The organism is Leclercia adecarboxylata, assembly GCF_035787115.1.
Classification (GTDB): domain Bacteria; phylum Pseudomonadota; class Gammaproteobacteria; order Enterobacterales; family Enterobacteriaceae; genus Enterobacter; species Enterobacter adecarboxylatus_E.
Genome location: NZ_JALKTL010000002.1, coordinates 225437 through 340779, shown reverse-complemented (window position 1 = coordinate 340779; position 115343 = coordinate 225437). Strand labels below are relative to the sequence as shown.

The window sequence follows — 115343 nt, the reverse complement described above, 5'->3', positions numbered from 1 at the left end:
AGATAAAAAATCTGATGCGGGAAACCGGCACCGGGCATCTGATGGCAATTTCGGGTTTACATATTGCGCTGGCGGCGTCGGTTATCTGGCTCCTTGTGCGTGGCATTCAGTTTTTTATCCCGGCAGCCTGGGTGAACTGGCGAGCCCCGCTGTTGGCAGGGTTCTGCTTTGCTGCCTTTTACGCCTGGCTTACCGGAATGCAGCCTCCCGCGTTGCGCACCGTCGTCTCCCTTGGCGCATGTCTGGCGTTGCAGTTGAGCGGCCGTCTCTGGTCACCCTGGCAGGTATGGCGAGTCTGCATCGCCGCCATTTTACTGGTCGATCCGCTGGCCGTGTTGTCGCACAGCCTTTTGCTGTCAGCCTTTGCGGTGGCGGTGCTGATTTTCTGGTATCAGTGGGTGCCCGCGCCGCGTTGTTCCAACTTCTGGGCAGTCAGGGCCGCCATTAACTTGCTGCATTTGCAGCTCGGCATGCTTTTGCTGTTGCTGCCGGTGCAGGTTGTCGTCTTCCATGGTTTTAGCCTCTCTTCGCTGGTCGCGAACATGGTGGCGGTCCCACTGGTGACCTTTATCTCAGTGCCGCTTATTTTGCTGGGAATGGGACTACATCTCTGGACATGGCCGTTTGCGGAAAATATGGTCTGGCATCTGGCAGATGGCTCACTGTCGCTGCTGTTTAGTTTTTTAACCATGTTGCCTGACGGCTGGATACCGGTCGATAAACGCGGGTTGTGTCTGACCCTGCTGCCCTGGGGCGCCATCGTTGCCTGGCGCATGCGCGGCGCGCGCACGTATCCGGTAGTCTGTGCGTCGGTACTGGTGCTGACGGTCAGTCCACTCTGGCGTGCGAATAAAACAGAGGGCTGGGCCGTTCATATGCTGGATGTCGGGCAGGGGCTGGCAATGGTGATCGAGCGCCAGGGAAGAGTGATTTTATATGACACAGGTCCCGCCTGGCCTGGCGGCGACAGTGCGCAACAGCTGATTATTCCCTGGCTACGATGGCATCATTTACACCCGGAGGGGGTAATTGTCAGCCACGAACACCTCGACCACATCGGCGGGCTGGTGTCGTTACGCAAGGCGTGGCCAGCGATGTGGGTAAGAAGCCCGCTGGGATGGGCCGGACATGACCCCTGCGTGCGCGGAGAGCGGTGGCATTGGCGGGGGCTGACCTTCAGCGCACACTGGCCCCTCGCCAACAAACCGCTGCGCGGAAACAACGGTTCCTGCGTGGTCAAAATTGAGGACGGCAACCATAGCGTGTTGTTAACAGGAGATATTGAGGCGCAGGGAGAAAAAGCGATGCTCAGTCGTCACTGGCAATATCTTGCGTCTACACTTATCCAGGTGCCGCACCATGGCAGTAATACTTCCTCGTCACTCCCACTGGTGCAGCGCGTGGGGGGGCACATTGCCCTGGTGTCTGCATCCCGCTATAACGCGTGGCGATTGCCCTCGGTTAAAGTGGCTCGCCGTTACAGAAAGGAAGGGTATCTCTGGTTAACAACCCCCCGTTCTGGACAACTTACCGTTTCGTTTTCGCAACATGGCTGGCAAATCCATAGCTTACGGGATCAAATTTTGCCCCGTTGGTATCATCAGTGGTTTGGCGCGCCCGGCGATAACGGGTAGAATATGCGGCTATTTCAACAAATGCTGGTTTTTTGAATGCATAACGACAAAGATCTCTCCACGTGGCAGACCTTCCGCCGACTCTGGCCGGTGATTGCACCCTTCAGAACGGGCCTGATCGTGGCGGGCGTAGCGTTAATCCTCAACGCAGCCAGCGATACCTTCATGTTATCGCTCCTCAAACCGTTACTGGACGACGGTTTTGGTAAAACGGATCGCTCAGTGTTGCTATGGATGCCGCTGGTGGTTATCGGCCTGATGATTTTACGCGGCATCACCAGCTATATCTCCAGCTACTGCCTCTCCTGGGTCTCGGGCAAAGTGGTGATGACCATGCGCCGCCGCCTGTTCAGCCATATGATGGGCATGCCGGTAGCGTTTTTCGACAAACAGTCGACAGGGACTTTGCTGTCGCGCATTACCTATGATTCCGAGCAGGTGGCTTCTTCCTCTTCCAGCGCACTGATCACCGTCGTGCGTGAAGGGGCCTCGATCATTGGTCTGTTTGCCCTGATGTTCTGGTACAGCTGGCAACTCTCCCTGATCCTTATCGTGCTGGCGCCGATTGTGTCGATTGCGATCCGCGTCGTCTCGAAGCGTTTTCGCAGCATCAGTAAGAACATGCAAAATACCATGGGGCAGGTGACCACCAGCGCAGAACAGATGCTGAAAGGCCACAAAGAGGTGCTGATTTTTGGCGGCCAGGAGGTCGAAACTAAACGCTTCGATAAGGTCAGCAACAAGATGCGTCTGCAGGGGATGAAGATGGTGTCTGCCTCTTCTATTTCCGATCCGATCATTCAGCTTATCGCCTCCCTGGCGCTGGCGTTCGTGCTGTATGCCGCCAGCTTCCCGAGCGTGATGGAAACCTTAACCGCCGGGACCATTACCGTGGTCTTCTCGTCGATGATTGCCCTGATGCGTCCGCTGAAATCGTTAACTAACGTTAACGCCCAGTTCCAGCGCGGCATGGCAGCCTGCCAGACGCTGTTCGCGATCCTCGATTCCGAACAGGAAAAAGACGAAGGTAAGCGCGTGATTGAACGCTCAACCGGCGATGTGGAATTCCGCAACGTGACCTTTACCTATCCGGGTCGCGATACGCCTGCGTTGCGCAACATTAATCTGAAGATCCCGGCAGGCAAGACCGTGGCGCTGGTGGGCCGCTCTGGCTCGGGTAAATCCACTATCGCCAGCCTGATCACCCGCTTCTACGATATTGATGAAGGTGAGATCCTGATTGATGGCCACGATCTGCGCGAGTACACCCTGCGGTCGTTACGTAATCAGGTCGCCCTGGTCTCCCAGAACGTGCATCTGTTCAACGATACCGTGGCCAATAACATCGCCTATGCCCGAAATGAAGAGTACAGCCGCGAGCAGATTGAAGCGGCGGCGCGGATGGCCTATGCCATGGACTTCATTAATAAGATGGATAATGGTCTGGATACCATCATTGGTGAAAACGGCGTGCTGCTCTCCGGCGGTCAGCGCCAGCGTATTGCCATTGCGCGTGCTCTGCTGCGTGACAGCCCAATCCTGATCCTTGATGAAGCTACATCGGCACTGGATACCGAGTCCGAACGCGCTATCCAGTCCGCACTGGATGAGCTGCAGAAGAACCGTACTTCGCTGGTGATCGCGCACCGCCTGTCGACTATCGAAAAAGCCGACGAGATCGTGGTGGTGGAAGATGGCTACATCGTCGAGCGGGGCAGCCATACTGACCTGCTGGCACATCAGGGCGTGTATGCGCAGCTTCATAAGATGCAGTTTGGCGAATGATTGCCCGCATCTGGTCCGGTGAGTCTCCGCTCTGGCTGCTGCTGTTGCCGCTTTCGTGGCTGTATGGTCTGGTCAGTAGCCTGATTCGCCTGAGTTATAAAGTGGGGCTCAAACGGGCCTGGCGTGCCCCCGTGCCGGTGGTGGTGGTGGGCAACCTTACCGCCGGTGGCAACGGTAAAACGCCGGTGGTGATCTGGCTGGTGGAGCAGCTGACAAAACGCGGTATTCGCGTCGGTGTCGTCTCCAGGGGATACGGTGGCAAGGCGGAGCGCTATCCGCTGCTGTTAACCTCGCAAACCACCACTGCGCAAGCAGGAGATGAGCCAGTGCTGATCTTTCAGCGTACCGGTGCGCCGGTAGCGGTCTCGCCAGTGCGCAGCGAGGCGGTGCAGACCCTGCTGACGCAGACAGATGTCCAGATCGTCATTACCGATGATGGCCTGCAGCATTACGCACTGGCCCGGGATAAAGAGATTGTGGTGATCGATGGCGTACGCCGCTTTGGTAACGGCTGGTGGTTACCCGCCGGGCCGATGCGCGAGCGAGCCTCGCGTTTGGGTTCTGTGGATGCGGTCATCGTTAACGGCGGCACGGCGCAGGCGGGGGAGATCCCGATGCAGTTGCGCCCGGGACCTGCCGTGAATCTGCTGACCGGTGAGCGTCGTGACGTCGCTGAGCTTAATCATCTGGTGGCAATGGCCGGTATCGGTCATCCCCCGCGCTTTTTCTCCACGCTGGAAGCCTGCGGTGCAAGGCTCCTCCGTACTGTACCGCTGGCTGACCACCAGGCGCTAAGCCTGGAGCAGGTTGCGGCGTTTACCGTCCCCGGCCAGACGCTGATCATGACCGAAAAAGACGCGGTGAAATGCCGCGCCTTTGCCCGTGAAAACTGGTGGTATTTACCGGTTGATGCTCAACTGCAGGGCGAACAGCCTGAACGGCTGCTTCAGGAACTGATTGTTCTCGCAGGGCAGGTAAAAGAGGTTTCGCCCGCGCACTAACAGACAGGAAAAGGCATGGCTTTACCGCAACTTACGCTTTCAGCCGCACGTCATCTCCATCTCGCCGCCCAGGGGCTTTTGAAAAAGCCCCGTCGTCGCGCCCAGCCCGCCGATATTCTTACCACCATCCAGCGCATGTCTTTGCTGCAGATCGACACTATCAATATCGTTGCCCGTAGCCCTTATCTGGTGTTGTTCAGCCGCCTCGGTCCTTATTCTCCTGAGTGGCTGGATAATGCCCTGCGTCAGGGAGAGCTGATGGAATACTGGGCGCACGAGGCGTGCTTCCTGCCGCGCAGTGACTTTGCGCTGGTGCGCCACAGAATGCTTGCGCCTGATGAGATGGGCTGGAAATATCGCCAGGCCTGGATGCAGGAACATGCGGCTGAAATAGACCAGCTCATCGCCCACATTCAGGATAAAGGCCCCGTCCGTTCCGCCGATTTTGAGCATCCCCGCAAAGGAACGAGCGGATGGTGGGAGTGGAAGCCGCATAAACGCCATCTTGAGGGCCTGTTTACTGCGGGCAAGGTGATGGTAGTCGAAAGACGTAACTTCCAGCGCGTTTACGATCTCACGCATCGGGTTATGCCAGAGTGGGACGACAGCCGGGATATGCTGACACAGGCGGCGGCAGAAGCCGTGATGCTGGAAAACAGCGCCCGCAGCTTAGGCATTTTTCGCGCCCAGTGGTTAGCCGACTATTACCGCCAGCGCCAGCCGGTGCTGGCTCCGCTGCTTGAGCGCTGGCAGGCGCAGCAGCAGGTGGTTCGTGTTGAGGTCGAGACGCTGGGTGAGATGTGGCTGCATGCCGATCTGCTGCCGCTGCTCGCCCAGGCGCAGGCAGGAAAGCTCACCGCAACCCACAGCGCTGTCCTGTCGCCTTTTGATCCGGTGGTCTGGGATCGCAAGCGTGCAGAGCAGCTGTTTAATTTTAGCTACCGCCTGGAGTGCTATACCCCGGCGCCGAAGCGTCAGTACGGCTATTTCGTCCTGCCGCTGCTGCATAAAGGGCAACTGGTGGGGCGGATGGATGCCAAAATGCACCGCAAAACCGGCGAGCTCCAAATCATCGCCCTTTACCTGGAAGAGGGCGTTCGGATCAGCACCGCGCTGGAGCAGGGGCTTAGTACCGCAATCAGTGATTTCGCGGGCTGGCAGGGGGCAACACGCGTGGTACTGGGGCATCTTCCTGACGGACTTTTTCTGGCCTGTCGAACTGGCTGGGAAATAGACGCGGTCTGAAAAAGGAATATGGTAGACTTTACCGATTATTGATACGGAGGAACTATGGATCACCGTTTACTGGAAATTATTGCCTGCCCGGTGTGCAACGGCAAACTCTACTACAGCCAGGACAAGCAGGAGCTGATTTGCAAAGTGGATAGCCTTGCCTTCCCACTGCGCGACGGCATCCCTGTTCTGCTGGAAACCGAAGCCCGCGCCCTGGCGCCAGAAGAGAGCAAACCATGAGTTTTGTTGTCATCATTCCGGCACGTTTTGCCTCCACGCGTCTGCCGGGTAAACCGCTGGTCGATATCAACGGTAAGCCGATGATCGTGCATGTCCTTGAACGTGCACGGGAGTCTGGCGCTGAGCGGATCATTGTTGCCACCGATCATGAAGACGTTGCCCGTGCGGTCGAAGCGGCAGGCGGCGAAGTGTGTATGACCCGCGCCGATCACCAGTCCGGCACAGAGCGTCTGGCTGAAGTTGTTGAAAAATGCGGCTTCAGCGACGACACGGTGATTGTTAACGTGCAGGGCGATGAGCCGATGATCCCGGCGGTCATTATTCGGCAGGTGGCAGAAAACCTGGCCCAGCGTCAGGTGGGTATGGCGACGCTGGCCGTGCCGGTACATCATGCGGATGAGGCATTCAACCCTAACGCGGTGAAGGTGGTGCTGGACGCCGAAGGCTATGCGCTCTATTTCTCTCGCGCCACTATCCCCTGGGATCGCGATCGCTTTGCTGAAGCCCGCGATAGCATTGGCGACAATATCCTGCGTCATCTGGGCATTTATGGCTATCGCGCAGGCTTTATCCGCCGTTACGTCACCTGGCAACCGAGCCCGCTGGAAAACATCGAAATGCTCGAGCAGCTGCGTGTGCTGTGGTACGGCGAGAAGATTCATGTCGCCGTCGCGCACGAAGTGCCTGGCACAGGCGTTGATACGCCAGAAGATCTTGCCCGCGTTCGCGCTGAACTTCGCTAGTCCCCGCCATCCCCTCTTCTGAGGGGATTTTTTTGCCGCGTTTTTCTGACTTTCTGCGACAGAATCGTCTCAGAAGAGTGACATCCGCCCGCCAGACGCTCATTATAAAAGCAGTAGTCTTAATGGGGGTAATCTCAAAATGGAACAGCTGCGAGCCGAACTCAGCCATCTGCTGGGTGAAAAACTGAGCCGTGTGGAGTGCGTGCATGAAAAGGCGGATACCACGCTATGGTCGTTATACGACAGCCAGGGAAACCCCATGCCGTTACTGGCGCGAAGCTTTTCTTCACCGGATGTTGCCCGACAGCTGGCATGGAAAATCTCAATGCTGGCCCGCACCGGTACGGTGAGAATGCCGACCGTCTACGGCGTGATGACCCATGATGAACATCCTGGCCCAGACGTTCTGCTGATTGAACGTCTGCGCGGCGTCCCGGTTGAAGCCCCGGCGCGTACCCCGGAACGCTGGGAACAGCTAAAGGATCAGATTGTCGAGGCGCTGCTGGCCTGGCACCGGATGGACAGTGGGGGTCTGGTCGGGTCGGTAGACAGTACCCAGGAGAATCTCTGGCCCCTCTGGTACCGCCAGCGGGTCGAGGTGCTGTGGGGAACGCTGAACCAGTACCACAATACCGGCCTGACCATGCAGGACAAACGGATCCTGTTTCGTACCCGGGAGAGCCTGCCTACCCTGTTTGAGGGATTCAACGACAACAGTGTGCTGATCCACGGCAGCTTTACCCTGCGCAGTATGCTCAAGGATCCCCGCAGCGATCAGCTGCTGGCGATGGTCGGCCCCGGGGTAATGCTGTGGGCACCCCGGGAGTATGAACTGTTTCGTCTGAGCGAGAGCGGGCAGGCGGAGGATCTCCTCTGGTACTACCTGCAGCGCGCGCCAGTCTCTGAGTCATTCCTCTGGCGGCGCTGGCTGTATATGCTGTGGGACGAAGTGGCGCAGCTGGTGAATACCGGGCGCTTTAGCCGCGCCAACTTCGACCTGGCCTCGAAATCACTGCTCCCCTGGCTCGCCTGACGTACCTTTCAACCACTGCCAGACGCGCCCGAGCGTTTCATAGCCCACACGATCGCTGTGCATCAGCCATACCGGGGAGGGGATGATGCTTTCCCAGAGGTTCAGCGGGGCGCTGATCGCCAACTGGTTAGCGGGCGCGGGCAGAGGATGCAGCCCCTGTTGTTCAAAGAAAACCATCGCTCGCGGCAGATGGGAAGCCGAGGTCACCAGCAGGAAAGGGGCATCGCCAATCGCCTGTTTCACCGCGGCGGCTTCCTCTTCCGTATCTTTTGGGCTGTCGAGAGTGATAATCGCCTCGCGCGGCACCCCCAGCGACTGCGCCACCCGGGCCCCTGCTTCGGCGGTACTCACCGGGTTACTTTGCGCTGCCGCCCCGGTAAAGATCATCTTCGAACCTGGATTGGCCATCCACAGCCGCATCCCTTCATTGAGACGCGGCAGGCTGTTGTTAATCAGATTTGAGCTGGGGGCCCATTCGGGATCCCAGGTGTAGCCCCCGCCAAGCACCACGATGTACTTAACCTTTTGATTCCCCTGCCAGGTAGGATATGTGTCTTCGATCGGACGTAACAGCCCGTCAGCCACCGGCTGCAGGCTCAGCAGCGTCAGCACCAGCCAGCCTGCCGTAATCAAAAATTTGCCGCTTTTCTGATAGCGGCTAAACCACAGCAATCCCAGGCCCAGCGCGATACACAGCAGAAGGAGAGGGAGGGGAAGCATCATGCCGCCAATATATTTTTTTAGGGTAAAAAGCATCCTTTCTGGCTCCTTTTTTAACCATATAACCGATCATTGTCAGCGATATTACACCAGAGAGGTTCATTCTCCGCCCGGCTGTGACAAAATAGCGGTTTTGTTGTTAGCGGGTGGAGCTCTCCCAATGCGGGATCGCAATTTTGATGACATCGCGGAAAAGTTTGCCCGCAATATTTACGGCACGACCAAGGGCCGGCTGCGGCAGACGATCCTCTGGCAGGATCTGGACATCCTGCTGGCCAGCTTTGGCGACAAAAAACTGCGTGTCCTCGACGCTGGCGGCGGTGAAGGCCAGACGGCGATAAAAATGGCAGAACGCGGGCACCACGTCATTCTTTGCGATCTGTCGGCTGAGATGATCGCCCGTGCCGAAAGCGCGGCGGTGGAAAAAGGTGTGAGCGATAACATGCAATTTATACATTGCGCCGCTCAGGACATCGCACAACATTTGGAAAGCCCGGTTGATCTGATATTGTCTCATGCGGTACTGGAGTGGGTGGCTGAACCCCAGGTGCTGTTGCAGACGCTCTGGTCGATACTGCGCCCTGGCGGCGCGCTGTCGCTGATGTTCTACAACGCTAACGGCCTGTTAATGCGTAACGTGCTGGTGGGCAATTTTGGCTATGTGCAGCAGGGTATGTACAAAAAGAAACGCCGCACGCTGTCACCGGACTTTCCGCGCGACCCGCAGCAGGTTTATAGCTGGCTGGAATCCTCCGGCTGGCAGATTACCGGGAAAACCGGCATAAGGGTGTTTCATGATTATCTGCGCGATAAACAAAAGCAGCATGATTGCTTTGACGCCCTGACAGAATTAGAGACGCGGTACTGTCGCCAGGAGCCTTATATCAGCCTTGGTCGCTACATTCACGTCACCGCGCACAAGCCGCAGAGCAAGGATAAACTATGAGTGAATTTTCCCAGACAGTCCCCGAACTGGTTGCCTGGGCCCGAAAAAACGATTTCTCCCTCTCGCTGCCGGTAGACAGACTCTCTTTTCTGCTGGCGGTCGCCACGCTGAACAGCGAACGGCTGGATGGAGAAATGAGCGAGGGCGAACTGGTGGACGCGTTCCGCCACGTCAGTGATGCGTTTGAGCAAACCAGCGAAACCATTAATGTGCGTGCCAATAACGCGATTAACGATATGGTGCGTCAACGTCTGCTGAACCGCTTTACCAGCGAGCTGGCAGAAGGGAATGCCATCTATCGCCTGACGCCCCTGGGCATTGGTATCACCGACTATTACATTCGCCAGCGCGAATTTTCGACCCTGCGCCTCTCGATGCAGCTCTCCATTGTGGCGGGTGAACTTAAGCGTGCGGCCGATGCCGCAGACGAAGGCGGCGACGAGTTCCACTGGCACCGCAACGTCTACGCGCCGCTGAAATATTCGGTGGCCGAGATTTTCGACAGTATCGACCTGACGCAGCGCATCATGGATGAGCAACAGCAGCTGGTGAAGGATGACATCGCCCAGCTGCTGAACAAAGACTGGCGGGCGGCGATCTCCAGCTGCGAGATGCTGCTGTCAGAAACCTCCGGGACCCTGCGTGAACTGCAGGATACGCTGGAGGCTGCGGGCGACAAGCTGCAGGCCAACCTGCTGCGCATCCAGGATGCCACTCTGGCTCATGACAACCTGCATTTCGTCGATCGTCTGGTCTTCGATCTGCAAAGCAAACTCGACCGTATTATCAGCTGGGGCCAGCAGGCGATCGATCTGTGGATCGGCTATGACCGTCATGTGCACAAATTTATCCGTACCGCGATCGATATGGATAAAAATCGCGTCTTTGCCCAGCGTCTGCGCCAGTCGGTTCAGACCTATTTCGATGCGCCATGGGCGCTGACCTACGCCAGTGCCGACCGTCTGCTCGATATGCGTGACGAAGAGATGAGCCTGCGCGACGAAGAGGTTACCGGCGAGCTGCCAGCCGATCTGGAATATGAAGAATTTAACGAAATTCGGGAACAACTTGCGGCCATGATCGAAGAGCAGCTGGCGATCTTCAAAGCCAGACAGACGCCGCTGGATCTGGGTCTGGTGGTGCGTGACTACCTTGCACAATACCCGCGTGCCCGCCATTTCGATATCGCCCGCATCGTGGTCGATCAGGCGGTACGTCTCGGTATCGCACAAGCAGATTTCACCGGCCTGCCGCCGAAGTGGCAGCCGATTAACGATTACGGAGCCAAGGTACAGGCGCATGTCATTGACAAATATTGAACAGGTGATGCCAGTTAAGCTGGCGCAGGCGCTGGCAAATCCGATTTTTCCGGCGCTGGACAGCCAGCTGCGTGCCGGTCGTCACATTGGTCTCGACGAGCTGGATAATCACGCTTTCTTAATGGATTTTCAGGAATACCTGGAAGAGTTTTACGCCCGCTATAACGTGGAGCTGATCCGCGCGCCGGAAGGGTTTTTCTATTTGCGTCCGCGCTCCACCACGCTCATCCCGCGCTCGGTGCTCTCTGAGCTCGACATGATGGTCGGTAAAATTCTCTGCTATCTCTATCTCAGCCCGGAGCGTCTGGCTAATGAAGGCATCTTCACCCAGCAGGAGCTCTATGACGAGCTGCTGACCCTGGCTGACGAAAGCAAACTGCTGAAGCTGGTGAACAACCGTTCCACCGGCTCTGACGTTGACCGTCAGAAGTTACAGGAAAAAGTTCGCTCATCCCTGAATCGTCTGCGCCGTCTGGGGATGGTGTGGTTTATGGGCCATGACAGCAGCAAATTCCGCATTACGGAATCGGTATTCCGCTTTGGCGCAGACGTGCGCGTGGGCGATGACGCCCGCGAAGCGCAGCTGCGCATGATCCGTGATGGCGAAGCAATGCCGGTGGAAAACCATCTGCAGCTCAATGACGAGCATGAAGACAATCAGCAGGACAGCGGGGAGGAAGAGTAATGATTGAACGCGGTAAATTTCGCTCACTGACGCTGGTTAACTGGAACGGCTTCTTTGCCCGGACCTTCGATCTTGACGAGCTGGTGACCACGCTCTCGGGTGGCAACGGGGCGGGGAAATCCACCACTATGGCGGCGTTCGTCACGGCGCTGATCCCGGACTTAACGCTGCTGCACTTCCGAAACACCACCGAAGCCGGTGCGACCAGCGGTTCCCGCGATAAGGGTCTGCACGGCAAGCTGAAGGCAGGTGTCTGTTATTCCGTGCTCGACGTGATTAACTCCCGTCACCAGCGCGTGGTGGTCGGCGTCCGCCTGCAGCAGGTTGCCGGTCGTGACCGTAAAGTCGATATCAAACCCTTCGCCATTCAGGGGCTACCAACATCCGTTCAGCCCACCGCGCTGCTGACGGAAACCCTGAACGAACGCCAGGCGCGCGTGCTGACGCTTCAGGAGCTGAAAGACAAGCTGGAAGCCATCGAGGGCGTGCAGTTTAAGCAGTTTAACTCCATTACCGATTACCACTCGCTGATGTTCGATCTGGGCATCGTCGCGCGTCGTCTGCGCTCCGCGTCGGACCGCAGCAAATACTATCGCCTGATCGAAGCCTCACTGTACGGCGGCATCTCCAGCGCTATTACCCGCTCCCTGCGTGACTACCTGTTACCGGAGAACAGCGGCGTACGTAAGGCCTTCCAGGACATGGAAGCGGCGCTGCGTGAAAACCGCATGACGCTGGAAGCCATTCGTGTGACCCAGTCGGACCGCGATCTGTTTAAGCACCTGATCAGCGAAGCCACTAACTATGTGGCAGCCGACTATATGCGTCACGCCAACGAGCGCCGCATACATCTGGATCAGGCCCTTGAGTATCGCCGCGAGCTGTTTACCTCGCGCCAGCAGCTGGCGTCTGAGCAGTACAAGCATGTTGAGATGGCGCGCGAGCTGTCCGAACATAACGGGGCAGAAGGGGATCTGGAAGCCGACTACCAGGCTGCCAGCGACCACCTGAACCTGGTGCAGACCGCGCTGCGTCAGCAGGAAAAAATCGAGCGCTATGAAGCGGATCTTGATGAGCTGCAAATTCGTCTGGAAGAGCAGAACGAAGTGGTGGCGGAAGCGGCCGACAAGCAGGAAGAGAATGAAGCCCGGGCCGAAGCCGCCGAGCTGGAAGTGGATGAGCTGAAAAGCCAGCTCGCCGACTATCAGCAGGCGCTTGACGTCCAGCAAACCCGCGCCATTCAGTACAATCAGGCATTGCAGGCGCTGGAACGAGCGAAAGCGCTCTGTCATCTGCCGGATCTGACGCCAGATAGCGCCGATCAGTGGCTGGAGACCTTCCAGGCCAAAGAGCAGGAAGCAACTGAAAAGCTGCTGAATCTTGAACAAAAAATGAGCGTGGCGCAAACCGCGCACAGTCAGTTTGAACAGGCTTACCAGCTGGTGGCGGCGATTAACGGCCCGCTGGCGCGCGCCGAAGCGTGGGAAGTGGCGCGTGAACTGCTGCGTGATGGTGTGAACCAGCGTCATCAGGCTGAGCAGGTTCAGCCGCTGCGTATGCGTCTGAACGAGCTGGAACAACGCCTGCGCGAACAGCAGGAGGCGGAACGCCTGCTGGCCGAGTTCTGCAAGCGTCAGGGCAAACGGGTCGATATTGAGGATCTGGAAAGCCTGCACCAGGAGCTGGAAGCCCGTATCGCGTCGCTGTCTGACAGCGTATCAAACGCCAGCGAACAGCGCATGGCGCTACGTCAGGAGATGGAGCAGCTGCAGTCGCGTATTCAGACGCTGATGCAGCGCGCCCCAATCTGGCTGGCGGCCCAAAGCAGCCTCAGCCAGCTGAGCGAGCAGTGCGGCGAAGAGTTTGAATCCAGCCAGGACGTTACGGAGTATCTGCAGCAGTTGCTGGAGCGCGAGCGCGAAGCGATTGTTGAACGTGATGAAGTGGGTGCACGCAAACGGGCGGTTGATGACGAGATCGAACGTTTAAGCCAGCCGGGCGGTGCGGAAGATGCTCGTCTGAACACCCTGGCGGAACGTTTTGGCGGCGTGCTGCTGTCAGAGATCTATGATGACGTCAGCCTCGAAGATGCGCCTTACTACTCCGCGCTGTACGGTCCTTCCCGCCACGCTATCGTGGTGCCGGATCTCTCCCTTGTCGCCGATCAGCTCGAAGGGCTGGAAGATTGTCCGGAAGATCTCTATCTGATCGAAGGGGATCCACAGTCGTTCGATGACAGCGTCTTTAGCGTCGACGAGCTGGAAAAAGCGGTGGTGGTCAAAGTCGCCGATCGCCAGTGGCGTTATTCCCGCTTCCCGTCGTTGCCGCTGTTTGGCCGCGCCGCGCGTGAAAGTCGCATCGAGAGCCTGCATACCGAACGCGAAGCGCTGTCTGAACGCTTTGCCACCCTGTCGTTTGATGTACAAAAAACGCAGCGCCTGCACCAGGCATTCAGCCGCTTTATCGGCAGCCATCTGGCCGTCGCTTTTGAGGCCGACCCAGAGGCAGAAATACGCAAGTTTACGGCTCGTCGTACCGAACTCGAACGTGCGATCTCCGCCCACGAAAATGATAACCAGCAGAGCCGCGTCCAGTTTGAGCAGGCTAAAGAGGGCGTTGCCGCCCTTAACCGCATTCTGCCGCGTCTGAACCTGCTGGCGGATGACACCCTCGCCGATCGCGTGGATGAGATCCAGGAGCGTCTCGACGAGGCGCAGGAAGCCGCGCGCTTTGTTCAGCAGTACGGCAACCAGCTGGCGAAGCTGGAGCCGATTGTCTCCGTGCTGCAGAGCGACCCGGAACAGTTTGAACAGCTGAAAGAAGATTATGCCTGGTCGCAACAGGTTCAGCGCGAAGCGCGTCAGCAGGCGTTTGCCCTGACTGAAGTTTCTCAGCGCCGGGCGCACTTCAGCTACTCCGATTCGGCGGAGATGCTCAGCGGCAACAGCGATCTGAACGAGAAGCTGCGCCAGCGTCTGGAGCAGGCGGAAATGGAACGTACCCGCGCCCGTGAGGCGATGCGTAGCCATGCCGCGCAGCTGGGCCAGTACAACCAGGTGCTGGCATCGCTGAAAAGCTCGTTTGATACCAAGAAAGAGTTGCTGACCGACCTCCATAAAGAGCTGCAGGACATTGGTGTGCGTGCCGACAGCGGGGCGGAGGAGCGGGCGCGTATTCGTCGCGACGAACTGCATGCCCGGCTCAGCAATAACCGCGCCCGCCGCAACCAGCTGGAAAAAGCGCTTACCTTCTGCGAAGCGGAGATGGACAACCTCACCCGCCGTTTGCGTAAGCTGGAACGTGACTACCATGAAAAACGCGAGCAGGTCGTCACCGCCAAAGCGGGCTGGTGCGCGGTGATGCGCATGGTGAAAGACAACGGGGTTGAACGTCGTCTGCACCGGCGCGAGCTGGCTTATCTCTCCGGCGATGAACTGCGTTCCATGTCGGATAAGGCGTTGGGTGCGCTGCGTCTGGCGGTGGCCGATAACGAACACCTGCGTGATGTGCTGCGTATGTCGGAAGATCCGAAGCGCCCTGAGCGCAAAATTCAATTCTTCGTGGCGGTGTATCAGCATCTGCGCGAACGTATTCGCCAGGATATCATTCGTACCGACGATCCGGTTGAAGCCATCGAGCAGATGGAGATTGAACTGGGCCGTCTGACGGAAGAACTGACCTCCCGTGAGCAGAAGCTGGCGATCAGCTCCCGCAGCGTGGCCAATATTATTCGCAAAACGATCCAGCGCGAGCAGAACCGTATCCGCCAGCTCAACCAGGGTCTGCAGAGCGTGTCGTTCGGTCAGGTCAATAGCGTACGTCTGAACGTCAACGTGCGTGAAGCTCATGCCACGTTGCTGGACGTGCTGGCCGAGCAGCACGAACAGCATCAGGATCTGTTCAACAGCAACCGCCTGACCTTCTCCGAAGCGCTGGCGAAGCTGTATCAGCGTCTGAATCCCCATATCGACATGGGCCAGCGCACGCCGCAAACCATCGGCGAAGAGTTGCTGGACTACCGCAACTATCTGGAGATGGAAGTGGAAGTTAACCGTGGCTCCGACGGCTGGCTGCGCGCAGAGTCTGGCGCGCTCTCTACCGGTGAAGCGATCGGTACCGGGATGTCGATTCTGGTGATGGTGGTGCAGAGCTGGGAAGACGAATCCCGTCGTCTGCGCGGCAAGGATATCTCGCCATGCCGCCTGCTGTTCCTCGATGAAGCGGCGCGTCTGGATGCCCGCTCTATCGCCACGCTGTTTGAGCTGTGCGATCGACTGGATATGCAGCTTATTATCGCGGCGCCGGAAAACATCAGCCCTGAGAAAGGCACCACCTACAAACTGGTGCGTAAGGTCTACCAGAACAGCGAGCATGTGCACGTTGTGGGTCTGCGCGGCTTTGCCCCGCAACCGCCGGAGTCCCTGCCCGGAACGGCTGATGCCTCCTGAGGTGTCTGATTAACAAAAAGGGCGGCCTGGGGGCTGCCCTTTTTTTATTCCTTGAGCTTGTACTGGCGGCTGCGTTAACTTTAAACTTCTTTACATAAGGTAAGGCTGGTGCCGGTCTGCCTTTCTATAATGAAGTGAAGCCCCGGTAATGAGGGCGTGACGTACAGCAAACAGGGGGCAAGGGATGTTGCTGAATAAAGTATATGGTCGTCGGCTGTCGGCGCTAAGTTTGTGCCTGACGGTAATAGTTGCTCCGCTGTTTTCTGCCCGGGCCGATGAGCCCGAGCTGGTTCCTGTCGACAGCTCTGCTACGGTGGGCGCGCAGCCTACGGCGCTGTCCCAGCCGCTTGAACAATCGCCTGCTACGGCCATGATGGCCGGCATCCAGCCGCTGCCTGCGGATGTCAATGCAGAACAACGCCGTCAGGATTTGATCGCGGCGCTGCCTGCCGGCTACACCCCGGCGTACCTTAATCAACTTACGCTGCTGTATGCTGCCCGCGACATGAAGCCCATGTGGGAGGATCGTGAGGCCGTGCGCGCGTTCCAGCAGCAGCTTGCCGAAGTCGCCATCGCGGGTTTTCAGCCACAGTTTACCGCCTGGGTTGAGCTGCTGACTCAGCCTGCCGTCACCGGCATGGCACGTGACGTGGTGCTCTCGGATGCGATGATGGGCTACCTGCAGTTTGTGGCGGGGATCCCGGTCAACGGCAACCGCTGGCTTTACAGCAATAAGCCTTACAAGCTGGCGACGCCGCCGCTGTCGGTAATCAACCAGTGGCAGCTGGCGCTGGATAACGGTACGGTGCCGCACTTCATTGCCGGGCTTGCCCCGACGCATCCGCAATATACCGTGATGCACCAGTCGCTGCTGCAGCTGGTGGCTGACACGCAGCCCTGGCCACAGATGCAAAGCACCGCCAAACTGAGTCCGGGACAGTGGAGCAGCGACGTGCCCGCGTTGCGTGAGATCCTCAAACGCTCTGGTGTGATTGATGGCGGACCAAAAATCGCTCTGCCGGGTGACGATCCGCAAAGCGTGGTTGTCAGCCCGTCAGCGCCGACGGTGGAGAAGAAGAAGAAACCCGTTTCCGGCAAGCCGGCCTCCTATGACCGGAGCCTGGTCGAAGCGGTGAAAGCGTTCCAGACCAGCCAGGGGCTGAGTGCTGATGGCGTTATTGGCCAGGCAACGCGTGACGCGCTAAATATGACCCCTGCACAGCGTGCCGGGGTACTGGCGCTTAATATCCAGCGTCTGCGTCTACTGCCGGGTACGCTGTCCACCGGCATCATGGTCAATATCCCGGCCTTTTCGCTGGTCTATTACCAGAACGGCAGCGAAGTGCTGGCCTCACGCGTGATTGTAGGTCGTCCGGATCGTAAAACACCGATGATGAGTAGCGCGCTGAATAATGTGGTGGTCAATCCGCCGTGGAATGTGCCGCCTACGCTGGCGCGCAAGGATATTCTGCCTAAGGTATGGAATGACCCTGGTTATCTTGAACGTCACAATTATACCGTGCTGCGCGGCTGGAACAGTAAAGAGGCGATTGACCCGTGGCGAGTTGACTGGGCGACCATCACCCCTGCTAATTTGCCGTTCCGTTTCCAGCAGGCGCCGGGGGCTCACAATTCGCTGGGACGCTATAAATTTAACATGCCAAGCTCGGATGCGATCTATCTACACGATACGCCTAATCATAACCTGTTCCAGAAAGACGCCCGAGCGCTTAGCTCCGGTTGCGTACGTGTCAATAAAGCGTCTGAACTGGCAAACATGTTGTTACAGGATGCAGGCTGGAACGACACACGCATTTCCGATGCCCTGAAGCAGGGCGACACGCGATATGTAAATATCCGCCAAAATATTCCGGTTAATCTGTACTATTTGACCGCCTTCGTCGGTAAGGACGGCCGGACCCAGTACCGTACAGATATTTACAATTATGATGAGACAGCCCGAACTAACACACAAATCCTGACCAAAGCAGAACAATTGATCAGATAAATGAAGAAGTTCGGAAAGTTCTGGTAGCCTCAGTGAAAAAATAAACGGGGCCTTGCGGCTGCAAGCCCCGTATTTCCTGGGTTGTGGTGCCTTGACGATGACAGGTTTGCCCGGTAATGTGCCCTTCGTGCGCTGTAAAGCATCTATACGATAACACTGACCTGTAGACCTGATTACCATGGAAAAATTCGACGCTAATCGCCGTAAGTTGTTGGCGTTAGGTGGCCTTGCGCTGGGCGCTGCCATCTTACCTACGCCATCCTTTGCCACGCTCTCCACCCCTCGACCACGTATTTTGACGCTTAATAACCTGCACACAGGTGAGTCAATAAAAGCCGAGTTTTTTGATGGTCGGGGTTATATTCAGGATGAATTAGCCAGGCTGAACCATTTCTTCCGTGATTTCCGCGCCAATAAAGTCAAAGCCATCGATCCGGGATTATTTGACCAGCTTTATCGCCTGCAGGGTCTGCTCGGCACCCGCAAACCGGTGCAGCTTATTTCCGGTTATCGCTCACTTAATACCAATAATGAATTACGTGCCCACAGCCGCGGTGTTGCTAAAAAAAGCTATCACACTAAAGGGCAGGCGATGGATTTTCATATTGAAGGCGTTTCGTTAGCCAATGTTCGCAAAGCTGCGTTATCTATGCGCGCAGGTGGTGTAGGATATTACCCACGTAGCAACTTTGTGCATATTGATACCGGGCCATTACGGCACTGGTAATAACAAATCAGGAGCAGTATGAACTATCGTATTATTCCGGTCACCGCGTTCTCCCAGAACTGCTCGCTAATCTGGTGTGAGCAAACCAGGCTGGCCGCCCTGGTCGATCCCGGTGGCGACGCAGAGAAGATCAAACAGGAGGTCGCTGCCGCTGGCGTGACCCTAATGCAGATTTTGCTGACCCACGGCCATCTTGATCACGTTGGGGCCGCGGCTGAACTGGCGCAGCATTATGGCGTGCCGGTGATTGGCCCGGAAAAAGAAGATGAGTTCTGGCTGCAGGGATTACCGGCGCAAAGCCGTATGTTTGGTCTTGATGAGTGTCAGCCCCTGACGCCGGATCGCTGGCTGAATGAAGGCGAGAGCGTCAATGTCGGCAATGTGACATTACAGGTCTTACATTGTCCGGGGCATACTCCAGGCCATATTGTTTTCTTTGATGACCAGTCGCGCCTGCTGATCTCCGGCGACGTGATCTTTAAAGGCGGCGTAGGGCGCAGTGATTTCCCGCGGGGCGATCACGGCCAGCTGATCCGCTCTATCAAAGAGAAGTTATTACCGCTGGGCGATGATGTGACCTTTATTGCAGGACATGGCCCGATGTCGACGCTGGGCTATGAGCGTCTGCATAATCCCTTCCTGCAGGATGAAATGCCGGTCTGGTAATTACCATTAAAAAAGCCTGCTTAAAGCAGGCTTTTTTATTATCCGGCGACGCGAGCCGGCAGAGCAATTAAATGCCGGGCAAACGCAGTACCGCCCGGCTTAGCGTTTATAATACCGCAACAATCGCTTCGCACAGTGGCGCCATGTTATCCGGCGTCATTCCCGCCACGTTAACACGACCCGATGCCACCGCGTACACGCCAAACTCTTCGCGCAGACGCAGAACCTGATCTTTGGTCAGGCCGCTGAATGAGAACATGCCGTTCTGCTTGATGATAAAGCTGAAGTCGCGATCCGCGCCTTTTTCTGCCAGGGTGTTCACGAACAGCTGGCGCATGCGCTGAATACGCTGACGCATATCGTTCAGTTCCTGTTCCCAGATGGCGCGCAGGGCGTCATTGCTGAGGATTGTGGCAACTACAGACGCACCGTGAGCCGGTGGGTTAGAGTAGTTGGCACGAATGACGGATTTCATCTGGCTGAATGCACGGTCAACGGTTTGCTCATCTGAAGCCACCAGCGTACAGGCACCTACGCGCTCATTGTACAGACCGAAGTTCTTGGAATAGGAGCTGGCAACAATTAGCTCTTTATGCACGGCTGCGAAGGCACGCAGACCTTCTGCATCTTCTTCCAGACCCCGGGCAAAGCCCTGATAAGCGAAGTCGAACAGCGGCAGCCAGCCTTTTTCGACGGAGAGTTTCGCCAGCTGTTCCCACTGCTCAAGCGTCGGATCGATACCGGTTGGGTTATGGCAGCAGCCGTGGAACAGGACCACATCGCCCGCCTGAGCCTGGCTCAGGCTGGACAGCAGGCCATCAAAGTCAAGGGCGTGGTTTGCCGCGTCGTAGTATGCATATTCACGCACTTCCAGACCCGCAGAGTTAAAGACGCTCTTGTGGTTTGGCCAGCTTGGGTTACTTACCCACACGGTTTTAACGCTGGTATTTTTGGCGAGGAAATCCGCCGCCACGCGCAGTGCGCCAGTACCGCCAGGGGTCTGCGCCGTACGGGCACGTTTATCGCTGACAATCACGCTGCCTTTGCCGAACAGCAGTTCCTGGGTGCAACGACCAAATTCCGGAATGCCGTCGATGCCGAGGTAATTTTTGGTATTCTCATTTTCCAGCAGATACTGCTCAGCCTTTTTAACGCTGGTCAGTACCGGGGTCTTGCCGGTCTCATCTTTATAGACACCAATACCCAGGTTAATTTTTCCAGGGCGGTCATCGGCACGAAACAGATCGGCCAGGCCCAGAATAGGGTCGGCAGGGGCGGCGGTAATGTTCTCAAACATGACGAAGTTCCATTGTGGTTACGGAAGTGAAATCCGCTATCAGGTTAACGATAGTTCTACAAAATGCCAACCGTTTGCTACAAAAAGCGTGCGGCTTTTCAAAAGTCGCCATTTTTTGCTTTCAGTCATAAAAAAACAGGGCCGAAGCCCTGTTTTTTAGACATATAACAAAGTGGTGTACTGATTAGAACTGGTAAACGATACCAACAGCTGCCTGGTCGTCGGTCGCCAGACCAGCCGCTTCAGAGTAGTTGTTGTCGTCCAGCAGGTTGAATTTGTACGCAGCGTACACGTTCATGTTTTTGTTGAAGTAGTACCATGAACCCACTTCCACGTATTTAACCAGGTCAGCATCGCCACCGGAGAAGCCGTTACGAGCAACCAGGTCTTTACCTTTAGACTGTACGTAGCCCACGGATGGACGCAGACCGAAGTCGAACTGGTACTGAACCACTGCTTCGATGTTCTGAGTTTTGTTGGCGAAGTTGTTGTCAGCTTCACGAGTCATGTTGTAGGTCTGAGCGTAAGAAACCGCTGCATAGATGTTGTTCGCATCGTATTTAGCTGCAGTAGCCCATGCTTCAGCACGGTCGCCGCCTGCGCTTGCCCAGCCATCAGCTGCGCCAGCAGTGGTACCGGCCCAAACTTGCTCGTTGGTACGGTCAGCAGTTTCATAACCCGCAACCAGCGCAAAGCCTTCGCCGAAATCGTACTGTACAGAGGAGCTGAAGCCGTCGCCGTTACCTTTAGCGCCGTTACCGCCACGACCTACGTTGATGATGTTGCCGTTGTCGTCAACGTTGGCAGCAATGGCGTTGCTGCGCTCGTTTTTACCCTGGTACTGGAGAGCGAAGCTCAGACCATCAACCAGGCCAAAGAAGTTGCTGTTACGGTAGGTCAGCAGGCCAGTAGAACGACCGTTCATGAAGTTGTCGGTAGCAACCCAGGAGTCACCGCCCCACTCAACCAGCATATCGGTGTATGCGCCGACGTCATAGATTGCGCCGTAGTTACGACCGTAGTCGATAGAACCTGCATCACCAAAGTTCAGGCCAGCGAAAGCCAGACGGGTGTTGGTGTTCTGAGAACCTTCAGCGTTGGACGCGTTCAGGTTGTATTCCCAGTGACCGTAACCAGTGATCTGGTCGTTGATCTGGGTTTCGCCTTTGAAGCCGATACGGACATAGGTGGTGTCTTCGTTACCAGTGTCACCGTTGGTAGTCCAGATGTGCTCACCTACAGCTTTACCGTAGAAGTCCAGCTTGTTGCCATTTTTGTTATAGATTTCTGCTGCGTTAGCTGCACCGGCTGCCAGCAGGGCAGGGATAACCACTGCCAGGATATTGCGCTTCATCATTATTTATTACCCTCATTGGTTTTTTTATGACACTCGCCACTGCCGTCAATAAATTCTGTCAATAAATATTTCCGGAACTATTGATGAGAGTTTGGTGTCTTTATGTATCTGACAGGCATCTTTCCATTCAAATAACCGTTTCGCTACTCTGAAAGTGCTACAAACATAAAGAATCGGTAACAATAAGAAAATATGTGTAACTAAATGTGAATTTTAGGGAACTTTGTGAGGCACCTCAAAGTTCAGACCTGTATGGCTAAAATTAAAGCTTAACTAATCCTATCTATATGAATTACTTATCTTAATTTTAGATAATGACTTTTTTTATGATCCGAAGCATTAGTGCGCTATTTTTCTTATTACCAGAGATGGACATCTGGATAGCCAGGAATTTGCACGAAAACTGTGCTAATGCTTGAGAAATGTATTAGGCGCAATAAGAATAGGGTTTATTTTTTGTTCAAAGATGTTTCGTGGAAATAAAGCGTAACACTGGAGAGGATCTGACGGGGTTGCTCTTTATAGATACTGACTTTCAACTGACATAAGTTGACAGTGCAGGATAAAATAATGGCCAGCAAAAGCTGGCCATTGAGTACTGAGAGATTAGAACGTTGCGCTGCGCGGGGTGCGCGGGAAAGGAATCACATCACGCACGTTCTGGACACCGGTTACGTAAGCGATCAGACGTTCGAAGCCAAGACCGAAACCGGAATGCGGCACGGTGCCATAACGGCGTAAATCGCGATACCACCAGTAGTCCTCTTTGTTGAGGCCCATTTCTGCCATACGCGCATCCAGCACATCCAGACGCTCTTCACGCTGAGAACCACCGATGATTTCACCGATACCTGGGGCAAGCACGTCCATCGCGGCAACGGTTTTGCCGTCTTCGTTAAGGCGCATATAGAACGCCTTAATGTCTTTCGGATAGTTTTTCACGACCACCGGTGCCTTGAAGTGTTTCTCGGCCAGGTAACGTTCGTGCTCGGAAGCCAGATCCACGCCCCAGTAAACCGGGTTCTCAAACTTCTCACCGCATTTTTCGAGGATGGCAACGGCATCGGTGTAATCCACCTGCGCAAAGTCCGCAGAAACGAAACGCTCCAGACGGGTAATCGCATCGCTGTCTACGCGCTCGGCGAAGAACTTCATGTCGTCTGCACGCTCGGTAAGCACGGCCTTAAAGACGTACTTCAGCATCGCTTCTGCCAGGCCAGCAACGTCGTCGAGGTCAGCAAAAGCCACTTCCGGCTCCAGCATCCAGAATTCTGCCAGGTGTCGGCTGGTGTTGGAATTTTCGGCGCGGAAGGTCGGTCCGAAGGTGTAGATTTTGGACAGGGCGCAGGCGTAGGTTTCGCCGTTCAGCTGGCCAGAAACGGTCAGGAAGGACTCTTTACCAAAGAAATCTTTGTCGTAGTCCACTTTGCCTTCCGGCGTACGCGGCAGGTTTTCCATATCCAGCGTAGAAACGCGGAACATCTCGCCGGCACCTTCGGTATCTGAGGCAGTGATCAGCGGGGTAGAGACCCAGAAGTAACCCTGCTCGTCAAAGAAACGGTGCAGCGCCTGTGCAAGGGTGTGACGAACACGGGCTACGGCACCAATCATGTTGGTCCGCGGGCGCAGGTGAGCCACTTCGCGAAGATACTCGATGCTGTGGCGTTTTGCTGCCATCGGGTAGGTATCGGGATCTTCAACCCAGCCGGTCACTTCAATGGAGGTTGCCTGCAGTTCATAGCTCTGACCCTGGCCCTGAGAGGCGACGATTTTACCGGTGACGACAACGGAGCAACCCGTGGTCAGACGCAGCACTTCCTGATTGTAATTGGGCAGAGAATTATTAATAACGGCCTGTACAGGATCAAAGCAGGAACCGTCATAGACGGCGAGGAATGAAAAGCCAGCTTTTGAATCTCGGCGGGTACGCACCCATCCACGCACGGTGACTTCGCTGTCAACGGTAACGCGGCCCTGGAGTACGTCGGCTACAGGCACAACGCTCATAATAGTCTCTCTATGTTGTCCAAAAATAAAATCTGTATCCCCTTCAATGGGGGGATATCTATGTTACCTGGCATCCGCCATCAGACAAGCAGATTTCGCAATCATAAGAGAAGAAATAGGAAATAAATGGGGGAAGGGAGCGCGACAGGCTCCCTGAAGAGATTAGCTGGCGATTTTAACCTGCGGCAGGTCGAAGGCTTTACGCAGCGCGCGCACGAAGGCTTTGTCATGGCAGATGGTTTTGCCCGGACTGTCGGAGAGCTTCGCCACCGGCTTGCCGTTACATTCCACCAGTTTAATAACGATATTCAGCGGTTTCACCTGGGGGATATCGCAGGTCAGACGGGTGCCGATACCAAAGCTCAGGTTTACCCGCGAAGAGAAATGACGATACAACGCGACCGCTTTTGGCAGGTCGAGGTTATCGGAAAAGACCAGCACTTTACTCATCGGATCGATGCCCAGACTTTGATAGTGGGCAATCGCTTTCTCGCCCCACTCCAGCGGGTCGCCGGAATCATGGCGCAGCCCCTGATAGGCGGTGGCGAACTCCGGGCCAAAATCGCGCAGGAAGGCGTCCATGGTAATACAGTCGGTCAAGGCAATGCCGAGCTGCGTCGGATACTCGGTAAGCCAGGCCGCCAGCGCCGCACGCTGACTGGTCGCCAGTTCCGGGCTGATCTGCTGATGCGCCTGGAACCACTCATGCGCCTGAGTGCCCATTGGGGTCAGATTCAGACGGCGGGCGAGATCGTAATTGCTGGTACCGACAAACCACGGCTCCTGCTGCAGACGCTCGACGATGGCCTGCTGCACCTCGCGGGAGAAACGGCGGCGGGTGCCAAAGTCCATCAAACGGAAACGCGACATATCCAGCGAGTCTGTCAGTTCCGCGAACCCAACCAGCTTATGCTCAAGCGTCGACAGCGCCTGCTCAACGCTGGCCTCCGGCGAGCGATAGCGGTGCACCAGCTCGCTGATCACCGCCAGCAGCGGTACTTCCCACATAATCACTTCCCGCCACGGACCTTCAAGGCGAATATGCAGCTTGCCGTTATCGTTGCTGATGGTGACCTGATTCGGGTCGTAGCGGAAATTGCGCAGCCACTGGAGATAATCTTCTTTAAAGAAGGGCAGGCCAGAAAGCCACTGGAATTCATCATCCTGCAGACGAAGATGCTGCATTGCGTCGACTTGCTCACGGATGGCGTCAGCATAGATCCCCAGCAAATCGTCACCACGGCAGCGGAATTCAGCCGCGACCTGTACGTCGTAGTATTGGTGGAAAACGGCTTGCTGCATATGCAGTTTGTACGCGTCGGTATCCAGCAGCGTATGCAGAACAGGTGAAGCGAATCGAGTCATAGGTGCGCAGTAGCATCCTCTCACGGGAGCGTTTAGTACAATAAACGACTAATGAAACCGCTGGAGTATACCTTGTTTAGCGATTTATTGAACCCCGATCACACCATAAGCCTGGTTCGGGGTCGAGCGCATTTCGTGCCGCGTGTTATATAAATGTAGCAAATAGAGTGTTTGTACCTGAAAAGATGAACATTCTGCATAGCGCGATTTCCACAACAGGAATAGACTGACTCGTTATTCGACAAACGATGCAAAAGGTTTTCTATGACACAACAGCCTCAAGCCAAATACCGCCACGACTACCGTGCGCCGGATTACCTGATTAGCGATATCGATCTGACTTTTGACCTGGATGCCACAAAAACCGTTGTAACGGCGGTAAGCCAGGTGACGCGCCATAACGCCACGGCGGTGCCGCTGCGTCTTGACGGCGAAGACCTGACCTTAGTGTCAGTGCATGTAAACGACACGCCATGGACTGACTATAAAGAAGAAGATAATCAGCTGGTGCTGGATAATCTGCCGGAGCGGTTTACTTTACGCATCGTTAACGAGATCAGCCCGGCGTCCAACACCGCACTGGAGGGGTTATACCAGTCGGGCGTGGCGCTCTGCACCCAGTGCGAAGCCGAAGGTTTCCGTCATATTACCTGGTATCTTGACCGTCCGGACGTGCTGGCCCGCTTCACTACCAAAATTATCGCCGATAAAGCCACCTATCCGTTCCTGCTCTCCAACGGCAACCGCGTGGGCGAGGGCGAACTGGAGAATGGCCGTCACTGGGTGCAGTGGCAGGATCCGTTCCCGAAACCTTGCTATCTGTTTGCACTGGTGGCGGGTGACTTTGACGTGCTGCGCGACACCTTCACCACCCGTTCCGGCCGCGAAGTGGCACTAGAGCTGTTTGTCGATCGCGGAAATCTCGATCGTGCCCCCTGGGCGATGACCTCGCTTATCAACTCCATGAAATGGGACGAAGAGCGTTTCGGCCTCGAATATGACCTCGACATCTATATGATCGTCGCCGTCGATTTCTTTAATATGGGCGCGATGGAGAACAAAGGCCTCAACGTCTTTAACTCCAAATACGTGCTGGCGCGTACCGATACCGCCACCGATAAAGACTACCTCGATATCGAGCGTGTTATCGGTCACGAATATTTCCATAACTGGACCGGCAACCGCGTCACCTGCCGCGACTGGTTCCAGCTGAGCCTGAAAGAGGGCTTAACCGTCTTCCGCGATCAGGAGTTCAGTTCCGACCTCGGCTCACGTGCGGTCAACCGCATCAACAACGTGCGCACCATGCGCGGCCTGCAGTTTGCCGAAGACGCCAGCCCAATGGCTCACCCGATCCGTCCTGATAAAGTGATCGAAATGAACAATTTCTACACCCTGACGGTGTATGAAAAGGGTTCCGAAATCATTCGCATGATCCACACCCTGCTGGGCGAAGCGAATTTCCAGAAAGGGATGCAGCTCTATTTCGAACGTCATGACGGCAGCGCCGCCACCTGCGATGATTTTGTGCAGGCGATGGAAGATGCCTCCAACGTCGATCTGTCCCACTTCCGCCGCTGGTACAGCCAGGCCGGGACGCCGGTTGTCACCGTTAAAGACGACTATAACCCGGAAACCGAGCAGTACACCCTGACCATCAGCCAGCGCACGCCGCCGACCGCCGAGCAGGAAGAGAAGCATCCGCTGCACATTCCATTTGCCATTGAGCTGTATGACAACGAAGGTAAGGTGATCCCGCTGAAGAAGGGCGGTCACCCGGTGCACAATGTGCTCAACGTGACTCAGGCTGAACAAACGTTTGTCTTCGATAACGTCTACTTCCAGCCGGTCCCTGCGCTGCTGTGCGAGTTCTCCGCGCCGGTCAAACTTGAGTATAAATGGAGCGACCAGCAGCTGACCTTCCTGATGCGTCACGCGCGCAATGATTTCTCCCGCTGGGACGCAGCGCAGAGCCTGCTGGCAACCTATATCAAGCTGAACGTAAACCGTCATCAGCAGGGGCAGCCGCTGTCAGTGCCGGCCCATGTTGCCGACGCCTTCCGCGCTATCCTGCTGGACGATAAGATTGACCCGGCGCTGGCGGCAGAAATCCTGACCCTGCCATCGGTAAACGAAATCGCCGAGCTGTTTGAGATTATCGATCCGATCGCTATTGCGACAGTGCGTGAAGCCCTGACCCGTACCCTGGCAACCGAGCTGGCGGATGAATTCCTGGCGATCTACAACCACCACAAGCTGGATGCGTACCGTGTTGAACATGCTGATATCGGCAAGCGCGCACTGCGTAACACCTGCCTGCGCTATCTGGCGTTTGGTGAAACGGCACTTGCCGACGAGCTGGTCAGCAAGCAGTATCATACTGCCGACAATATGACCGACGCCCTGGCTGCCCTGGCCGCCAGCGTAGCCGCAGAGCTGCCTTGCCGGGATGCGCTGATGCAGGAGTATGACGACAAATGGCATCAGGATGGCCTGGTGATGGATAAATGGTTCATTTTGCAGTCCACCAGCCCGGCTGCTGATGTCGTGAACAAGGTGCGCAGCCTGCTGGAGCACCGCTCATTTACTCTCAGCAACCCGAACCGCGTCCGTTCCCTGATTGGCGCTTTCGCCAGCAGCAACCCGGCCGCCTTCCATGCGGAAGATGGTAGCGGCTACCAGTTTATGGTGGAGATGCTGACCGAGCTTAACAGCCGTAACCCGCAGGTGGCGTCGCGTCTGATTGAGCCGCTGATCCGTCTGAAACGCTATGACGCTAAACGTCAGGCGAAGATGCGTGCTGCACTGGAGCAGCTGAAAGGGCTGGAAAACCTGTCCGGAGATCTGTACGAGAAGATCGGTAAGGCTTTAGCCTAAAAGAAATGCCCGGTGGCAAGGTAAAAGCGAAAAGGCAACGTAGGTTGCCTTTTTTAATGTTTGTACACTCTCCCTGTGGGAGAGGGCCAGGGTGAGGGCATCAGGCATTAGCCATCGCTAAATGCCGCTCCGCGACACCACGCTTCATTACCCGATCCAGCACCTCCGCTTCCAGCTCCGCCAGCCGCGCCGAACCCACCCGGCGGGGACGAGGGAGATCCACCGTCAGGTCCAGTCCGATCTTACCCTCTTCAATCAGCAGCACCCGGTCAGCCATGGCGACAGCTTCGCTCACATCATGGGTCACCAGCAGCACCGTAAAGCCATGCTCCTGCCATAGCGAGACGATCAGATCCTGCATCTCGATCCGCGTCAGCGCATCCAGGGCTCCCAGCGGCTCATCCAGCAGCAACAGACCCGGGCGATGGATCAACGCTCTGGCCAGCGCCACACGCTGCTTTTGCCCGCCTGACAGGGCGGCAGGCCACTCCCCGGCACGCGTGTCCAGCCCGACGGCGGCCAGCGCCTGCTGCGCCGACGCTTTCCAGTTGCCCTTCAGCCCCAGCCCGACGTTATCAATCACCGTTTTCCACGGCAGCAGACGCGCGTCCTGGAACATCATGCGAGTATCATCCTGGATTTCGGCCAGCGGCGTATTCCCGGCCAGCAGTTCGCCGCTGTTCGGTGTCTCCAGCCCGGCCAGCAGGCGCAGCAGGGTGCTTTTCCCGCCGCCGCTGCGGCCCACTACCGCCACAAATTGCCCGGCGGGAATATGCAATTCCAGGTCGTTCAGAATGGTGTTATCGCCGTAGCGTTTGCTTACGCCATTTAACAGCAGCGGCGTACCCTGATTTAAGCGAGCCGTATTCATGCGTGTGCCTCTTTTTTAACGTAGGCCGGATTCCAGCGCAGCCAGCGGCGTTCCAGCCACTGGGCGCTGACATCAGCGAGTTTACCGAGCAGGGCGTAGAGAATGATGGCGACCACCACCACGTCGGTTTGCAGGAATTCACGGGCGTTCATCGCCAGATAGCCGATGCCGGAGTTAGCGGAGATGGTTTCCGCTACGATCAGCGTCAGCCACATCAGACCGAGGGCGAAACGCACGCCCACCATAATGGAGGGAAGGGCGCCCGGCAGGATGACGTGAATGAACAGAGCGAAGCCGGACAAGCCGTAGCTGCGTGCCATCTCCACCAGCCCTCGGTCGATATTACGAATCCCATGCCAGGTATTGATGTACACCGGGAAGAGAGTGCCGAGGGAGACGAGGAAAATCTTTGCCGTCTCATCAATGCCAAACCACAGGATCACCAGCGGGATCAACGCCAGATGCGGCACGTTGCGCAGCATCTGGATAGAGGTGTCCAGCAGACGCTCACCCCAGCGGGAGAGACCGCTGATCAGGCCAAGAATCAGGCCAATCATCCCGCCGATGGAAAACCCGGTCACTGCGCGCCAGGAGCTGATCGCCAGATGCTGCCACAGCTCACCGCTCGAACTCAGCGACCAGAAGGCCTCCACCACGCCCTCCGGCGACGGCAGTATGCGGCTCGAGAGCCAGCCTACGGAGGAGGCCAGCTGCCAGATAAAGACAATGCCAGCGGGAAGCAGCCAGGGCGCAAGGCGCAGCAGCCATTTTCGGGAAGCATTAGCCATAGGTTCTCCTTAGCGCTGGGCAGCTTTACGCGGGATAAATTCGTTGGCGACCGCTTCGCCCTGCTGCAACAGCGGCTGCGGCTGTGGGATTTGCAGAATGGCCACATCCAGATGCGGGAACAGCAGTTCGCCTACCTTGTACGCCTCTTCCAGATGCGGATATCCGGAAAGAATAAAGCTGTCGATACCAAGTTCTGCATATTCATTTATACGCGCGGCCACGGTTGGACCATCGCCCACCAAAGCAGTACCCGCGCCGCCGCGCACCAGCCCCACGCCAGCCCACAGGTTCGGGCTAATCTCCAGATTTTCTCTCTTACCCTTGTGCAGGGTGGCCATCCGGTGTTGCCCGACGGAATCGGTGCGGGCAAAAGCGGCCTGGGCTCTGGCAATGGTGTCATCGTCGAGATGGGCAATCAGGCGATCGGCGGCCTGCCATGCCTCTTCATTGGTTTCGCGCACGATCACATGCAGACGGATCCCAAAGCGGACGTTACGGCCATGTGCCGCGGCTTTGGCGCGCACCTGCTCAATCTTCTCTTTAACCAGTTCCGGCGGTTCGCCCCAGGTAAGGTAGAGATCCACCTGTTCGGCAGCCAGGTCCTGGGCGACGTCCGATGAACCACCAAAATAGAGCGGCGGACGCGGCTGCTGGACAGGTGGGAAGAACAGCTTCGCATCACGTACATGGATATGCTTGCCCTCGAAGGTGACGCTCTCCCCCTGCAGCAAACGACGCCAGACGCGGGTAAATTCAGCGGAGGCTTCGTAGCGCCCGGTATGATCCAAAAAGACGCCATCCCCCGCCAGCTCCTGCGGATCGCTGCCCGTTACCAGGTTGAAAAGGGCGCGTCCGTTCGACAGACGATCGAGCGTCGCGGCCTGGCGTGCCGCCACCGTCGGGGAGGTCACGCTCGGACGCAGCGCCACCAGAAACTTCAGGCGTTGGGTCACCGGGATCATCGACGCCGCCACCAGCCACGCATCCTCGCAGGAGCGCCCTGTCGGGATCAGCACCCCGGTAAAGCCAATCCGGTCCGCGGCCTGGGCGATCTGCTGGAGATAAGCATGATCCACCGGGCGGGAGCCCGCTTCGGTGCCAAGATAATGACCGTCGCCGTGGGTAGGTAAAAACCAGAACAGATTCAGACTCATGACTTATCTCCTTTCGAGGCAGTGGGCTGCCAGATGCGGTCGCGAATATCGATTTTTTTCGGTAACAGGCGGTTGTCGTAGAACAGGTCAGCGGTTTGCTGCTGTAGCGCGGCGATTGCGTCATCTACCGGTTTAATCACCGTTGGCGGGCGATGGTCAAAGTAGGTGGCGATCACCGGCTCCGGCAGGCCCATGGTTTTTGCCAGCAGGGCGATACTGGCCTGGCGCTGGCTCAGGGTGAGAGCATCCGCTTCGCTGAAGGTGTCAAGCACCCCCTGAATGAACGCGCCGTTCTTCTGGGCGTAAGGACGCGCGGCAAGATAGAAAGAGCCGGTCTGTTTCAGGGTTTCGCCGTCTTTCAGCACTTTTACGCCACCCTGCAGCAGCGCCGCGGAGTAGTAAGGGTCCCAGATAGCCCAGGCATCCACATTGTGTTGCTGGAAGGCCGCCCTGGCATCGGCGGGAGAGAGGTAAACTGGCTGAATATCCCTGAAGGTCAGCCCCGCCTGCTGGAGCGCGCGCAGCAGCAGATTGTGCGAGCTGGAGCCTTTCTGGAAGGCAATTTTGCGCCCTTTCAGATCGGCCACGGTTTTAATCGGGCTGTTTTCAGGAACCAGTATCACTTCCGCTTTTGGTTTCGGTGGCTCTACGCCCACGTACACCAGATCCGCACCGGCGGCCTGAGCGAAAATAGGGGGAATATCGCCGGTGCTGCCGAGATCGATACTGCCCACGTTCAGCGCCTCCAGCATCTGCGGGCCTGCCGGAAACTCGACCCATGAGAATCGGGTGTCCGGGTAGCGTTTCTCCAGCAGCTGGTGGCTTTTCGCCAGCACCATACTGACGCTGCCTTTCTGGTAACCGATGCGCAGGCTTTCGGGGGCGGGCTCTGCGGCGTGCGCCAGGCCGGACACAACCATCAGGCCTGCCAGACTGAGGCGTGCAAGAGATTTAAACATGGGCGACTCCTTGCTGAAGACCAAAAGCTGGGACCTGAACGTCGCGGCGGTGTAACGCTTGCCAGAAGGTCTCCAGTGCGCTGTCGAGGCGGGTTTGCAGGTTAGGCGTAAAGTGCGGCTTGTGCTGGTAATCAATGACCTGAGAATCATCGGCAAACACGCCATGCAGGATCTCCTGCGCTTTCAGGGCGTTGAGTACCGGCTTCAGGGCATAATCCACCGCCAGCAGATGGGCCACGGTGCCGCCCGTCGCCAGCGGCAGCACGATTTTGCCCTCCAGCGCGCGTTCGGGCAGCAGATCCAGCAGCGTTTTCAGGGCACCAGAAAACGAGGCTTTATAGACCGGTGTAGCCACAATAAGCCCATCGGCTTCTTTCAGTTGTTCAGTCAGGGTCTTCAGCGCCGGGCTATCGAAACGGGCATAAAGCAGATCTTCCGGGGCAAAGTTATGCAGATTCCAGTGGAAGACTTCCACATCCAGAGCAGTGAGCTGCTCCCGGGCGTATTCCAGCAGGGCGCTGGAGCGGGAAGGGAATCGCGGACTGCCAGCCAGTGTAATGACGCGCATAGTTTCTCCTTATAACCAATTGTTCGATTTTCTCTAACATTGATAACATTTGTTGGCAGTGTGGCACCGCTGACTTATTCCACTAAATGATTTATCCGCAAAATAAATGCCAAAAAATGAATAAAGGAGGGATGAAAAGTAAACGATTGCGTGGGTTGGGGCTTTTTTTGCCCTGAGTCAATTCCCTTTCCCGCTGCGATCGCAGATAATACGCCCCCGGTTTGCACACCGGGAATCCAGGAGAGTTCATGTACTACCCCTTCGTTCGTAAAGCCCTTTTCCAGCTCGATCCTGAGCGCGCTCATGAATTTACATTCCAGCAATTACGCCGTATTACGGGAACCCCGCTCGAAGCGCTGGTGCGCCAGAAAGTGATGGATAAGCCGGTAACCTGCATGGGGTTGACCTTTAAAAACCCACTGGGTCTGGCAGCAGGCCTGGATAAGAACGGCGAGTGCATTGATGCACTGGGTGCGATGGGCTTTGGCTCCATCGAAATTGGCACCGTCACGCCACGCCCGCAGCCGGGTAATGACAAGCCGCGCCTGTTCCGTCTGGTAGAAGCCGAAGGGTTGATCAACCGCATGGGCTTTAATAACCTTGGCGTCGACCACCTGGTCGAGAATGTTAAGAAAGCCCATTTTGATGGCGTTCTGGGCATTAATATCGGCAAAAATAAAGACACGCCGGTTGAGCAAGGCAAAGATGACTATCTGATTTGTATGGAAAAAGTCTACGCTTACGCCGGATATATTGCGGTAAATATCTCCTCGCCAAACACCCCGGGGCTGCGTACTCTGCAATACGGTGAAGCGCTGGATGACTTATTAATCGCCATTAAAAATAAGCAAAATGAACTTCAGGCGACGCACCATAAATATGTGCCTGTGGCCGTTAAAATTGCCCCAGATTTGACTGAAGAAGAGCTGATTCAGGTGGCCGACAGTTTAGTTCGCCATAATATTGATGGCGTTATTGCCACCAATACCACTCTCGACCGCGCGTTAGTTCAGGGAATGAAGTATTGCAACGAAATGGGGGGGCTGAGCGGGCGCCCGGTGCAGTTAAAAAGCACTGAAATTATTCGTCGCCTGTCGCAGGAATTACAGGGTCGTCTGCCGATTATTGGCGTCGGCGGGATTGATTCGGTAATCGCCGCTCGTGAGAAAATGGCGGCTGGCGCTTCGCTGGTGCAAATATATTCAGGCTTTATTTTTAAAGGCCCGCCGCTGATTAAAGAAATCGTTAATCACATCTAACCTTTTAGCATCATTGACAACCAGGGCTTTATTTCCAGCTCTGGTTGTTTTATATTCCCGGACTGTTGCTTTATTAGACATTGTAGTCTTTGATTATTGAAGTTAAAAAAACGAAGCGGCAATCAGGACTTTCTTACGACAGGATGTTTAAGGAACGGGAGAGACAGATGCGAATTAAACCTGACGATAACTGGCGCTGGTATTTCTGCGAAGAGCACGATCGTATGATGCTCGATCTGGCTAATGGCATGTTGTTTCGTTCGCGTTTCGCCCGCCGGATGTTAACCCCGGATGCCTTTGCCGATACCGGTTTTTGCGTCGATGATGCCGCTCTCTATTTCTCTTTCGAAGAGAAATGCCGCGACCTGGAACTGTCGAAAGAGCAACGCGCTGAACTGGTGCTCAATGCGCTGGTGGCGATCCGCTTCCTTAAACCGCAGATGCCAAAAAGCTGGCACTTTCTTGCCAACAGTGAGCGCTGGACGCCGGTCATCGGCGATGCCGCATGCGTCAGCCTGAGCGAAAATGCCGAGCAGGTGAATTTGCTGGTGGTGGAGCCAGGCGACAACGCCGCGCTCTGTTTACTGGCGCAGCCGGCGGTGACCATCGCCGGGCGAACCATGCAGCTGGGCGACCCGATTAAAGTGATGAATGACAGGCTGAAACCGCAACCGGTCAGCTTCAGCCTTGAGCAGGCCGTTTAGGCTTCGAGCTGTAACGACGTTTTAGGTACGCAGCTGCAGCACAGGATCGTGCCGTCGCTGCCAATGGCCGATTTCTTCAGCGCACTCACTTCTCCCTCAACCAGCGTGATGCGACAACATCCGCAAATCCCCGCACGACAGGAATAGGGCACGCGAATACCGGCCTGCTCAAGCTGCTCGAGTAAAACCTGCTGATTGTTGCCGCGAATAGTCTGCCCCTGCCACTGGATGGTTACCGCCGTTGCGGGCTGCGTTTCCACTTCGCTGGCCTCCTCCTCGGCGCCCGCACCGTAGACACGGCCAGCGCCGGTAGAGAGAACTTCTACCTCGTCGCCCACGCGGATCACCCCGCTTGATCGCGGAATCAGGTTCTGACCGAAATCGACATCGCCGTTATCCTGGGCGGTGCGGAAGGATTGCAGGGTTTTCAACGGCTCACCGGCAGGGTGCTTCTGTCCCTTTTCCGGGCTGACGGTGGTAAAGATGCAGCGGCTACAGGGTTTTACCACATCAAAAACGACGTCGCCGATGCGGATTACTTTCCAGGTATCCTCTTCCCAGGCTGCAGCGCCGGTCACCACCAGGTTCGGACGGAACTGCTCCATCTGTACGCTTGCCGGGCAGCGCTGCTGCAGATCGCGCAGAGAAGCCTCGTTAGTCAGCAAATAGGGGAACCCATCGGCAAAAGAGAGCGGCACCGCGGCAAATTTTTCTACGCGCCGCGTCAGCTCGGGCCCAACCCAGCGGAGCTGAACCGGACGAGAAAAGAATTCGCTCAGCCAGCGGTTGATCGCGTCCGGGGCGATACGGGCGGTAAAGTGATTGCCCCAGACTTCGGTAGGGGCATCCGCTGGCGCAAAGTCGCTGAAGCGAACGATACTACTGGAACCATCCGGCGCGGTCAGATGCAGGCCATCCTGAACGGGCGCCGGAATGAAGCGAACCATTTGCGGGAACTGGCGTGCGGTGATGAATGTGCCATCCGGCTCTGTGACCATAAAAATGCGATCAAAGGCAAAACCGCTGACATCTGCGAGGGCATGAGTGAGCCCAATACCCCGCATGGATTTAACCGGATGAATGAAAAGCCTGGATAACGTCGCCACGGGGCAGCCCTCAAATGAAAATAAGCCCTCAACTTTATGACATAGAGCCCAGATTGGCTATAATGCGCAGCAATTTTCTTAGAGTAAAAGTGACGATATGAATTCTCTGTTTGCCAGTACGGCCCGTGGGCTGGAAGAGCTGTTAAAAACTGAACTGGAAAACCTGGGCGCGCAAGAGTGTCAGGTGGTTCAGGGTGGTGTCCATTTTCAGGGCGACACGCGGCTTATTTACCAGAGCCTGATGTGGAGTCGCCTGGCCTCACGCATCATGTTGCCGATGAGAGAGTGCAAGGTATATAGCGATCTCGATCTTTATCTGGGCGTGCAGACTATCGACTGGACAGAGATTTTTGCTCCGGGCGCCACTTTTGCCGTCCACTTCAGCGGCCTTAACGATGAGATCCGCAACAGCCAGTACGGCGCGTTGAAGGTGAAAGATGCCATTGTCGACTGTTTCACCCGCAAAAACCTTGAGCGTCCGAACGTCGATCGCGAAAATCCGGATCTGCGTATCAACGTTCGCCTGAACAAAGAAGTCGCCAGCATTGCGCTGGATCTCTGTGGCGAAGGCCTGCACCAGCGCGGCTACCGCGACCGCGCAGGTATTGCGCCTATCAAAGAGAACCTGGCGGCCGCCATTGTGATGCGTTCCGGCTGGCAGCCGGGCACGCCGCTGCTCGATCCGATGTGTGGTTCCGGCACGCTGCTTATCGAAGCGGCGATGCTGGCGACCGACCGTGCACCAGGCCTGCATCGCGGTGCGTGGGGCTTTAAGGGCTGGGCGCAGCATGACGAAACAATCTGGCAGGAGGTGAAAGCCGAAGCCCAGACCCGCGCGCGCGCCGGGCTGGCGGCCTATGAATCCCGCTTTTACGGCTCTGACAGCGATGCCCGCGTAATTGAACGTGCGCGCAGTAACGCCCGTCGCGCCGGGATCGGTGAACTGATCGCCTTTGAGGTAAAAGACGTTTCTCAGCTGAGCAACCCGCTGCCAAAAGGGCCGTACGGTACGGTGATCAGCAACCCGCCTTATGGCGAACGTCTGGACAGCGAACCCGCGCTGATTGCTCTGCACAGCCTGCTCGGTCGCCTCATGAAGGATCTGTTTGGCGGGTGGAATCTGTCCTTGTTCAGCGCCTCACCGGAGCTGCTGAGCTGCCTGCAGCTGCGCGCCGAGCGTCAGTTCAAGGCCAAAAACGGTCCGTTGGACTGTGTGCAGAAGAATTATCATCTGGCCGAGAAAGAGGCAGATAGCAAGCCAACCAGTATCGCGGAAGATTACGCCAACCGTCTGCGTAAGAACCTGAAGAAATTCGAAAAGTGGGCGAAGCAGGAGGGGATAGAGTGCTATCGCCTGTATGACGCCGATCTGCCGGAGTACAACGTGGCAGTCGATCGCTACGCCGACTGGGTGGTGGTGCAGGAGTATGCTCCGCCAAAAACGGTCGATCCGCAGAAAGCCCGTCAGCGTATGCTCGATATTATCGCCGCGACCATCAACGTGCTGAATATTGCCCCGAACAAACTGATCCTCAAAACCCGTGAGCGTCAGAAGGGTAAAAACCAGTACGAGAAGATGAACAGCAAGGGCGATTTTATCGAGGTGGGCGAATATAACGCCCGTTTGTGGGTGAACCTCACTGACTACCTCGATACCGGTCTGTTCCTCGACCACCGTATCGCCCGTCGCATGCTGGGCCAGATGAGTAAAGGTAAAGACTTCCTGAACCTCTTCTCCTATACCGGCAGCGCCAGCGTACATGCCGGTCTGGGCGGTGCGCGTACCACTACTACTGTGGACATGTCCCGCACCTATCTGGAGTGGGCAGAGCGTAACCTGCGTCTTAATGGCCTGACCGGTCGCGCCCACCGTCTGCTGCAGGCCGACGTGCTGGGCTGGCTGCGTGAGTCTGAAGAGCAGTTCGATCTGATCTTTATCGATCCGCCAACCTTCTCTAACTCCAAGCGCATGGACGCCTCTTTTGATGTCCAGCGCGACCATTTAACGCTGATGAAAGATCTTAAACGTATGCTGCGTAAAGGCGGCACGATCATGTTCTCGAATAACAAGCGCGGTTTCCGCATGGATCACGAAGGGCTGGAAAAACTGGGGCTGAAAGCACAAGAGATCAGTCAAAAAACCCTGTCCCAGGATTTCGCCCGTAACCGTCAGATCCACAACTGCTGGCTGATTACCGCAGCCTGAAAGGATAAGTAAATGTCATTAATTAGTATGCACGGGGCGTGGCTGTCGTTCAGCGACGCGCCGCTTCTCGATAATGCTGAGCTGCATATCGAAGATAACGAACGTGTCTGTCTGGTAGGCCGTAATGGCGCCGGAAAATCGACGCTAATGAAGATCCTGAACCGTGAACAGGGGCTGGACGACGGGCGCATTATTTACGAACAGGATCTGGTTGTGGCACGTCTGCAACAGGATCCGCCGCGTAATGTACAGGGCAGCGTCTACGATTTTGTCGCCGAAGGGATCGAAGAGCAGGCTGAATATCTGAAGGGTTATCACGAGATTTCGCATCTGGTGATGACCGACCCCAGCACCAAAAACCTGAATGAGATGGCGCGCCTGCAGGAGCTGCTTGATCATCATGGCCTGTGGCAGCTGGAAAACCGCATCAATGAAGTGCTGGCGCAGTTAGGTCTGGAAGCGGACATGCCGCTGGCCTCCCTTTCCGGCGGCTGGTTGCGTAAGGCGGCGCTGGGTCGGGCGCTGGTCAGCGGGCCGAAAGTGCTGCTGCTCGATGAACCGACGAACCACCTGGACATCGAAACCATCGACTGGCTGGAAGGGTTCCTGAAAACCTTTAACGGCACCATTATCTTTATCTCCCATGACCGTTCGTTCATCCGTAATATGGCGACCCGCATAGTCGATCTTGATCGCGGCAAGCTGGTGACCTATCCGGGCGATTACGACACCTATCTGCTGGAAAAAGAGGAGAATTTGCGGGTAGAGGAGCTGCAAAACGCAGAATTCGACCGCAAGCTGGCGCAGGAAGAGGTATGGATCCGTCAGGGCATTAAAGCGCGTCGTACCCGTAACGAAGGTCGCGTCCGCGCCCTGAAAGCAATGCGTCGCGAGCGTAGCGAACGCCGCGAGGTAATGGGCAGCGCGAAGATGCAGGTTGAAGAGGCGAGCCGCTCGGGCAAAATTGTCTTTGAGATGGAAAATGTTCATTACCAGGTCGATGGCAAAGTGCTGGTTAAGGACTTTTCCGCCCAGGTACAGCGCGGCGATAAAATCGCCCTTATCGGCCCGAACGGCTGTGGTAAAACCACGCTGCTGAAGCTGATGCTGGGCCAGTTGCAGGCCGACAGTGGTCGCATCCATTGCGGCACTAAGCTCGAAGTGGCGTACTTCGACCAGCACCGTGCAGAGCTGGACCCGGATAAAACGGTGATGGACAACCTTGCGGAAGGTAAGCAGGAAGTGATGGTTAACGGTAAGCCGCGCCATGTGCTGGGCTACCTGCAGGATTTCCTGTTCCATCCAAAACGGGCGATGACCCCGGTTCGCGCCCTCTCCGGCGGGGAACGTAATCGCCTGTTACTGGCGCGTTTATTCCTGAAACCCAGCAATCTTCTTATTCTTGACGAACCGACTAACGATCTTGATGTTGAAACGCTGGAACTTCTCGAAGAACTGATTGATAGTTATCAGGGAACAGTAATGCTGGTCAGCCACGATCGTCAATTCGTGGATAATACCGTCACCGAATGCTGGATCTTCGAAGGCCAGGGCCGAATCGGACAGTACGTGGGCGGTTATCACGATGCCCGCGGACAGCAGGCGCAATCGCTGGCGACAAAACAGTCAAAAGCGAAGGTTGAAACGGAAGCTGCTGTTACAAAGGCAGAAAATATCAAACGCGGCACGACCAAACTCAGTTATAACCTTCAGCGCGAACTGGAAGGCTTGCCGCAGCGTCTGGAACAACTCGAAGCCAGTCTGGAAAGTTTGCAGGCTCAGGTGGCCGATGCGACATTCTTCAGCCAGCCGCATGACTATACTCAAAAAGTCCTGGCTGATATGGCCCAGGCTGAGCAGGCGCTGGAAGAAGCATTTGAACGTTGGGAATATCTTGAGGCTCTGAAAAACGGCGCATAAGTTAAACATGGAGCCAGTATGTGTGAACATCACCATGCCGATCGGCATATCTTATGCTCTCAATGCGATATGCTCGTGGCGCTCCCTGCGCTCGAGCATGGACATAAAGCGGCATGTCCGCGGTGCGGAACAACGCTGACAACAGAGTGGGACGCGCCGCGACAGCGTCCCACTGCGTATGCTTTTGCTGCGCTATTCATGCTTTTGCTCTCGAATCTTTTTCCCTTTATCAATATGAAAGTGGGGGGTATCACCAGCGAAGTCCATTTGCTGGAGATACCTGGCGTGATGTTCTCTGAAAACTACGCCAGCCTGGGCACTTTCTTTATGCTGTTCGTGCAGATCGTACCGGCGTTTTGCCTGGTGGTTATCTTATTGCTCGTGAACCGCGTGCAGATGCCCATGGCACTTAAAATCAGGCTGGCGCGGATCCTGTTTCAGTTAAAAAGCTGGGGGATGGCGGAGATCTTCCTCGCCGGTATTCTGGTGAGCTTCGTTAAGCTGATGGCCTACGGTGATGTAGGCGTTGGCCCGAGCTTTATACCCTGGTGTCTTTACTGCATTCTGCAGTTACGTGCGTTCCAGTGCGTGGATCGCCGCTGGGCATGGGACGATATTGCCCCGGCGCCCGCACTGCCGCAGACGCTGAAAGCGGGCGTTCCCGGCATTCAACAAAATTTGCGCTTATGCTCCTGCTGTACGGCAATCCTGCCTGCTGACCAGTCGGCCTGCCCGCGCTGCGAAACGAAAGGGCACGTACGGCGTAAAAACAGCCTGCAATGGACCATGGCGCTGCTCATCACGTCAATGATTCTCTATCTGCCAGCCAATATTCTGCCGATCATGATCACCGATCTGCTGGGCGATAAAATGCCGTCGACCATCATGGCTGGGGTCGTATTATTGTGGGGTGAGGGATCTTATCCCGTGGCGCTGGTGATTTTTATCGCCAGTATCATGGTTCCCACGCTCAAAATGATTGCGATTGCCTGGCTCTGCTGGGACGCCAAAGGGCACGGCAAGCGGGATTGTGAACGCATGCATCTGATTTACGAGGTCGTTGAGTTTGTCGGACGCTGGTCAATGATTGACGTATTTGTGATTGCCGTACTCTCTGCGCTGGTGCGTATGGGAGGATTAATGAGCATCTATCCCGCCATCGGAGCGGTGATGTTTGCATTGGTCGTGATTATGACCATGTTTGCGGCCATGACTTTCGACCCGCGGTTATCGTGGGATCGTGAGTCAGAGTCGAGTCATGAGGATAAGTAAAAGCATGGAAAAGAAAAGCGGAGAGGCGAAAGTGCAGAAGGTCAGAAACTGGTCGCCGGTGTGGATTTTCCCCATCGTGACCGCGCTGATCGGTGCCTGGATCCTGTTTTATCATTACAGTCACCAGGGGCCGGAAGTGACGCTGATCACTACCAACGCCGAGGGCATTGAGGGCGGTAAAACGACCATCAAGAGCCGCAGCGTGGATGTGGGGGTGGTCGAGAGAGCAACCCTGACTGACGATCTGACGCACGTTGAAATCAAAGCCCGTCTCAATGCTGGCATGGAGAAGCTACTGCACGGCGACTCGGTGTTTTGGGTGGTGAAACCGCAGGTGGGCCGTGAAGGTATCAGCGGTCTGGGCACTCTGTTATCCGGGGCATATATTGAACTGCAGCCGGGCAAAAAGGGCTCGCAGCCGGCTCAATATCAACTGCTGGACTCACCGCCGCTGGCGCCGCCGGATGCGAAGGGGATCCGTGTGACCCTCGACAGTAAAAAAGCCGGTCAGTTGAGCCCCGGCGATCCGGTGCTGTTCCGCGGTTATCGTGTGGGTTCCGTTGAAACCAGCACGTTTGATACGCAAAAACGCGCTATCAGCTACCAGCTGTTTATCAATGCGCCCAACGATCGCCTGGTGACCGGCAACGTACGCTTCTGGAAAGATAGCGGTATCGCCGTGGACCTAACCTCAGCCGGTATGCGGGTCGAAATGGGTTCGCTCTCCACGCTCTTCGGCGGTGGCGTCAGCTTTGACGTGCCGGAAGGCCTGGATCAGGGGCAACCCGTGGCGCAGCATACGGCTTTCAGACTCTATGACGACCAGAAAAGCATTCAGGATTCGCTTTATACCGACCATATCGACTACCTGATGTTCTTCAAAGACTCGGTTCGCGGCCTGCAGCCGGGCGCGCCGGTTGAATTCCGTGGTATCCGTCTTGGAACCGTCGGTAAGGTGCCGTTCTTTGCACCGGGCATGCGTCAGGTGCTGGATGACGATTACCGGATCCCGGTGCTGATCCGCATCGAGCCTGAACGTCTGATTAACCAGGTGGGCGATACCCCTGATATCGCTCAGCATATCGACGGGTTGATGAAACGCGGCCTGCGCGGTTCGCTCAAAACCGGTAACCTGGTGACAGGGGCGCTGTACGTGGAGATGGACTTCTTCCCGAAAGAGCCGCCGGTAAAATCGATCCGCGAATTTGCCGGATATAAAATTATCCCAACCGTCAGCGGGGGGCTGGCACAGATCCAACAGCGTCTGATGGATACCCTGGATAAGATCAACAACCTGCCACTTACGCCTATGGTTCAACAGGCGACCAATACGCTTCATGAGAGCCAGGCGACCATGCGCCGTCTGCAGGCTACGCTGGATAATCTGAATAAGATTACCGCCAACCAGTCGATGCAGCAGCTGCCGCAGGACATGCAGAAAACGCTCCGCGAGCTGAACCGCAGTATGCAGGGCTTCCAGCCGGGTTCAGCGGCGTATAACAAAATGGTGGCGGATATGCAGCGCCTCGATCAGGTTCTGCGTGAACTGCAGCCAGTGCTGAAAACGCTGAATACGAAGAGCAACGCGCTGGTATTTGAAGCAAAAGACAAAAAGGACCCTGAGCCGAAGGGGGCGAAATAATGAAAAAGTGGCTAATCATTACCGCAGTGGCGCTTCTGACCGCCTGTAGCGCACCAGAAAACAAGAGCTATTATCAGCTGCCGGTAGCAGCGCCAGCGAGTGGACAAAGCACGGTAAGCCAGGGGAACCGCTTGCTGTGGGTTGAGCAGGTGGCGGTTCCTGATTATCTGGCCGGCAATGGCGTGGTCTACCAGACCAGCGATGTGCAGTATGTCATCGCCAACAACAATCTGTGGGCCAGCCCGCTGGATCAGCAGCTGCGCAACACGCTGGTCGCCAATCTTGGCAGCCAGCTACCGGGATGGGTGGTGGCATCGCAGCCGCTGGGAAGCGATCAGGATACCCTGAACGTCAACGTGACTAACTTCCATGGGCGCTACGATGGCAGGGTGATTGTCAGCGGGGAGTGGCTGCTGAACCATCAGGGCCAGCTGATAAAACGGCCTTTCCATCTGGAGCTGATTCAGCAAAAAGATGGTTATGATGAGATGGTGAAAGTGCTGGCACAGGGTTGGGCGCAGGAGTCCGCCAGTATTGCTCGCGAGATCTCGCGTCTGCCATAAGTAAAATTCATCGAACCAGGCCGCAATGCGCTTCATGCTAATTGCGGCTTTTTTTTCGTTTGAAGCTCAGGCGGTTACTTGTGCCGCGTCACAATTTTTGTACAAATGAACTTTTGTATAGTTCACAAATATGACACTGGCGTGAATTTTGCGCGTTGACGCTCGGCGGAAATCAGGGTATTCGTTATCTGTGATTGCACGTTTTGTAATCACTGTTTTCTTTTCCACCAGATCAAATAATGAGGGAAACGAGGCATGAAGAGACAGAAACGAGATCGCCTTGAAAGGGCTCATCAACGTGGTTATCAGGCTGGCATCGCCGGACGTTCAAAAGAAATGTGTCCCTATCAGACTTTGAATCAAAGGTCACAATGGTTAGGGGGCTGGCGAGAAGCCATCGGAGACAGGGCAGTACTTGCTTGATAGCGTCTCTTTGAAAAAGAAACCTCCGCAGTGCGGAGGTTTCGCCGTTTTATGCTTTTGTAAAAGCAAAAATCAGAATGCGGAAGTGTCCTGGAACAGACCCACTTTCAGGTCGGTTGCTGAGTAGATCAGACGACCGTCGACCAGCACTTCGCCATCCGCCAGGCCCATAATCAGACGACGGTTAACAACGCGTTTGAAGTGAATACGGTAGGTAACTTTTTTCGCAGTCGGCAGAACCTGTCCGGTGAATTTCACTTCACCCACACCCAGTGCACGGCCTTTACCTTCGCCACCCAGCCAGCCGAGGTAGAAGCCAACCAGCTGCCACATCGCGTCCAGACCCAGGCAGCCTGGCATCACCGGATCGCCAATAAAGTGGCAACCAAAGAACCACAGGTCCGGGTTGATATCGAGCTCTGCTTCTACGTAACCCTTATCGAAGTTGCCGCCGGTTTCCGTCATCTTCACGACACGGTCCATCATCAGCATGTTCGGGGCCGGTAACTGTGGGCCTTTAGCGCCAAACAGTTCACCGCGACCAGAGGCAAGAAGATCTTCTTTTGTATAGGATTCGCGTTTATCTACCATGTTCTCAGTAAGCCTTATTTTAGTGAAGGACGCAGGATAGCTAACACGTGTACGCTGAACAAGTCCGATCAGTTTGGCGTGAACCAGCTCAGCCAGCGTAACGGCCAGGGATAACGGTGGCGTGCTTCCTGTTGCGTTGCCTGCGCAATACGTTCCTGAATAGTCTGCATCAGCGTGGTCTGCCCCTCGGCATCCCACACCAGGTTTGTCAGTAAGGGTAGCGCATCTGTAATGTCTTCGATGGCCCAGAGACTGAATTGTTCTTCTTCTACCGCTTTCAGCAGCTCCGCGCTGAGGCTGAGGTGGCGCACGTTCGGCAGGGGAATAATCACGCCCTGTTTACCGCTCAGCCCACGCTGCTGGCAAACCGTAAAGAAGCCCTCGATCTTCTCATTCAGACCGCCTACCGGCTGCGCACGACCAAACTGGTCCACGGAACCGGTGATAGCAATGCTCTGATTCACCGGCACATCGGCCAGCGCGCTGATAAGCGCACACAGCTCCGCCATCGACGCACTGTCGCCATCCACTTCGCTGTACGACTGTTCGAAGGTCAGCGAGGCGGTGAACGGGATCTGCTGTTCAAGCTGCAGCTCGGACATCAGAAAAGCCTGCATGATCATCATGCCCTTGGCATGAATATTCCCGCCAAGCTCCGCTTTACGCTCCACGTCGATAAATTCACCGTCACCGATGTGCACGACGCAGCTGATACGCGATGGCTCGCCGAAGGCACGCGGATGACCAGGGAATTCAATCACCGACAGGGCGTTAATCTGCCCGACGCGTTCGCCTTCGGTTTCTACCAGGATCTGCTCAAGCAGGATCTCATCCTGCATGCGATCGGCAAGATAGCCTTCGCGCCACTGACGCTGCAGCAGCATTTGGGAGAGCTGCTCGCCGCTAACCGTATCCTCCTCGGTCATGGCCGCTGCTTCACGCAGCTGCTTGCCAAGCCACAGAGGGCAAAGGGGGAGTGTCTCCTGATCGCCGGTGTAGCGGACCGCTTCGCGGATCAGCACCGGCCAGGCATCGGCAGCGGGGGTTGGCAGCTGCGCGCGCTGGCAGACGGCGTAAACCCACTGCAGCCATTGCTGCATATCTTCGGCATCCGCAATCTGCGTACTGTCTTCAAACTCGCTGTACACCACCTGGTCGGCCAGCTCGGGCTCCATCTCCTGAAAGTCGGCCAGCGCTTCGCGATCGCCGATGAGCACCACTTTCAGGGAGAGCGGCATAGAAGGTACTGCGACAGGGAGCGGGCGCGATTCGTCCCAGCCAACCCAGTCAAAGCGCTGCTGAGTGACGCTGTTTTTCAGGCGCATCCACAGCAGGGGTTGGGCAAGCAGCGTGCGCAGAGAGATTACCAGCACGCCGCCGTTGGCCTGATGCACCAGACCGGGGTGCAGGGTTAATTCGCCGTTAAACTGGCGCAGGGAGCCGAAAAGCTGCTCTGCTTCTGTCCAGCCAGCCTGAATGACGTTACCCGTTACCGCAAAACGACCATCGGGTACGGAGGCGGGCTCAAAGGTGACGGTGTGCCCGTTGATGCTGTACTCGCCTCCAAAGACCGCTGTGGCTTCTGGCTGCAGTTGCTGTATAGCATCCGCCAGAAGACTCAGATACTCCGCTTCGTCTGGCGCTTTCAGCAACATAAATGGCGAGGTTGCCCATGGGCTTAACACCTGCTCCAGCGCGTAATACAAGCGGGGCTGTGTGTCGCTGAGGATTGAGTCATGTTTATTCGCGAGATCGGGCTGTGCAAACAGTTCCTGATAGCTGTCTGTATCCGGAACGAGGTCACGCCATGCAAGTTTCGTAATGGTCAAAGTTGATGTTTTTTAGTCAGAAGTAAAACGATGGAGTATACCGTAAGGCGCAGGCTCTGCACATGAGGGAATGGGCGTTTCCAGGCAAGAATGCGTCACCGCGTGCCACAGGATATGATTTCTTTTCAGCAGATTGCCAAAAAACTGATATTCTGAACACAGTTACACGGTCACACTGAGATCGCAATGAAATATCAACAACTGGAAAATCTCGAAAGCGGCTGGAAATGGAAGTATCTGGTTAAAAAACACCGTGAAGGGGAGTTGATCACCTGCTACCTCGAAGCCAGTGCTGCAAAAGAAGCTGTAGATTTATTGCTGACCCTCGAAAATGAACCCATTCTGGTTAATGGCTGGATTGAAAAGCATATTAATCCCGCTTTACTGAACCGAATGAAGCAGACTATCCGCGCGCGCCGCAAGCGGCATTTCAATGCGGAGCATCAGCATACCCGTAAGAAGTCGATTGATCTGGAGTTTATGGTCTGGCAGCGTCTGGCCGGACTTGCCCAGCGACGCGGGAAGACTCTGTCGGAAACTATCGTGCAGCTGATTGAAGATGCGGAACATAAAGAGAAGTACGCCAGCCAGATGTCGACCCTGAAAACCGATCTCCAGGCGCTATTGGCCGGAAAGAAGTAGCGTTTTCATTTTCTTCAGGCAATAAAAAACCCCGCAACATGGCGGGGTTTTTTGTCAGACGATAACTTATGCCGCTGGCTGAGTTACAACGTCTTTGATGCCTTTAACTTCGATCTCTACGCGACGATCTGGAGCCAGGCAGTCGATCAGTGCAGCGCGAGGTTTCACGTTGTCACAGGTAGAACCGGTAACTGGGTTAGATTCGCCCATACCACGTGGGGAGATCTTGTTAGCCGGGATACCTTTAGAGATCAGGTAGTCAACAACGGACTGAGCACGTTTCTCAGACAGACCCTGGTTGTAAGCGTCAGAACCGATACGGTCGGTGAAGCCCAGAACCACTACGGAACCGTCTTTCGGATCCAGGTTGCTCAGCTGGGTGTACAGCTGATCCAGTGCCTGCTGGCCTTCTGGTTTCAGGGTTGCTTTGTTGAAGTTGAACAGAACGTCAGACTTCAGAGTGAAGTGCTTGGTCTGTACTTCTGGCGCTGGTGCTGGCGCTGGAGCAACAACTGGTGCTGGCTCTGCCTGACCGAAACGGTAGGAAACACCTACGCTCAGCATGCCGTTGTCTGGACGAACACCCACGGTGTTGCCGTCGCCGATGTTGTTAACCCACTGGTATTCCAGACGGGTAGCGATGTCACGGGTCATAGCCCACTCAACGCCACCAGCGAATACTGGGGATACGCCAGTGTCATGGTCGTCGCCAACTTCGCTGTTGCTGGAGTCTGCACGCCATACCATGCCGCCCAGACGGGTGTAGATGTCTACAGCGTCATTTACCGGGTAGCCCAGTTTAGCAGTCAGCTGAACGCCTTGAGCTTTGAATGCGCCGTTAACGTTGTCGCCTTTGTAAGGCATACGGCCCAGCCAGTCGTAACCCATTTCGAAGCCAACGTACGGGTTAACCTGATAACCACCGAACGCGCCTGCGCCCAGCTGGCTTTCGTGAGTTGGACCGTCGTTGTTCAGAGTGTCGTTATACCAGCCAGTGTCGTGGAACTGAGACCAACCCAGTTTACCACCAGCGTACCAGGTATTATCTTTCGGAGCGGCCTGCGCTACGGTAGCGAAACCAGCCAGTGCCACTGCAATCGCGATAGCTGTCTTTTTCATTTTTTGCGCCTCGTTATCATCCAAAAATCGCCATGAGAATCTCAATGAGAGTCACGGTTAAATCCTTCACCGGGGGGCGGGGACAAAGAGTAAACCTACCGATATCTTCGGTTTAGGCCGAGCACCCCTGGCGAAGTAAAGTCTACAACGTACCTGAAAACTTACAAGTGTGAACTCCGTCAGGCATATGAAAAAAAAAGTTTTGTATACACAATATTTAACATTTATTGCGTAATTTGAGGCGTGCTAAATTGGAGGAAGCCGCGGCAGACAAGACTTGTCGCGGCTTTTGTTCAGGGAACCAATGGCGTAGAGAACCTGCAAAAAAAATTCCAGGAAAACTCTTATTTTTACTTAGTGATACAAATTCGAGTGAATTTTTAGCCCAGAGAGGTGTCCGTTGCCCAGAGCATTCATTCGAACAGGACGCATGATAAAGCCAAGCGCATTACCTTCTTCGGCGGCTTCAGCCAGACGGTGTTGTTCTGTTTCCGTCAACTCCTGCGTAAACCAGCCAATCACTACGCTGTAATTTCCGGTACGCAGCGCCCTCACCATTGATTCTACAGTATGGCATGGATCCATCTGGCTTATCTGCATTACTTTCGTGAGCGGCAAGCCGGCGGATTGCACCCATTCCCGGCTCAATTTCTGCTGCGGCGTGAGCCACAGTTGCCAGCGAGACTGCTGACCAAGCTGCTGTAACAGGGGCAGCAGTAAAAGCTGCGTCATCATGGGCTGGTCTTCACGGTAGAGCACTTCACTAATCAGCCCGGTAGAAACAGGCGCAGGGGAATTCAGCACGCTTTTGCCTGCGGAAGAAGAGGAAGTTGTTGAACGGTTTGCATAGCCTGAAGAGTACATAATCAATCCAGCCCTGTAGTTACTGTATGGATATACAGTAACCCCTGTGCGACTAAAGATCAACCTCATTTTCGGAAAGCGCCTCGCAAATTTGGTTTGTAATTCAGGCGTATTGAAAAATCATCTTGCCGTTCGAACATAAGTTACCTATTTTCTGGCTAACGGATCCGTTAACAAGCAACTTCACCATTAATCCATGATTTAAAAGGGAAATATCATGAAAAAGTTATCTTATGAACGGATCTATCAATCAGCGAAATACCTTTCCCCCCTTGGCGATGTTCAGTATCGCGCTCTGTTTGGCGGCTACACGCTGGCAGTAGATGACACGGTGTTTGCCATGGTGTCTGAAGGGGAGTTATACCTGCGCGCTTGTGAGGAGAGCGCCCCCTACTGTGTAAAACACGCCTCTTCCTTCCTGTCGCTGGTGAAGCGTGGGCGACCGGTTTTGTTGAACTATTATCGCGTCGATGAAGGACTCTGGCAGGATCGGGAGAAACTTCTGCAACTCTCCTCGTTCGCGCTGGAAGCGGCGCGGCGGGAGCGCTGTGAACGCTACAAACGCGAGAGGTTGAAAGATTTACCCAATCTCACCTTTCAGCTTGAGATCCTGCTGGTCGAGGCAGGTATCACAACTGAAGAAGCATTACGTACGCTGGGAGCTGAACAGTGCTGGCTAAAGATCAGAGCGCTGAACAAGCACCTGAGTTACAAGGTGCTGTTTGCGCTGGAAGGGGCAATCACCGGGCTACACGTCGCAGCGCTCCCGGAGATAAGGCGCCGGGAGCTTGTTGAATGGTACAAAAGACTGCCGGTAGAGAAGAGCCCTCATTCCGGCAGTTGATTAACGTGCTGCTGTAAGCGACAAATTTCTGGCAGCAACGCGATGAGCAGACCAATTTGCTGCAGAACCAGAGGGGCTTTGCTCTCGGCTCCCGGCTCAATATGCGAAATGCGTTGCGCCAGTTCGGTTAATGCCTGCTGAACACGAGGCTCATCCGCCGGACGTTGATGAAGCGCATCATCAACGTAGCAAACCGCATCATCGAGCAATGCCAGAACAGCGGGGCTGGTTAGCCGCTCGCGGTGTGCACCCAGCGCGGAGATGTAGCTGGTAAAAGTATGATTCAGGCAGAGCAGACGGAACGCGACTTCACGGGTCTGCGCTGTTGCCCGCGGCTCTGTGGACATATTCGACACCACCGAGGCCAGCTCCGCGTCGCGGTTATAGGCGTCACGTCGGGCGATACGGTACGCCAGGCGGTTATCGCGTCCCTGGTGATACTGCTCCAGGATGGCATCAAGATAACGGCAGTTGGCGTTCATAGCCTGATCCAGCACGCGTGGCAGATTACGGAACCGCCAGTCCGGCCAGATGAAGCTCACCGCGGCCCAGGCAATGGCGCAGCCAATCAGCGTATCAATAATGCGCGGCAGGGCCACCTCAAAGCCTTCTCCGAGCAGGTTGAAACAGAGCAGCACCAGCAGGGTGATAAACATAGTGGCGTGCGCATACTGCACATTGCGGAATGCAAAAAACAGTACCCCAGTGATCACAATCAAGATCAGCTGTCCTTCCAGCGAGGGGACAAAGTAAAGGATGGGTAAACCGATAGCCACCCCAACCAGGGTGCCCAGAATACGCAGCGCAAGTCGATGGCGGGTGGCGTTGTAGTTGGGCTGACAGACAAACAGGCTGGTGAGCAAAATCCAGTAGCCATGATCGAGCCCGGTTACTTGTATAAAGGCATAGCCAATGCAGAGCACCACCGACATCCTGACCGCATGGCGAAAAAGCGCCGATTCCGGGGAAAAATTGCGGCTTAAGCGCAGCCACATATCGCTAAAACCATGCAGGCTGTCATCAGCAAGCTGGTTTTCCACCTCATTGCCAGGAGTAGCCAGCGCCTGTTCGGATTCAATGGTGGCGAGCTGGGCATCAATGGCGCGTAAATTACTTAACAAAAATCCCAGCGCTTTCATCTGTTCGGAAGAGGTACCGCTGGCCTGAACGCGGTCAAGTGCCGCATCCAGGTGCGTAAACGCGCGTTCAAATCGCGGATCGTGTTGATAAGGTGTGCGCAACAGGATAGAGCGTGACAGCTGCTGGCAGGCGTGCGACTGCATGGACAACAGGCGCTGAAAGCGAAACATAACGTCGCTGTAGCGAAACTTCTCTCGCAGATCGGCGTACTGAATATGCGATGAACTGGCGCGCTCGTGGATATCCTGCGCCACAAAGTAATAGTGCAAGGTTCGGCGGGTGCCGCGCTGCCCGCGGTCGCCACGTAAACGGGTGAGTAACGAGGCTTTAGTCTGGTTCAGCGTTGTCACCAGTTGTCCGTTCGCCAGCGCCAGATCGTACAGCGGCGCCTGGCCATCATCTTCTATATCAGGATCGAACAGCCGGGACTTTAACTCCAGATAATGGGCCAACTGCTCATAGCTGCGGGCCAGATTATCCTGTAGCGGGCGAATAGGAAAAATAAGATGACCGGCAAGCGTCAGCAGGTTATACCAGACTGCACCCAGCAACAGCAGCACCGGCTGTTGATACCACTGGTCGTACAGCGACACCCCCAGCATGGTGTAGATGGCAATAAGCAGCGCGCCAAAGGCGATGGTGGCGTAGCGCTGGCCCAGCCCACCCAGCAGGATGAAAACGCTGGTGGAGAGCGTCAGCCCGATCGCGAAAAACCATGGCCACGGAAAGAGCAGCTCAACGGACGCCGAGGCGATAAAAAAGCAGATCAGAGTGATGACAAGATTACGTAGCCGACCGGTGAGGCGGTCGTCCAGATCCGCCAGTGCTCCGGCGACCACCCCCAGCGTTAGCGGGATGGTCAGCTTCACCTCGCCTAACCACCAGGGTAAGGCGGTGCTGCCACACAGGGCAATAAATATCCTGGCATTGTAGAGCCAGGCGCTGTTCAGGGTGTAGCGGCGTAGCAGTGGGCTTAGCATGAGCGCGCGGGATCCTTGTTACGGAAAACGACGGCGGGCGTTAGCTTCCCGCGCGGCGCGGGCTACTTCCACCGGCACAACCCGGCGTCCGACAGGCCACAGGGCGATGGCGGCAATTTTGAAATTGGCGATCCCGACAGGAATGCCGATAAGAGTGAGGCACTGCGCGATCCCTGCCGCAATATGCATCAGACACAGCCACCAGCCGAAAAAGATCAGCCACAGAATGTTAAGCAGCGTTCCGCCGGTATTCAGCAGCGCGCTTTTGCTGTCAGGCTCCAGTTCGTCCACGTGAACCGCCTCGTTACCGTAAGGAACCAGCGAAAGTTTAGTGATTTCCCAGCAGGAACGCGTCAGCGGCAGGGTGAAGACCAGAACCACGCTGATAAGCGTCGCCAGTAGCCAGGAGAGAGTGGTGGCAAAACCGCCAAGCACAAAATTCAAAATATTCAGAATGGTACGCATAAAACCTCAATTCTTTCCGTAATGTTGAAGTCCTGCTGATTGTAACGTTTTTTTGCGCTGGAGCACCTGAAAACTGGCAGTTAAACTGTTATGCAATTATTCACGTCGTGGATCAGGCTGGACATGGAACTGAAAGCAACATCGTTAGGCAAACGCCTGGCACAACATCCGTACGACAAAGTCGTTCTGCTCAATGCCGGGGTTAAAGTCTCAGGCGAACGTCACGAATATCTCATCCCCTTCAATCAGCTGCTGGAGATTCACTGCAAGCGTGGCCTGGTCTGGGGCGAGCTGGAGTTTGTTCTGCCCGATGAAAAAGTGGTGCGACTGCATGGTACCGAGTGGGCAGAAACCCAGCGTTTTTACCGCCAGCTGAACACGCACTGGCAGCAATGGAGTGCTGAAATGAGTGAGGTTGCAGCTCAGGTGCTGCACAACGCGCTGAATGATATTGCTGCAACCAATGAGCAAAACAGCTGGTTGACGCGGGAAAAAACGCTCGGCCTGCAACAGAAAATTCGCCAGGCGTTACAGGCCTTGCCGTTATCCGTCTCGCGGCTCGACGAGTTTGATAACTGTCGTGAAGCCTGGCGTCAGTGTCAGGCCTGGCTAGAGGATCTTGACCAGAGCCGGCTGGCGCACAATCAGGCGTGGACTAACGCCATGCTCAGCCAGTATGCCGATTTCTTTGCCGGTGTTGAGTCGTCTCCCCTTAATCCGGCCCAGGCCCGGGCAGTGGTGAACGGCGAACCCTCGTTGCTGGTGCTGGCAGGGGCCGGTAGCGGCAAAACCTCGGTGCTGGTGGCGCGGGCAGGCTGGCTGCTGGCGCGCAATGAAGCCTCTGCCGATCAGATTTTACTCCTGGCGTTTGGTCGTAAGGCAGCCCAGGAGATGGACGAGCGGATCGAGGCGCGGCTGCATACCCGCGACATTACCGCCAGGACGTTCCACGCCCTGGCCCTGCACATCATCCAGCAGGGTAGCAAAAAGGTGCCGGTTGTCAGCCAGCTTGAAAATGACACCGTGGCGCGCCAGAAGATATTTATCGATGCCTGGCAGCAGCAGTGCAGCGAAAAAAAAGCGCAGGCCAAAGGCTGGCGCCAGTGGCTGGAAGAGGAACTCAACTGGAGCGTGCCGGAGGGCAGCTTCTGGCAAAACGAGAAGCTGACGCGCCGACTGGCTCCCCGGCTCGATCGCTGGGTGAGCCTGATGCGGATGCACGGTGGCGCTCAGGCCGAGATGATTGCCGGTGCGCCGGAAGAGGTACGTGCGCTGTTCTCTAAGCGGGTGAAGTTAATGGCGCCGCTGCTTAAGGCGTGGAAAACCGCCCTGAAAGCGGAGAACGCCGTTGATTTTTCCGGGCTGATTCATCAGGCGATCGTGATTCTGGAGAAAGGCCGCTTTATCAGCCCCTGGAAACACATTCTGGTGGACGAGTTTCAGGATATCTCCCCCCAGCGCGCGGCCCTGTTGGCGGCGCTGCGGGCACAAAACAAACATACCACTCTGTTCGCGGTGGGCGACGACTGGCAGGCGATCTACCGCTTCAGTGGCGCGCAGTTGTCTCTGACGACGGCATTTCACCATTACTTTGGCGAAGGCGATCGCTGCGATCTGGACACCACCTACCGATTCAATAACCGGATCGGTGAGATCGCCAACCGGTTTATCCAGCAGAACCCGCATCAGCTGGCTAAACCGCTGAACAGCCTGTCGGCAGGCGATAAAAAAGCGGTCACGCTGCTGGCAGACGATCAGCTTGATGCCCTGCTGGATAAGCTGAGCGGTTACGCAAAAGCGGATGAACGTATTCTGGTGCTGGCGCGTTATCACCATCTGAAGCCTGCCAGCCTGGAAAAAGCCGCGACCCGCTGGCCGAAATTGCAGCTGGATTTTATGACCATCCACGCCAGCAAGGGGCAGCAGGCAGATTATGCGATCGTGGTGGGGTTACAGGAAGGAAGCGACGGCTTCCCGGCGCCTGAGCGCGAATCGGTGATGGAGCAGGCCCTGTTGCCCGCGGTGGAAGATTTTCCCGATGCCGAAGAGAGGCGCTTGCTGTATGTAGCGATCACCCGCGCCCGGCACCGCGTCTGGCTGTTGTTCAACAAAGAGCAGCCTTCACGCTTTGTCGACATACTGAAAGAGATAGATGTGCCGGTGGCACGTAAACCCTAGCGATATTTTGCCCGGCGGCGAGACGCTTACCGGGGGGATAGGCCGGGTAAGGCGAAGCTGCCACCCGGCGATGCCAGCATTTACTTCAGACGTTCAGCCAGATAGCGCTGATAATCGGGGATCAGGATCTCGACAGGCGAATTGAACTGCGGGGACTCGATGATAAAGTCCGCCGTAGACAGATTGGTGGCAACCGGAATATTCCACACCGTGGCCAGACGCAGCAGGGCTTTTACGTCAGGATCGTGCGGTACCGCGTTGAGCGGGTCCCAGAAGAAAATCAGCACATCAATCTTACCTTCCGAAATCTGCGCACCCACCTGCTGATCGCCGCCCATTGGGCCGCTCAGCATGGCATTTACCTCAAGTCCGGTCTCGCGATGAATCAGGTTGCCGGTAGTGCCCGTTGCCGAAAGCCGATGCTGTTCCAGCAGGGATTTATGACGCTGAACCCAGTTGAGCAGCATCTGTTTGCAGTGATCGTGCGCCACCAGGGCGATATGTTTGCGTTCCGGCAGTGTGCGGGTTGTGAGTTCCATAATCTCTATCCGTTAGTTAACTGGCTACAGATTACTGGAAGCATCTGACGCTGCAAGAGAAAGGGGTAAAAAATGCGGCTCAGGACGAGGGTTGCTGCTTCGCCCATTGCAGGAAACGGCTGCGGGTTTCCGGATCGGCCTGGGCAAACCAATATTTGAGGCGTTGCTCCGTCATGCTCTGGGATTGCGGTGGCGGCATGTCCAGCTCAGACACGCCAGATAACAGCGTACTGTCATCTGCCATGGTGGTGGAAAACTGCGGTATCGAGGCGCTCTGTCCGGCTTTGTTATAGCGCTCGGTATCGTACTCATAATTTACGCCGTTTGGCGTATTGGTGATCGCCAGAATATCCAGCTTGACCGGAATAGGGGTCGCATCGCCGTCCAGTAATTCAATTTGCGGTGTTTTATCAAAAAGTTGTGACTCTTTTTCTGTTTCCAGCCGCGGAAGGCTAAAATTAACCTGACTGATCCGCTGGGTGTTAAAGCTGGCGACCAGGGGAGGGGAGATATAGATCCGCTCCTCGTGATTGCCAAGACGAATGGTTTTTTCTACCCGGAAGACAATCTGATGCGGGCCATTGTCCAGTTCTATGCTATCGGCACCGCGCAGCAGAGAGCTGGAGACTTTTTTCCCATCAAGCACCAGCAGGTCGATGTCCGTAGAGAGCCGCAGCGTTGTGGCAAAAACGCAAACCGGCATGAGCAGCGCAAACAGACTCCAGGCAATGCCGGCTTTCATAGAGGGCCCTCTTAAAAGACATGCGTCATGAATAATGTATCAAAATTTTTCGCTAATCATATTTACTAACATATAGACATATTCTGGCAATTTGCCCTCATACAGACGTATGGGATGAAAGTTGCTTAATAGCATTGATACCCAGTCTGGACGAGCCAGGAGGAATAAATGAAAGAGAACGATATCGCTGAGATCCTTACCACCACCCAAACCATCGCGCTGGTGGGAGCAAGTGATAAACCAGATCGCCCCAGCTACCGGGTGATGAAATACCTGCTGGATCATGGCTATCACGTGATTCCGGTTTCGCCAAAAGTGGCAGGTAAAACATTGTTAGGTCAGCAGGGGTACGGTACCCTGGCAGAAGTACCGGAAAAAATCGATATGGTGGATGTATTCCGTAATTCCGAAGCGGCCTGGGGCGTCGCTCAGGAGGCGATTGCAGTCGGGGCTAAAACGCTGTGGTTGCAGCTCGGCGTGATTAATGAACAGGCGGCGGTGCTGGCACGCGACGCAGGTATGAATGTGGTGATGGATCGCTGCCCGGCGATTGAGATCCCCCGCCTTGGAATTGTGAAGTAAAAAAAACCCGGTCAGCCACAGGCTACCGGGTTTTTTGTTAGTTGCGCAGGCGTGGGGCCTGCAGCTGTCTGCGGATCGTTTGCGCCAGTTCATCCATCGATGGCTGTTCAGGATGTTCATCCTGCTGTTCGCTACTTAACTGGGCTTCGGCAAGATAGGTATGCACAGCCTGGCCATCGTCATCTTCCATAACCACGTGATACCAGGGCGCGGCGCGGAGCTCTGCGTTTACCGCCAGCTCATCCGCTGACGGTTCGTCGAGGGAATATTCCGGGTCGATATCCACGACCACGCCCAGATAACCTAACAGGGAGTGGCGGACCTGCTGGCCGATACCGAATTTGCTGGCAATCATAGTCACCTCCCGGGAAACGTTACTTACACTATAGGTGTGGGCAACATTCCACTTTTCAAGTTACATGATGCGACAGGCAAATCCTTTCAGATACAGCCCTTCCGGATAGGTAGCGATCACCGGATGATCGGCCGCCTGACGGAACTGCTCTATAAATTGTACATCACGACCAGCATCTACAGCGGCATCTGCGATAATTTTCTGGAATAATTCGGTGGTCATCAGGCCAGAGCAAGAGAACGTCAGCAGCACGCCGCCAGGGTTGAGCAGCTGGATTGCGAGCATGTTGATGTCTTTATATCCACGGCAAGCGCCCATCAGCTGATTTTTATTCTCCACAAACTTAGGCGGATCCATCACGATGACGTCAAACTTCTCGCCCTGGTCGCGGTATTTGCGCAGCAGCTTAAAGACATCGTCGCGCACAAACTCAGCTTTGCTCAGATCCAGCTTGTTCAGCTCAACGTTCTGCTTCGCCACGTCCAGCGCTTCCTGAGACGTATCGACGCTTACCACCTGACGACACCCGCCCATCAGGGCCGAAACCGCAAAGCCGCCGGTGTAGGAGAAGCAGTTCAGCACGCGCTTGTCGGCCACGTACTGGCGAGTTGCCAGACGGCTGTCGCGCTGATCGAGGTAGTAACCGGTCTTATGGCCTCCCTGAATATCCACCAGCAGTTTCATGCCGTGCTCTTCAATGGGCAGCAGGGCAGGCGGCAGTTCGCCGGTGACCGGCCCCTGAGTCAGCTCCATACCCTCTTTTTTACGCACCGCGACGTCGCTGCGATCGTAAATGGCGCACGCCGGATACAGCGTCTGCAGGGCGCTGATTAATGCCGCGCGCTGATATTCGGCGCCCGCGCTTAGCAACTGCAGCACCAGGAAATTGCCGAAACGGTCAATGGTTACGCCCGGTAAACCGTCGGATTCACCGGCGATAAGACGATAGCTGTCCAGCCCGTCGCGTTTTGCCAGCCAGTCGCGCCACTGCTGCGCCTGCTGCAGACGGCGGACAAAGAAATCGATATCAATGGATTCATCTTTATCGAATGTCCAGACGCGCGCCCGGATCTGCGACGCGGGCGAGTATGCGCCACGCGCTAACCATTTCCCCTGGTGGTCAACGATATCGATGGTTTCACCGAGGCTGGCTTTGCCTTCCATACGCGCAACCGCGCCGGAGAAGACCCAGGGATGACGGCGCAGCAATGACTTCTCGCGCCCTTTGGCTAACACTAAACGTACACTCATAATTTTCTGTTCTGTCGATTCCAGGGAAATGGCGCGTAGAGTAGCACAGATGGTCAGGGGCAATCATCTGCGGACACTATTGAGCGTTTCGGCACATTTTAAAATCGCTCAGGCACATTCTCCATTCGCAACGGGCTTTACAGTGTGGTTTCCGGTTCAGCAAAAGGACACAACAATGAAAAAGCACGTTACCATTGCCGCCATCACGCTGGCGACAATCAGTTTTACGGCTTCTGCGGCCCTGTCGTTTAGCCTCAGCAGTCAGGATATCGCCGACGGCCAGGCGTTAACCTCAAAGCAGGTCTTTGCGGGTTTCGGCTGCCAGGGAGAAAATACCTCGCCGCAGCTGGCCTGGCAGCATCCACCGGCGGGCACAAAAAGTTTCGCCATTACCGCGTACGATCCTGCCGCACCCACCGGCAGTGGCTGGTGGCACTGGACGCTGGTCAACATTCCCGCAGAGACGCTGAGTCTGCCCGCTGGCGCCGGGAAAACGAACAGCGATAAATTACCCGCGGGCGCGGTGCAGGGGCGCAATGATTTCGGTTATGCTGGTTTTGGCGGGGCCTGTCCGCCTGAAGGGGATAAACCGCACCCTTATCAGTTCACCGTCTGGGCGCTGAACGTAGACAAACTGCCCATCGACGATAATGCCAGCGGCGCGCTGGTCGGCTTTATGCTCAACAGCCACGTGCTGGCCAAAGCACAATTAACCGCAACATACGCACGATAAAAGGTGGCCCGGTGCAGGATTTTCATTTTCAACATAAACATCTGACGGCGGCCGAGGTCAATGCCAGCAAAATGCATCGCCTGCACCATGTTAAGCTTTTTTACCCGGCTATTTGCCACATTACCTACGGCAGTAAAGTGATTATCCAGGAGGAGAGGCGCCTGGTGGCCACGCCGGATGAACTGATTATTATCCCGGCCAATACCCCAATGGAAATCATTAATCAGCCTGCGCAGGGAGTGTTTCACTCCGATCTGTTGCTGCTATCGCCCGATATTATTGCCGGGTTTAAGACGCGCTATTTGCAATCCTGGCCGCGTGCCAGAACGGACTCGTTATGTGCCCCGCTTAGCGAAGGGCTGGCCTTTATGTGGGATAACCTGCTGCATGCGGTGCGGCACGGTTTTTCGGATGAACTGCAAAAGCATCAGGCCCACGGGCTCCTGCTGGCGCTGCTGCACGATGGGGTGGCAGGCCCGCTGCTCATCGAGCGAAACAGTAATCTGACCGAACAGGTGCGGCATTTCATCATGCTGGCTCCCGCCAGAGCATGGACGGCGCAGGATATTGCCAGCCGTCTGGCCGTAAGCGTGCCGACCTTACGTCGACGCTTACGGGAAGAGTCGCAAAGTTTTCGCCAGATCGTGGAAGAGGTGCGTATGGCGGTTGCGCTCTCTCAGCTCCAGTCGACCCGCCTGCCCATCGGCGAGATCGCCATGCAGTGCGGGTACCTGTCCAGCTCCCGTTTTACGGCCCGTTTCCGCCAGCATTACGGCTGTTTACCCAAAACGCTGCGCTAAACCTGTAGCCATTATTTGCTATTCTTTGGGTTCAGGCTCAGGCATGGATAAGGGGAAGGAGTATGGCAAACGTCTGCATCATCGCGTGGGTTCACGGCACGGTTCAGGGGGTTGGCTTTCGTTACAGCACGCAGCGTGAAGCCAAGGAGCTTGGGCTGACCGGTTACGCGCGCAATATGGATGACGGAAGCGTCGAGGTGGTGGCCTGCGGCGAGGCGGAACAGGTTGATAAGCTGCTCGCCTGGCTGAAAGCGGGCGGGCCACGCATCGCGCGGGTTGAGAAGGTCCTGTCAGAACCGCATCAACCCGAGCGGGAATACATGAATTTTGGTATTCGCCATTAAATGCACTTCACGGGCTTAGGCAGACCGGCGATTTTGGTCGCCTGTTTTGCCGGGCCTTTCGGGAACAGGCGATACAGATAGCGGCTGTTGCCTTTCTCCTCGCCATACTTATTGGCCATTGCTTTTACCAGCATGCGGATGGCGGGGGAGGTGTTAAATTCCAGATAGAAATCGCGCACGAAGCGCACCACTTCCCAGTGCTCTGGCGTCAGGGCGATAGACTCTTTTTCGGCAATGACAGCCGCCAGACCTTCGCTCCACTGGCTGGTCTCTTTCAGATAGCCTTCGCTATCGGTCTCAATCTCTTTACCTTCAAAGTTCAGCATAATCATCACGGGTTTAACAAAAACCGCGGCAGTTTACCAAAAAAGAAAGCCCCGCATAAGCGGGGCTCATTATACAGCACTGTCGGTTAATCGCGGCTGGCGAAGCCCAGGATGCTCAACAGGCTGACGAAGATGTTATACAGCGACACATACAGGCTCACGGTGGCGCGGATGTAGTTGGTCTCGCCGCCATGAATGATGTTGCTGGTTTCCATCAGGATCGCTCCGGAGGAGATCAGGATGAACACTGCGCTGATGGCCAGATGCAGGGCCGGCAGCTGCAGGAAGATGTTCGCCACCATCCCGATCAGCACCACCACGATGCCCGCCATCAGCATACCGCCGAGGAAAGACATGTCTTTGCGGGTGGTCAGCACATAGGCGGAACAGCAGAAGAACACCAGCGCCGTACCCCCCAGCGCCAGGCCGATCAGATCGCCCATACCGGCAGACAGGTAGGTGTTAAGCATTGGTCCCAGGATGTAACCCAGGAAACCGGTGAAGGCAAACGCGGACAAAATACCAACCGGTTTGTCAGCAGTTTTGTAGGTCAGGAACATCAGACCGTACATCCCCACCAGCGTCAGGATCAACCCCGGAGACGGCAGCATCAGCACGGTGCTGGCGGTTGCCGTGAGCGCCGAGAAGGCCAGCGTCAGGCTGAGCATAAAGTAAGTATTGCGCAGCACCTTGTGGGTGCTGAGTAGCGATGTGCGGTCGCGTGAAGAACTAATAATACGATCCATGAGTCACTCTCTTATGACAGATGTAATTAACGGCAAGAATAGGAAACGATGCGCCAGTTACAAAGTGGTTTTACCCATCTTTACTCAGCACCTTAGGGGTCGCCATAGCATGAAATTTTACACAACGACCTGAAAGCAGAGCGAACTCCGGTTCATCAGGATTAATCAGATCAAGCTCTTATAGGTCACTGAAATATATTGCCTTATTACAGCCGCAGCGCTAAGAGTTATTTTGCATCGTCAAAACTAAACAATAAGGCGAAGGACATGAAACCCTCATCACAAGCAACATTTACGCTCTCTTTGCTGACGGCAGGCATTCTTTGCGCAAGCGCAACGGCGTTTGCTGCCAGCGTACCGGCAGGAACAGCGCTGGCAGAGAAGCAGGAGCTGGTCAGGAATAATGGCAATGAACCGGCATCGCTCGATCCGCATAAAGTCGAAAGCGATGTCGAATTTAATATTATCAGCGATTTGTTCGACGGGCTGGTCAGCGTCTCGCCGCAGGGAGAGATCCAACCGCGGCTGGCTGAGAAATGGGAGAACAAAGACAACACCGTCTGGACCTTCCATCTCCGTCCGGGCATTACCTGGAGTGACGGCACGGCCATTACCGCCCAGGATGTAGTCTGGAGCTGGCAGCGGCTGGTGGATCCTAAAACCGCCTCGCCGTACGCCAGCTTCCCGGGCAATATGCATATGGTCAACGCCGCCGATATCTCAGAGGGTAAAAAGGCCCCCGATACCCTGGGCGTCAAAGCGCTGAACGACACCACCCTGGAAGTGACGCTGAATCAGCCCAACGCGGCGTTCCTTGCCATGCTGGCGCACCCGTCGCTGGTGCCGATCGATAAGGTGCTGGTCGGTCGCTATGGCGATAAATGGTCCAGGCCGGAGCACTTTATCGGCAGCGGAGCCTATACGCTCAAGCAGTGGGTCGTCAACGAGCGGATTGTCGCCGGGCGCAACCCGCGCTACTGGGATAACGCCCATACGGTGATAAACCAGGTGACATACCTGCCCATTACCTCTGAAGCCGCCGACGTGAACCGCTACAGGGCGGGTGAAATCGATATCGTTTATACCCTGCCCATCAACCAGTTTGCTCAGCTGCAAAAAACGCTGGGCAAAGAGGTGGATGTCTCGCCGCAGCTGGCAACCTACTATTACCAGTTCAATACCTCCCGTCCGCCGTTTAACGATCCGCGCGTCCGCAAGGCGCTAAACCTTGCGCTGGATAAAGAGATTATCGCCGGGAAAGTTTTGGGGCAGGGGCAGCGTCCGGCGTGGGTCATCAGTCAGCCGGATATCGGCGGGGTCAAACTACAAAACCCCGATTACGCCAGCTGGCCAATGGATAAGCGCATCGCTGAAGCGAAAAAGTTGCTGAAGGAGGCGGGCTTCAACGACGGCCACCCGCTCAGCTTTAATCTTCTGTATAACACCTCGGAGTCACACCAGCGGATTGCTATCGCCGTCAGCTCCATGTGGAAGAAAAACCTCGGGGTGGAGGCGAAGCTACAAAACCAGGAGTGGAAAACCATGCTGGACACCATGCACACCCATAATTTTGATGCGGTGCGCTACGCCTGGATCGCCGATTACGACGATGCGGCCACCTTCCTGAATAACTTCCGTACCGGCGACAGCCAGAACACCACTCAGTACAGCAATCCGGCCTATGACGAAGCGCTGGCAAATGCCGCAAAAGCCAAAACCACCGCCGAGCGCGGTACATATTACCAGCAGGCTGAAGATTTGCTGGCGCGGGATGTTCCGGCGATCCCGGTCTATCACTATGTGCGCACCCACCTGGTCAAGCCGTGGGTCGGTGGATTTACGCCGGACAAGCTGGGGTACTACTACACGAAAGATATGTACATCAAAAAGCACTGAGCGATTATCGCGTGATTTTGTGCTGATAAAATGGTCAGAATGTTGGCTATTCAACCGATTAAACGCATTTTGACTATTTTTCAGGCGAACGATCGCGGGCACGCTTTACAGGGCGCCAGGAGGTGTTTATAGTTCGCCTCATTCTGGAAGTGTGGCCGAGCGGTTGAAGGCACCGGTCTTGAAAACCGGCGACCCGAAAGGGTTCCAGAGTTCGAATCTCTGCGCTTCCGCCAGATTAGATAAGCCCTGCGATAGCAATATCGCGGGGCTTTTTCTATTGTGGTTCTGCTCAAAAGACGACGTTATGTCAGTCCCGTTTTGTTAATTAAGCCCTGGAAAACACAGGGACAGGAGAAGGTAACCAGGCCATCAACAACTGCATATGCAGACTAAATTTGCTAACCTGAAAGAGATGACTCCTCTCATCCGGAGCGGTTTCAGTTTTAATGGAATACATAACATATGAGTGAAAATAACCCCATCCCAAAGAAGTCTGAAAGCAAGATTAACAAAGCGGTATTCTTTACATCTGCTTTGTTAATTTTCCTTCTTGTTGCCTTTGCAGCGCTTTTTCCTGACGTTGCCGATAAAAACTTTAAAATACTGCAGCAGCAAATCTTCACCAACGCCAGCTGGTTCTATATCCTGGCCGTCGCGCTGATATTACTGAGCGTGACCTTTCTTGGTCTATCGCGCTACGGCGATATCAAGCTTGGCCCCGATCATGCCCAGCCCGATTTTAGCTATCACTCCTGGTTCGCCATGCTGTTTTCAGCAGGTATGGGGATAGGCCTGATGTTCTTCGGCGTTGCCGAGCCGGTCATGCACTATCTTTCCCCGCCTGTAGGCACACCTGAGACCGTCGCCGCGGCCAAGGAAGCGATGCGACTGACGTTCTTCCACTGGGGACTTCACGCATGGGCTATCTATGCCATCGTGGCGCTGATCCTGGCCTTTTTCAGCTACCGGCACGGCCTGCCTCTGACCTTACGTTCAGCGCTCTATCCTATCATCGGCGACAAAATTCATGGGCCGATAGGCCATGCGGTTGATATTTTTGCCGTTATCGGTACCGTTTTTGGGGTGGCAACCTCGTTAGGCTATGGTGTGCTGCAGGTGAACGCCGGGCTCAATCATCTTTTCGGCGTGCCCATTAATGAAACGGTGCAGGTCATCCTGATCGTGGTCATCACCGGTCTGGCGACCATTTCCGTGGTCTCCGGGCTGGATAAAGGCATCCGCATCCTGTCCGAACTTAACCTGGGTCTGGCGGTTTTACTGCTGGCCCTGGTGCTTATCCTCGGGCCAACGGTGCTGCTGCTGAAATCCTTCGTGGAAAATACGGGCGGCTATCTGTCCGAGCTGGTCAGCAAAACTTTCAACCTTTACGCCTACGAGCCAAAATCAAGCAACTGGCTGGGCGGCTGGACGCTCTTATACTGGGGATGGTGGCTCTCCTGGTCGCCGTTTGTCGGGATGTTTATTGCCCGCGTCTCACGCGGCAGAACCATTCGTGAATTTGTGACCGGCGTGCTCTTTGTCCCGGCGGGCTTTACCCTGATGTGGATGACCGTTTTCGGCAATAGCGCGATTTATCTCATCATGAGCCAGGGCGCCACGGATCTGGCCACCACGGTACAGCAGGATGTGGCGCTGGCGCTGTTCAACTTCTTGGAGCACTTCCCGTTCTCGTCCGTGCTGTCGTTTATCGCCATGGCGATGGTCATCGTCTTCTTTGTCACCTCAGCTGACTCGGGGGCGATGGTGGTGGACACCCTGGCGTCCGGCGGCGAGGCGAACACACCTGTCTGGCAGCGCATTTTCTGGGCCGCGCTGATGGGGGTTGTGGCGATTGCGCTTCTTCTCGCAGGCGGGCTAAGCGCGCTGCAAACCGTCACCATCGCCAGCGCGCTACCGTTTTCCGTCATCCTGCTTATCTCCATTTACGGGCTTCTTAAAGCGCTGCGTCGTGATTTAACCAAACGCGAAAGCCTGAGCATGGCTACCATCGCGCCGACCGCGGCCCGCAACCCGATCCCGTGGCAGCGACGCCTGCGCAATATTGCCTATCTGCCAAAACGATCGCTGGTGAAACGCTTTATGGATGAGGTCATCAAACCGGCGATGACCCTGGTTCAGGAGGAGCTGCATAAGCAGGGGACAGTGAGCCGAATCAGCGATGCCTCGGACGATCGTATTCGCCTTGAGGTTGATTTAGGTAATGAACTGAACTTCCTCTATGAAGTCAGGCTGCGTGGCTACAACTCGCCGACCTTCGCCCTGGCGGCTATCGATAACGATGAACAGCAGGCGGAGCAGCACAGATACTATCGTGCGGAAGTCTACCTCAAAGAGGGGGGACAGGATTACGATGTGATGAGCTGGACTCAGGAACAGCTCATCAACGACATTCTGGACCAGTACGAAAAGCATCTGCACTTCCTGCATCTGGTTCGTTAATCTCCCGGTGCCGCCATCCCTGGCGGCATTTTTTTTGCCCCTTTATGCGGCCATGCCGTGTTTAAACCTCCCCTTTAAAAACCTTCTTCTATACTCAGTTACGTTTAGTGAGCTATGCCGCTGTTTTTCCACTCAGCCTGCGTTTTCAGCTATTGCCCATGCGCGTCGCAGCGGCATAAACCCACGTATATGACGTATTGGTTAATTTTTATTTTGATAGGGGACCTCCTGGTATGTTGCATTCTCATCCCTCACGCGCTGGCAGCATAATACTGTTGCTGGCTGCGGTAATCGGCTTCGCGGTGGCGTTATACGCCTGGCTGACGCCCCTTACCGGCGTCACCGGTACTATTGGTGCGCTGGGCGTCGCCATTGCCTGCGCGGTGCTGGCGGTACTGACCTTTATGCTGCGTGCCGCATCCGGTCGCGGCGCGCGCATCTTCCTGATTATTGTCATCCTTGTGGTACTGGTGGGTATTGGTTTTGCGGCCGCGCTGCTGCACCAGTACATCATTACGGCAGCCATGGTGGTCGGCCTGATTGGCCTGATTATGCTGAGCAGCAATTCCGCCCGTCACCATCCCCGCGTCAGAGCCTGAGGAGCCACCCGTGCATAACGATAAACACTACCCGTTAATAAAAGTCAGCATGACGGCGCTGGCACTGCTGGTTACGCCGTTCACTCTACAGGCGCAGGATAAAGCCGCTGAGGCCTCTCAGGGGACGCAGGAAGAGCTTAACGTGGATGCGGCCGACCAACAGGCGCCGGGCACCACGAAAACCACCGATGAAGCCTCAACCGGAAAAAGCGAAGGGCAGAAAGTGGCCTCGGCTGGACATCCGGCAACGCCGCTGGTGCCTTCTGCCGCCACCTGGGACAGCTTTCACGGGCAGCTTAACGCCCAGAAATATAGCCCGCTGACCCAGATCACCGCGGACAACGTCGGGGAACTAAAAAAAGTCTGGGAGTTTCATACCGGCGATGTCTCGGATGGTAAAGGCGAAACGCCTGCTACCGTCTGGTCAGCAACGCCCATTTTCGCCAACGACACGCTCTACATAGGCACACCGTTCGATCGCCTGATTGCGCTCGATCCGGGTACCGGAAAAGAGAAGTGGCACTATGACACCAAATCGCCGCGCGAGGCGCTGACCCAGCCGGTGCTGAAAAACCGCGGCGTCTCCTACTGGCAGGCCAAAAATCCGGTGGCCGGCGAGGCGTGCCAGAAGATCGTCTACATGGGCACCGTTGACGGCAAGCTCTTTGCGCTGGATGCCGATTCCGGCAAGCCGTGCAGCAGCTTTGCGGATAACGGGGTGCTGAACGTGAACCAGTGGAACACGGTGAACGCCAAATTCCCGCTCTCCATTCTTCAGCCGCCAACGGTGGTGGGTAACCATCTGCTGGTGGGCTGGGCTGGTAAAGACTGGGCCTATGCCGAAGCGCCTCCGGGCACCGTGTTTTCCATTAACGCCCAGACCGGCGAGCGGGAATGGTCCTTCGAGGCTATCCCGGCCGAGATCCGCCAACGCACCGGAACCGCCAACGTCTGGACGCACATGTCCGCCGACGAGGCCAATGGCCTGGTCTATCTGCCGGTCTCGTCCCCGTCCCCTAACTACTGGGGCGGAAACCGTGTCGATGCTATTCCGCTTGGCACTTCCACCACCGCGCTGGATATCAACACCGGTAAAGTGGTCTGGTCGCGCCAGTGGGTGCATCACGACGTGTGGGATTACGATATCAACTCTGCGCCAACGCTGATGGATATCACCGTCGACGGCAAGCAGATCCCGGCGCTGGTTCAGGCCACCAAGCAGGGCTTTCTGTTTGTGGTTAACCGCCTGACGGGGGAAGACGTCTGGCCTATCGAAGAGCGTCCGGTACCGCAGGGCGACGGTTCGGTACAGGGGGAAAAACTTGCCCCAACCCAGCCGTTCCCGACGAAGCCTGCACCGCTGCTCGATCAGTCGAAAAAGCCGGAGATCTGGAAACTGGCGGATATGGTCGGTGCCGGCCAGTGCTCCCGCCTGTGGGATAACCTGACCTATGAAGGTATGTACACACCGCCGACGACCAAAGGCGAGGGGGCGCTGACCTATCCGGACAGCGCCGGTGGCGTGCAGTGGGGCGGGGTGGCGTTCGATCCGCACAAACAGATTGCTATCGTCAACACCTCACATATCGTGCAGTACGTGAAGCTCTACAGCCGCGAAGATTACGATAAAGCCGATAAAAACGCGGGCAACGAAAGCGGCTTTGCGCCGCAGGAAGGCGCCCCGTACGGTATGCGTTTGCTGGTGGCGAACAACTGGCTGGGCATGCCGTGCTGGAAGCCGCCGTTTGGTGAGATCGTTGCGCTGGATATGCATACCGGCGATGTGAAATGGCGTCGTCCGGTTGGCGCCTCGCAGCAGTACGGCTTCTTTATGCCGGAAAGCTGGGGCTCCCCAACCATCGGCGGCCCGGCCATCACGGCGGGAGGGGTGATCTTCATCGGTGCCTCTATGGATGCCAAAGTTCGCGCCTACTCGGTGGAGAGCGGCGAAGAGTTATGGTCCGATCAGGTTGAAGCCCCTGCGGTCGCCAACCCGTCGGTCTATGAGTACAAAGGCCGTCAGTACGTGGCGTTTGTCGCGGGCGGGAATACGATCCTGAAGGATCAGGTCGGCGACCAGGTTGTGGTTTACGCCTTGCCTGAATAATTCCTCTACGCGCAATGCCATTACAATGGGGCCCCTGGGGCCCCATTTTTTTCTCAATCCGGGCACTGACTCGCCAGCCATTGACCCACGACGGGCCATAATTTTTCCGCACAGCGCGTGCGAAAAAAGCCCATGTGGCCAACAGACGAAAGACCAAACTCCGCGGGCCGGATCTCGCGACGTTCAATTCTGGCGTTTTTCACGGGCTCCAGCAGGCGTGAAATGGCGTCAGGGTTAGCCCAGGGATCGTCATCAAAGCCCATCACCATCAGCGGTAAGGTAACCCCGGCTGCTCTGCGACGCGCATCCCAGTCAGGATCGTCGTAGAAGTAGCCCGGCATGGCGCTCCAGCGTCCCCACTGCAGCATGACGGGCGCCGGCAAATCTTCTCCCAGCCCGAGGCGTCTGGCAGGCATATAGCCAAACAGACGGCAAAGCGCCGGGCCGAGAACACGCAACAGGCACCAGACGCGCACCCTCTCCGCCGTCTGTTTTATCGAACGGGTCACCCCGGCGTGGGATGCCACAATGACCGCAGCATGAAGGTGTCGGGTCGCCGTGGAAAGCAGAACGGCGTGGCCTCCAATGCTGTGCCCAACCGCCAGCAGCCTCAGCCCGGGAAAACGTGCCCTGGCCCAGGCGGTGATGCAGCCCACATCCTGCTCGATCCAGTCTGACATAGAGACGTTACAGCTCCGGAGTCTGCCTGACGTCGAGCGACCCGTACCCCGATAGTCATAGGTCAGCACGCTGAATCCATAATCGTAAAGGTACTCAGCGAAACGCGTATAAAATTGCTGTACAACTGCCGTCGCGGGGTGAAGGATCACCAGCGCGCGGGCATTTTGTTTCTCCCAAAGCGTAGCCGCGAGAGAGCCGCCTTCATTTACCGGTATTGTTATTGAATTCATGGGTAAACCTTGGTTGAGTGGTCATACCAGTGGTAAATAAAAGACAATAGCCGCTTCTGACGATTCTGGCGATTTTTTCTTGTTTGAATTCTGACGGCCGTCAGAAGGCGATATTGCTGACGGGGCTGTATCAACCTGCTTATGTCCGCCTCAGTCCTTGCTATTCCAGTCGTCCATCCTGCACCCACTGGGTCAATAACCGCAGGAAAGCAGGCAGAACCGGATTGGTATTAATGCGCGAATACACCAGAAAATTATGCGCCTGTATATCCACATCATCTAACGCCATATAGGTCACGTTCGGAAAGCCCAACGTTCTGGCGGAGGCCGGGACAATGGCGCATCCCAGCCCGGCATTGACCAACCCCAGAATGGTATGAGTCTGCGCCAGTTGATATTTATAGTCCGGCGTAATGTTATGGAACGTAAACAGATCGGTAATACGATCAAAGAAATAACGAGCTTCATCGGGACTGTATAAAAAGAAGGGTTGTCCGGCAAAAGCGCTAAGCGGGATTTTACGCTTTCTGGCCAGAGGATGATCGACGTGGAAAGCCCCCATCAGCGCTTCGCTTTTTAAGGGCAGGTAATCAAGCAACGGATTTATTGGGACTTTGCGCACAAAACCCACATCGATTGTCTGATTTTCAATCGCAATGATTTGTTTGTTTGACACATTTTCATGCAGCTGAACATTCAGCCCGGGCAACGTGGCGTGCAAGTTTTTTAACAGGGCAGGAATAAATGACCAGGAAAAAACCGCAGTAAATCCAACGGATAAGGTTCCACTTTCTCCGCTTACGCAGGACTGCGCGGATAGCGTCAGTTGCTCAGCCTGCTGCAGGATCTGGCAGGCTCGTCCCAGCAAATGTTCACCAAGAAAGGTTAGCCTGACGTGACGGTTATCACGTTCAAAGAGTGCGCCACCCAGGCTTTTCTCCAGTAACTGAATCTGGCGGCTAAACGGCGGCTGCGTCATGTTGAGGCGGCTGGCAGCACGGCCAAAATGCAATTCTTCGGCAAGGGCGGTAAAGCAGCGAAGTTGATGAAGGTCCATGATTTAATTTTTGAATCAAAGTATGCCGTATTTATATTATACAGGTATTGCAGCGCTGTTCATGATTAATGTCATTCATACCTTATGGAGAGACTTCATGTCAGTCACCTTTACCCGCCCACACATTCTCTTAACTCAGCCTGTCCCTGAGGATACCGACAGGATCCTTAACCGGGACTATGTCGTGCACCGGTTGTATCAAGCCGCCGATCCCAGCCATCTGCTGGAACAGGAAGGGTCGCATATTGCTGGCGTGGTCACGGGCGGAGCAAAAGGATTGTCCCGGGACATGATGGAGAAGCTTCCCGCCCTTAAAATTATCGCGATCAGTGGTATCGGCACCGATGCTGTGGATCTCAATTATGCCGCTGAGCGAGGGGTCTGGGTCACAACCACCCCGGGTGTGCTGACGGATGACGTCGCGGATATGGCCTTTGGACTGCTGATTTCCACCCTGCGTCAGATGGGCGAAGCTGAACAGGTGGTACGCAACGGACTCTGGCCGCAAACCAGCCTGCCTCTGTCCCGTAAAGTCAGCGGCATCACGCTCGGGATCGTGGGCATGGGGCGGGTAGGGCAGGCTATAGCCCGTCGGGCGGAGGCCTTCAGTATGAAGGTGCTCTATAACAGCACCAGGGCCGTACCGGATCTCGATTACCGTTTTATCAGCGATATCCATCAGCTGGCCCGTGAAGCGGATGTGCTGGTGCTGGCTGCGTCGGCAGACGGTGGGCATGTCATCATTACCGATGCGGTACTTGATGCTCTGGGTCGGGACGGCTATTTCATCAACGTGGCGCGCGGAAAACTGGTGGATGAAAACGCGCTGCTTGCTGCCCTCACTGAAGGGCGTATTGCCGGTGCCGGGCTGGATGTCTTTGCGCACGAACCCCATGTCCCGGAAGGCTTTTTATCGTTAAAAAATGTCACGCTACAGCCGCACCGGGCCAGCGCCACTCTACAGACCCGTATTGCCATGGGCGAAATGGTGCTGGAAAACCTGGCGGCCTGCTTCAGCGGCAAACAGCCCCCACACCGGGTGTAACCCCACATCATGCTCTTTACCCTACGCCAATCTAAAAAAGAGAGTAATCATGACAAGCAAAGATGCCGATATCACCGCCGCGATAACGGGTACCATTCCGCGCTATCGTTACCGGGTGTTAGGACTGATTTTTATCATCACCGTCATTAATTATGCTGACCGCGCTACCATGTCAATCGCGGGAACCTCAGTGGTACAAGCGCTGCAGCTCGATCCTCTGATGCTGGGTATGATTTTTTCCGCCTTTGCATGGGCGTATGCGCTGGGGCAGATCCCCGGCGGCTGGCTACTGGATCGCTTTGGCGCAAAACGGGTCTATGGCACCAGTCTGCTGCTATGGTCCCTCTTTACCGCGCTTCAGGGGACCGTCGGCTGGATGGGAATGACCGGTGCGGCAGCCGCCATGACGCTGTTTCTGATGCGATTCATGCTCGGGCTGGTGGAGTCGCCAGCATTTCCGGCCAACTCACGTATTGTCTCTTGCTGGTTTCCCACCAGCGAGCGTGGACTCGCCTCGGCATTGTTCAATTCGGGTCAATATATGGCTGTGGTCGTATTCGCACCGATTATGGCCTGGCTGACACACGCCTGGGGATGGGAGCACGTATTCCTGTGGATGGGAGGCGTTGGGTTCGTACTGGCAGCCTACTGGTTCGTCTTTTATCAGGAACCGCACAGGGACCCGCGCCTGAGCACAGATGAGAAGGCCTTTATGAAATCCGGTGGCGCCCTGATTGACCTGGATGCCGAACGCGGAAAAGGTAAAAAAGGGGTGACCTGGCAGGAAGCGAAACAGCTCTTTGTGCATCGTAATTTGTGGGCCGTTTATCTCGGACAATATTGCATTACTGCGCTGACCTATTTCTTTATCACCTGGTTCCCGGTGTATTTAATCCAGGGGCGCGGCATGACCATCATGGAAGCCGGCTGGGTGGCCGCTTTACCGGCAATCTGCGGCTTCAGTGGCGGTATTCTGGGCGGTTTTCTCTCCGACAGGCTGATTGCCAGAGGCGTTCACCCCTCAAAGGCGCGTAAAACGCCCTTTATTATTGGGATGGCGCTGTCAACCATGCTGGTGTTCGCGAATTTTGTTGATGCCAATAGCGCCGTTATTTTTCTGATGGCAATGGCGTTCTTCGGCAAAGGCTTCGCCGCCGTGGGATGGGCCGTACTCTCCGATATCGCGCCAAAAAACATGATTGGCCTGTGCGGCGGTGTATTTAACGGCATCGGGAATATTGCCGGGATCGTAACCCCCGTCGTCATTGGCTATGTCGTGGCGGTGACCGGCTCCTTTAATAATGCGCTCTGGTTTGTCGCGGCACACGGCATCCTCGCCGTTGTGAGTTATCTACTGGTGGCACGTCAGTTTGAACGCGTACAGGTCAAACAGGCGTAAGCACACACTCTTTCAGCCCCGTCTACCGTCGGGCTATGTTCACCCCTGAACACTATCCGTCGCGCGTTGCGCGCGGATCGTTCTGTATCTCAAAGGTATCTGATATGTATAACGACTTTTCAACGCCTGTCGTCACTGAAATGAAGGTCATCCCGGTTGCCGGCCATGACAGCATGCTGATGAACCTGAGCGGCGCCCATGCCCCGTTCTTCACCCGTAATATTGTGATTATCAAAGATAACTCCGGCCATACCGGCGTGGGTGAAATCCCGGGTGGCGAGAAAATCCGTAAAACGCTGGAAGACGCGATCCCGTTAGTGGTCGGCCAGACGCTGGGCACCTACAAAAATGTGCTCAATGCCGTACGTAACGAATTTGCCGACCGTGATGCGGGCGGCCGCGGCCTGCAGACCTTTGACCTGCGCACCACCATTCACGTGGTTACCGGTATTGAAGCGGCGATGCTGGACCTGCTGGGCCAGCACCTGGGCGTTAACGTGGCGTCACTGCTGGGCGACGGACAGCAGCGCAGCGAAGTGGAAATGCTGGGTTATCTCTTCTTTGTGGGCAACCGCAAGCTGACTCCGCTGCCGTACCAGAGCCAGCCGGATGAGCAGTGCGACTGGTACCGTCTGCGCCATGAAGAGGCGATGACCCCGGATGCGGTCGTGCGTCTGGCGGAAGCGGCTTATGAGAAGTACGGCTTTAACGATTTCAAACTGAAGGGCGGCGTGCTGGCCGGTGAAGAGGAAGCCGAATCAATCATCGCCCTGGCGAAACGCTTCCCGCAGGCGCGCGTTACCCTCGATCCTAACGGTGCCTGGTCGCTGGATGAGGCGATTCGCATCGGTAAGCGCCTGAAGGGCGTGCTGGCCTATGCGGAAGATGCGTGTGGCGCTGAACAGGGCTATTCCGGCCGTGAAGTGATGGCCGAGTTCCGTCGCGCCACCGGCCTGCCCACCGCCACCAACATGATCGCCACCGACTGGCGTCAGATGGGCCACACCCTGTCGCTGCAGTCCGTGGATATCCCGCTGGCGGATCCGCACTTCTGGACCCTGCAGGGTTCGGTGCGCGTGGCGCAGATGTGCCACGAGTTCGGCCTGACCTGGGGCTCGCACTCCAACAACCACTTTGATATCTCGCTGGCGATGTTCACCCACGTGGCCGCTGCCGCGCCGGGCAACATTACCGCCATCGACACCCACTGGATCTGGCAGGAGGGTAACCAGCGCCTGACCAAACAGCCGTTCGAAATCAAAGGCGGTATGGTGCAGGTGCCGACGACACCGGGCCTGGGCGTCGAGCTGGATATGGATCAGGTGATGAAGGCGCACGAGCTGTATCTGCAGCACGGTCTGGGCGCACGCGACGACGCGATGGGCATGCAGTATCTCATCCCGGCGTGGCAATACGATAATAAGCGCCCCTGTATGGTGCGCTAAGCTCAGCCCCTGTCCGGCTCAGTGCCGGACAGGGGCGATGTTGTTCACAAGGCGAACATGTTCAATTTCCTGAATTTTTCGCTTTACATAACAGACAGAGATGTTTATAGTGCGCCTCACTTTGGAAGCGTGGCCGAGCGGTTGAAGGCACCGGTCTTGAAAACCGGCGACCCGAAAGGGTTCTAGAGTTCGAATCTCTACGCTTCCGCCAAATTTGAAACCCCTGCGATAGCAATATTGCAGGGGTTTTTGCTTTTGTGCTGTGTGTGGATACCCGTGATCCCACGGGTATCCGAAACATCAGGACTTAAACAAATTCTTCAGGGTGTGGGGCTGGCAACGCAGATACTGATCGGGCGCATGCACCTGGGCACCCAGTGCCGCGGCCGCATGCCATGGCCATCTTGGGTTGTAGAGCGCGCCGCGGGCGATGGCAATGAAATCCGCGTCGCCGCTGGCCACGATGGATTCCGCATGCTCGGGCTCGGTAATCAACCCTACTGCCACCACCGGAATATTCACTGCGGCTTTCACCGCTCTTGCCAGTGGTACCTGATAGCCGGGATAAACCTCTATCTTCTGAGCCGGGTGCAGGCCGCCGCTGGAGACGTGGATCACGTCAACGCCTCGCGCTTCCAGCATCCTGGAAAATTCAACCGCTTCTTCAAGATTGAAGCCGCCTTCCACCCAGTCTGTCCCGGAGATACGCACGCTGATGGCCTTATCGGACGGGAAGGCTTCGCGCACCGCATCGACAATTTCCAGCGGGAACCGGGCTCTGTTTTCCAGCGATCCGCCGTAATTATCCGTGCGCTGGTTTGAGAGCGGCGATAAGAACTGATGCAGCAGGTAGCCGTGGGCGGCGTGGATCTGGATCAGATCGATATTCAGTCTGGCAGCGCGTTTTGCCGCCTGCGCGAACTGGTTGCGAATTTCGGCTAACCCGTCGCTGTCGAGGGCAGTTGGCGGGATATTACCCTCGCTGTAGGGCACCGCAGAAGGGGCTAAGGTCTGCCAGCCTCCAGGCTGGTCGGGTGGAATTTGTTGTCCCCGATTCTCCCACGGTTTGTCGGTTGACGCTTTTCGGCCCGCGTGGGCCAGCTGGATGCCAACAGGGATATCTGACCACTTCCGCAGGGTGTCGAGCACCCGGCCCATCGCTTCCTCGGTTTTGTCGTCATAGAGCCCGACATCAGCGTAGGTGATCCGGCCTTCGGGGGAGACGGCTGCTGCCTCGATGGTGAGCAGACCCGCGCCGGAGAGCGCCAGTTGCCCCAGATGAAGGGTATGCCAGTCATTCATGCAGCCCTCTTCGGCGGAATACTGACACATAGGTGCGATCACGATGCGATTGTCGAGTTCAAGATTGCGGATACGTAACGGTGTAAACAGCTTGGGTTGAGACATACATGTCACTCCAGATTGCAGCGTTAGAAACAGGACGGGGCGATTTTTACCCTTGAATATTCATCAACATAACGCAGAGATAACCATAACTGAACCTGCCGTTTATGCAAAAGTCCGTTGCGTCAGACGCAACGCTAAAGCATTCACGCTATTCACTTTGCGACGCGGGTGAAAGATGCGCCAGCAGAAAATCGACAAATACCTTCACCTTTTTGGTATTACGGCGGGTGGGATGGTAGATGGCGTAAATGGCGGAATCATCCTCGCCGTCATTCACCTCCGCGCGCCACTCCGGGAGGAGTCTGATGAGCTTTCCGTTCTGAATATCCTTGTCAATCAGCCAGTCAGGCAGAAGCGCAATGCCATAGCCGCTTAATACGGCCTCGCGCAGGATCTCGGAGTTATTGCACTTCAGGGTGCCTTTTACATCAATGGCGACGGGCTGCTTCCCGTTGAAATACCACTTCGTTTTCCCGGAGGAGTAGGAAAAGATCAGGCAGTTATGGTGTTTAAGATCCTCAGGGATAACAGGCGCGCCCTGTGCTTTCAGGTACTCCGGGCTGGCGCAGACGCACCGGCGCTGGGACAGCAGCTTGCGCGCGATCAGATTGGGTGAGTCGATTTTCCCCAGACGGACGGTCAGATCCAGCCGCTTTTCCACCAGATCGACCACCTCATCGGTAAAGGTGAGATCGAGGGAAATTAACGGATAGCGGCGGGAGAAGGGGGCCAGCAGCGGGGCAATATGCAGCCGTGAAAACGAAACCGGTAAGCTGATTCGTAACACTCCCCTGGGCTCCCCGGTCTGGTCCCGAACTTCCTGGTTGGCATACTCCAGGTCGTTAACGATCCTGACCGCATGCTCGAAATAGACATGTCCCGCCGCGGTGAGCGCCACGCTGCGGGTCGAACGGGTCAGGAGCTGCGTGCCCAACACGTTTTCCAGCCCATCGATCTGGCGGGTGACAGAGGAAGTTGCCAGGGCCAGCCTTCTGCCCGCCGGGGCGAAGCCGCCCTCTTCGACAACCGTAATAAAGGCTTCAAGCGAGGCCAGCATATCCATGTTTTTCTCCCTGCATCGTTGCGCACGGCGCAACTCTGTTAGCGATTTTAACCATATTATCACCTTTAAATAACAGTGTTAGCCTGCTACGCACTGAGAAGTGAAACACGAAAGTCGCTATCAACGTCACGTCTGAATTTATATGTCCCTGGCGCCGGATTGCGCATGCGCGGCTGGAAAAAGTCCTGCACGCGTTGTCTGAAGATGTCGAGGTGAATGTCAACTGGCTGCCTTTTGAACGCAACCCGGGCATGCCGCTGGCAGGCATGGATCGTCTCGCCTGTCGCCGCGCTAAATTCGGCAGCTGGGCATATTCACACCAGCTCGATGAACATACGGCTGAGAAGGGTAAACGGACCCTCTCGTTTTTAACTACCCGGCTATTCCCCGGCCTCATACTGCCGCGAGCACCGCTTAACACCTGGCCGAATGACACGGACAAAGCCCTGGCGGAGTGGGAAGGTGAGCAAATTTTTCGTGGCAAGTATTTCCGAAAACTGGGGGTGAGCATGGGGGACCGGCTGCTGTTCGGCAGATAACGCCGCTAATATTTAACAGATGTCATTGAAGAGAGACCTGATGCGCCGAAGCCGGTAAAACGCGCACTGGCGCTGGTATTATTTTTATCCTCGGCATGGTGCCGGACGTTTTCATACAGTCCAGCGCAGATCATTTATGCCGCTTTTTTATATTCACCCCCCCCATCGGATTACTCCTAATATTAATTTGACTGCTATTTTTCTCTGGCGGGAATAATTAATCCAGCAGCTATTTTCAGGGCCTTAATGTTATATTTTTGTAGCTATATTTCACCACTATAGTGCAACTTAATACAAAAATAATAATATTAATCAACAACATCAATGTTGACATGTCAACATTGATGGAGAAGGTCTTTTGCACGGCAAGTAGCAGGTTGTTTTTTAGTGTTACGGGAAATATCATTTTTATGTGCGCAGGTGTATTGCGCGCAAATTTATTCTTTTCATAAAGGGAGATTAATCAGGGAAATAATGTATCTGATTAATCAAAAGAGGCATTTCTATTTAAAGGGAAACGCATAAGGGATGAATGCCACGACCGGAGGGCATCGGTCAATGTCATCAAAATAACGATTAAAGTTGAGCGTAATAATGAAAAATCAATTTCGGGGAGCCGCAATTCTGATGGGGATGCTGGTCTCTGGTGCCGCATTTTGCGGAAATAGCGTCCCTGCCGGGACGAAAGGCGCAGGTGGGGTGGTTGAATTCAGCGGTGAAATCGTTGATGTATCTTGCAATGTCTCATCAGTTAACGGTGGCAATAAAGTCGACCTGGGTAAGTGGGCGATAAGCTATTTCACCGGAACAAGTACTGAAACGACAAAAACCCCGTTTAACATCAGTGTCGATAATTGCCCAACCTCCGTTACCGATGTTGCCGTCCTGTTGGATGGTCAAAAAGATGCCACAGACCCTACGCTGTTGGCGGTAACGGGCGGGGCGACCGGTGTAGGCATTAAATTGTATAACGGTGGCGCATCCGGTTCGCAGATTAATCTGGGGACGGTTTCCGCAAGTGTCCCGGTGACCTCGGGTAAAGCCACGGTTCCTTTTTTTGCTGATTACAAATCCACGGGGGGTAGCATTACCTCAGGTGACGCAAACGGCGTGGCAAACTTCCTGATGGTTTACAACTGATCCCTCATTGAGCAGGCCTTGCGCCTGTTCATCTCCCTTATAAGTCCGATGGTAACTGCACGATGAAACAGCTTCTTGCCGCTGTGATGGCCTCTTTTTCCCTGTTCTGCGCCACCGCGCAGGCCGGCATAGTAATGGGCGGAACCCGCGTGATTTATCAGGAGGGAAAACGCGAAGCCACTATTACGGTGACAAACATGGAGACCCGCGTTCCCTACCTGGTGCAGTCCTGGGTTGAAAACCAGGCCGCAGACGATAAACGTCCGGTGCCGTTTGTGGTCACACCGCCGCTCTTTCGCCTCGATCCTGAGCAGGAGAACGTCCTGCGGATTAGCTTTACCGGCGCCGCGCTACCCGCCGATCGGGAGTCAGTCTACTGGCTGTGCGTGAAAAATATCTCCCCAACGCCTAAAGAGGCGTCCAACAAGCTCCAGATTAACGTCAAATCCAAATTCAAGCTCTTCTGGCGCCCGACAGGGCTGGGAGACGCCAAAGACGCCTGGCAGAAACTGACCTTTACCCGGGAGGGCAACCGGCTGGTGGCCCATAACCCGACGCCGTTTTATGTCTCCTTCTACAGCCTTGCGATAGGCGGAACAGCGATTCCTGAACCCGGTATGGTTGCGCCGCTGAGCAGCCAGACGTGGACGGTTAACGGCTCCGGGCAGGTGTCATGGCGCGCCATCAATGACGCGGGTGGTATCACTGACGTCGCGCAGCAGTAACCGGGGGCGAGGGTGAAAACATCTCTTTCATGCCACGACAGCACTGCCTCTTCAGGCGGCGCCTTGCTGCTGGCCACGCTCCCCACGGCGCTGTTTATGCTGTGCCGGCCAGGGCTGGTGCGGGCTGAGGATTATTTCGATCCGGCGGCGCTGGAGCTAAGTTCGCCACAGCAAAAAACCGCCGATCTGCACTATTTTGCCACGTCGGGCGGGCAGCAGCCCGGTACTTATCCGGTCAGCATCTGGGTCAATGACCAGCAGGTGAGTGAGCGCAACATCGCCTTCGTGGAGGAGAACGGCAAACTGGCGCCGCTGCTGACGGCGGCGCAGCTGGCGGAATATGGCGTCAACGTCAGCGCGTTCTCCTCATTTGACCGCCTGCACGAGGGGGAGACGTTTACCCGTATCGGGCAATACATCCCGGATGCCAGCAGCGCGTTCGACTTCTCCAGCCAGCGGCTAAACCTGAGCATCCCCCAGGCGGCGATGAATGTTCAGAGCCGGGGCTATATCGATCCGGCACGCTGGGACGAAGGGATTCCTGCGGCGTTTGTCGACTATACGCTCTCCGGGGCGCAGACCGGGCAGTCCAGCCATAACGGGCGCTCCACCTTTGTGAACCTGCGCAGCGGCGTCAACCTCGGAGCCTGGCGGTTACGTAATACCTCGTCGATGCAGTATGACACCACCCGGCGCTGGAACTCCCTCAGCACATACCTGCAACGGGACGTCACGTCGCTGAAAAGCCAGCTGCGGATTGGGGATACCTACACGCGTGGTGACGTGTTTGACAGCGTGCAGTTTCGTGGCGTCCAGCTGATGTCAAACGAGGAGATGCTTCCTGACAGCCTGCGCGGTTTTGCCCCGGTGATCCGCGGCGTGGCCCACAGTAACGCCAAAGTGACCGTCTCCCAGCATGGCTACGTGATCTACGAAACCTATGTCTCACCGGGTGCCTTTGCCATTAAAGATCTCTACCCGACGGCGCAGAGCGGCGATCTGGAAGTGAAAGTGAAGGAGAGCGACGGCGCGGAGCGCACCTTCACCCAGCCGTTTTCATCCGTGCCCTTTATGCTGCGCGAGGGCCGGTTCAAGTACAGCCTCAGCGCCGGGCGTTTCCATTCCGGGCAGGATGAGAGCCGCTCGCCGACGTTTATCCAGAGCACGCTGTTTTACGGCTTGCCGGCGGCGTTCACCCTCTCTGGCGGCACGCAGCTGGCCGACAATTATCACGCGCTGGCTCTTGGGGTGGGGCACGGCTTAGGCGAGCTGGGATCGCTTGGCGCGGACGTTACCCTGGCAGGCACCACCGCCCCTTCCGGCAAGCGCTACAGCGGCCATTCGCTGCGGGCGCAGTATCAGAAAAGCTTTGCTCAGGCAGGCACCTCCTTCAGCCTCGCCAGCTACCGCTACTCCTCCAGCGGGTTTTACGATTTCAGCGAGGCGATGATGCTGGAGCGCCGTGACGGGACGGTGGACAACAAACGCACCCGGGAAGAGATTGCCGTCACTCAGACCCTTGGCGCAGCGGGTAATCTGTCGTTGTCCGCTTACGTGCAGGATTACTGGCGCAGTCAGAGCAGCGACAAAACGCTCCATGCCGGGTTTTACAGCGCCTGGAGAGGCATCTCCTGGGGACTGGGCTACTACTACACCCAGACCAGTGGGCACAGCAATCCCGATCGCTCCTGGTCGTTCAACATCGCTATTCCGCTGGGTGGTTCGCTTGCCAGCAGTTCCGTCAGCTATACCACCTCGTCGGATAACCGCGGCTACGCCTCGCACCAGGTGGCGATGTATGGTTCGGTACCGAAGAACCCGAATCTTTACTACGCCGTGCAGCAGGGTTACGCCAGCCAGGGGCAGGGGAGCAACAGCGGCGCCTCCCTCGACTACCACGGGGGCTACGGCCAGGCGCAGCTCGGCTACCGGCAGGATCGCGACAGTCGCCAGCTCACCTGGGGAGCCTCGGGTTCCCTCGTCGCCCACCCGCACGGCATGACGCTGGGGCAGAGTCTGGGCGACAGCTTCGCCATCGTGCGGGCGCCAGGCGCCGCCAACGTGGCGGTTGAGAACGGCAGCAACGTGCATACCGACTGGCGGGGCTACGCCGTTGTGCCCGCGCTGACGGCGTATCACAAGAACGTTATCACCCTCGATACCGAATCCATGACCAGCGACACCGACGTCGATCAGTCTGGCGCGACGGTGATCCCCGGCGGCGGGGCGGTGGTCGAGGCAAACTACCAGACCCATCTCGGCCATCGTGTGCTCTTTACCCTGCACGACAGCCAGGGCCCGGTGCCGTTTGGCGCCAGCGCACAGCTGGCAGGCGATCCCACCGCCGCCACCGGCATGGTGGCTGATGGCGGAACGGTTTACCTGAGCGGCATGCCGGATGAGGGCACCCTTGAGGTGAACTGGAACGCCGACGGGGCGGCCCACCGCTGCACGCTGCCTTTCCACATCGCCACCGACCAACAGGATGCGGTGAAGCGTATTGCCGCACGCTGTCTGCCACCCGAAGGATTTTAACCATGCGCGTAATCTATCTGCTTCTGTTGGTCGCCGGGTTGTTCAGCCCCGGCGTGCGGGCGGCAACCTGCAACGGCGATACCGCTCAGATGACCATCAACTTTCAGAACATCAAATATCTGCCTTCGCTGCGAAACCACACCCAGATGACCAGCATCATGCCCGACAGCGGCAGTGGATTTCGTTTCACCTGCGACCAGCAGGCGCAGCAGGCCGGGGCGATAGCGGTGCACTATGCCCAGACGCGGACAGGTAATGAGACCAGCATTAACGGCCAGATGGTATTTGAGTCAGCCATTCCCGGCATCGGCTATGCGCTGGGCTTTCAGTGTAACGGGGGGCCGATCCACTATCTGGAGGGATCCAGCGCGCACGACGCCGAGGTCTGTCGCAGCAGCGAGGATCCCGCGTTGCTGAACCAGGAGCATATCGTGGTGAAAGCCTTTATCACCTTCTATAAAACCGGTGAGGTCAGCCTGACCAGCGGCAACCACACCAACGCCTCGCCGCTGGGGAGCGTCGGCAAACTCTATGTCGCGATCCCGGGGACGGGCACAACCGGCACCCCCATCAGCGCCGACCTGACGGCGATGAACGTGGATATCGGCGCTGCGGGCAGTTGCAACGTCACGACCCCGACTATTCTGGTCAATCTGGGCAAGGTTAACCGCACCGATTTTAAAGGCGTGGGGCAAACGGCGGGGACGGCGCAGACGTTCACCATTCCGGTGTATTGTTCCCAGCCTGCGCAGATCAAAATTGGCTTTTTCGGTACCCCAGCCGCCGTCGGCACCACCGATACGCTGGCCATTACGCAGACGCCGTCGAGCGCCAGCGGCGTGGGGGTGAAGCTAAGTTATGGCAATAATGGCGCCGGTGCGCCGGTTGCTGGCAGCACCCTGCATATCAATGAGGCAGGAAACCTGCCGGGGCTGGGGCAGGTGACCGCGACGGATGCCGCCAGCGCCCAGCCTTTCCACTTCGGGGCCCAGCTGGTACAGACCGGACCGACCGTGACGGCGGGCTTAGTAAATACGACCGCCACCTTTGCGCTGGAATATAACTAGCTTTACATGAACTGGCGCAGAGGCGTCAGTTCGCCTCCCGGCCCGTTTTACATCTCCCCGCCAGGCCTGCAAAATAGGCGCTTCACTTTTCGCCCGAGCATCCCGATGAAAAAATCCCTGCTTTATACGCTTCTCATTTGCCTGTCCGGTTCCGCCTTTGCCGCCACCCCGGAGGAGACGAAAGTCGCGGACGCGGTTAACCCCACCATCACCGCACTGATGAAGGCGCAGGCGATCCCGGGGATGGCCGTTGCAGTCATCTACAAGGGGCAAACGTATTTCTTCATGCAGGGGCTGGCGGATGTCGCCGGGAAAAAGCCCGTCACCCGACAAACGCTGTTTGAGCTGGGCTCGGTGAGCAAAACCTTTACCGGGGTGCTCGGCGGCGATGCGGTGGCGCGCGGCGAGATAGCGCTGGACGACCCGGCCAGCAAGTTCTGGCCCGCGCTGTCTGGCAAGCAGTGGCAGGGCATCAGCCTGCTGCATCTGGCGACCTACACCGCGGGCGGCTTACCGCTCCAGGTACCCGAGAACGTAACCGATGCTGTCTCGCTGGAGAAATACTATCAGGCGTGGCAGCCAACGTGGGTGCCGGGTACTAAACGCCTTTACGCCAATGCCAGTATCGGCCTGTTCGGTGCGCTGGCAGTCAAACCCGCGAAGATGAGCTTCGGGCAGGCGCTCACTCACCGGGTGCTTCAGCCTCTGCATCTTAACCACACCTGGATAACGGTTCCGGCCAGTGAGCAGGCGAACTATGCCTGGGGCTACCGGGACGGCAAGGCGGTGCACGTCTCACCGGGTATGCTGGATGCCGAAGCCTACGGGGTGAAAACCTCGATCGTGGATATGGCGGGCTGGCTGCAGGCCAACCTGCATCCGGAGAGCATTAAAAACGCTACGCTGAAAAAAGGGGCAGAGATTGCCCAGTCGCGCTACTGGCAGGTGGGAGAGATGTATCAGGGGCTGGGCTGGGAGATGCTCAACTGGCCGGTTTCATCGCAGACGCTGGAGCAGGGGGCGGATAACAAATACGCTCTGGCCGCGCACGAGGCCAGGGCTATCGTGCCCGCCCAGCCGCCCGTGCCCGCCTCGTGGGTACACAAAACCGGCTCTACCGGTGGGTTTGGCAGCTATATCGCCTTTATCCCTGAAAAGCAGACTGGCATCGTGATGCTGGCGAATAAAAGTTATCCCAACCCCGAGCGGGTGAGGGCAGCGTATCGCATCCTTGATGCGTTGCAGTAGGGTGTGCGGCCTGCTCTGATGAGCGCTTATCCCTGATGCAGTGCGCCGGTACTGCCTGCGTTACGACCGCCTGCGCTGGTTGCGCGCTGTTTTCCCGGGCGCGTTCGTCCTTTTAACGCGCTTTTATCCGCATCATGGAGGTCGAAGCGGTCCAGCGCGTGTTTCGTGATTTTTTACTCATTTTTATTCGCCTGGCGTGAAGGTTCAGAGGGGGGCGAGTGAGAAAATTAATGATTTTATCTGCGCTTTGCAAACGGCAAAACCCGCTTTCTCACTCGAGTGTTGTAGGCCGGATAAGCGAAGCCGCCACCCGGCACACATACGACTCAGCAGGTAAACGCCAACGCCTTCGCCAGCAGGAACGGGCGCAGGTAGGCCACGGTATTCGACAGCGGGATCACCTCATCCGCCAGATTGATGTGTAACACATCGCGGATGTAGGCCCGGCGGGTAGCGATCCGCGTCCACAGCGCCGGGTATGCCGCCTGGATCTTCTCCTGCAACGTCTTGTCCGCAAGGGCAATGCTCTCTTCGGCGCTCACGCCGGTGTAGCCCGGCACGGAGGGGATAATATCGATTTGCAGGATCATGCCGCTTTTTAGCGTTTCGGCAGAGTGGGGGTAGATGGGGGAGGACATCCACTCCTCATCGGCGCTGAGATGCCCCGGATTCAGATGCCAGCCATACTGCGCTTTGTTGAACGCCTGTTCGATGTGGGCATACATCTCGCCGCCCGGCATCCCGATTTTAATCTTCTCAAGCCAGCTGGCGACGGCGGCAAAATAGGGTTTTGCCACCCGATCCAGATAATCTTTCTGGCCGTCCGGCAGCTCGCTCTCGTCGGCAATCACAAACCCGGTCCGGCTGGAAAGGCCCCCCTTGAAACCGGTAGTCATCGACAGGGGCTGACCGCGCTCCAGCGTTTTCCAGGTAGGGTAGAAGTTCGCTTTCTCAAAGCGCTGGCCGGCGGCGGCAATGGTCACCACCGTCTGATACTGGCCCTCCGCCGCGAGCAGCGCCCCCAGCTCGGTTTCGCGCATCCCCGGCGCCACCGCGTTCATGGCATTGAGAATGCAGTTTGAAGCCAGGCTAGCGCCATATTCGTAGTGGGCAATTTCGTTCGCGTTGTTGGTGATGCGGGCCCCGTTCTCGCCGCCAATAAACAGGTATGCGGCGTTTTCAAAGGCCGCGGCGGTGCTGTTTTTGAGTGCCTCAACGATAAAATAAGGCAGATCGAACAGCTGCCTGTTATCCGCCCCGGTGGCGGTAAACATTTTCCAGCCCACCAGCCCGATTCTGGTATGCGCGCTCAGGCCCGCGTCGTGAAACAGCGTCTCCAGCGCGCACTCATTGTCCATCGGCTGATTGGGCAGCGAGAACAGCGGGCAGTGCTTTAAGGTGGCCGGAATGCGGGAGTGCGCGGCCATCTTCAGGTTTTCATTGCCCAGAATCAGTGTCGCAGCGCCTGTGTTTTCCAGAATCAGCAGCCCCTCCTCGAAGCGGGGCACAAACCCGGTCAGGTACTCAAAATTGCTCCCGTGCTCCTTGTCGGCATAGATCACCAGGGCGTCATAGCCCGCTTCATTTATGCGAGTCAGTACCTTGTTTTTACGCTCGAGCATGGTGGCATCGGTGAGCAGCTCTGGCGCCACATCGGTGAAGGCGTGCGGAGCAGGAAGGGTCTGCAGCTGGATCATTCATTACCTCGTCGTCAGAAGGCCGGGGGATCAGGATTGTTTTTGCGCATGAACCCGCAGGGTAGAAGCGGGCGAATTCACCAGCTTATTCGCCGGACGCACCGGGCGGCGTACCAGCTCGCCCTGGCAGTTAGGGCAACGATGATTGAGATGGGTTTCGGCACAGGTTGCGCAGAAGGTGCATTCAAAGGAACAAATCAGGGCGTCCAGGTCATCAGGCGGCAGGTCACGATCGCACCATTCACAGTTCGGGCGAAGTTCGAGCATAGTTTTTCATCCTGTTGGTTAGTGGCGTCTCTGACGCAGGTTTGGTTCATTCAGCTCAACAGCTGAAGTCTTCTGAAATCGTCCGGGGTGTCGATATCAAAGATAATTTCCGGGTGGTCAAGGTCCACGCAGCGGTGTTTTCCCTGCATCAGCGCCTGGCGCATGCTGCAGATATCCGGGCGGGCAATGGCCTGTTGCAGGCCGGGGCTGTCAATTAACACGGGGTGACCCGGCGTGCCGTGATAGTGCGGCAGGATTGCCCCATCTGTGCGTAACGCCCACATTTCGCGGTAGATATTCCCGTGAAGGCAGGGCAGATCGCCGGGGGTAATAAAGCAGTAGTCGGTGCTCACCGCCCGCACGCCGGTTATCACCGAACCGACCAGCCCATTTTCATAATCGGGGTTATGTACCAGGGTCACCTTATCCTGATGGCGATAGCGGGCCTGTAAATCCTCTGCGCGAAAACCGGTGACGACGATAACCCGGGAGCAAAATTGCAGTGCGTTGCTAATGCTGGCATCAAGAATTGTGCCTTCTCGCCAGGGTAACATCATTTTCCACCTCCCCATTCGGGAGGAAAGCCCTGCGGCAGTAATAATACAGTCGACCAGCATGATGATGTTCCCTGGTAAAAGTGAGAAGGGGTAAAGGAAAATATACCGCAATTTTCTCAGCTGTTACCCCCTTCAATGAGGGATCCCGTCCTGACGCTCAGCGCGCCAGATAGCGGGGCGCCGGTTCGCCGGTGCGGGCGCTGGTAAACAGCGCCAGCCGCGCCTCTTCATAGCGCGCCCACAGCGCTTCATCATGCATCGGCGGAATGGTAATCAGCTCACCCTGATCCAGACCCGCCAGCGCCGCATCCACCATGTTGTCGGCGGTCATCACCGACCCGGCGGGCAGATCCTCAGCGGTGATGCCGGACAGCTCCCAGATCTCCGTGGCCGTTGCCGCCGGTAATACCGCCTGAATGCGCACCTTGCTGTCGGCAAACTCCTCCTGCAACCCGCGCGTAAAATTGAGCACCCAGGCTTTAGTGGCGCTGTACAGCGCGCTGCCCGCCCGGGCGTGGATCGACAGCACCGACGCGATGTTAATCAGCGTTCCCCGGTTGTTTTGCGCCAGCCGCGGCAGCAGGGCCCAGGTGAGGCGCATCAGGGCGGTGGTGTTGAGCATGTTGATCGCCTGATGCTGCGCGATATCCCCCGCGAGAAACGGCGCCATCTGCGCGGTACCGGCATTGTTGATCAGCGTGTCGATAGCGGTATTGCTGCGCAACACCTCTTCCACGGCGCCGATCCCGGTTTCATCGCTCAGATCCGCCGTCAGCGTGGTGACCCGTATGCCATGGCGCTGCTTCAGCTGTTCCGCCAGCGCCAGCAGACGTGCCTCCCGGCGGGCCACCAGCACCAGATCGTAACCGCGCGCGGCGAGTCGGTCGGCGTACACTGCGCCAATCCCGGAAGATGCCCCTGTAATCAAAGCCGTTGAACGTTGTGTCGTCATGGTCGTACCTCAGTAGTTGGTGATTTAATGGTTTTAAAATGAAACCAAATAAAGCGTGCGGCATTTGGTTTTATAATGCAACCATGTGGCGACGTATTTTTGAACTCTGCGCCTCGCGCCGGCCTGCGGTTAACGCCTCAACGCCCGAAAAAGTGTCCTGAAACAGCCGCTCAGCCCGGTTTTAAAGTAAAGTGAATACACAGACTTCTGTTTCAACCGTCAGCTTGCTGCGCTGGCGATGCTTATCAGGAAGGGTATGAAAAAGCTGCTGCTGGTTCTCTTTGTGTTAACTGCCTTTGCAGCTAACTCCATTCTCTGTCGCATTGCCTTAAAAAATGGGCATGCCGATCCTGAGACCTTCAGCATGCTGAGATTGCTGGGTGGGGCGGCAACGCTGTTTGCCTGGCATCTGGCCCGAAGGAAGCTGAAAGAGATACGCTGGAAAATGATCGACGCCCTGCTGTTGTGCGCCTATGTCTTATTCTTCTCGCTGGCTTACGTTCAGCTCAATACGGCGACCGGCGCATTGCTGCTGTTTGGCGCAGTCCAGGTCTGTATGATCGGCTGGGGGGTGATAAAAGGGGAAAGAGTGAGTGGATCCAGGGCCTGCGGGATCCTCATTGCCATTGGGGGGATCATTACCCTCCTGCTCCCCGGCGCCACCGCACCGCCGCTGGCAGCGGCCGTGACGATGGTGGCGTCCGGTCTGGCGTGGGGAGCTTATTCGGTGCGCGGCAAAAATATCCGCTCTCCCGCGGGGACGACGACGGGAAATTTCATCCTCAGCCTGCCTGTTATTCTGGTCCTTACCCTGATACGGCAGGCGCCAGTCCATGTTGACGCCAGCGGCATCATCCTGGCCCTGCTGTCAGGCGGGCTGGCTTCCGGTATTGCCTACGTGCTCTGGTATGCTCTTGTCGCCACGCTCTCTTCGGCCACCGCCAGCACATTGCAGCTGAGCGTGCCCTGTATTGCAGCGGCAGGTGGGGTGTTATTTCTTGGGGAAATGCCGGATCTGAGGATGCTGCTTTGCACGCTGGCGGTGCTGGCCGGGATAGCGATTGTTATCGCCTCCGATCGCAAATTGCGCGAGAAGATGGATAAAAACGTTTTTTGAAACGCAGGTGCCCCGCTTATCAGCAACTGAGCCAGCGACAACAAATAAACCTTTATATTAGTGGGTGTTTATATGCATTAAATAAACAGTCTGGTTACTTTTTGTACAGAGGTAATAAAATTTAGCCTGGCGCATATAACAGACCTGACCTTGCTTAATCAATTTTACGTAGCTAAAAAAATTAACTTATTGATTTTAATGGTTTAAACTAAGGATAAATCTATTGAATCAATAATAGGCAGGCAGCATATATTAATAGCACGTTAACTAAATTATAATTCTTTCACATCCGGCGTAAAGGTGAGGTTAGTATGCGGTTAATTGTCATGTTGTTAAGCTTTGCGGTAGCTACCCAGGTCTGGGCGGATGAACTATCCAAACCTGTCGGTAAAGTCCTTTTAACCCTGTCCGGTAATATCAAAAAAACGAATGAGGACGGGAAAGCTGTTTTTGATATCGCGGGCCTTGAAAAACTGGGCATGGTAAGTATCCAGACTACCTCCCCCTGGTATAATGGACGCACAACCTTTACGGGTGTTCCGCTGCAAAAACTCATGGATTATGTTGGGGCAAAAGGCTCTGTCGCTAAGGTCATTGCGCTCAATGACTACACGACGGCTATCCCTCTCAGTGATTTTAAAAAATATAACGTTATCCTTGCCTATAAAATCAACGGGGAATATATACGTATCCGCGATAAAGGACCATTATTCATTGTGTATCCCTATGACAGTCTGCCTGAACTGAATAATAAGATATTTTATTCAAGATCGGCATGGCAGGTCAGCAAAATGAATATTGAGTAGGAGTTCAGAGGAGTAACATGAACAGAATACTGGCGGGCATCATTTTTTTCCTGTTCATTTCTACGGGATACATCTCATTTCTTGTACATGAAAGGCAACAAGAGTTACAAAAGCTGACTCATTACACGGATTCATGGTCTGTGGCACAGCTGGTATCGGAATATTACCGATTCGAATCAACGCTGGGTCTTTACGCCAATGACAGCGATGCGATGACGATCGATGATGTTCGCCTGCGTCTCGACATTATGCTCAGCCAGAGTAGTTTAATGAAAGAGGGTGATTTGGGGCGTTTTATTGCAAGCAACAGAGCGCACAACGAACTCGCTACAGCACTTGAAAAAATACTCAAAGAGATGGATTCTCGTCTGGAATCAATGAGCCATTCCGAAATTCTGTCATATTTAAGAATAATGCATACGCTGGATGCTCCCCTCAGCCGCCTTTCATCCGGCGCATTAACTAATGACGTGAACTCGATTAATAAAGCTAACCTCAAAATACAGACCCTGTATTATATATACTCAGCAGCTTCTTTGCTGCTGATAATCCTGAGTGCCATCCTGGGTGTGCTGATATTCTTTCAGAACAGGAATATTCTTAAGGCACACCTTCAGGTTAAAAGTCTTGCTGAAGAGCTGCAGAAATCCAAGGAAAAACTGCAAATCCAGAATACGCAGCTGGAATATGACGTCTACCATGACTCGCTGACCGGCATGAATAACCGTCAGTTTTTCTGGGAAAATATAAAAAAAATCATCCAGACGGCAGAAAAAAATAACGATTCTGTAACCGTGATGCTGTTTGATTTAGATCGCTTCAAAGAGATCAACGATACCTATGGTCATGATGTCGGCGATATGCTTTTACGGCAGATATCCCAGCGTCTGGTTTCGATGAGCCTCACGTCCGATACACTTTATCGCCTGGGCGGGGATGAGTTTGCCTTTCTTTCAAGCGGCCTGACAGAAAGCAGTGCCGTTTCACGAGCCCAGAAAATATGCGCTTCGATCAACCAGCCGTACACGATTTATAACACCATCATAAACATTGCTACCTGTGTTGGTATTGTTATTTCAGATACGGAGCGCCGGTCCGACTACCTCTATAAATTTGCCGATCTGGCCCTTTATGAAGCCAAAAAAGAGGGGCCTGGTCAGATAAAAGTCTTCCGTCAATTCATGTTACAAAAGCTGCAGGAAAGCAGAACCCTTGAACACGATCTGGCCATGGCCTTAGCGAATAAAGAGTTCGTGGTTTATTATCAGCCTATTGTCGATTCGTTCAGCCGGGAAATTTACAGCTATGAAGCCCTTGTGCGCTGGATCCATCCTTTAAAAGGCCTTCTGTCGCCGGATACCTTTATTCCCGTTGCTGAAAAAACTGGAATGATTAATGAAATGGGGAAATCGGTGCTTGAAATGGCCTGCAGAGAAGCGGCTACCTGGGCGGTTCCGGCAAAGATTTCGGTGAATGTTTCCCCTATTCAGCTAAGCAGCAAAGCCTTTGCCGGAATAGTGCTGTCCATTCTGGAAGAGACAGGCCTTCCGGCAAACCGACTTGAGCTGGAAGTGACGGAGTCCTCGCTCTTTACCGACAACGATACGCCGATGAATACCCTCAATATGCTCAGAGCCCGCGGTGTACAAATTTCCATTGATGATTTTGGGACGGGATATTCCTCTCTTTCACGGCTGAGTAAGCTGGCCTTCGATAAAATCAAAATAGATAAGTCTTTTGTACATTCAATATCGACCCAGGATGACGCCCTTACCATAATCAAGCTGATTACTGGCATGGCGAAGTCACTTAATATGAAGGCTGTTGCTGAAGGTGTCGAAACGCAGGAGCAGCTGGAAAGCCTTCAGGCACTGGGCTGCGATCTCGCGCAAGGCTATCTGTTTGGTAAACCTCAGCCCGGTATTGATGGCAGAATCAGGAACGGTTAAAAAACACGATGGCCTGCATGGGTTATGATTATCAGGAACATGACTGTTGACTGAATTCAATTCCATGGAGAGCCCTATGTTAACTGAAGCGCAGAAACAATTAGTCAAAGATACCGTTCCGGTACTAAAGGAAAATGGCGTTGCGTTAACGGATTATTTCTATAAGCGGATGTTACGCAATAATCCTGATTTACAGGAAGTCTTCAATCTGGGACATCAGCGCAGCGGCGCGCAGGCAAAAGCGCTGGCAGGCGCCGTTCTGGCGTATGCGGAAAATATCGACGATCCCGGGGTTCTGGCGCCGGTCATTGAGCTGATCTGCCACAAACATGTCAGCCTGAATATTAAGGCCCCGGACTACAATACTGTCGGTGAAAATTTACTGCATTCCATCAGCGAAGTGCTCTCCGTCCCCATGGAGAGCCCACTCATCGAGGCCTGGCATGCCGCATATCAGGATCTTGCCGGGATATTCATCCAGTCTGAGCAAAAACTTTACGATGAGCACCTGAATACCCCCGGCAGTTGGGTGGGCTGGCGCAACTTTACCGTCAGCAAAAAAGTAAAGGAAAGCGAAGAGATCACCTCTTTTTATCTGAAGCCTGAAGATGGAGAGGCCCTGCCTGATTACCGGCCGGGGCAGTATGTGACGCTGCGTGTACTGGTGCCTGAACTGGGTCTGAAGCAGCCGCGGCAGTACAGCCTATCCGGCAAGCCGGGGGCCGATTATCTGCGCATCTCCGTCAAACGCGAAGATCCACGTGGAGAGGGACAGGATCCCGGGTACGTCTCATCAACCCTGCATAATGGCGTCAATGAAGGCGACAGGGTGGAACTGAGCGCACCGGCGGGCAACTTCTTTTTGTTAAACCCCGATGTGGATAACGTGCTTATCAGCGCAGGCGTCGGCCTGACGCCCATGATGTCCATGACACACCATCTGCTGGCCGAGATAGCCGATCCGCATACCTCCCTGAAACCGGAACACGCGCCACAGACGCAGGAGAAAAAGCGGATATTTTTCCTCCATGCTGCCCGAAGTTCCGATGTCCACGCGCTGCGAGAGGAGCTGGGCGCCCTCGCAGAGGAGAACAGCAACCTGCATATATTTATCGCCTATGAGCAGGTAAAGGAAACTGAGGTGCACGGGGAAGATTATCACGTGCAGGGTCGGCTCGATCTCAGCGCTGTGCCGGCGGACTATCTGCCGACTGATGCCGATTATTATCTGTGCGGGCCGGTGCCGTTTATGCACGAACAGTACCGCTCCCTGCTGGAGCGAGGGATCGCCAAAGAGCGCATTCACAGTGAAGCATTCGGTACGGGTGGGGTGGGTATCTGAAGCGGCGATCTCTTACCGTAGTGGTGCTAACAGGACCCATAAACATAAATGCCCTTGCGGGCATTTATGTTTTAACAGCGAATATTAATGGAAGAACAGCGCAATCAAAATAATGATTGGAATAGGCACGCCTAAGAAGAACAGTAACAATGAGCGCATGTTAAACCTCCTGCTTAATTAAAGATTATAAATCACGTTGACGGCCACCGAAGGTCGCACACAGGCTGGCGACGAAAGCACCTGCCAGCAGAGAGATAAATGTCCAGAGCATCAGATAGCTCGTGGCTTTGCGTGCGGCTTCAGCAGCCTGCTGCGCTTTCTCTTTCGTTTCTTTTAATTTGGCCTGGGCTTTGTCATACGTGGTTTGTACCCGCTGCTCAGCTTCCTGCTGGCTGATGCCCGTCTTCTGCGCGATCAGCTGGGCAACATACTGACGATCTTCCGGCGGTAAGGTGCCGGTGGTGATGCTGTTGGCAAAAATCCCGGTCACTTCGCTTATCTGTTCAGGCGTTACCGGCTCAGCAGATGCGGCTGGCGTTGCTGTAGCAGGCGCAGGCGCCGCAGCTGGCGCAGCAGGATCGGTTGCCGCGTCTGCCGGTGCGGCAGGAGCAGGGGTAGCAGTTGCCGGTGTGGCAGGGCTACCCGCCCTGAACATGGAATTCACGAAATAGTTCATGGATGAACCGGGTAAATCAGACGAGCCGTTTGCCATACCCGCCGCGCCCGCCGCCGTGGCCGTCGCAGCGCCCGTAGCAACGGTACCTACGACTTTAGCGCCGCCGCCAATAATGGCACCCAGGGTGCTGGTTAAAAGCACAGCCGAGACCAGCGCAGCCACAGCCCAGGTCAAAAAACCGTGGGCCGTATCGCGGAAGTAAACCTCATCGGTGTGGGTATCGACCCATTTGGTGCGCAGTCGTCCGGCTAAGTAGCCCCCCATGCCCGACGCCACAATTTGGGTAAACGTCAGCCAGGCGATGGCGGCGATACCCACCGTTCCTGCGTCGAGCCCGCGGCTCTCCCAGGGAGAAATGGAGGTCAGGCCCAGTCCGGCGCCCAGCATCAGCAAAATCAACGACAGAGATGCCGCTGCCGCCGCGCCAGCAAAGATGGCCCCCCAGGATACGGCGCTGCTGCTTGTCGCAGGTACGGGCAGACGCGTATCAGGATACGTAGTGTTAACCGTAGCGTGTTCGTGAATGTGAGTCATAGCTGTTGTCCTTTATTAATCTTTGCGTTCGGAACCAGGAACTGATTGAAAAACAGGAAACATTATCAACTTCAACATTTAAACCCTTTAAGGGCAGATGATGTCATTTATAACGAAGAAGGCTGTAAAACTTACCGAAATAAAAAAACGTAAATCAACGATCTAAGAATAGTTGATAATTTTGAGCCGAACGGCTTTTCAGCTTTAAAAATCCGTTACCGCTTCGGATAACGGATTTTATAATAAGCCTTGTCGTCATCAGGCGCGTCAAAATAAAGGCAAAAGCATCAGGCTACGCCGGTACCCCCGTCTGAGCACCAGACCTGACCAGAGGCATAAGAGCACTCTTCAGACGCCAGCAGAACATAAAGAGGCGCAATCTCCACGGGCTGACCGGGTCTTCCCAGCGGCGTATCTTCCCCGAACTGCTGGACCTTCTCCTGTGGCTGTCCACCGCTTGACTGCAACGGGGTCCAGTAGGGACCCGGCGCCACGGCATTTACGCGAATGCCTTTCGGCCCAAGCTGTTTTGCCAGTGATTTGGTAAACGCCACATTACAGGCTTTGGTCTGGGCATAATCCAGCAGGATTTCGCTTGGCTTAAAGGCCTGAACCGAAGAGGTGTTAATAATCACCGCGCCTTCTCCCAGGTGACGCAGGGCGGCACGGGTGATCCAGAAGGGGGCGTAGACATTGGTTTTGAACGTCGCGTCGAAAGCGGCAGTGGTCAGGTCGTCAATGGATTCGCAGAACTGTTGTCTGCCCGCGTTGTTGACCAGAATATCGAGACCGCCCAGCTCAGTGACGGCGCGTTCAACCAGCGTCTCGCAAAAGGATTCCACCCGAATATCGCCCGGGATAGCGACGGCCTTGCGTCCTTCCGCCTGAATCAACGCAATAACGGCTGCGGCATCGGACTCTTCTTCAGGTAAATAGCCAATTGCCACATCGGCGCCTTCGCGGGCGTAGGCAATCGCCACTGCACGACCAATCCCGGAATCGCCGCCGGTAATGAGCGCTTTTTTACCTGAGAGTTTGCCCGAGCCGGTATAACTCGTCTCGCCATGATCGGGTATTGGCTTCATCTCTGACGCCAGTCCGGGCATTTGTTGAGGTTGCTCCACAAATGGGGGCTGTGGATAGTGTTTTGAAGTGGTGTTTCCTGATGTCATCCCGACCTCCTTTATCAATGAATTTAAAGCGTAGACACTGTGACGGAACGCACCTTTCGGGAAGAGATAATTCAGATTATTCTTCTTCTGAATATATTTTGGATTTTTTCCTGAATATGTCATACCGGTGAGGTTCGACCTTATTTTCCAGCGAACTTCCCGGTAAACGGATTTATAAAAAATGGTTATCTAATTTTCGGTTGTTGGCATTTCTCAGAATCTTCAGGATGAAGCTGTCCATCACCACAGGAAACCAACATGAACTTTACCGAACTTCATCAGCAAAAAAGCCCTTTAATCATCGCCAATATCTGGGATGCAGGCAGTGCGATTGCCGCTCAGCAGGCGGGTTATCAGGCACTGGCAACATCAAGTGCTGCAATTGCCGCCATGTTGGGTTATGAGGACGGCGAGGCAATCGCTTTTGATGAAATGCACTATATTGTCACACGGATCAAATCCGTGACTCACCTGCCATTAAGTGTTGATCTTGAAGCCGGGTTTGGCAGAACAACAGACGAAATCGCGGCACATCTGATCCGCCTTGCGAGACCTGGCGTTGTGGGGATCAACCTGGAGGATAGCCGCGTCGTGAATGGCTGCCGGCAGCTTAATGATGCAGAGGTCTTTGCCGCAACGATAAAACAACTCCGCAATGCCGTGGCCCGTGAAAGTCCGCTATTTTTTAATATTCGTACCGATACTTTTCTTCTGGACCATAAGCAGGCAGTGGCGGCAGCAAATGGCGCAAATCGCATCGCTATCGTTATTCCATGCCACCGAATTATCGGTAAAGACGGGGCGTTGACCGGTTATGGCGGTGGCATCGCGCGTAAAGCCTGGCTTATTGAGCATGAAAAACGGTGCTTAATGATATGCGCCAGCAATTAAAACTCTCAGGCTAAGAAAAAACAGACCTGATGGGGACAAAGTCTTCTCCGTCAGGATCCGATACGATAAGATAAAACCAGGGTAAAATTACGCTGTAAGAGGGTAGCATGATAAACAGAAACAGAATTGTTGTGGATTATTCGTTATCCGTTTTAGAACGAACCCAGGCCGCTAAACTTATTAACGATCATAAAAAAGCGTATATCAAACCCTACGGTTCTGTTTCTCTTATTCAAAAAGCAGCGTTGTGCGTATTTGCTATTTCGGCGCTTTTTAATTTTCTGCTGCTTATTCAGTTCAGTCTGAAAACAGCGCCTGACGGTGCTTTTATCGCCAGAATGAAAACGTTGAGCATTATTCTGCTCGTCCTTTTTGGCGTCGCGCTGGGATTATTTCAGCTCTATGATGTGCTGCTGAAAAAGATAATGGCGAAGCACCAGCGTGCTGAGCAGGAGGATCTTGATACCTTGCAAAAAGTTAAGCTCAATCGCTTCTTTATTGAAAATATTACCCCCACCGCCAGCGGCAAAGTTTACTGGAAAAATATCAAGGAAAGTTACCGCAAAAAGGGGTTTATTTTTATCCACATGATGAATGACAATTGCGTGGTGATCCCTGAACGGGTGTTCCCTTCTTCCGAAGAAGCTGTGAAAGTGTTTGACTTCATAAAATTGCAGCTAGCGCAAAATCATTCCGCCGCGAGTTAACCTGTGACAACGCAAAAACAGTTCAGCTTTGCCACCCGCCCGCTGGTGCCGTTGGCTCATGATTACACCCATGGCGCATCGGAGCCGTGGCACAGTCACGACTGCGCGCAGCTTCTTCACACTCTGAGTGGCGTGGTGCGTGTCGAGACCGGGCAGGGCGTCTGGATTGTGCCGCCGGGACGGGGCGTCTGGCTACCCGCCGGGACGCAGCACCGCCTGCTGATCACCGGCAACGTGGCGGCGCGGACGCTGTTTATCGATCCCTTTGCCCGGGCGGATTTACCCTCGGTGTGCCAGGTGGTACAGATATCCCCCCTGCTGCGCGAGCTGATCGTCGCCTCGCTGCAACTGCCGGAAAGCTATGCTGCGGGCAGCCGGGCGGAGCGCATTTACGAGCTGATCCTCGATGAAATCAGGGTGACTGGGGTTTTACCCTTTAACCTGCCTGAACCTCAGGCCCCCGCGTTGCTGGCCCTGTGCCGCCAGATCCAGGCGGAGCCGGGGATCCGGTGGACGACGATGCTGGCCGCCCGCCAGCTCAACATCAGCGAGCGCACCCTGCTGCGCCACTTTCGCCAGCAGACCGGGCTGGCGTTTAGCGAATGGCTGCGCAGGGCGCGGCTGATGGAGGCGCTGAACCGCCTGGCGCAGGGGCAGTCGGTCCTGCGGGTGGCACTGGATCTCGGTTACGAGAGCCACAGCGCCTTTAGCGCCATGTTTCGCCGTACCCTCGGGGTGGCGCCAAGCGACTACTTCCCGCCCGAGGCGCTCGCCGGTAACGCATTCAACAAGGCCTGAAGCGACGCCCGGGAGACGTCGTTGTCGATGCCGGTTCCCCAGCGGCTCGTGCCCTGCTTAAAGCTACAGCGGATATAGGCCGCCGAGCGGCTTTCGCTGCACCTGCCGAGGGTATGCTCGTGATAATCCTCAATGGCTAAAGCCACATTAAAGCTTGCTTTGATCGCGCTGGCGGCGGCGGACAGCAGGCCGTTGCCTTTCCCCTCAAGGGTCATAATGCCGTCGGCGGTCTGGACGCGGGCCCACAGCGCCAGCCCGCCGTCTGCCTGACTCCCGGTGCGGTAATCCAGCAGCTGCCGTGGGGCGGCCTGATGCGGCCCGTACAGTTCGCGGTACAGTTGCCACAGCGCGCTCAGCGTCATCTCGGTGCCTTCCCGATCGGTATGTGCCTGGACGTGGCGGCTGAAGTCCTGCTGCAGCGCCCGGGGCAGCACCAGGCCATGATTTTGCTCCAGCATCCAGGCCGCGCCGCTTTTGCCGGACTGGCTGTTGACGCGGATCACCGCTTCATAGCTACAGCCGATATCCTCCGGATCCACCGGGAGATAGGGCATCTCCCAGCGTGGGGAGGCGGACTGCTCCCGGGCGTGAAAGCCCTTTTTGATGGCGTCCTGATGGGAACCCGAAAAGGCGGTAAAGGCCAGCTTCCCGGCGTAAGGGTGGCGGGGATGCACCGGCAGCTGGTTGCACTGTTCCACCAGCTCCACCACCTGTTTCATATCGCTGAAATCCAGCTGGGGTGAAATTCCCTGGCTGTAGAGATTCATCGCCAGCGTCACCAGGCAGACGTTCCCGGTACGCTCCCCGTTGCCGAACAGACAACCTTCCACCCGGTCGGCGCCGGCCAGCAGGGCCAGCTCGGCGCTGGCGACGCCGCTGCCGCGATCGTTATGCGGATGCACGCTGATACAGACGTCACCCCGGCGTGAGAAATGGCGGCAGAAGTACTCGATTTGATCGGCATAGACGTTGGGGGTGTTAACCTCTACCGTGGCGGGCAGGTTAACGATCATCGGCCGTCCGGCAGCGGGCTCCCAGACATCCGCTACCGCCTCACAGATTTGCAGGGCGAATTCCGGCTCGGTGAAGCAAAAGGTCTCCGGCGAGTATTCGTAAGTCCAGAGTGTCTGCGGGCTGGCCTCACTCAGGGCACGTATCTGGCGCGTAGCGCTGATCGCCAGCTGAATAATCTCCTCTTTGCTCTGGCGAAAGACCAGCTGGCGGAACAGCGGTGCGGTGGCGTTGTAGAGGTGTACCGTGGCGCGTTTTGCCCCGTCCAGCGAAGCAAAGGTGCGCTCAATCAGATCGCTGCGGGCCTGGGTGAGCACCTGAATAGTGACGTCTTCCGGGATGCGTTGCTCCGCAATCAGCTGGCGCACAAACTGAAAGTCCGTTTCGGAGGCAGAGGGGAAAGCCACCTCGATCTCCTTAAAGCCGCATCTGAGCAACTGCTCCCAGAAGCGCAGCTTGCGGGGGATATCCATCGGTTCGGCCAGCGCCTGGTTGCCGTCGCGCAGGTCGGTAGAGAGCCAGCGTGGGGCACGGGTCAGCGTCTTATCTGGCCACTGGCGATCGGGTAACGAAATGGGGGCACAGGGCACATACTTCTGCGAAGGGTTGCGCAACATAGGGTTTCTCCAGGTGATGTTGTGTTTTTATCCTGGCGAATTACGGCAAAGGGTACTGGCGCAAAACTGACAACCTGTGGCGAGGATCCGCCATTTATCTCAGCCCGGGCAGGGCCTGCTCCATCAGCTGCCCCAGCAGCATTTGCGCGCGCTGCTCCGTATCATTCTCGTGTTGCTCCAGCGCGATACCCAACATTCCCGGGGCGGGCAGCAGCTTTTCCGCCACCCGCAGTGAGTCCGGCATCCCGATCCGGGTACGCAGCGTAACGCCGAGCCCGGCCCGCACCGCCGCCCAGATCCCGCTCAGGCTGTGGCTGACAAACACCACCTGCCAGGGAATACCCGCCTGGTTCAGACACTCAATGGCGTGGGAGCGCATCAGGCACGGGCTGTCAAACATCACCAGCGGCAGGGGCTCGCCCCGGGCCAGCAGGGCGTTAAGGTCCATCTCCGGGGGCTGGATCCACACCATCTGGCTCTGGCCGACAAGCCTGCCCTTGCGCGGTTCATTCTCGTTCTGCCACAGAAGCACCATATCAAGGGCGTTATCATCAAAGGCGTTGAGCAGCGCCCGGTTGCGGTCCACCCGGGCAGTGATTCGCACCGCCGGATGGTGGCGTCTGAATTCGCCCAGGATGCCCGGCATCAGCGACTCACCGAAATCCTCCTGCATGCCGATGCGGATCTCTTCCTGAAACAGTTCGCCTTGCAGCGCGTGCTGCATCTCGTCATTCAGCGCCAGCATGCGGCGGGCGTAGCCCATGACGATCTCACCGTCGCGGGTCAGCGCCAGGCCACGTCCTTTTTTCATCACCAGCGCTGCGCCGCACTGCTGTTCCAGTTTTTTGAGCTGCGCGCTCACCGCCGAGGTTGAGCGGCAGAGCCGGTTGGCGGCAAGAGCAAAGCTGCCGCACTCAATGCCGGTAACAAAACTGCGCAGGGCGTCGAGGTCGAGCGTCAGGGGAAGCTTATTCATAATCGTCCTGAAATACGGGATGGTATGGCGAGTGTAATTTGATTTTCAGGATGAAAATATCGCGCCAGAATCGCCTTATTGTCAATGCGGAGAAAACATGATGGCGAAAACACTCACTTCAGAAACCCTTGGTCGCATCGCGCCTAAACTGGCCGGGCTGAGTAAAGAAGTCCTTTTTAATGATATCTGGAAACGCGACGCGCTCTCGCCGCGCGATCGCAGCCTGATCACCCTGGCTGCCCTGACGGCGCTGGGACGGGTGCAGCAGCTACCCTGGCATATCGACTTTGCGCAGCAAAACGGCCTGACCTGGGAGGAAATCACCGAAGCCTTCACCCATCTGGCGTTCTACGCAGGCTGGCCTGCGGCGGTCACCGCCCTTGGCTGCCTGGAAGAGGAGTAGCGCGATGCCCTTTACCCGTATCTCTTTGCGCCCGGGGTACAGCGACGCGCAAATGTCGCAGATCTCCGATATCCTCCAGCAGAGCCTGGAGGCGGAATTCTCGGTGCCGCCGGGGGATCGCTTTCAGATTTTTGAGGAGATCCCGGCCACCCGGCACCGGTTTGACCGCCACTACAAAAGCGGCGGGCGCAGCGATAATTTTATTCAGTTTCACATTCTGGCGGGCAAGCCCCGCTCGTCTGCGCAGAAGCAAAACCTCTGTCGCAGGCTATGTGAATGTCTGCATAATGCGCTGGATATTCACCCGAATGACGTGATGGTGATGATTCAGTTCAATACTGCCGATGAGTGGAGCTTCAGCCAGGGGCGGATGCTGTCGCAGGAGGGGGGATAAATTATTGGTGAGGGTTCACGCTTAACGTTATTACGTGTCCTTTTACTGCGGACACGTTTTTTTATTAGGTATCATTTTTAACTATAGGGCTGTGATGATCATTATCTTAATTAAATGTTTTTTCTAAATGATTTCTGAAGCTGAAAAGAATATCTGCATGGTCCCGAAAGTACCCGCCTGAGTGATATACGCTTTTCCCGCGCAAATAACGCTGAGGCATAAAATGTATTATTCAGATCCTGTTAAATGACCACCTACTGAAGAGGGCGATTTAAGGCGGTTAAGGCTGGGTGAGATCAATTTAGCCAGTACGCTTTACGGTTACAGCATTCATTATCATAAGGTCTGGATCCATTTCGACAGTTATCTCCCTTTCAATCTGCAGGATCCCGGGCAGGCCATTGCGCCAGATGGGGAAATGTGGTTCCGCTCGGAAAAATATGAGGATGATTTTTCTATGCCGGGCAAAGAAGATACGCCGGTCTCCCAACACCTTTTCCTGCATGAAATGATGCACGTCTGGCAGCATCAGCGCGGCATGCGAGTACCAATGCGCGGCGCGTTTTCGTGGATGGCGACAATGCAGCCAATGGCCTGTACGGCGTGATTAAATTTGCTGATGCCTGGACTAAGCCCGCGCCACAACAGCAACGGGCTGAGGGATGAATCCAGTATGTCCGGGCACAGACCGAAATACCTGCGGCTGGTATAACCGGGGGGGTGCTTCGGGTATTACAGCTCCTGCGCTGTCGGGCGGAAAATAATTTCGTTAACGCCAACGTCCTCAGGCTCACCAATGGCAAACGCCACCATGCGGGCGTAGGTTTCAGGGGGAATGCCGACTTTACTGACATATTCCTGATTCGCGGCCTGCACATCCTTATCGCTGATATGGTCCAGCAATTCGGTTGTCACCGCGCCCGGAGAAACGATCGTGGCGCGGACGTTGTAAGCGCTGGCCTCTTTTCTCAGCCCCTCAGTCAGGGCGCGTACCGCAAACTTAGTGGCGGAGTAGACTGCAGAGGTAGGAAACACCAGATGACCCGCAACCGAAGCCGTATTGATAATGTGACCGGACTTCTGGGCTTTCATTACAGGCAAGGCCGCAGCGATACCGTGCAAAACGCCTCTCAGGTTAACGTCAATCATCATGTCCCATTCATCCACCCTGGCCTGATCGAGGGATGAAAGAGGCATCACACCCGCATTATTGATAAGTACATCGATACGGCCCCATTTTGCCACTGCGGTATCGATCAGTTTTTTCACCTCCTCCAGATGGGTAACGTCTGTCGCCAGCGCAATCGCTTCACCCCCCTGTCCGATGATATCTTGCGCGATAATGTCGATTCGCTCAGCACGTCGGGCGGCCAGCACAACGCGGGCACCCTGTTTTGCCAGGTGACGCGCGGCCGCCTCACCCATCCCACTCGATGCGCCGGTAATGACGATGACTTTGCCTGTGATGTTTTCTGTCATGATGATTTCCTTCAGTTTTCAGTAAAGGGGAGGCCGGGGATGATCTCAGTGGCAGACAAGCCGCCTGAGAGGGGAATGCCTTCCCCTGGCTGCTGCGGGGTAAGAGATTAGTAAATGCCTTGCCGATCCCAGAATGCGCAGTGATGAACATCCGCGAAGCGTCCGGAAATCATCGACCCGGCGGGTAATGCGAAGGTCATGTAGTTATCACGTTGCGGGCTGTATCGAGACCACGCCTGTTCGCGTGATGGCATTTTTGCTATCGCCGCAAAATAGCTCACCATCTCGCCTGATAATTTTTCCTGCAACGGATTTAACGTGGTTGTGGCCGTGCCACCGCCATGGAATCCGGGGAAAACATACGCAAGTTCAAAAGTATGCGCCGCAAGCAGCGGGAAGGTTGTCGCGCCGATATAGGAGGGCGCTGTGCGATCGCTGAACTCATAAGCATATACGGGCATTATGTCTGAGAGCGCCAGATTCACGGCACGAGCCGGGCAGGCGAATAAACTGTCCGTGACCGTGGCGGCAAAGGCCTCGCTGGGGTTCTCATCGTTCGTGAGAGGATATTCAGCCAGAACCCTGGATTTGAGAGCGTCACCATACTGGTGGCTCACCCAGGCCGGGTACGCTTTTGCCTGCAGAGGCTCTCCCTTCATTAATTCTGGTAAAGCTACAAAAAAGTGGCCTTCGTCGCGCGTTGTGCCGTTAATCAGCGTAACGTGATTTATACTGCCGTTTTTAAAGGCATCTGCCGGATGCATGGGAATAACGCTGCCATCAATGATGAGCTGATTCTGCAGATACGGCGTCTGCATTTTTAGTATCCGCTGCGTCGGAATAGCGCGCAGGCAGGCTGAATCTTCAGCGTCGCAACCCAGCGCCCGCGCAAACTCTGTCCCTTTCTGCTGCGCGACATTGAGAGGAGAGGGCGCGCCAAAAGCGGGGTAGCGGGAAATAATGGCTGCGCCACTCATCGAAACCGCATGCTGGAAAAGCCCTGTTGAGCCAGGCGCAACGATATGCGCCATAACGCTATTGCCGCCTGACGATTCTCCGGCAATGGTCACGTTTGAGGGATCGCCCCCGAACGCAGAGATATTTTTCTGTACCCACCGCAGCGCAGCCTGTTGATCCAGTAGTCCATAGTTACCTGACTGATGGCCTTCTGAATCAAGCCCCGGTACGGACAGGAAGCCAAACACGCCCAGGCGGTAGTTCAGCGTAACCACTACCGCGTTTCCCTGAGTGACCAGTCTGGCAGGATCGTAATCGCCTCCTTGTCCCACCTGCAGCGCGCCACCGTGGATCCAGACGAAAACAGGTAGTTTTTTGTCTACCTTTTCAGCTGCAGGGCGATAAACATTCAGATAAAGACAGTCTTCGCTACCGCCCGCGCGTGCAAAGTCCCCGAGATCGGCATTTTGCGCGCAACGACTCGCCAGCTTGTTGGCTTTTCGCGGCGTGGTCCATGAGGCCCCGGCCTGCGGCGGCTGCCAGCGAAGCTGATTAACCGGGGGAGCGGCATAAGGCAGGCCGAGCCACGATATGACGCCTTCTTTTTCTGTTCCGATCACCGGGCCAGAAGCTGTCTGGATCAAAGTGGATTCCTTTGCCAGTGCCGACACAGTGAACAGGCTTACAGTGCTGATAAGAAACGCGGCCGCAATTTTTCTGAAAGGGAAGTGAGATTTCATAAGGATATCCAGAGGCGTAAAACAGATGGCATAACTATAAAGGCTCAGTGGTAAGAAAATTAGCCGGGTAATATAGGTTAGAACTATGAAGAATTTTCATAAGTCTGGCCCGCTCTGATAAGTTAATCTCTGGGGTCAAGCAGTATGCAGAGATAATGTCAGCGCCATCGCGAAAGAGGAGATGCCTGTGGCACGAAGTAATATTAATGATTTGGCCGTATTTCTTGCGGTTGCGCGGGCGCGAAGCTTCACAAAGGCGGCGGCAAAGATGAGCATCTCCCAGTCCGCCCTGAGCCATACGATCCGTAATCTCGAGACCAGGCTTGGCGTGCGGTTGTTGACCCGTACCACCCGGGCAGTCACCCCAACGGAAGCCGGAGAGCGTTTGCTGGAAGGAATTGCTTCGCACTTTGATGGGATCGAAGCGCAGCTTGAAGAACTCAACGCGTTTAAAGACAAACCGTCAGGGACGATAAGAATCAACGCCCCTGATTTTGCCATCAGCTGCGTGCTGCTTCCCAAACTGCGGGAATTTATCCCGCGTTATCCGGATGTCACCGTTGAGCTGGTTCAGGATAACGGCTTATCAGATATTGTGAACGATCGGTTTGATGCGGGCGTCAGGATGGGATATCAGTTAGCCAATGGCATGATTTCAGCACGCATTAGCCCGGATTTCCGTTTCGCGGTGATAGGGTCAACATCCTATTTCGCCAGCCGCGAACAGCCCGTAAAACCGCAGGACTTAATACACCATAACTGCATCAACTATCGTTTTCTTACCGGGGGAAATCTTTATGCCTGGGAGTTTGAGGAGAACGGACGGGAAATAAAAATCCGGGTGGAGGGTCAGCTGGTTTTTAATGATATTTTTCACGTGCTTGATGCTGCGGTGGCAGGACTGGGGCTTGCCTATGTTCCTGAAGAGATCGCCCAACCCTGGATTGAAAAAGGTGAGGTGATAAGGGTTCTGGAAACGTTCTCTCCCTTCTGGGATGGTTTTTATCTTTATTATCCGCACCGCCATCAGGCTTCACCGGCTTTCAGAGAAATACTGAATGCCTTGCGCGTGCAGGAATAAGGTGCCGGTGCGGAATAGTATTTTCAGCACCGGATCCTGGCTAGCGCCCTTTATACTGTTCATCGCTGACAGGTTCGAACCATTCAGCATTTTTACCGTCACGAATGTAGGTCACAGCAATATGACTCATTCCGGTTGTGTCCGTTGCGCCATGCCAGTGCTTCACGCCGGCGGGTATCCAGACGGTATCTCCGGCAGCAATAACGTGTTTAGGTTCGCCTTCTTTTTCAACCCAGCCTTTTCCTGCGGTCACTATCAGCATCTGTCCCGCCGGGTGAGAATGCCAGGCTGTTCGTGCCCCTGGCGCAAAGGTGACCTGCCCGGTTGCGGCTGGCGTAACGAGGGAGGAAGGCGTGAGAAGATCAACGATAACATGGCCGGTAAAATTTTCTGCCGCCCCGGTAACGGATGGCGCAGAACCCGCAGGCGTGACGGTGATAGGCCGATCATCGGCAGCGGCGCTACCTGAAATAACGGCCAGCGCCAGGGCCGCGCTTCGGGTCATTCGTTTCATTAGCATACTCCTTTGAGTTTAACAGGGGGTTACCCGGCACGCTTATCCAGCACATCCCGAATAACGGGTACCGCTGAAAACGCATTTGGCCATCCGGCATAGAAGGCAATTTGTGCAATGGATTCACCAACCTGCTCACGGGTTAATCCGTTATCCATCGCTTTATTAAGATGAAAGCCGATTTGCCCGACTTGCCCGTTAGCAATAAGGCTGGTCATGGTGACCAGGCTTCTGTCCCGGGGGGCGAGGTCCGGTCGCAGCCAGAGGCTGTGAAAAAGCACATCGGTGGTGTATTTCACGAGGCCCGGCGAGACGGCGCCGACAATTTCATTGGCCTGGGCGACGCGTTTTTCTTCGGCTTTTTCATCTAACGGTAGCAGGGTAGGATTCGCGACCGGCATCGCTTTTTGTTCAATTCCCCGGCTTACAAATATCGGCTGAACGATATCCGATGCGCTTGTGGCATTGGCCAGGCCCGAATAAAAAGCGAGATGGGTAATGATTTCGGAGATTTCACCCGGCTTAACGCCATTATCGAGCGCCCGGTTTACTTCATTGGGAAGCAGTGAGACCTGATTACGTGAAATAATGACGGCCAAAGTAACTATGCTTCGATCTCTGGGGGAGAGCTGTGGACGTTTCCACAGATCGTCATTAATGGCCGACTGAATATAATTTTCCAGGGCGGGTGAAACAAAAGAAACGGAAGATGAACGATGTCCGGGCATGTCTGATTTTCCTGCATCAACTTCTGCAAATGAAGGGGCGATGGAATTTAGCGCTAAGGTTAACAGTGCCAGTTTTTTCATGGGGTTCCTTTATTGCGAGCCAGCAATGGGAACTGTTATCCTGGCATAATCAGTTGAAATGATTAGTGCTTGTAATGAGATTGGAGTGATGAGCTAAATTCATCAAAAAGGCGGTTATTTTCCTTTTATCGGGAAAATTAAACGCGGTGTTTAACACCGCATAACAAGGGGAATGAGGGCTGACGAGATGTGGGTACAATACCGGTCACGTCTTCGTCACCGGATATTTCGCCACCACCTCATCCGGCCCCAGCTCCCGCCCATCGCTCGCCACCATCGCAAGCTTGCGCAGCGGCTGGCGATCCCGCGCATCTACCAGCACCGTACCCGTATCCCCCCCGGCGAAGAGGTGCGCGTTTCCCCACTGGGAGAGCGCCAGCAGCACGGTTTGCAGATCGCGCCCTTTCGGCGTCAGCACATATTCCTGCCAGGCGCTGCCGTCGGAGGCGGGTTGCAGGGACAGAATGCCTTCGTCTACCAGCAGTTTTAGCCGGGTCGCCAGCATGTTCTTCGCGATGCCGAGGCTTTTCTGAAACTCACCAAAGCGCGTAACGCCGCTCAGGGCATCGCGCACAATCAACAGGGACCACCAGTCGCCGATAATATCCAGCGAGCGGGCGACGGGGCAGGGACTTTCTTCGAGGCGGGTACGTTTCACGGTGTCTCCTTATCGGCAGCAGGTTTAATTATAAAACCAATTCTCGCCCACATACAAAGTAAGCCGTCACTTTGCGGGCAGGCTCCAGGTAATCCGTCACAAATCTGTCACACTGTTAACGACAATAAACACATGAGGAATTAGGGATGAGAAAAGCACTACTCGCGCTCGCCGTGGCGGGCAGTATCGGCCTCTCAGGTGGCGTTCAGGCGCAAACCGCGCCGGAAGGATACCAGCTGGAACAGGTTCTGATCATGAGCCGCCATAATCTGCGTGCGCCGCTCGCCAATAACGGCAGCGTGCTTGAACAGTCGACCCCGGAAAAATGGCCGGAGTGGGACGTGCCAGGCGGGCAGCTCACCACTAAAGGCGGGGTGCTGGAAGTCTATATGGGCCACTATATGCGTGAGTGGCTGGTGGAGCAGGGCCTGGTTACCGCCGGGGAGTGTCCAACGGCAAACAGTGTTTATGCCTATGCCAACAGCCTGCAGCGCACGGTTGCCACCGCGCAGTTCTTTATTACCGGTGCCTTCCCGGGCTGCGATGTGCCGGTGCATCATCAGGAACAGATGGGCACCATGGACCCCACCTTTAACCCGGTGATCACCGACAACTCCGCGGCATTCCGCGAGAAAGCGCTGCAGGCGATGGATAAGGAGCGCCAGGGGATGCAGCTTGATGAGAGCTACAGGCTGCTGGAAAAGATGACCGACTACAAACAGTCGCCTTCGTGCAAAGAGAAGCAGGTCTGCTCCCTGACGGACGCCAAAGACACTTACAGCGCTGAGTACCAGAAAGAGCCCGGGGTTTCCGGTCCGCTGAAGGTGGGCAACTCGCTGGTGGATGCCTTCACGTTGCAGTATTACGAAGGCTTCCCGCTGGATCAGGTGGCGTGGGGCGAAATCAAAACCGACCAGCAGTGGCGGGTGCTGTCCCGGCTAAAAAACGGCTATCAGGATTCGCTGTTTACCTCGGCTGAGGTCGCGCGCAACGTGGCGAAGCCGCTGGTGAAATACATCGATAACCAGCTTGTCACCGATCGGACCAAAGCGCCGAAAATCACCGTACTGGTGGGGCATGACTCTAATATCGCCTCGCTGCTGAAGGCGCTGGATTTTAAGCCTTACCAGCTGCACGGCCAGTATGAGCGCACGCCGATTGGCGGCAAGATCGTGTTCCAGCGCTGGCACGACAAGACCGGCAACCGCGATCTGATGAAAATTGAGTACGTCTATCAGAGTACCGAGCAGCTGCGTAACGCGCAGGTGCTGACGTTAGCAGCCCCGGCGCAGCGGGTTACGCTGGAACTGAACGGCTGTCCGGTGGATGCGGATGGTTTCTGTCCGGTGGAGACCTTTAATACGGTGCTGAACACGGCGGCGAAGTAAGGGTAACGCCATTGCATTGTGGCTGTGCGCCAGGTTCCTCCCTCACCCTGACCCTCTCCCCAACGGGGAGAGGGAAGGAACAGTCAGACGTTTTTACGTTCAATGGTCTGCTCGCCCCAGAACAGCGAGTCTTTATCGGTTTTCTGGAAGGCTAACATCAGTACTTCATCATTACCTTCTTCCCAGATTTTCTCTGCCAGTTTTTCGTCATATTTTGCGACTTCGAAAATCGCCTCGGCGATCTCCGGTGACGTATTACGTAAACGCGCAAATTCTCCGACGCGATGTGCTTTTGCTTCTTGAGTTGGCATAGTAATCCTCCTGTTGAGAGTTAACCTTTCAGTTTAGCAGCCAGGCCGGCAACGTATTCACCCTGATAGCGGGCAATGTTCAGTTCTGCTTCCGACGGCTGACGCGAACCGTCGCCCCCGGCGATGGTTGTCGCGCCATAGGGCGTTCCGCCGCGCAACTGTGAAATATCAAACAGCTCCGGTGTGCCGTAGCCGATCGGCACAATGACCATCCCGTGGTGCGCAAGAGTGGTCCAGGTGGAAGTGATGGTCTGCTCCTGCCCGCCACCGGTGCCGGTGGAGCTGAACACGCTGGCGATCTTGCCGAGTAACGCATTTTTGGCCCACAGCCCTCCGGTCTGGTCGAGGAAGGTACGCATCTGCCCGGCCATGTTGCCGAAGCGCGTCGGGGTGCCAAAGATAATCGCGTCGTAATCGCCCAGCTCCTGCGGGGAGGCCACCGGCGCGTCCTGCGCTTTACCGCCTGCTTTGGCAAACGCCTCTGCCTGCATGGTTTCCGGAACGCGTTTGATCACGACCTCAACCCCCTCGATTTTCCTGGCGCCGTCCGCCACTGCGTGAGCCATGGTCTCGATGTGTCCATACATGGAATAGTAGAGCACCAGAATTCTCGTCATTTCGCTTCACTCCTCGCATGATTTTTTGGCCAGCGGCATGCTGTCCTCTTTTAAAGATATGACGTGACAGCGAGACTGCAAATCTGTACGCCATTTATTTGATTTTAAACAACAAAGAATGCAGGGCCCTGGCCGTAGCAAAATGAAACATTTTCGCGATTGTCAATTTTCAGAATGATAAGAAAAGCTTATGGTTCCGTTTCGACGGGCTTCATACAAAAGGCTGATATCGTATTGCAGGATATTACCACTGGCTGGCTGAATGCCCACACTCCACTAAGATTAGGTTCACGCGGCGCAGTTAAAGACACTTTTTTAGCGTCGTGAGGTGGATGAATCCGCTTCCACTGAATGCAGAATTAAATCTTATGTTTTTAACTCTGGAGGTCCGACATGGCAAACCATCGTGGTGGGTCAGGTAATTTTGCAGAAGACCGTGAAAGAGCATCAGAAGCAGGACGTAAAGGTGGCCAGCAGAGCGGGGGGAACTTCAAAAACGATCCTCAGCGCGCATCCGAAGCTGGCAAAAAAGGGGGCAAAAATAGCCATGGCGGCAACAGAAACAAATAAGTTGCCGCTGCCTGAATCAGGGGTCTTATGACCACTGACACCCCCGCCGCCGGTAACCCCGGCGGTTTTTTTATATTTGTTGTTGAATGGTTAACAAATTCCTCCCACACTAGCGGATTAACTCTTTACGCTGGTGTTCCATGTCCTTCTCCCGTTATGCCTTCTCCATCAAACCGCAGGAAGCGATCCTGATCCTCATCACCATGTTCTGGGGCGGCACCTTCCTGGCCGTGCAGTACGCCGTGACGCTGAGCGATCCCTTCTTCTTTGTGGGCCTGCGCTTCGCCACGGCGGCGCTGGCGGTGGCGCTCATTTCGCTTAAAACCCTGCGCGGCCTGACGATGACCGAGCTGAAAGCGGGGCTGGCGATAGGGGTGGCGATTGCGATGGGCTACAGCCTGCAAACCTGGGGCTTACAGTCCATCCCCAGCAGTAAATCGGCATTTATTACCGCCATGTATGTCCCGCTGGTGCCGCTGCTGCAGTGGCTCTGCCTGCGTCGCATGCCGGGCATGATGTCCTGCATTGGTATTGTGCTGGCCTTTATCGGGCTGATCCTGCTGGCGGGGCCGGAGGATAACCTGCTGGCGCTCGGGCCGGGCGAGATCATCACCCTGGTGGGGGCAGTCGCCATTGCCGCCGAGATTATCCTGATCAGCGCCTGGGCCGGAAAGGTGGACGTCAGGCGCGTTACTGTCGTACAGCTGGCGACCGCCTCGCTGGTGGCGTTTCTGACCATGATCCCGGCCGGGGAGTCAGTCCCGCCGATGTCGGCAGGGTTATGGACTGTGGCCCTGGGCCTGGGGATTTTCAGCGCTATTATTCAGGTAACAATGAACTGGGCCCAGCGCAGCGTCTCGCCCACCCGGGCGACGGTGATTTACACCGGTGAACCGGTATGGGCGGGGATCTTCGGACGCCTGGCTGGCGAACGTCTGCCTCTGCTGGCTTTGCTGGGCGCCGCCTTTATTATTGCCGGCGTGCTGGTAAGCGAGCTCAAGCTTAAAAGAAAGAAAAAGGCGCTGGCGGAAGCCGACAGCGCCACGCTGGATCAGCGCTCCTGAGGCACGACCTCGCCCGGCGTTACCCCCGCCAACCGGCGGCTGAGCAGGGCGTTAAGGACAATGGCGCCAAAGGTGGCGGTGCCGATCCCGCCAAGCGTAAAGCCGCCGAGCGAAAGGGCAAAATCACCCGCGCCCAGCACCAGGGTCACCGCGACCATAATCAGGTTGCCGTTCTGGCTGAGATCGACATGGTTCTGCACCCAGATCCGCGCCCCGGCCACCGCGATCAGGCCGAACACCACAATCGACGCCCCGCCGATCACCGGCCCGGGGATGGTGTGGATCAGCGCGCCAAATTTGGGTGAAAAACCGAGCAGCATGGCAATCACCGCTGCCGCCACAAACACCAGCGTCGAGTAGACTTTGGTTACCGCCATCACGCCGATGTTCTCGGCATAGGTGGTAACGCCGCTGCCGCCCACCGAGCCCGACAGCATGGTCGCCAGCCCGTCGCCGACAAAGGCTCGTCCCATATACGGGTCCATGTTGCGCCCGGTCATTCCGGCTACCGCTTTCAGATGACCGAGGTTTTCCGCCACCAGGATCACCGCAACCGGAGCAATCAGCATTATCGCCTGGCCATTAAAGGTGGGCGAGGTGAGCTGCGGCAGGCCAAACCAGGCCGCCTGTGCAACCAGCGTAAAATCCACCGGCTTGCCAAGCCCCAGCACGCTGGTCAGCAGGGCATAGAGCAGGCAGGCGACTATCAGCCCCACCAGGATCAGCAGCCGCTGGATCATCCCCCGGGTAAACACCGCCACCAGGCCAATGCACAGCACCGTCATCACCGCCATCCAGCTGTCAAAGGCCGAGCCGGAAACCCCTTTGACGGCGATGGGGGCCAGGTTCAGGCCGATCGCCATCACCACCGCCCCGGTCACCACCGGCGGCATCAGCCGTTCGATCCAGCGGGTGCCCAGCTTCATCACCACCAGCCCCACCGCCGTGTAGATCGCCCCGCAGGCGATGATCCCCCCCAGCGCCACGCTCAGTTGCGGGTTGATCCCCTGGCCGGTAAAGCCGGTGGCGGCTATCACCACCCCGACAAAGGCCGCGCTGGAGCCGAGGTAGCTTGGCACCCGGCCGCCGGTGATCGCAAAGAACAGCAGGGTGCCAATGCCCGACATCAGAATCGACAGGTTAGGATCCAGCCCCATCAGAATGGGCATCAGCACCGTGGCACCAAACATCGCCACCGCATGCTGCACGCCCATTACCGCGGTTTGCGCCAGCGGGAGACGTTCATCCGGCGCGACCACGCCGCTATCTGAGGAGGTCGATTTCAACTGCCAGTGAGGAAAACCGAATAGTGCCATCAGCTGCTCCTTAAGGAGGGTTAACAGGCGGGTCGCATCAGCGCGTGGTAGCCGCGGTCAAACCACACCAGGCCCTGGGGCACCGGGTGGCGGGTAATAGCAACGATCTCGCAAAACAGAATGTCGTGCGTGCCGACGCTGACCACCTGGCTAATCCGGCAGTCGAACGAGGCCAGCGCCTCGTCCAGCCGCGGACAGCCGGTGGCCCCCGTCTGCCAGCCTGCGGCGGCAAAGCGGTCGGCCATCGGGGTTTTGCCCCCGAACAGATTTGAGAGCGACTCCTGTCCCGCGCTCAGGGTGTTGACGCACAGGGTGCGGTTGTGGTTAAACACCGGCCACACCGAGGCGCCGCGATTCAGGCACACCAGCAGCGTCGGCGGGGAGTCGGTCACGCTGCATACCGCGCTGGCGGTAAAGCCCGCCTGCCCGGCCGGACCGTCGGTGGTGATGATATTGACCGCCGCGCCCAGACAGGCCATGGCATCACGAAACGTTTGTTTATCAATGTTCATGGTGGCTCCTTATGCCAGCCCGCAGGCGTCTTCAAAGCTCAGGCGGGGCAGTCGCCCGTACAGTTTGCGGGTATCACCGTAACCGATATTGATCAGCAGATTGCTTTTCAGGCTACTGCCGGTGAAGAAGGCCGCGTCAACCTTCTCGCGATCGAAGCCTGACATCGGTCCGGTATCCAGCCCCAGCGCCCGGCAGGCGACAATCAGGTAGGCCGCCTGCAGGGTGCTGTTGCGAAAGGCGGTCTCCTCGGCGAGCTGCGGGCTGGCAGTAAACCAGCTCCGGGCATCGGCGTGGGGGAACAGCTCCGGCAGACGCTCGTAAAACACGCTGTCCCAGGCGACGATGGCCGTCACCGGGGCGGTGAGGGTCTTTTGCAGGTTGCCGCTGGAGAGCGCCGGTTGCAGCTTCTCTTTTCCCTCCGGTGTGCGGATAAACACGATCCGCGCCGGGGAGCAGTTGGCGGAGGTGGGCCCCCACTTCATCAGGTCATAGATTTCACGCAGCGTCTCGTCGCTGACCGGGCGGTCGAGCCAGCCGTTATGGGTTCGCGCTTCGGTAAACAGCGCGTGCTGCGCCGTCGGATTTATGGCTTCACTCATGATAACTCCCTGGATAACAGTTCGTGGCGGTGCAGCAGGCTGGCGAGCCCGTTTTGCAGCAGGGCGTTAAACGCCTCCGGCTCGGTCAGATTGCAGGCGTGGCCGCCCCGTGGCATCCGGGTGAGAATGCTGCCGGGCAGGGCGGTATGCAGCTCTGCTGAACAGACCGAGGGCACCAGCAGATCGTCGGCGGCGCAGATTATCTGCACCGGGCAGTGGATGCGCGCCGTCTGGCGGCTGAAATCGGCCCGCTTCAGGGCGTTCAGCCTGCGCAGCAGGGTGGTTTTGCCCTGAAAATGGGCCAGGGCCAGCGCCTCTTCGGCCTCCATGCGCGGCTGACGGGCGGCCATCCAGTCGGCGGGGTAGAGAAACAGCGGCTGGGCCTCCACCCACGCCTGCGCCCCACCGGCATGCAGCAGCCGCTCGCGGATCTGAAAACAGCGCCGGGTATGGGGATGCAGCGCCAGCCAGCCGTTAACGCACACCAGCGCGCTGAGTGCTGCCTGGTGATCCACTGCCAGCTGCAGGCCAATCAGCGCACCCAGCGCATGGCCTACCACGCTGAACTGCGCAATCCCCGCCAGCGAGAGCGCCTGCCACAGCTCATCGGCCATCTGCGCCAGGGTGTAATCTTCCGGCAACTCGCCGGGATTGTTGCCGGTGCCGCGCTGGTCATAGCAGACCACCTGATACGCCTGTTCCAGCTCGGCGAGCTGGGGCAGCCAGTAGCTGCCGCTGCCCCCCAGCCCGGCGATCAGCACCACAACCGGCGCGTCATCAAAGGGCGGCGGTGAAATGGAAAGATTCATGGCAACCTCACGGCGTGATGTGGGCGATGGTAGCGATCTCCACCAATGCGTCGGGTTTGACCAGCCCGCACTGAATGCAGAAACGCGCCGGCTTGTCGCCCGGGAAAAACTCGGCGTAGATTTCGTTAATCGCGGCGTAGTTTTTCCAGTCGGTGATAAAGATGCTGTTGAAGGTCACATCCTCCATGGTCCCACCCGCCGTTTCGATAACGCGCTGGATGGTCTGCAGCACGTGGCGGGTTTGCGCCTTTGGGTCTTCAGGGAAGACCACGTTGTTGTTAGCGTCGAACGGCAACGTGCCGGAGACGTAGACCACGCCGTCCGCCAGCGTGCCGGGGACGAAGGGGGCAATCGGGGTGCTGGAGCCAGGGGGAATAATCACAGATTTCGGCATGGGGTCGCTCCTCAAGCAATACGGGCACAGGCGGCAGGGGAGAGGGCATCGCAGAAGGTGGCGACGTCGCTGACCCAGCCAAAAAAGGTTTCGATGTTGAACAGCGCGGCCTGCTGGGCAAACGCCGGCCCCGCCTGGTGGGTGGCGTCCTCCAGTACCACGCCGAAATACTCCAGGAAGAAACCGTCCCGCAGGGTGGACTCCACGCAGACGTTGGTGGCAATCCCGGTGAAGATCAGGTGGCGAATGCCGCGGCTGCGCAGCAGGCTGTCGAGTGGGGTGTTAAAGAAGCCGCTGTAGCGCGGTTTGGGCAGCACAATGTCCCCCGGCTCCGGCACCAGCTCATTGACCAGCTGATAATCCCAGCCGCCTTTCGCCAGCAGCGTGCCGTGCAGTTCCGGGCGCTGGCGCATGGTTTTCAGCGCATTCGATTTGTGGAAGTTGGGCGAGCCGGGGCCGCCTGCCTCAACGTACTGTTCATCCCAGCCGTTCTGGAACCAGACGATCAGCATCCCGGCGCGGCGGGCGGCGGCTACCGCGGTACGGATATTTTCAATCACCGGACGGGTGGCGGAGACGTCAAACCCGGCAAGGTCAAGATAGCCGCCCGGGCTGGCGTAAGCGTTCTGCATATCCACCACAATCAGCGCGCTCTGCCGGGCGTCAAAGGTGATGGCTTCCGGACGTGCGGGCAGGGTTATCATTACGCGACCTCCTTCGTGATGGCCGGAATGTGGGTGCGGCACTGCATCAGCGGCTGGATACGCTCGCCGAAGGCCTCAATACCGGTAATAAAGTCATCAAAGGTCAGGAGCACCCCTTCCGCGCCCGGCACGCTGGCGACCTCGTCGAGCATCCGCGCCACGCTGGCATACGAGCCCACCAGCGTCCCCATGTTAATGTTTACCGCCGAGGTCGGGTCGGCCATCTGCCGCACGTTGGTGTCCGCCCCGGAGCGGGTGTCTTTCTGGCTCTGCTCGCTAAGCCAGCTCAGGGCTTCGTCGTCGGCCCCGGCTTTGTAGTGTTCCCACTTCGCCCGCGCCGCCTCGTCGGTTTCATCGGCAATCACCATAAACAGCACGTAAGAGCCGACGTCGCGCCCGGTTTTTTCAGCCGCCGCTTTCATGCGGGCGGCAGTAGGGGCAAAGGCTGCCGGGGTGTTTACCCCTTTGCCGAAGCAGAAGTTAAAGTCGGCATAGTTCGCCGAGAATGCCATTCCGGCATCGCTCTGCCCGGCGCAGATGACCTTCATCGGCACCGACGGCTGCGGGCTGACGCGGCAGTCGTTCATGGTGAAGAACTCACCCCTGAAATCGCTCTTGCCGGTGCCCCACAGATCGCGCAGGACCTGCACATACTCGGTGAGGTAGTCGTAGCGCTTAGCGAAATAGTCATCTCCCGGCCAGAGCCCCATCTGC

The 115343-nt window shown here is 56.1% G+C and carries 106 protein-coding genes and 2 tRNA genes (2 of these 108 running past the window's edge); 59 read left to right on the top strand and 49 right to left on the bottom strand.

Annotated elements, in window-relative coordinates:
* The 7 genes from MXM41_RS09075 to MXM41_RS09045 form a co-directional block, all read left to right on the top strand.
* On the top strand, positions 1 to 1634 hold the 3' portion of the coding sequence (locus tag MXM41_RS09075; protein ID WP_325931357.1) for a ComEC family protein. 631 nt of this gene lie to the left of the window's left edge; only the last 1634 of its 2265 coding nucleotides appear in the window; its start codon lies off the left edge, out of view; the stop codon is at positions 1632 to 1634.
* Between the two features lie 36 nt (positions 1635 to 1670).
* Positions 1671 to 3419, top strand: coding sequence for a lipid A ABC transporter ATP-binding protein/permease MsbA (gene msbA / locus MXM41_RS09070; protein WP_325931354.1), 1749 nt, complete (start codon positions 1671 to 1673; stop codon positions 3417 to 3419).
* Complete coding sequence (lpxK, locus tag MXM41_RS09065) at positions 3416 to 4420, top strand: tetraacyldisaccharide 4'-kinase (protein ID WP_325931352.1); 1005 nt, start codon at positions 3416 to 3418, stop codon at positions 4418 to 4420. Before msbA ends, lpxK begins: the two co-directional genes overlap by 4 nt.
* Before the next feature lie 15 nt (positions 4421 to 4435).
* Positions 4436 to 5665: a winged helix-turn-helix domain-containing protein gene (locus tag MXM41_RS09060; protein WP_325931350.1), complete on the top strand. Its 1230-nt coding sequence runs from the start codon at positions 4436 to 4438 to the stop codon at positions 5663 to 5665.
* 45 nt (positions 5666 to 5710) lie between these two features.
* Positions 5711 to 5893 (top strand): protein YcaR, encoded by a 183-nt coding sequence (gene ycaR / locus MXM41_RS09055; RefSeq protein WP_103178926.1) that lies wholly within the window; start codon positions 5711 to 5713, stop codon positions 5891 to 5893.
* A complete protein-coding gene (gene kdsB / locus MXM41_RS09050) occupies positions 5890 to 6636 on the top strand; it encodes a 3-deoxy-manno-octulosonate cytidylyltransferase (protein ID WP_325931346.1) in 747 nt (248 codons plus the stop codon). The genes ycaR and kdsB overlap by 4 nt, the downstream gene beginning before the upstream one ends.
* A gap of 139 nt (positions 6637 to 6775) precedes the next feature.
* The gene (locus MXM41_RS09045) at positions 6776 to 7669 is read left to right on the top strand and encodes a YcbJ family phosphotransferase (RefSeq protein ID WP_325931345.1); all 894 of its coding nucleotides are present in this window, start codon (positions 6776 to 6778) and stop codon (positions 7667 to 7669) included.
* On the opposite strand, the gene elyC is transcribed toward MXM41_RS09045, so the two are convergent.
* Positions 7646 to 8425, bottom strand: a complete 780-nt coding sequence (gene elyC / locus MXM41_RS09040; RefSeq protein ID WP_325931343.1) for an envelope biogenesis factor ElyC — start codon at positions 8423 to 8425, stop codon at positions 7646 to 7648. The two genes, MXM41_RS09045 and elyC, sit on opposite strands and share 24 nt — an antisense overlap.
* Positions 8426 to 8549: 124 nt before the next feature.
* Here elyC and cmoM point away from each other — a divergent pair, with 124 nt between their 5' ends.
* The 7 genes from cmoM (at position 8550) to MXM41_RS09005 (ending at position 19188) form a co-directional block, all read left to right on the top strand.
* Positions 8550 to 9335: a tRNA uridine 5-oxyacetic acid(34) methyltransferase CmoM gene (gene cmoM, locus MXM41_RS09035; protein WP_325931341.1), complete on the top strand. Its 786-nt coding sequence runs from the start codon at positions 8550 to 8552 to the stop codon at positions 9333 to 9335.
* Complete coding sequence (mukF, locus tag MXM41_RS09030; protein ID WP_325931339.1) at positions 9332 to 10654, top strand: chromosome partition protein MukF; 1323 nt, start codon at positions 9332 to 9334, stop codon at positions 10652 to 10654. The genes cmoM and mukF overlap by 4 nt, the downstream gene beginning before the upstream one ends.
* Positions 10635 to 11339 (top strand): chromosome partition protein MukE, encoded by a 705-nt coding sequence (gene mukE / locus MXM41_RS09025; RefSeq protein WP_325931337.1) that lies wholly within the window; start codon positions 10635 to 10637, stop codon positions 11337 to 11339. Before mukF ends, mukE begins: the two co-directional genes overlap by 20 nt.
* Positions 11339 to 15787, top strand: a complete 4449-nt coding sequence (gene mukB, locus MXM41_RS09020; protein ID WP_325931335.1) for a chromosome partition protein MukB — start codon at positions 11339 to 11341, stop codon at positions 15785 to 15787. Before mukE ends, mukB begins: the two co-directional genes overlap by 1 nt.
* A 184-nt stretch (positions 15788 to 15971) precedes the next feature.
* The gene (gene ldtD / locus MXM41_RS09015; RefSeq protein WP_325931333.1) at positions 15972 to 17795 is read left to right on the top strand and encodes a L,D-transpeptidase; all 1824 of its coding nucleotides are present in this window, start codon (positions 15972 to 15974) and stop codon (positions 17793 to 17795) included.
* 178 nt (positions 17796 to 17973) lie between these two features.
* Positions 17974 to 18522 (top strand): YcbK family protein, encoded by a 549-nt coding sequence (locus MXM41_RS09010; RefSeq protein ID WP_325931331.1) that lies wholly within the window; start codon positions 17974 to 17976, stop codon positions 18520 to 18522.
* An 18-nt stretch (positions 18523 to 18540) separates the two neighbouring features.
* Positions 18541 to 19188, top strand: a complete 648-nt coding sequence (locus MXM41_RS09005; RefSeq protein ID WP_325931329.1) for an MBL fold metallo-hydrolase — start codon at positions 18541 to 18543, stop codon at positions 19186 to 19188.
* A 106-nt stretch (positions 19189 to 19294) separates the two neighbouring features.
* On the opposite strand, the gene MXM41_RS09000 is transcribed toward MXM41_RS09005, so the two are convergent.
* From MXM41_RS09000 to pncB, 4 genes are all read right to left on the bottom strand, one after another.
* Positions 19295 to 20485, bottom strand: a complete 1191-nt coding sequence (locus MXM41_RS09000; RefSeq protein ID WP_325931327.1) for an amino acid aminotransferase — start codon at positions 20483 to 20485, stop codon at positions 19295 to 19297.
* Positions 20486 to 20669: 184 nt separating this feature from the next.
* Positions 20670 to 21839 carry a porin gene (locus MXM41_RS08995; protein ID WP_418936778.1) on the bottom strand — a complete coding sequence of 390 codons (1170 nt, stop codon included), beginning with the start codon at positions 21837 to 21839 and terminating at the stop codon, positions 20670 to 20672.
* Positions 21840 to 22448: 609 nt separating this feature from the next.
* The gene (asnS, locus tag MXM41_RS08990; protein ID WP_325931324.1) at positions 22449 to 23849 is read right to left on the bottom strand and encodes an asparagine--tRNA ligase; all 1401 of its coding nucleotides are present in this window, start codon (positions 23847 to 23849) and stop codon (positions 22449 to 22451) included.
* Between the two features lie 162 nt (positions 23850 to 24011).
* Positions 24012 to 25214 (bottom strand): nicotinate phosphoribosyltransferase, encoded by a 1203-nt coding sequence (pncB, locus tag MXM41_RS08985; RefSeq protein WP_325931322.1) that lies wholly within the window; start codon positions 25212 to 25214, stop codon positions 24012 to 24014.
* A gap of 264 nt (positions 25215 to 25478) precedes the next feature.
* Here pncB and pepN point away from each other — a divergent pair, with 264 nt between their 5' ends.
* Positions 25479 to 28091 (top strand): aminopeptidase N, encoded by a 2613-nt coding sequence (gene pepN, locus MXM41_RS08980; RefSeq protein WP_325931320.1) that lies wholly within the window; start codon positions 25479 to 25481, stop codon positions 28089 to 28091.
* Between the two features lie 100 nt (positions 28092 to 28191).
* Here the strand turns inward: pepN and ssuB are convergent, their stop codons facing one another.
* From ssuB to ssuE, 5 genes are read right to left on the bottom strand one after another with little or no spacing between them, the layout of a single operon-like run.
* Complete coding sequence (ssuB, locus tag MXM41_RS08975; protein ID WP_325931318.1) at positions 28192 to 28962, bottom strand: aliphatic sulfonates ABC transporter ATP-binding protein; 771 nt, start codon at positions 28960 to 28962, stop codon at positions 28192 to 28194.
* Positions 28959 to 29750, bottom strand: coding sequence for an aliphatic sulfonate ABC transporter permease SsuC (ssuC, locus tag MXM41_RS08970; protein WP_325931315.1), 792 nt, complete (start codon positions 29748 to 29750; stop codon positions 28959 to 28961). The genes ssuB and ssuC overlap by 4 nt, the downstream gene beginning before the upstream one ends.
* Positions 29751 to 29759: 9 nt before the next feature.
* Positions 29760 to 30905: an FMNH2-dependent alkanesulfonate monooxygenase gene (ssuD, locus tag MXM41_RS08965; protein WP_325931314.1), complete on the bottom strand. Its 1146-nt coding sequence runs from the start codon at positions 30903 to 30905 to the stop codon at positions 29760 to 29762.
* Complete coding sequence (locus MXM41_RS08960; RefSeq protein ID WP_325931312.1) at positions 30902 to 31864, bottom strand: sulfonate ABC transporter substrate-binding protein; 963 nt, start codon at positions 31862 to 31864, stop codon at positions 30902 to 30904. Before MXM41_RS08960 ends, ssuD begins: the two co-directional genes overlap by 4 nt.
* Positions 31857 to 32432: an NADPH-dependent FMN reductase gene (gene ssuE / locus MXM41_RS08955; RefSeq protein ID WP_325931311.1), complete on the bottom strand. Its 576-nt coding sequence runs from the start codon at positions 32430 to 32432 to the stop codon at positions 31857 to 31859. The genes MXM41_RS08960 and ssuE overlap by 8 nt, the downstream gene beginning before the upstream one ends.
* A 248-nt stretch (positions 32433 to 32680) precedes the next feature.
* On the opposite strand from ssuE, the gene pyrD reads away from it, so the two are divergent.
* Positions 32681 to 33691, top strand: a complete 1011-nt coding sequence (pyrD, locus tag MXM41_RS08950; RefSeq protein WP_325931310.1) for a quinone-dependent dihydroorotate dehydrogenase — start codon at positions 32681 to 32683, stop codon at positions 33689 to 33691.
* A gap of 167 nt (positions 33692 to 33858) precedes the next feature.
* Entirely contained in the window at positions 33859 to 34395 is a 537-nt protein-coding gene (gene zapC, locus MXM41_RS08945; RefSeq protein ID WP_325931309.1) for a cell division protein ZapC, read from the top strand.
* On the opposite strand, the gene MXM41_RS08940 is transcribed toward zapC, so the two are convergent.
* The gene (locus MXM41_RS08940) at positions 34392 to 35501 is read right to left on the bottom strand and encodes a YcbX family protein (protein ID WP_325931308.1); all 1110 of its coding nucleotides are present in this window, start codon (positions 35499 to 35501) and stop codon (positions 34392 to 34394) included. The genes zapC and MXM41_RS08940 overlap by 4 nt on opposite strands.
* A 97-nt stretch (positions 35502 to 35598) precedes the next feature.
* Here MXM41_RS08940 and rlmKL point away from each other — a divergent pair, with 97 nt between their 5' ends.
* From rlmKL to rmf, 6 genes are all read left to right on the top strand, one after another.
* Positions 35599 to 37707, top strand: coding sequence for a bifunctional 23S rRNA (guanine(2069)-N(7))-methyltransferase RlmK/23S rRNA (guanine(2445)-N(2))-methyltransferase RlmL (rlmKL, locus tag MXM41_RS08935; protein ID WP_325931307.1), 2109 nt, complete (start codon positions 35599 to 35601; stop codon positions 37705 to 37707).
* Between the two features lie 12 nt (positions 37708 to 37719).
* Positions 37720 to 39627 carry an ABC transporter ATP-binding protein gene (locus MXM41_RS08930; protein WP_325931305.1) on the top strand — a complete coding sequence of 636 codons (1908 nt, stop codon included), beginning with the start codon at positions 37720 to 37722 and terminating at the stop codon, positions 39625 to 39627.
* Positions 39628 to 39645: 18 nt separating this feature from the next.
* Positions 39646 to 40899: a membrane integrity-associated transporter subunit PqiA gene (pqiA, locus tag MXM41_RS08925; protein WP_325931304.1), complete on the top strand. Its 1254-nt coding sequence runs from the start codon at positions 39646 to 39648 to the stop codon at positions 40897 to 40899.
* Positions 40900 to 40903: 4 nt separating this feature from the next.
* Positions 40904 to 42541 carry an intermembrane transport protein PqiB gene (gene pqiB / locus MXM41_RS08920; RefSeq protein ID WP_325931303.1) on the top strand — a complete coding sequence of 546 codons (1638 nt, stop codon included), beginning with the start codon at positions 40904 to 40906 and terminating at the stop codon, positions 42539 to 42541.
* Positions 42541 to 43104 (top strand): membrane integrity-associated transporter subunit PqiC, encoded by a 564-nt coding sequence (gene pqiC / locus MXM41_RS08915; protein ID WP_325931301.1) that lies wholly within the window; start codon positions 42541 to 42543, stop codon positions 43102 to 43104. The genes pqiB and pqiC overlap by 1 nt, the downstream gene beginning before the upstream one ends.
* 255 nt (positions 43105 to 43359) lie before the next feature.
* On the top strand, positions 43360 to 43527 hold the full coding sequence (gene rmf / locus MXM41_RS08910) for a ribosome modulation factor (protein ID WP_010429337.1): 168 nt from the start codon (positions 43360 to 43362) through the stop codon (positions 43525 to 43527).
* A 72-nt stretch (positions 43528 to 43599) separates the two neighbouring features.
* On the opposite strand, the gene fabA is transcribed toward rmf, so the two are convergent.
* Entirely contained in the window at positions 43600 to 44118 is a 519-nt protein-coding gene (gene fabA / locus MXM41_RS08905; protein ID WP_325931299.1) for a bifunctional 3-hydroxydecanoyl-ACP dehydratase/trans-2-decenoyl-ACP isomerase, read from the bottom strand.
* 68 nt (positions 44119 to 44186) lie between these two features.
* On the bottom strand, positions 44187 to 45947 hold the full coding sequence (locus MXM41_RS08900; RefSeq protein WP_325931297.1) for a Lon protease family protein: 1761 nt from the start codon (positions 45945 to 45947) through the stop codon (positions 44187 to 44189).
* A gap of 186 nt (positions 45948 to 46133) precedes the next feature.
* Between MXM41_RS08900 and matP the strand changes: the two genes are divergently transcribed.
* Positions 46134 to 46589, top strand: a complete 456-nt coding sequence (gene matP, locus MXM41_RS08895; protein ID WP_103178956.1) for a macrodomain Ter protein MatP — start codon at positions 46134 to 46136, stop codon at positions 46587 to 46589.
* Between the two features lie 66 nt (positions 46590 to 46655).
* On the opposite strand, the gene ompA is transcribed toward matP, so the two are convergent.
* Together ompA and sulA are read right to left on the bottom strand one after the other, a co-directional pair.
* Positions 46656 to 47708, bottom strand: a complete 1053-nt coding sequence (gene ompA, locus MXM41_RS08890) for a porin OmpA (RefSeq protein ID WP_325931296.1) — start codon at positions 47706 to 47708, stop codon at positions 46656 to 46658.
* A gap of 354 nt (positions 47709 to 48062) precedes the next feature.
* The gene (sulA, locus tag MXM41_RS08885) at positions 48063 to 48572 is read right to left on the bottom strand and encodes an SOS-induced cell division inhibitor SulA (RefSeq protein ID WP_325931295.1); all 510 of its coding nucleotides are present in this window, start codon (positions 48570 to 48572) and stop codon (positions 48063 to 48065) included.
* Between the two features lie 217 nt (positions 48573 to 48789).
* On the opposite strand from sulA, the gene MXM41_RS08880 reads away from it, so the two are divergent.
* The gene (locus tag MXM41_RS08880; protein ID WP_325931293.1) at positions 48790 to 49416 is read left to right on the top strand and encodes a TfoX/Sxy family DNA transformation protein; all 627 of its coding nucleotides are present in this window, start codon (positions 48790 to 48792) and stop codon (positions 49414 to 49416) included.
* Here the strand turns inward: MXM41_RS08880 and yccS are convergent.
* Both yccS and MXM41_RS08870 read right to left on the bottom strand, forming a co-directional pair.
* Complete coding sequence (gene yccS / locus MXM41_RS08875) at positions 49401 to 51536, bottom strand: YccS family putative transporter (protein WP_325931292.1); 2136 nt, start codon at positions 51534 to 51536, stop codon at positions 49401 to 49403. The two genes, MXM41_RS08880 and yccS, sit on opposite strands and share 16 nt — an antisense overlap.
* Positions 51537 to 51554: 18 nt before the next feature.
* Positions 51555 to 52001, bottom strand: coding sequence for a YccF domain-containing protein (locus MXM41_RS08870; protein ID WP_325931290.1), 447 nt, complete (start codon positions 51999 to 52001; stop codon positions 51555 to 51557).
* Between the two features lie 123 nt (positions 52002 to 52124).
* Here MXM41_RS08870 and helD point away from each other — a divergent pair, with 123 nt between their 5' ends.
* The gene (gene helD, locus MXM41_RS08865; protein WP_325931289.1) at positions 52125 to 54179 is read left to right on the top strand and encodes a DNA helicase IV; all 2055 of its coding nucleotides are present in this window, start codon (positions 52125 to 52127) and stop codon (positions 54177 to 54179) included.
* A gap of 80 nt (positions 54180 to 54259) precedes the next feature.
* On the opposite strand, the gene mgsA is transcribed toward helD, so the two are convergent.
* Together mgsA and csgI are read right to left on the bottom strand one after the other, a co-directional pair.
* On the bottom strand, positions 54260 to 54718 hold the full coding sequence (mgsA, locus tag MXM41_RS08860) for a methylglyoxal synthase (protein WP_325931288.1): 459 nt from the start codon (positions 54716 to 54718) through the stop codon (positions 54260 to 54262).
* 79 nt (positions 54719 to 54797) lie between these two features.
* Positions 54798 to 55460, bottom strand: coding sequence for a curli synthesis inhibitor (csgI, locus tag MXM41_RS08855; protein WP_325931286.1), 663 nt, complete (start codon positions 55458 to 55460; stop codon positions 54798 to 54800).
* A 168-nt stretch (positions 55461 to 55628) separates the two neighbouring features.
* On the opposite strand from csgI, the gene MXM41_RS08850 reads away from it, so the two are divergent.
* Positions 55629 to 56042 carry a CoA-binding protein gene (locus MXM41_RS08850; protein ID WP_325931285.1) on the top strand — a complete coding sequence of 138 codons (414 nt, stop codon included), beginning with the start codon at positions 55629 to 55631 and terminating at the stop codon, positions 56040 to 56042.
* Between the two features lie 37 nt (positions 56043 to 56079).
* On the opposite strand, the gene hspQ is transcribed toward MXM41_RS08850, so the two are convergent.
* Together hspQ and rlmI are read right to left on the bottom strand one after the other, a co-directional pair.
* A complete protein-coding gene (gene hspQ, locus MXM41_RS08845) occupies positions 56080 to 56397 on the bottom strand; it encodes a heat shock protein HspQ (RefSeq protein ID WP_039029433.1) in 318 nt (105 codons plus the stop codon).
* Positions 56398 to 56457: 60 nt separating this feature from the next.
* Positions 56458 to 57648, bottom strand: coding sequence for a 23S rRNA (cytosine(1962)-C(5))-methyltransferase RlmI (rlmI, locus tag MXM41_RS08840; RefSeq protein WP_325931284.1), 1191 nt, complete (start codon positions 57646 to 57648; stop codon positions 56458 to 56460).
* A gap of 175 nt (positions 57649 to 57823) precedes the next feature.
* Between rlmI and MXM41_RS08835 the strand changes: the two genes are divergently transcribed.
* The 3 genes from MXM41_RS08835 (at position 57824) to yccX (ending at position 59525) form a co-directional block, all read left to right on the top strand.
* Positions 57824 to 58381 (top strand): kinase inhibitor, encoded by a 558-nt coding sequence (locus tag MXM41_RS08835; protein ID WP_325931283.1) that lies wholly within the window; start codon positions 57824 to 57826, stop codon positions 58379 to 58381.
* A gap of 11 nt (positions 58382 to 58392) precedes the next feature.
* Positions 58393 to 59181: a helix-turn-helix transcriptional regulator gene (locus tag MXM41_RS08830; RefSeq protein WP_325931282.1), complete on the top strand. Its 789-nt coding sequence runs from the start codon at positions 58393 to 58395 to the stop codon at positions 59179 to 59181.
* Between the two features lie 62 nt (positions 59182 to 59243).
* Positions 59244 to 59525, top strand: coding sequence for an acylphosphatase (gene yccX / locus MXM41_RS08825; protein ID WP_325931280.1), 282 nt, complete (start codon positions 59244 to 59246; stop codon positions 59523 to 59525).
* Here the strand turns inward: yccX and tusE are convergent.
* Together tusE and yccA are read right to left on the bottom strand one after the other, a co-directional pair.
* Positions 59522 to 59851, bottom strand: a complete 330-nt coding sequence (tusE, locus tag MXM41_RS08820; RefSeq protein ID WP_032617485.1) for a sulfurtransferase TusE — start codon at positions 59849 to 59851, stop codon at positions 59522 to 59524. The two genes, yccX and tusE, sit on opposite strands and share 4 nt — an antisense overlap.
* 86 nt (positions 59852 to 59937) lie before the next feature.
* Positions 59938 to 60597 carry an FtsH protease modulator YccA gene (yccA, locus tag MXM41_RS08815; protein ID WP_032617416.1) on the bottom strand — a complete coding sequence of 220 codons (660 nt, stop codon included), beginning with the start codon at positions 60595 to 60597 and terminating at the stop codon, positions 59938 to 59940.
* A gap of 267 nt (positions 60598 to 60864) precedes the next feature.
* Here yccA and MXM41_RS08810 point away from each other — a divergent pair, with 267 nt between their 5' ends.
* From MXM41_RS08810 to MXM41_RS08790, 5 genes are all read left to right on the top strand, one after another.
* Positions 60865 to 62493: an ABC transporter substrate-binding protein gene (locus MXM41_RS08810; RefSeq protein ID WP_325931278.1), complete on the top strand. Its 1629-nt coding sequence runs from the start codon at positions 60865 to 60867 to the stop codon at positions 62491 to 62493.
* A 145-nt stretch (positions 62494 to 62638) separates the two neighbouring features.
* Positions 62639 to 62726, top strand: a tRNA-Ser gene (locus MXM41_RS08805).
* 229 nt (positions 62727 to 62955) lie between these two features.
* Complete coding sequence (locus MXM41_RS08800; RefSeq protein ID WP_325931277.1) at positions 62956 to 64953, top strand: choline BCCT transporter BetT; 1998 nt, start codon at positions 62956 to 62958, stop codon at positions 64951 to 64953.
* 233 nt (positions 64954 to 65186) lie between these two features.
* Entirely contained in the window at positions 65187 to 65552 is a 366-nt protein-coding gene (locus MXM41_RS08795) for a hypothetical protein (protein ID WP_325931275.1), read from the top strand.
* Positions 65553 to 65562: 10 nt separating this feature from the next.
* Positions 65563 to 67659, top strand: coding sequence for a pyrroloquinoline quinone-dependent dehydrogenase (locus MXM41_RS08790; RefSeq protein ID WP_325931273.1), 2097 nt, complete (start codon positions 65563 to 65565; stop codon positions 67657 to 67659).
* A gap of 53 nt (positions 67660 to 67712) precedes the next feature.
* Here MXM41_RS08790 and MXM41_RS08785 read toward each other — a convergent pair whose 3' ends face one another.
* Complete coding sequence (locus MXM41_RS08785) at positions 67713 to 68570, bottom strand: alpha/beta fold hydrolase (RefSeq protein WP_325931271.1); 858 nt, start codon at positions 68568 to 68570, stop codon at positions 67713 to 67715.
* Positions 68571 to 68730: 160 nt separating this feature from the next.
* Complete coding sequence (locus MXM41_RS08780; RefSeq protein WP_325931270.1) at positions 68731 to 69627, bottom strand: LysR family transcriptional regulator; 897 nt, start codon at positions 69625 to 69627, stop codon at positions 68731 to 68733.
* A 97-nt stretch (positions 69628 to 69724) separates the two neighbouring features.
* On the opposite strand from MXM41_RS08780, the gene MXM41_RS08775 reads away from it, so the two are divergent.
* The 4 genes from MXM41_RS08775 to MXM41_RS08760 all read left to right on the top strand — a co-directional run bounded on the left by MXM41_RS08775 (position 69725) and on the right by MXM41_RS08760 (position 73727).
* A complete protein-coding gene (locus MXM41_RS08775; protein WP_325931268.1) occupies positions 69725 to 70672 on the top strand; it encodes a 2-hydroxyacid dehydrogenase in 948 nt (315 codons plus the stop codon).
* A 49-nt stretch (positions 70673 to 70721) separates the two neighbouring features.
* Positions 70722 to 72071 carry an MFS transporter gene (locus tag MXM41_RS08770; protein ID WP_325931266.1) on the top strand — a complete coding sequence of 450 codons (1350 nt, stop codon included), beginning with the start codon at positions 70722 to 70724 and terminating at the stop codon, positions 72069 to 72071.
* Positions 72072 to 72175: 104 nt separating this feature from the next.
* Positions 72176 to 73516, top strand: coding sequence for a glucarate dehydratase (gudD, locus tag MXM41_RS08765; protein ID WP_325931265.1), 1341 nt, complete (start codon positions 72176 to 72178; stop codon positions 73514 to 73516).
* A 123-nt stretch (positions 73517 to 73639) separates the two neighbouring features.
* Positions 73640 to 73727, top strand: a tRNA-Ser gene (locus MXM41_RS08760).
* An 89-nt stretch (positions 73728 to 73816) separates the two neighbouring features.
* Here the strand turns inward: MXM41_RS08760 and MXM41_RS08755 are convergent.
* Both MXM41_RS08755 and MXM41_RS08750 read right to left on the bottom strand, forming a co-directional pair.
* On the bottom strand, positions 73817 to 74923 hold the full coding sequence (locus MXM41_RS08755) for an NADH:flavin oxidoreductase/NADH oxidase (protein WP_325931264.1): 1107 nt from the start codon (positions 74921 to 74923) through the stop codon (positions 73817 to 73819).
* Between the two features lie 148 nt (positions 74924 to 75071).
* On the bottom strand, positions 75072 to 75986 hold the full coding sequence (locus MXM41_RS08750) for a LysR family transcriptional regulator (protein WP_325931263.1): 915 nt from the start codon (positions 75984 to 75986) through the stop codon (positions 75072 to 75074).
* 194 nt (positions 75987 to 76180) lie between these two features.
* Between MXM41_RS08750 and MXM41_RS08745 the strand changes: the two genes are divergently transcribed.
* The 6 genes from MXM41_RS08745 (at position 76181) to ampC (ending at position 83240) form a co-directional block, all read left to right on the top strand.
* A complete protein-coding gene (locus MXM41_RS08745) occupies positions 76181 to 76525 on the top strand; it encodes a hypothetical protein (protein ID WP_325931262.1) in 345 nt (114 codons plus the stop codon).
* A 594-nt stretch (positions 76526 to 77119) separates the two neighbouring features.
* A complete protein-coding gene (locus MXM41_RS08740) occupies positions 77120 to 77665 on the top strand; it encodes a fimbrial protein (protein ID WP_325931260.1) in 546 nt (181 codons plus the stop codon).
* Positions 77666 to 77727: 62 nt separating this feature from the next.
* The gene (locus tag MXM41_RS08735) at positions 77728 to 78390 is read left to right on the top strand and encodes a molecular chaperone (protein WP_325931259.1); all 663 of its coding nucleotides are present in this window, start codon (positions 77728 to 77730) and stop codon (positions 78388 to 78390) included.
* A 96-nt stretch (positions 78391 to 78486) separates the two neighbouring features.
* A complete protein-coding gene (locus MXM41_RS08730; protein ID WP_325931911.1) occupies positions 78487 to 80925 on the top strand; it encodes a fimbria/pilus outer membrane usher protein in 2439 nt (812 codons plus the stop codon).
* A gap of 2 nt (positions 80926 to 80927) precedes the next feature.
* The gene (locus tag MXM41_RS08725; RefSeq protein WP_325931258.1) at positions 80928 to 81992 is read left to right on the top strand and encodes a fimbrial protein; all 1065 of its coding nucleotides are present in this window, start codon (positions 80928 to 80930) and stop codon (positions 81990 to 81992) included.
* Between the two features lie 105 nt (positions 81993 to 82097).
* Complete coding sequence (gene ampC / locus MXM41_RS08720) at positions 82098 to 83240, top strand: class C beta-lactamase (protein ID WP_325931256.1); 1143 nt, start codon at positions 82098 to 82100, stop codon at positions 83238 to 83240.
* Between the two features lie 326 nt (positions 83241 to 83566).
* Here ampC and MXM41_RS08715 read toward each other — a convergent pair whose 3' ends face one another.
* The 4 genes from MXM41_RS08715 to MXM41_RS08700 all read right to left on the bottom strand — a co-directional run bounded on the left by MXM41_RS08715 (position 83567) and on the right by MXM41_RS08700 (position 86713).
* Positions 83567 to 84937 carry a M24 family metallopeptidase gene (locus tag MXM41_RS08715; RefSeq protein WP_325931254.1) on the bottom strand — a complete coding sequence of 457 codons (1371 nt, stop codon included), beginning with the start codon at positions 84935 to 84937 and terminating at the stop codon, positions 83567 to 83569.
* A gap of 30 nt (positions 84938 to 84967) precedes the next feature.
* Positions 84968 to 85204: a DUF1272 domain-containing protein gene (locus MXM41_RS08710; protein WP_325931252.1), complete on the bottom strand. Its 237-nt coding sequence runs from the start codon at positions 85202 to 85204 to the stop codon at positions 84968 to 84970.
* A gap of 50 nt (positions 85205 to 85254) precedes the next feature.
* Positions 85255 to 85824 (bottom strand): NTP transferase domain-containing protein, encoded by a 570-nt coding sequence (locus tag MXM41_RS08705; protein ID WP_325931910.1) that lies wholly within the window; start codon positions 85822 to 85824, stop codon positions 85255 to 85257.
* A 94-nt stretch (positions 85825 to 85918) separates the two neighbouring features.
* The gene (locus MXM41_RS08700; RefSeq protein ID WP_325931250.1) at positions 85919 to 86713 is read right to left on the bottom strand and encodes an SDR family oxidoreductase; all 795 of its coding nucleotides are present in this window, start codon (positions 86711 to 86713) and stop codon (positions 85919 to 85921) included.
* 256 nt (positions 86714 to 86969) lie between these two features.
* Here MXM41_RS08700 and MXM41_RS08695 point away from each other — a divergent pair, with 256 nt between their 5' ends.
* The 4 genes from MXM41_RS08695 to hmpA all read left to right on the top strand — a co-directional run bounded on the left by MXM41_RS08695 (position 86970) and on the right by hmpA (position 91927).
* On the top strand, positions 86970 to 87830 hold the full coding sequence (locus MXM41_RS08695; protein WP_325931248.1) for a DMT family transporter: 861 nt from the start codon (positions 86970 to 86972) through the stop codon (positions 87828 to 87830).
* Positions 87831 to 88141: 311 nt separating this feature from the next.
* Positions 88142 to 88636 carry a molybdopterin-dependent oxidoreductase gene (locus MXM41_RS08690; RefSeq protein ID WP_325931246.1) on the top strand — a complete coding sequence of 165 codons (495 nt, stop codon included), beginning with the start codon at positions 88142 to 88144 and terminating at the stop codon, positions 88634 to 88636.
* A gap of 17 nt (positions 88637 to 88653) precedes the next feature.
* On the top strand, positions 88654 to 90585 hold the full coding sequence (locus tag MXM41_RS08685) for a putative bifunctional diguanylate cyclase/phosphodiesterase (RefSeq protein WP_325931243.1): 1932 nt from the start codon (positions 88654 to 88656) through the stop codon (positions 90583 to 90585).
* Between the two features lie 76 nt (positions 90586 to 90661).
* Positions 90662 to 91927: an NO-inducible flavohemoprotein gene (gene hmpA, locus MXM41_RS08680; protein ID WP_325931241.1), complete on the top strand. Its 1266-nt coding sequence runs from the start codon at positions 90662 to 90664 to the stop codon at positions 91925 to 91927.
* A 184-nt stretch (positions 91928 to 92111) separates the two neighbouring features.
* Here hmpA and MXM41_RS08675 read toward each other — a convergent pair whose 3' ends face one another.
* Positions 92112 to 93137, bottom strand: coding sequence for a hypothetical protein (locus MXM41_RS08675; RefSeq protein ID WP_325931240.1), 1026 nt, complete (start codon positions 93135 to 93137; stop codon positions 92112 to 92114).
* Positions 93138 to 93424: 287 nt separating this feature from the next.
* The gene (locus tag MXM41_RS08670; protein WP_325931238.1) at positions 93425 to 94309 is read right to left on the bottom strand and encodes an SDR family oxidoreductase; all 885 of its coding nucleotides are present in this window, start codon (positions 94307 to 94309) and stop codon (positions 93425 to 93427) included.
* Between the two features lie 258 nt (positions 94310 to 94567).
* Here MXM41_RS08670 and MXM41_RS08665 point away from each other — a divergent pair, with 258 nt between their 5' ends.
* From MXM41_RS08665 to MXM41_RS08655, 3 genes are all read left to right on the top strand, one after another.
* Positions 94568 to 95200: a methylated-DNA--[protein]-cysteine S-methyltransferase gene (locus MXM41_RS08665; protein WP_325931237.1), complete on the top strand. Its 633-nt coding sequence runs from the start codon at positions 94568 to 94570 to the stop codon at positions 95198 to 95200.
* Positions 95201 to 95307: 107 nt separating this feature from the next.
* Entirely contained in the window at positions 95308 to 95907 is a 600-nt protein-coding gene (locus MXM41_RS08660) for a YcxB family protein (RefSeq protein WP_325931236.1), read from the top strand.
* Between the two features lie 3 nt (positions 95908 to 95910).
* Positions 95911 to 96705, top strand: coding sequence for a helix-turn-helix transcriptional regulator (locus MXM41_RS08655; protein WP_325931235.1), 795 nt, complete (start codon positions 95911 to 95913; stop codon positions 96703 to 96705).
* Here the strand turns inward: MXM41_RS08655 and leuA are convergent.
* Together leuA and MXM41_RS08645 are read right to left on the bottom strand one after the other, a co-directional pair.
* Entirely contained in the window at positions 96657 to 98333 is a 1677-nt protein-coding gene (leuA, locus tag MXM41_RS08650; RefSeq protein WP_325931234.1) for a 2-isopropylmalate synthase, read from the bottom strand. The genes MXM41_RS08655 and leuA overlap by 49 nt on opposite strands.
* Before the next feature lie 94 nt (positions 98334 to 98427).
* Positions 98428 to 99309 carry a LysR substrate-binding domain-containing protein gene (locus tag MXM41_RS08645; protein WP_325931232.1) on the bottom strand — a complete coding sequence of 294 codons (882 nt, stop codon included), beginning with the start codon at positions 99307 to 99309 and terminating at the stop codon, positions 98428 to 98430.
* Between the two features lie 100 nt (positions 99310 to 99409).
* Here MXM41_RS08645 and MXM41_RS08640 point away from each other — a divergent pair, with 100 nt between their 5' ends.
* From MXM41_RS08640 to MXM41_RS08630, 3 genes are all read left to right on the top strand, one after another.
* Entirely contained in the window at positions 99410 to 99712 is a 303-nt protein-coding gene (locus MXM41_RS08640; RefSeq protein ID WP_325931909.1) for a carboxymuconolactone decarboxylase family protein, read from the top strand.
* Positions 99713 to 99716: 4 nt separating this feature from the next.
* Positions 99717 to 100106 carry a tautomerase family protein gene (locus MXM41_RS08635; protein WP_325931230.1) on the top strand — a complete coding sequence of 130 codons (390 nt, stop codon included), beginning with the start codon at positions 99717 to 99719 and terminating at the stop codon, positions 100104 to 100106.
* Positions 100107 to 100563: 457 nt separating this feature from the next.
* A complete protein-coding gene (locus MXM41_RS08630; protein WP_325931229.1) occupies positions 100564 to 100713 on the top strand; it encodes a hypothetical protein in 150 nt (49 codons plus the stop codon).
* Between the two features lie 125 nt (positions 100714 to 100838).
* Here the strand turns inward: MXM41_RS08630 and MXM41_RS08625 are convergent, their stop codons facing one another.
* Together MXM41_RS08625 and MXM41_RS08620 are read right to left on the bottom strand one after the other, a co-directional pair.
* Entirely contained in the window at positions 100839 to 101585 is a 747-nt protein-coding gene (locus tag MXM41_RS08625) for an SDR family oxidoreductase (RefSeq protein WP_325931228.1), read from the bottom strand.
* Positions 101586 to 101692: 107 nt separating this feature from the next.
* Complete coding sequence (locus MXM41_RS08620) at positions 101693 to 103186, bottom strand: carboxylesterase/lipase family protein (protein WP_325931227.1); 1494 nt, start codon at positions 103184 to 103186, stop codon at positions 101693 to 101695.
* Positions 103187 to 103469: 283 nt separating this feature from the next.
* Between MXM41_RS08620 and MXM41_RS08615 the strand changes: the two genes are divergently transcribed.
* Positions 103470 to 104363, top strand: coding sequence for a LysR family transcriptional regulator (locus MXM41_RS08615; RefSeq protein ID WP_325931226.1), 894 nt, complete (start codon positions 103470 to 103472; stop codon positions 104361 to 104363).
* A 40-nt stretch (positions 104364 to 104403) separates the two neighbouring features.
* On the opposite strand, the gene MXM41_RS08610 is transcribed toward MXM41_RS08615, so the two are convergent.
* The 3 genes from MXM41_RS08610 to MXM41_RS08600 form a co-directional block, all read right to left on the bottom strand.
* Positions 104404 to 104877, bottom strand: a complete 474-nt coding sequence (locus MXM41_RS08610; protein WP_325931225.1) for a cupin domain-containing protein — start codon at positions 104875 to 104877, stop codon at positions 104404 to 104406.
* 29 nt (positions 104878 to 104906) lie between these two features.
* Entirely contained in the window at positions 104907 to 105686 is a 780-nt protein-coding gene (locus tag MXM41_RS08605) for a carboxymuconolactone decarboxylase family protein (RefSeq protein WP_325931224.1), read from the bottom strand.
* Between the two features lie 205 nt (positions 105687 to 105891).
* Positions 105892 to 106344 (bottom strand): helix-turn-helix domain-containing protein, encoded by a 453-nt coding sequence (locus MXM41_RS08600; RefSeq protein WP_325931223.1) that lies wholly within the window; start codon positions 106342 to 106344, stop codon positions 105892 to 105894.
* 146 nt (positions 106345 to 106490) lie between these two features.
* Between MXM41_RS08600 and agp the strand changes: the two genes are divergently transcribed.
* On the top strand, positions 106491 to 107732 hold the full coding sequence (gene agp, locus MXM41_RS08595; RefSeq protein WP_325931222.1) for a bifunctional glucose-1-phosphatase/inositol phosphatase: 1242 nt from the start codon (positions 106491 to 106493) through the stop codon (positions 107730 to 107732).
* Between the two features lie 83 nt (positions 107733 to 107815).
* Here the strand turns inward: agp and MXM41_RS08590 are convergent, their stop codons facing one another.
* Together MXM41_RS08590 and wrbA are read right to left on the bottom strand one after the other, a co-directional pair.
* Positions 107816 to 108043: a YccJ family protein gene (locus tag MXM41_RS08590; RefSeq protein WP_103179015.1), complete on the bottom strand. Its 228-nt coding sequence runs from the start codon at positions 108041 to 108043 to the stop codon at positions 107816 to 107818.
* Between the two features lie 20 nt (positions 108044 to 108063).
* Positions 108064 to 108660: an NAD(P)H:quinone oxidoreductase gene (gene wrbA, locus MXM41_RS08585; RefSeq protein WP_325931220.1), complete on the bottom strand. Its 597-nt coding sequence runs from the start codon at positions 108658 to 108660 to the stop codon at positions 108064 to 108066.
* 393 nt (positions 108661 to 109053) lie between these two features.
* On the opposite strand from wrbA, the gene MXM41_RS08580 reads away from it, so the two are divergent.
* Both MXM41_RS08580 and MXM41_RS08575 read left to right on the top strand, forming a co-directional pair.
* Positions 109054 to 109230 carry a general stress protein gene (locus MXM41_RS08580; protein WP_325931219.1) on the top strand — a complete coding sequence of 59 codons (177 nt, stop codon included), beginning with the start codon at positions 109054 to 109056 and terminating at the stop codon, positions 109228 to 109230.
* 140 nt (positions 109231 to 109370) lie between these two features.
* Positions 109371 to 110294 carry a DMT family transporter gene (locus MXM41_RS08575; RefSeq protein WP_325931217.1) on the top strand — a complete coding sequence of 308 codons (924 nt, stop codon included), beginning with the start codon at positions 109371 to 109373 and terminating at the stop codon, positions 110292 to 110294.
* On the opposite strand, the gene rutG is transcribed toward MXM41_RS08575, so the two are convergent.
* The 7 genes in view from rutG to rutA are tightly spaced (at most 20 nt apart) and all read right to left on the bottom strand, a layout consistent with a single transcriptional unit that may run on beyond the window.
* A complete protein-coding gene (gene rutG / locus MXM41_RS08570) occupies positions 110282 to 111610 on the bottom strand; it encodes a pyrimidine utilization transport protein G (RefSeq protein ID WP_325931215.1) in 1329 nt (442 codons plus the stop codon). The genes MXM41_RS08575 and rutG overlap by 13 nt on opposite strands.
* Before the next feature lie 20 nt (positions 111611 to 111630).
* Complete coding sequence (gene rutF / locus MXM41_RS08565) at positions 111631 to 112122, bottom strand: NADH-dependent FMN reductase RutF (protein ID WP_325931212.1); 492 nt, start codon at positions 112120 to 112122, stop codon at positions 111631 to 111633.
* 9 nt (positions 112123 to 112131) lie between these two features.
* A complete protein-coding gene (locus MXM41_RS08560; RefSeq protein ID WP_325931211.1) occupies positions 112132 to 112722 on the bottom strand; it encodes a malonic semialdehyde reductase in 591 nt (196 codons plus the stop codon).
* Positions 112719 to 113531 carry a pyrimidine utilization protein D gene (rutD, locus tag MXM41_RS08555; RefSeq protein ID WP_325931209.1) on the bottom strand — a complete coding sequence of 271 codons (813 nt, stop codon included), beginning with the start codon at positions 113529 to 113531 and terminating at the stop codon, positions 112719 to 112721. Before rutD ends, MXM41_RS08560 begins: the two co-directional genes overlap by 4 nt.
* A 7-nt stretch (positions 113532 to 113538) precedes the next feature.
* Positions 113539 to 113925 carry a pyrimidine utilization protein C gene (gene rutC, locus MXM41_RS08550; RefSeq protein WP_325931207.1) on the bottom strand — a complete coding sequence of 129 codons (387 nt, stop codon included), beginning with the start codon at positions 113923 to 113925 and terminating at the stop codon, positions 113539 to 113541.
* Positions 113926 to 113936: 11 nt separating this feature from the next.
* On the bottom strand, positions 113937 to 114629 hold the full coding sequence (gene rutB, locus MXM41_RS08545; protein ID WP_325931205.1) for a pyrimidine utilization protein B: 693 nt from the start codon (positions 114627 to 114629) through the stop codon (positions 113937 to 113939).
* Positions 114629 to 115343 carry the 3' portion of a pyrimidine utilization protein A gene (gene rutA / locus MXM41_RS08540; protein WP_325931203.1) on the bottom strand. The gene runs 377 nt beyond the window's last position, so the window shows 715 of its 1092 coding nt (coding positions 378–1092); the start codon falls outside the window, past its right edge; the stop codon is at positions 114629 to 114631. The genes rutB and rutA overlap by 1 nt, the downstream gene beginning before the upstream one ends.

Coding starts and splice junctions, on each gene's coding strand:
- rutC (WP_325931207.1), bottom strand. CDS start 113,925: ATGCCGAAATCTGTGATTATTCCCCCTGGCTCCAGCACCCCGATTGCC.
- mukF (WP_325931339.1), top strand. CDS start 9,332: ATGAGTGAATTTTCCCAGACAGTCCCCGAACTGGTTGCCTGGGCCCGA.
- MXM41_RS08690 (WP_325931246.1), top strand. CDS start 88,142: ATGCGGTTAATTGTCATGTTGTTAAGCTTTGCGGTAGCTACCCAGGTC.
- MXM41_RS08810 (WP_325931278.1), top strand. CDS start 60,865: ATGAAACCCTCATCACAAGCAACATTTACGCTCTCTTTGCTGACGGCA.
- agp (WP_325931222.1), top strand. CDS start 106,491: ATGAGAAAAGCACTACTCGCGCTCGCCGTGGCGGGCAGTATCGGCCTC.
- rutB (WP_325931205.1), bottom strand. CDS start 114,629: ATGATAACCCTGCCCGCACGTCCGGAAGCCATCACCTTTGACGCCCGG.
- yccA (WP_032617416.1), bottom strand. CDS start 60,597: ATGGATCGTATTATTAGTTCTTCACGCGACCGCACATCGCTACTCAGC.
- MXM41_RS08995 (WP_418936778.1), bottom strand. CDS start 21,839: ATGAAGCGCAATATCCTGGCAGTGGTTATCCCTGCCCTGCTGGCAGCC.
- ssuC (WP_325931315.1), bottom strand. CDS start 29,750: ATGGCTAATGCTTCCCGAAAATGGCTGCTGCGCCTTGCGCCCTGGCTG.
- ssuE (WP_325931311.1), bottom strand. CDS start 32,432: ATGCGCGTCATTACACTGGCTGGCAGTCCGCGATTCCCTTCCCGCTCC.
- MXM41_RS08685 (WP_325931243.1), top strand. CDS start 88,654: ATGAACAGAATACTGGCGGGCATCATTTTTTTCCTGTTCATTTCTACG.
- cmoM (WP_325931341.1), top strand. CDS start 8,550: ATGCGGGATCGCAATTTTGATGACATCGCGGAAAAGTTTGCCCGCAAT.
- MXM41_RS08730 (WP_325931911.1), top strand. CDS start 78,487: ATGCTGTGCCGGCCAGGGCTGGTGCGGGCTGAGGATTATTTCGATCCG.
- MXM41_RS08835 (WP_325931283.1), top strand. CDS start 57,824: ATGAAAAAGCACGTTACCATTGCCGCCATCACGCTGGCGACAATCAGT.
- mukB (WP_325931335.1), top strand. CDS start 11,339: ATGATTGAACGCGGTAAATTTCGCTCACTGACGCTGGTTAACTGGAAC.
- fabA (WP_325931299.1), bottom strand. CDS start 44,118: ATGGTAGATAAACGCGAATCCTATACAAAAGAAGATCTTCTTGCCTCT.
- hmpA (WP_325931241.1), top strand. CDS start 90,662: ATGTTAACTGAAGCGCAGAAACAATTAGTCAAAGATACCGTTCCGGTA.
- sulA (WP_325931295.1), bottom strand. CDS start 48,572: ATGTACTCTTCAGGCTATGCAAACCGTTCAACAACTTCCTCTTCTTCC.
- rlmKL (WP_325931307.1), top strand. CDS start 35,599: ATGAATTCTCTGTTTGCCAGTACGGCCCGTGGGCTGGAAGAGCTGTTA.
- rmf (WP_010429337.1), top strand. CDS start 43,360: ATGAAGAGACAGAAACGAGATCGCCTTGAAAGGGCTCATCAACGTGGT.
- helD (WP_325931289.1), top strand. CDS start 52,125: ATGGAACTGAAAGCAACATCGTTAGGCAAACGCCTGGCACAACATCCG.
- rutG (WP_325931215.1), bottom strand. CDS start 111,610: ATGGCACTATTCGGTTTTCCTCACTGGCAGTTGAAATCGACCTCCTCA.
- zapC (WP_325931309.1), top strand. CDS start 33,859: ATGCGAATTAAACCTGACGATAACTGGCGCTGGTATTTCTGCGAAGAG.
- MXM41_RS08930 (WP_325931305.1), top strand. CDS start 37,720: ATGTCATTAATTAGTATGCACGGGGCGTGGCTGTCGTTCAGCGACGCG.
- MXM41_RS08795 (WP_325931275.1), top strand. CDS start 65,187: ATGTTGCATTCTCATCCCTCACGCGCTGGCAGCATAATACTGTTGCTG.
- MXM41_RS08770 (WP_325931266.1), top strand. CDS start 70,722: ATGACAAGCAAAGATGCCGATATCACCGCCGCGATAACGGGTACCATT.
- ssuB (WP_325931318.1), bottom strand. CDS start 28,962: ATGAATACGGCTCGCTTAAATCAGGGTACGCCGCTGCTGTTAAATGGC.
- MXM41_RS08675 (WP_325931240.1), bottom strand. CDS start 93,137: ATGACTCACATTCACGAACACGCTACGGTTAACACTACGTATCCTGAT.
- ssuD (WP_325931314.1), bottom strand. CDS start 30,905: ATGAGTCTGAATCTGTTCTGGTTTTTACCTACCCACGGCGACGGTCAT.
- csgI (WP_325931286.1), bottom strand. CDS start 55,460: ATGAAAGCCGGCATTGCCTGGAGTCTGTTTGCGCTGCTCATGCCGGTT.
- MXM41_RS08575 (WP_325931217.1), top strand. CDS start 109,371: ATGTCCTTCTCCCGTTATGCCTTCTCCATCAAACCGCAGGAAGCGATC.
- MXM41_RS08640 (WP_325931909.1), top strand. CDS start 99,410: ATGGCGAAAACACTCACTTCAGAAACCCTTGGTCGCATCGCGCCTAAA.
- pqiA (WP_325931304.1), top strand. CDS start 39,646: ATGTGTGAACATCACCATGCCGATCGGCATATCTTATGCTCTCAATGC.
- MXM41_RS08800 (WP_325931277.1), top strand. CDS start 62,956: ATGAGTGAAAATAACCCCATCCCAAAGAAGTCTGAAAGCAAGATTAAC.
- yccS (WP_325931292.1), bottom strand. CDS start 51,536: ATGCTAAGCCCACTGCTACGCCGCTACACCCTGAACAGCGCCTGGCTC.
- MXM41_RS08625 (WP_325931228.1), bottom strand. CDS start 101,585: ATGACAGAAAACATCACAGGCAAAGTCATCGTCATTACCGGCGCATCG.
- matP (WP_103178956.1), top strand. CDS start 46,134: ATGAAATATCAACAACTGGAAAATCTCGAAAGCGGCTGGAAATGGAAG.
- rutD (WP_325931209.1), bottom strand. CDS start 113,531: ATGAATCTTTCCATTTCACCGCCGCCCTTTGATGACGCGCCGGTTGTG.
- MXM41_RS08610 (WP_325931225.1), bottom strand. CDS start 104,877: ATGAAACGAATGACCCGAAGCGCGGCCCTGGCGCTGGCCGTTATTTCA.
- MXM41_RS08700 (WP_325931250.1), bottom strand. CDS start 86,713: ATGACGACACAACGTTCAACGGCTTTGATTACAGGGGCATCTTCCGGG.
- kdsB (WP_325931346.1), top strand. CDS start 5,890: ATGAGTTTTGTTGTCATCATTCCGGCACGTTTTGCCTCCACGCGTCTG.
- MXM41_RS08635 (WP_325931230.1), top strand. CDS start 99,717: ATGCCCTTTACCCGTATCTCTTTGCGCCCGGGGTACAGCGACGCGCAA.
- MXM41_RS09010 (WP_325931331.1), top strand. CDS start 17,974: ATGGAAAAATTCGACGCTAATCGCCGTAAGTTGTTGGCGTTAGGTGGC.
- pncB (WP_325931322.1), bottom strand. CDS start 25,214: ATGACTCGATTCGCTTCACCTGTTCTGCATACGCTGCTGGATACCGAC.
- MXM41_RS08870 (WP_325931290.1), bottom strand. CDS start 52,001: ATGCGTACCATTCTGAATATTTTGAATTTTGTGCTTGGCGGTTTTGCC.
- elyC (WP_325931343.1), bottom strand. CDS start 8,425: ATGCTTTTTACCCTAAAAAAATATATTGGCGGCATGATGCTTCCCCTC.
- MXM41_RS08960 (WP_325931312.1), bottom strand. CDS start 31,864: ATGTTTAAATCTCTTGCACGCCTCAGTCTGGCAGGCCTGATGGTTGTG.
- ompA (WP_325931296.1), bottom strand. CDS start 47,708: ATGAAAAAGACAGCTATCGCGATTGCAGTGGCACTGGCTGGTTTCGCT.
- lpxK (WP_325931352.1), top strand. CDS start 3,416: ATGATTGCCCGCATCTGGTCCGGTGAGTCTCCGCTCTGGCTGCTGCTG.
- yccX (WP_325931280.1), top strand. CDS start 59,244: ATGGCAAACGTCTGCATCATCGCGTGGGTTCACGGCACGGTTCAGGGG.
- MXM41_RS09045 (WP_325931345.1), top strand. CDS start 6,776: ATGGAACAGCTGCGAGCCGAACTCAGCCATCTGCTGGGTGAAAAACTG.
- gudD (WP_325931265.1), top strand. CDS start 72,176: ATGTATAACGACTTTTCAACGCCTGTCGTCACTGAAATGAAGGTCATC.
- MXM41_RS08670 (WP_325931238.1), bottom strand. CDS start 94,309: ATGACATCAGGAAACACCACTTCAAAACACTATCCACAGCCCCCATTT.
- MXM41_RS08780 (WP_325931270.1), bottom strand. CDS start 69,627: ATGGACCTTCATCAACTTCGCTGCTTTACCGCCCTTGCCGAAGAATTG.
- pepN (WP_325931320.1), top strand. CDS start 25,479: ATGACACAACAGCCTCAAGCCAAATACCGCCACGACTACCGTGCGCCG.
- MXM41_RS08580 (WP_325931219.1), top strand. CDS start 109,054: ATGGCAAACCATCGTGGTGGGTCAGGTAATTTTGCAGAAGACCGTGAA.
- wrbA (WP_325931220.1), bottom strand. CDS start 108,660: ATGACGAGAATTCTGGTGCTCTACTATTCCATGTATGGACACATCGAG.
- MXM41_RS08755 (WP_325931264.1), bottom strand. CDS start 74,923: ATGTCTCAACCCAAGCTGTTTACACCGTTACGTATCCGCAATCTTGAA.
- ampC (WP_325931256.1), top strand. CDS start 82,098: ATGAAAAAATCCCTGCTTTATACGCTTCTCATTTGCCTGTCCGGTTCC.
- MXM41_RS08710 (WP_325931252.1), bottom strand. CDS start 85,204: ATGCTCGAACTTCGCCCGAACTGTGAATGGTGCGATCGTGACCTGCCG.
- pqiB (WP_325931303.1), top strand. CDS start 40,904: ATGGAAAAGAAAAGCGGAGAGGCGAAAGTGCAGAAGGTCAGAAACTGG.
- leuA (WP_325931234.1), bottom strand. CDS start 98,333: ATGTTGCGCAACCCTTCGCAGAAGTATGTGCCCTGTGCCCCCATTTCG.
- MXM41_RS08740 (WP_325931260.1), top strand. CDS start 77,120: ATGAAAAATCAATTTCGGGGAGCCGCAATTCTGATGGGGATGCTGGTC.
- MXM41_RS08880 (WP_325931293.1), top strand. CDS start 48,790: ATGAAAAAGTTATCTTATGAACGGATCTATCAATCAGCGAAATACCTT.
- MXM41_RS08785 (WP_325931271.1), bottom strand. CDS start 68,570: ATGAATTCAATAACAATACCGGTAAATGAAGGCGGCTCTCTCGCGGCT.
- MXM41_RS08850 (WP_325931285.1), top strand. CDS start 55,629: ATGAAAGAGAACGATATCGCTGAGATCCTTACCACCACCCAAACCATC.
- rutF (WP_325931212.1), bottom strand. CDS start 112,122: ATGAACATTGATAAACAAACGTTTCGTGATGCCATGGCCTGTCTGGGC.
- pyrD (WP_325931310.1), top strand. CDS start 32,681: ATGTACTACCCCTTCGTTCGTAAAGCCCTTTTCCAGCTCGATCCTGAG.
- MXM41_RS09060 (WP_325931350.1), top strand. CDS start 4,436: ATGGCTTTACCGCAACTTACGCTTTCAGCCGCACGTCATCTCCATCTC.
- MXM41_RS08590 (WP_103179015.1), bottom strand. CDS start 108,043: ATGCCAACTCAAGAAGCAAAAGCACATCGCGTCGGAGAATTTGCGCGT.
- asnS (WP_325931324.1), bottom strand. CDS start 23,849: ATGAGCGTTGTGCCTGTAGCCGACGTACTCCAGGGCCGCGTTACCGTT.
- rlmI (WP_325931284.1), bottom strand. CDS start 57,648: ATGAGTGTACGTTTAGTGTTAGCCAAAGGGCGCGAGAAGTCATTGCTG.
- MXM41_RS08630 (WP_325931229.1), top strand. CDS start 100,564: ATGCCGGGCAAAGAAGATACGCCGGTCTCCCAACACCTTTTCCTGCAT.
- MXM41_RS08775 (WP_325931268.1), top strand. CDS start 69,725: ATGTCAGTCACCTTTACCCGCCCACACATTCTCTTAACTCAGCCTGTC.
- MXM41_RS08660 (WP_325931236.1), top strand. CDS start 95,308: ATGATAAACAGAAACAGAATTGTTGTGGATTATTCGTTATCCGTTTTA.
- MXM41_RS08645 (WP_325931232.1), bottom strand. CDS start 99,309: ATGAATAAGCTTCCCCTGACGCTCGACCTCGACGCCCTGCGCAGTTTT.
- ldtD (WP_325931333.1), top strand. CDS start 15,972: ATGTTGCTGAATAAAGTATATGGTCGTCGGCTGTCGGCGCTAAGTTTG.
- MXM41_RS08605 (WP_325931224.1), bottom strand. CDS start 105,686: ATGAAAAAACTGGCACTGTTAACCTTAGCGCTAAATTCCATCGCCCCT.
- MXM41_RS09000 (WP_325931327.1), bottom strand. CDS start 20,485: ATGTTTGAGAACATTACCGCCGCCCCTGCCGACCCTATTCTGGGCCTG.
- ycaR (WP_103178926.1), top strand. CDS start 5,711: ATGGATCACCGTTTACTGGAAATTATTGCCTGCCCGGTGTGCAACGGC.
- MXM41_RS09005 (WP_325931329.1), top strand. CDS start 18,541: ATGAACTATCGTATTATTCCGGTCACCGCGTTCTCCCAGAACTGCTCG.
- mukE (WP_325931337.1), top strand. CDS start 10,635: ATGTCATTGACAAATATTGAACAGGTGATGCCAGTTAAGCTGGCGCAG.
- hspQ (WP_039029433.1), bottom strand. CDS start 56,397: ATGATTGCCAGCAAATTCGGTATCGGCCAGCAGGTCCGCCACTCCCTG.
- MXM41_RS08665 (WP_325931237.1), top strand. CDS start 94,568: ATGAACTTTACCGAACTTCATCAGCAAAAAAGCCCTTTAATCATCGCC.
- MXM41_RS08560 (WP_325931211.1), bottom strand. CDS start 112,722: ATGAGTGAAGCCATAAATCCGACGGCGCAGCACGCGCTGTTTACCGAA.
- tusE (WP_032617485.1), bottom strand. CDS start 59,851: ATGCTGAACTTTGAAGGTAAAGAGATTGAGACCGATAGCGAAGGCTAT.
- MXM41_RS08695 (WP_325931248.1), top strand. CDS start 86,970: ATGAAAAAGCTGCTGCTGGTTCTCTTTGTGTTAACTGCCTTTGCAGCT.
- MXM41_RS08725 (WP_325931258.1), top strand. CDS start 80,928: ATGCGCGTAATCTATCTGCTTCTGTTGGTCGCCGGGTTGTTCAGCCCC.
- pqiC (WP_325931301.1), top strand. CDS start 42,541: ATGAAAAAGTGGCTAATCATTACCGCAGTGGCGCTTCTGACCGCCTGT.
- MXM41_RS08735 (WP_325931259.1), top strand. CDS start 77,728: ATGAAACAGCTTCTTGCCGCTGTGATGGCCTCTTTTTCCCTGTTCTGC.
- MXM41_RS08715 (WP_325931254.1), bottom strand. CDS start 84,937: ATGATCCAGCTGCAGACCCTTCCTGCTCCGCACGCCTTCACCGATGTG.
- mgsA (WP_325931288.1), bottom strand. CDS start 54,718: ATGGAACTCACAACCCGCACACTGCCGGAACGCAAACATATCGCCCTG.
- MXM41_RS08750 (WP_325931263.1), bottom strand. CDS start 75,986: ATGGATATGCTGGCCTCGCTTGAAGCCTTTATTACGGTTGTCGAAGAG.
- msbA (WP_325931354.1), top strand. CDS start 1,671: ATGCATAACGACAAAGATCTCTCCACGTGGCAGACCTTCCGCCGACTC.